Annotated in this window: 94 protein-coding genes and 2 pseudogenes (1 of these 96 running past the window's edge); 36 read left to right on the top strand and 60 right to left on the bottom strand. The window is 70.6% G+C overall.

The genetic code is table 11. The features are described 5' to 3' along the window. The 15 genes from ACFFQA_RS34250 to ACFFQA_RS34180 all read right to left on the bottom strand — a co-directional run. Nucleotides 1-492, bottom strand: partial view of a right-handed parallel beta-helix repeat-containing protein gene (locus ACFFQA_RS34250; protein ID WP_377861322.1) — the 5' end (the start) only. The gene continues 2,832 nt to the left of window position 1, outside the view; only the first 492 of its 3,324 coding nucleotides appear in the window; the start codon lies at nt 490-492; the stop codon falls past the left edge of the window. 6 nt (nt 493-498) lie between these two features. Beyond that, nucleotides 499-2,961: a hypothetical protein gene (locus tag ACFFQA_RS34245; RefSeq protein ID WP_446681698.1), complete on the bottom strand. Its 2,463-nt coding sequence runs from the start codon at nt 2,959-2,961 to the stop codon at nt 499-501. Then, complete coding sequence (eccB, locus tag ACFFQA_RS34240; protein WP_377861320.1) at nt 2,954-4,315, bottom strand: type VII secretion protein EccB; 1,362 nt, start codon at nt 4,313-4,315, stop codon at nt 2,954-2,956. The genes ACFFQA_RS34245 and eccB overlap by 8 nt, the downstream gene beginning before the upstream one ends. Nucleotides 4,316-4,321: 6 nt before the next feature. After that, nucleotides 4,322-5,731 carry a type VII secretion integral membrane protein EccD gene (eccD, locus tag ACFFQA_RS34235; RefSeq protein ID WP_377861318.1) on the bottom strand — a complete coding sequence of 470 codons (1,410 nt, stop codon included), beginning with the start codon at nt 5,729-5,731 and terminating at the stop codon, nt 4,322-4,324. Beyond that, the gene (eccCa, locus tag ACFFQA_RS34230) at nt 5,728-9,753 is read right to left on the bottom strand and encodes a type VII secretion protein EccCa (RefSeq protein ID WP_377861315.1); all 4,026 of its coding nucleotides are present in this window, start codon (nt 9,751-9,753) and stop codon (nt 5,728-5,730) included. The genes eccD and eccCa overlap by 4 nt, the downstream gene beginning before the upstream one ends. After that, nucleotides 9,750-12,683 carry a WXG100 family type VII secretion target gene (locus ACFFQA_RS34225; protein ID WP_377861313.1) on the bottom strand — a complete coding sequence of 978 codons (2,934 nt, stop codon included), beginning with the start codon at nt 12,681-12,683 and terminating at the stop codon, nt 9,750-9,752. Before ACFFQA_RS34225 ends, eccCa begins: the two co-directional genes overlap by 4 nt. Nucleotides 12,684-12,738: 55 nt before the next feature. Continuing rightward, complete coding sequence (locus tag ACFFQA_RS34220) at nt 12,739-13,320, bottom strand: hypothetical protein (protein ID WP_377861311.1); 582 nt, start codon at nt 13,318-13,320, stop codon at nt 12,739-12,741. An 80-nt stretch (nt 13,321-13,400) separates the two neighbouring features. Beyond that, entirely contained in the window at nt 13,401-13,703 is a 303-nt protein-coding gene (locus tag ACFFQA_RS34215; RefSeq protein WP_377861308.1) for a WXG100 family type VII secretion target, read from the bottom strand. Nucleotides 13,704-13,744: 41 nt separating this feature from the next. Continuing rightward, nucleotides 13,745-14,068 (bottom strand): WXG100 family type VII secretion target, encoded by a 324-nt coding sequence (locus tag ACFFQA_RS34210; protein ID WP_377861305.1) that lies wholly within the window; start codon nt 14,066-14,068, stop codon nt 13,745-13,747. Nucleotides 14,069-14,205: 137 nt separating this feature from the next. Beyond that, complete coding sequence (locus ACFFQA_RS34205) at nt 14,206-15,600, bottom strand: GH1 family beta-glucosidase (RefSeq protein ID WP_377861302.1); 1,395 nt, start codon at nt 15,598-15,600, stop codon at nt 14,206-14,208. Between the two features lie 7 nt (nt 15,601-15,607). Then, a complete protein-coding gene (locus ACFFQA_RS34200) occupies nt 15,608-16,441 on the bottom strand; it encodes a carbohydrate ABC transporter permease (protein WP_377861300.1) in 834 nt (277 codons plus the stop codon). 5 nt (nt 16,442-16,446) lie between these two features. Then, nucleotides 16,447-17,394, bottom strand: coding sequence for a carbohydrate ABC transporter permease (locus tag ACFFQA_RS34195; RefSeq protein ID WP_377861297.1), 948 nt, complete (start codon nt 17,392-17,394; stop codon nt 16,447-16,449). Nucleotides 17,395-17,872: 478 nt separating this feature from the next. Continuing rightward, nucleotides 17,873-19,147 (bottom strand): ABC transporter substrate-binding protein, encoded by a 1,275-nt coding sequence (locus tag ACFFQA_RS34190; protein ID WP_377861295.1) that lies wholly within the window; start codon nt 19,145-19,147, stop codon nt 17,873-17,875. A gap of 116 nt (nt 19,148-19,263) precedes the next feature. Next, the gene (locus ACFFQA_RS34185) at nt 19,264-19,887 is read right to left on the bottom strand and encodes a helix-turn-helix transcriptional regulator (protein ID WP_377861292.1); all 624 of its coding nucleotides are present in this window, start codon (nt 19,885-19,887) and stop codon (nt 19,264-19,266) included. A gap of 108 nt (nt 19,888-19,995) precedes the next feature. Next, a complete protein-coding gene (locus ACFFQA_RS34180) occupies nt 19,996-20,385 on the bottom strand; it encodes a hypothetical protein (protein WP_377861290.1) in 390 nt (129 codons plus the stop codon). A gap of 232 nt (nt 20,386-20,617) precedes the next feature. Between ACFFQA_RS34180 and ACFFQA_RS34175 the strand changes: the two are divergent. The 6 genes and pseudogenes from ACFFQA_RS34175 to ACFFQA_RS34150 all read left to right on the top strand — a co-directional run. Next, a pseudogene (locus ACFFQA_RS34175) lies at nt 20,618-22,063 on the top strand (AfsR/SARP family transcriptional regulator); the annotation flags it as partial. A gap of 1,192 nt (nt 22,064-23,255) precedes the next feature. Then, nucleotides 23,256-26,876 carry a BTAD domain-containing putative transcriptional regulator gene (locus ACFFQA_RS34170; RefSeq protein ID WP_377861287.1) on the top strand — a complete coding sequence of 1,207 codons (3,621 nt, stop codon included), beginning with the start codon at nt 23,256-23,258 and terminating at the stop codon, nt 26,874-26,876. A gap of 12 nt (nt 26,877-26,888) precedes the next feature. Beyond that, nucleotides 26,889-27,533, top strand: a complete 645-nt coding sequence (locus ACFFQA_RS34165) for an ATP-binding protein (protein WP_377861285.1) — start codon at nt 26,889-26,891, stop codon at nt 27,531-27,533. Nucleotides 27,534-27,670: 137 nt separating this feature from the next. Then, nucleotides 27,671-28,804, top strand: a complete 1,134-nt coding sequence (locus ACFFQA_RS34160) for a serine hydrolase domain-containing protein (protein WP_377861283.1) — start codon at nt 27,671-27,673, stop codon at nt 28,802-28,804. Nucleotides 28,805-28,841: 37 nt separating this feature from the next. Further along, nucleotides 28,842-30,338 carry an alpha/beta fold hydrolase gene (locus tag ACFFQA_RS34155; RefSeq protein WP_377861280.1) on the top strand — a complete coding sequence of 499 codons (1,497 nt, stop codon included), beginning with the start codon at nt 28,842-28,844 and terminating at the stop codon, nt 30,336-30,338. A 796-nt stretch (nt 30,339-31,134) separates the two neighbouring features. Further along, a complete protein-coding gene (locus tag ACFFQA_RS34150; RefSeq protein ID WP_377861278.1) occupies nt 31,135-32,850 on the top strand; it encodes a serine/threonine-protein kinase in 1,716 nt (571 codons plus the stop codon). Here ACFFQA_RS34150 and ACFFQA_RS34145 read toward each other — a convergent pair. From ACFFQA_RS34145 to ACFFQA_RS34130, 4 genes are all read right to left on the bottom strand, one after another. Further along, nucleotides 32,750-33,868: an SDR family oxidoreductase gene (locus ACFFQA_RS34145; RefSeq protein ID WP_377861275.1), complete on the bottom strand. Its 1,119-nt coding sequence runs from the start codon at nt 33,866-33,868 to the stop codon at nt 32,750-32,752. The two genes, ACFFQA_RS34150 and ACFFQA_RS34145, sit on opposite strands and share 101 nt — an antisense overlap. Further along, the gene (locus ACFFQA_RS34140) at nt 33,865-34,386 is read right to left on the bottom strand and encodes a DUF1360 domain-containing protein (RefSeq protein ID WP_377861273.1); all 522 of its coding nucleotides are present in this window, start codon (nt 34,384-34,386) and stop codon (nt 33,865-33,867) included. Before ACFFQA_RS34140 ends, ACFFQA_RS34145 begins: the two co-directional genes overlap by 4 nt. Before the next feature lie 92 nt (nt 34,387-34,478). Continuing rightward, on the bottom strand, nt 34,479-34,697 hold the full coding sequence (locus ACFFQA_RS34135) for a DUF3618 domain-containing protein (protein ID WP_377861270.1): 219 nt from the start codon (nt 34,695-34,697) through the stop codon (nt 34,479-34,481). Further along, nucleotides 34,694-35,104, bottom strand: a complete 411-nt coding sequence (locus ACFFQA_RS34130) for a phage holin family protein (protein ID WP_377861268.1) — start codon at nt 35,102-35,104, stop codon at nt 34,694-34,696. Before ACFFQA_RS34130 ends, ACFFQA_RS34135 begins: the two co-directional genes overlap by 4 nt. A gap of 409 nt (nt 35,105-35,513) precedes the next feature. Between ACFFQA_RS34130 and ACFFQA_RS34125 the strand changes: the two genes are divergently transcribed. Beyond that, a complete protein-coding gene (locus ACFFQA_RS34125) occupies nt 35,514-36,821 on the top strand; it encodes a cytochrome P450 (protein WP_377861265.1) in 1,308 nt (435 codons plus the stop codon). A gap of 13 nt (nt 36,822-36,834) precedes the next feature. Here ACFFQA_RS34125 and ACFFQA_RS34120 read toward each other — a convergent pair whose 3' ends face one another. Then, nucleotides 36,835-39,897: an FAD-binding and (Fe-S)-binding domain-containing protein gene (locus ACFFQA_RS34120; protein WP_377861263.1), complete on the bottom strand. Its 3,063-nt coding sequence runs from the start codon at nt 39,895-39,897 to the stop codon at nt 36,835-36,837. 135 nt (nt 39,898-40,032) lie between these two features. On the opposite strand from ACFFQA_RS34120, the gene ACFFQA_RS34115 reads away from it, so the two are divergent. Both ACFFQA_RS34115 and ACFFQA_RS34110 read left to right on the top strand, forming a co-directional pair. Then, on the top strand, nt 40,033-41,841 hold the full coding sequence (locus ACFFQA_RS34115; protein WP_377861261.1) for a glycoside hydrolase family 15 protein: 1,809 nt from the start codon (nt 40,033-40,035) through the stop codon (nt 41,839-41,841). A gap of 4 nt (nt 41,842-41,845) precedes the next feature. Beyond that, entirely contained in the window at nt 41,846-42,946 is a 1,101-nt protein-coding gene (locus ACFFQA_RS34110) for an enolase C-terminal domain-like protein (protein WP_377861259.1), read from the top strand. A 6-nt stretch (nt 42,947-42,952) separates the two neighbouring features. On the opposite strand, the gene ACFFQA_RS34105 is transcribed toward ACFFQA_RS34110, so the two are convergent. Beyond that, nucleotides 42,953-43,501 carry a TetR/AcrR family transcriptional regulator gene (locus tag ACFFQA_RS34105; protein ID WP_377861257.1) on the bottom strand — a complete coding sequence of 183 codons (549 nt, stop codon included), beginning with the start codon at nt 43,499-43,501 and terminating at the stop codon, nt 42,953-42,955. 99 nt (nt 43,502-43,600) lie between these two features. Here ACFFQA_RS34105 and ACFFQA_RS34100 point away from each other — a divergent pair, with 99 nt between their 5' ends. From ACFFQA_RS34100 to ACFFQA_RS34090, 3 genes are all read left to right on the top strand, one after another. Then, nucleotides 43,601-44,209, top strand: a complete 609-nt coding sequence (locus ACFFQA_RS34100; RefSeq protein ID WP_377861254.1) for a DUF2867 domain-containing protein — start codon at nt 43,601-43,603, stop codon at nt 44,207-44,209. Next, nucleotides 44,202-44,684 carry a hypothetical protein gene (locus tag ACFFQA_RS34095; protein WP_377861252.1) on the top strand — a complete coding sequence of 161 codons (483 nt, stop codon included), beginning with the start codon at nt 44,202-44,204 and terminating at the stop codon, nt 44,682-44,684. The genes ACFFQA_RS34100 and ACFFQA_RS34095 overlap by 8 nt, the downstream gene beginning before the upstream one ends. A gap of 201 nt (nt 44,685-44,885) precedes the next feature. Further along, nucleotides 44,886-45,527 carry a class I SAM-dependent methyltransferase gene (locus ACFFQA_RS34090; protein ID WP_377861250.1) on the top strand — a complete coding sequence of 214 codons (642 nt, stop codon included), beginning with the start codon at nt 44,886-44,888 and terminating at the stop codon, nt 45,525-45,527. A gap of 238 nt (nt 45,528-45,765) precedes the next feature. Here ACFFQA_RS34090 and ACFFQA_RS34085 read toward each other — a convergent pair whose 3' ends face one another. After that, the gene (locus ACFFQA_RS34085; RefSeq protein WP_377861247.1) at nt 45,766-47,103 is read right to left on the bottom strand and encodes a serine/threonine-protein kinase; all 1,338 of its coding nucleotides are present in this window, start codon (nt 47,101-47,103) and stop codon (nt 45,766-45,768) included. Between the two features lie 371 nt (nt 47,104-47,474). Here ACFFQA_RS34085 and ACFFQA_RS34080 point away from each other — a divergent pair, with 371 nt between their 5' ends. Next, nucleotides 47,475-48,494 carry a methyltransferase gene (locus ACFFQA_RS34080; protein WP_377861445.1) on the top strand — a complete coding sequence of 340 codons (1,020 nt, stop codon included), beginning with the start codon at nt 47,475-47,477 and terminating at the stop codon, nt 48,492-48,494. Nucleotides 48,495-48,990: 496 nt separating this feature from the next. On the opposite strand, the gene ACFFQA_RS34075 is transcribed toward ACFFQA_RS34080, so the two are convergent. The 3 genes from ACFFQA_RS34075 to ACFFQA_RS34065 all read right to left on the bottom strand — a co-directional run bounded on the left by ACFFQA_RS34075 (nt 48,991) and on the right by ACFFQA_RS34065 (nt 51,980). Further along, nucleotides 48,991-49,554 (bottom strand): DUF4142 domain-containing protein, encoded by a 564-nt coding sequence (locus ACFFQA_RS34075; RefSeq protein ID WP_377861245.1) that lies wholly within the window; start codon nt 49,552-49,554, stop codon nt 48,991-48,993. Nucleotides 49,555-49,900: 346 nt separating this feature from the next. Beyond that, the gene (locus tag ACFFQA_RS34070; protein ID WP_377861243.1) at nt 49,901-51,127 is read right to left on the bottom strand and encodes a glycosyltransferase; all 1,227 of its coding nucleotides are present in this window, start codon (nt 51,125-51,127) and stop codon (nt 49,901-49,903) included. Between the two features lie 247 nt (nt 51,128-51,374). After that, nucleotides 51,375-51,980, bottom strand: coding sequence for a helix-turn-helix domain-containing protein (locus ACFFQA_RS34065; RefSeq protein WP_377861241.1), 606 nt, complete (start codon nt 51,978-51,980; stop codon nt 51,375-51,377). A gap of 87 nt (nt 51,981-52,067) precedes the next feature. Here ACFFQA_RS34065 and ACFFQA_RS34060 point away from each other — a divergent pair, with 87 nt between their 5' ends. The 3 genes from ACFFQA_RS34060 to ACFFQA_RS34050 are packed head-to-tail and all read left to right on the top strand — an operon-like array spanning nt 52,068 to nt 54,264. Beyond that, nucleotides 52,068-52,694: a class I SAM-dependent methyltransferase gene (locus tag ACFFQA_RS34060; protein ID WP_377861239.1), complete on the top strand. Its 627-nt coding sequence runs from the start codon at nt 52,068-52,070 to the stop codon at nt 52,692-52,694. Nucleotides 52,695-52,736: 42 nt separating this feature from the next. Further along, nucleotides 52,737-53,225, top strand: a complete 489-nt coding sequence (locus ACFFQA_RS34055) for a DinB family protein (protein WP_377861237.1) — start codon at nt 52,737-52,739, stop codon at nt 53,223-53,225. 28 nt (nt 53,226-53,253) lie between these two features. Beyond that, entirely contained in the window at nt 53,254-54,264 is a 1,011-nt protein-coding gene (locus ACFFQA_RS34050; protein WP_377861235.1) for an alpha/beta fold hydrolase, read from the top strand. 40 nt (nt 54,265-54,304) lie between these two features. Here the strand turns inward: ACFFQA_RS34050 and ACFFQA_RS34045 are convergent, their stop codons facing one another. Further along, a complete protein-coding gene (locus ACFFQA_RS34045; RefSeq protein WP_377861233.1) occupies nt 54,305-55,513 on the bottom strand; it encodes an AI-2E family transporter in 1,209 nt (402 codons plus the stop codon). Nucleotides 55,514-55,924: 411 nt separating this feature from the next. On the opposite strand from ACFFQA_RS34045, the gene ACFFQA_RS34040 reads away from it, so the two are divergent. Further along, on the top strand, nt 55,925-56,803 hold the full coding sequence (locus tag ACFFQA_RS34040; RefSeq protein WP_377861231.1) for a PaaX family transcriptional regulator: 879 nt from the start codon (nt 55,925-55,927) through the stop codon (nt 56,801-56,803). Here the strand turns inward: ACFFQA_RS34040 and ACFFQA_RS34035 are convergent, their stop codons facing one another. Beyond that, nucleotides 56,804-57,217, bottom strand: a complete 414-nt coding sequence (locus tag ACFFQA_RS34035) for a RidA family protein (RefSeq protein ID WP_377861229.1) — start codon at nt 57,215-57,217, stop codon at nt 56,804-56,806. A gap of 128 nt (nt 57,218-57,345) precedes the next feature. Between ACFFQA_RS34035 and ACFFQA_RS34030 the strand changes: the two genes are divergently transcribed. From ACFFQA_RS34030 to ACFFQA_RS34020, 3 genes are all read left to right on the top strand, one after another. Next, nucleotides 57,346-58,278 (top strand): acyl-CoA thioesterase, encoded by a 933-nt coding sequence (locus ACFFQA_RS34030; protein WP_377861227.1) that lies wholly within the window; start codon nt 57,346-57,348, stop codon nt 58,276-58,278. Nucleotides 58,279-58,345: 67 nt separating this feature from the next. Further along, complete coding sequence (locus ACFFQA_RS34025) at nt 58,346-59,953, top strand: AMP-binding protein (RefSeq protein ID WP_377861225.1); 1,608 nt, start codon at nt 58,346-58,348, stop codon at nt 59,951-59,953. Beyond that, nucleotides 59,950-62,286, top strand: coding sequence for a bifunctional salicylyl-CoA 5-hydroxylase/oxidoreductase (locus ACFFQA_RS34020; RefSeq protein ID WP_377861223.1), 2,337 nt, complete (start codon nt 59,950-59,952; stop codon nt 62,284-62,286). The genes ACFFQA_RS34025 and ACFFQA_RS34020 overlap by 4 nt, the downstream gene beginning before the upstream one ends. Nucleotides 62,287-62,293: 7 nt before the next feature. On the opposite strand, the gene ACFFQA_RS34015 is transcribed toward ACFFQA_RS34020, so the two are convergent. After that, nucleotides 62,294-62,746, bottom strand: coding sequence for a cupin domain-containing protein (locus tag ACFFQA_RS34015; protein ID WP_377861221.1), 453 nt, complete (start codon nt 62,744-62,746; stop codon nt 62,294-62,296). 177 nt (nt 62,747-62,923) lie between these two features. Between ACFFQA_RS34015 and ACFFQA_RS34010 the strand changes: the two genes are divergently transcribed. Beyond that, the gene (locus ACFFQA_RS34010; protein WP_377861219.1) at nt 62,924-63,355 is read left to right on the top strand and encodes a Fur family transcriptional regulator; all 432 of its coding nucleotides are present in this window, start codon (nt 62,924-62,926) and stop codon (nt 63,353-63,355) included. A 28-nt stretch (nt 63,356-63,383) separates the two neighbouring features. Next, nucleotides 63,384-65,627, top strand: a complete 2,244-nt coding sequence (katG, locus tag ACFFQA_RS34005) for a catalase/peroxidase HPI (protein ID WP_377861217.1) — start codon at nt 63,384-63,386, stop codon at nt 65,625-65,627. Nucleotides 65,628-65,718: 91 nt separating this feature from the next. Here the strand turns inward: katG and ACFFQA_RS34000 are convergent, their stop codons facing one another. From ACFFQA_RS34000 to ACFFQA_RS33985, 4 genes are all read right to left on the bottom strand, one after another. Continuing rightward, nucleotides 65,719-66,120 (bottom strand): type III secretion system chaperone family protein, encoded by a 402-nt coding sequence (locus ACFFQA_RS34000; RefSeq protein ID WP_377861215.1) that lies wholly within the window; start codon nt 66,118-66,120, stop codon nt 65,719-65,721. Between the two features lie 303 nt (nt 66,121-66,423). Next, nucleotides 66,424-67,551, bottom strand: a complete 1,128-nt coding sequence (locus ACFFQA_RS33995) for an HNH endonuclease signature motif containing protein (protein ID WP_377861213.1) — start codon at nt 67,549-67,551, stop codon at nt 66,424-66,426. 512 nt (nt 67,552-68,063) lie between these two features. Next, a complete protein-coding gene (gene argF / locus ACFFQA_RS33990) occupies nt 68,064-69,065 on the bottom strand; it encodes an ornithine carbamoyltransferase (RefSeq protein WP_377861211.1) in 1,002 nt (333 codons plus the stop codon). A gap of 19 nt (nt 69,066-69,084) precedes the next feature. Beyond that, nucleotides 69,085-70,305 (bottom strand): arginine deiminase, encoded by a 1,221-nt coding sequence (locus ACFFQA_RS33985; RefSeq protein WP_377861210.1) that lies wholly within the window; start codon nt 70,303-70,305, stop codon nt 69,085-69,087. Nucleotides 70,306-70,489: 184 nt separating this feature from the next. Here ACFFQA_RS33985 and ACFFQA_RS33980 point away from each other — a divergent pair, with 184 nt between their 5' ends. Next, nucleotides 70,490-71,845 carry an APC family permease gene (locus ACFFQA_RS33980; RefSeq protein ID WP_377861208.1) on the top strand — a complete coding sequence of 452 codons (1,356 nt, stop codon included), beginning with the start codon at nt 70,490-70,492 and terminating at the stop codon, nt 71,843-71,845. Beyond that, nucleotides 71,833-72,762, top strand: coding sequence for a carbamate kinase (gene arcC, locus ACFFQA_RS33975; RefSeq protein WP_377861207.1), 930 nt, complete (start codon nt 71,833-71,835; stop codon nt 72,760-72,762). The genes ACFFQA_RS33980 and arcC overlap by 13 nt, the downstream gene beginning before the upstream one ends. Nucleotides 72,763-72,829: 67 nt before the next feature. Here arcC and ACFFQA_RS33970 read toward each other — a convergent pair whose 3' ends face one another. The 3 genes from ACFFQA_RS33970 to ACFFQA_RS33960 form a co-directional block, all read right to left on the bottom strand. Beyond that, nucleotides 72,830-72,982: a hypothetical protein gene (locus tag ACFFQA_RS33970; protein ID WP_377861205.1), complete on the bottom strand. Its 153-nt coding sequence runs from the start codon at nt 72,980-72,982 to the stop codon at nt 72,830-72,832. Between the two features lie 36 nt (nt 72,983-73,018). After that, the gene (locus tag ACFFQA_RS33965; protein WP_377861203.1) at nt 73,019-73,969 is read right to left on the bottom strand and encodes a DUF5829 family protein; all 951 of its coding nucleotides are present in this window, start codon (nt 73,967-73,969) and stop codon (nt 73,019-73,021) included. Nucleotides 73,970-74,058: 89 nt separating this feature from the next. Then, nucleotides 74,059-74,379 (bottom strand): NIPSNAP family protein, encoded by a 321-nt coding sequence (locus tag ACFFQA_RS33960; protein WP_377861201.1) that lies wholly within the window; start codon nt 74,377-74,379, stop codon nt 74,059-74,061. 78 nt (nt 74,380-74,457) lie between these two features. On the opposite strand from ACFFQA_RS33960, the gene ACFFQA_RS33955 reads away from it, so the two are divergent. After that, complete coding sequence (locus ACFFQA_RS33955) at nt 74,458-74,580, top strand: hypothetical protein (protein WP_377861199.1); 123 nt, start codon at nt 74,458-74,460, stop codon at nt 74,578-74,580. On the opposite strand, the gene ACFFQA_RS33950 is transcribed toward ACFFQA_RS33955, so the two are convergent. From ACFFQA_RS33950 to ACFFQA_RS33910, 9 genes are read right to left on the bottom strand one after another with little or no spacing between them, the layout of a single operon-like run. Beyond that, nucleotides 74,575-75,378 carry a maleate cis-trans isomerase family protein gene (locus tag ACFFQA_RS33950; RefSeq protein WP_377861197.1) on the bottom strand — a complete coding sequence of 268 codons (804 nt, stop codon included), beginning with the start codon at nt 75,376-75,378 and terminating at the stop codon, nt 74,575-74,577. The genes ACFFQA_RS33955 and ACFFQA_RS33950 overlap by 6 nt on opposite strands. A 2-nt stretch (nt 75,379-75,380) precedes the next feature. Next, on the bottom strand, nt 75,381-76,784 hold the full coding sequence (locus ACFFQA_RS33945; protein ID WP_377861195.1) for an MFS transporter: 1,404 nt from the start codon (nt 76,782-76,784) through the stop codon (nt 75,381-75,383). After that, the gene (locus ACFFQA_RS33940) at nt 76,775-77,476 is read right to left on the bottom strand and encodes an HAD family hydrolase (RefSeq protein WP_377861193.1); all 702 of its coding nucleotides are present in this window, start codon (nt 77,474-77,476) and stop codon (nt 76,775-76,777) included. The genes ACFFQA_RS33945 and ACFFQA_RS33940 overlap by 10 nt, the downstream gene beginning before the upstream one ends. Then, the gene (locus ACFFQA_RS33935; RefSeq protein WP_377861192.1) at nt 77,470-78,423 is read right to left on the bottom strand and encodes a pseudouridine-5'-phosphate glycosidase; all 954 of its coding nucleotides are present in this window, start codon (nt 78,421-78,423) and stop codon (nt 77,470-77,472) included. Before ACFFQA_RS33935 ends, ACFFQA_RS33940 begins: the two co-directional genes overlap by 7 nt. Nucleotides 78,424-78,458: 35 nt before the next feature. Beyond that, the gene (locus ACFFQA_RS33930) at nt 78,459-79,142 is read right to left on the bottom strand and encodes a transglutaminase-like domain-containing protein (RefSeq protein WP_377861190.1); all 684 of its coding nucleotides are present in this window, start codon (nt 79,140-79,142) and stop codon (nt 78,459-78,461) included. Between the two features lie 33 nt (nt 79,143-79,175). Next, nucleotides 79,176-80,315: an acyl-CoA dehydrogenase family protein gene (locus tag ACFFQA_RS33925; protein WP_377861188.1), complete on the bottom strand. Its 1,140-nt coding sequence runs from the start codon at nt 80,313-80,315 to the stop codon at nt 79,176-79,178. Nucleotides 80,316-80,325: 10 nt separating this feature from the next. Beyond that, nucleotides 80,326-80,703, bottom strand: coding sequence for an ectoine synthase (locus tag ACFFQA_RS33920; protein ID WP_377861186.1), 378 nt, complete (start codon nt 80,701-80,703; stop codon nt 80,326-80,328). A gap of 26 nt (nt 80,704-80,729) precedes the next feature. Beyond that, entirely contained in the window at nt 80,730-80,990 is a 261-nt protein-coding gene (locus ACFFQA_RS33915; protein ID WP_377861184.1) for an acyl carrier protein, read from the bottom strand. 1 nt (nt 80,991) lies between these two features. Further along, nucleotides 80,992-82,407 (bottom strand): AMP-binding protein, encoded by a 1,416-nt coding sequence (locus ACFFQA_RS33910; protein ID WP_377861182.1) that lies wholly within the window; start codon nt 82,405-82,407, stop codon nt 80,992-80,994. Nucleotides 82,408-82,531: 124 nt separating this feature from the next. Here ACFFQA_RS33910 and ACFFQA_RS33905 point away from each other — a divergent pair, with 124 nt between their 5' ends. Continuing rightward, the gene (locus ACFFQA_RS33905; RefSeq protein ID WP_377861180.1) at nt 82,532-83,317 is read left to right on the top strand and encodes an IclR family transcriptional regulator; all 786 of its coding nucleotides are present in this window, start codon (nt 82,532-82,534) and stop codon (nt 83,315-83,317) included. A gap of 99 nt (nt 83,318-83,416) precedes the next feature. Continuing rightward, nucleotides 83,417-84,871 (top strand): aldehyde dehydrogenase family protein, encoded by a 1,455-nt coding sequence (locus tag ACFFQA_RS33900; RefSeq protein WP_377861178.1) that lies wholly within the window; start codon nt 83,417-83,419, stop codon nt 84,869-84,871. Here ACFFQA_RS33900 and ACFFQA_RS33895 read toward each other — a convergent pair. After that, nucleotides 84,858-85,121: pseudogene (locus ACFFQA_RS33895) on the bottom strand (helix-turn-helix domain-containing protein); the annotation flags it as partial. The gene ACFFQA_RS33900 and the pseudogene ACFFQA_RS33895 sit on opposite strands and share 14 nt — an antisense overlap. Before the next feature lie 281 nt (nt 85,122-85,402). On the opposite strand from ACFFQA_RS33895, the gene ACFFQA_RS33890 reads away from it, so the two are divergent. After that, the gene (locus tag ACFFQA_RS33890) at nt 85,403-86,287 is read left to right on the top strand and encodes an NAD-dependent protein deacetylase (protein WP_377861176.1); all 885 of its coding nucleotides are present in this window, start codon (nt 85,403-85,405) and stop codon (nt 86,285-86,287) included. A gap of 14 nt (nt 86,288-86,301) precedes the next feature. On the opposite strand, the gene ACFFQA_RS33885 is transcribed toward ACFFQA_RS33890, so the two are convergent. Further along, complete coding sequence (locus ACFFQA_RS33885) at nt 86,302-87,516, bottom strand: amidohydrolase family protein (protein WP_377861174.1); 1,215 nt, start codon at nt 87,514-87,516, stop codon at nt 86,302-86,304. A gap of 102 nt (nt 87,517-87,618) precedes the next feature. Between ACFFQA_RS33885 and ACFFQA_RS33880 the strand changes: the two genes are divergently transcribed. After that, on the top strand, nt 87,619-88,086 hold the full coding sequence (locus ACFFQA_RS33880) for a MarR family winged helix-turn-helix transcriptional regulator (RefSeq protein WP_377861172.1): 468 nt from the start codon (nt 87,619-87,621) through the stop codon (nt 88,084-88,086). An 11-nt stretch (nt 88,087-88,097) separates the two neighbouring features. Here the strand turns inward: ACFFQA_RS33880 and ACFFQA_RS33875 are convergent, their stop codons facing one another. The 4 genes from ACFFQA_RS33875 to ACFFQA_RS33860 form a co-directional block, all read right to left on the bottom strand. Next, the gene (locus ACFFQA_RS33875; RefSeq protein ID WP_377861171.1) at nt 88,098-88,658 is read right to left on the bottom strand and encodes an SMI1/KNR4 family protein; all 561 of its coding nucleotides are present in this window, start codon (nt 88,656-88,658) and stop codon (nt 88,098-88,100) included. An 18-nt stretch (nt 88,659-88,676) separates the two neighbouring features. Beyond that, nucleotides 88,677-90,254 carry a deaminase domain-containing protein gene (locus tag ACFFQA_RS33870; protein WP_377861169.1) on the bottom strand — a complete coding sequence of 526 codons (1,578 nt, stop codon included), beginning with the start codon at nt 90,252-90,254 and terminating at the stop codon, nt 88,677-88,679. A gap of 3 nt (nt 90,255-90,257) precedes the next feature. Continuing rightward, nucleotides 90,258-90,920 (bottom strand): sensor domain-containing protein, encoded by a 663-nt coding sequence (locus ACFFQA_RS33865; RefSeq protein WP_377861168.1) that lies wholly within the window; start codon nt 90,918-90,920, stop codon nt 90,258-90,260. Between the two features lie 721 nt (nt 90,921-91,641). Continuing rightward, entirely contained in the window at nt 91,642-92,766 is a 1,125-nt protein-coding gene (locus tag ACFFQA_RS33860) for an HNH endonuclease signature motif containing protein (RefSeq protein ID WP_377861167.1), read from the bottom strand. A 390-nt stretch (nt 92,767-93,156) separates the two neighbouring features. On the opposite strand from ACFFQA_RS33860, the gene ACFFQA_RS33855 reads away from it, so the two are divergent. Beyond that, nucleotides 93,157-93,576, top strand: a complete 420-nt coding sequence (locus tag ACFFQA_RS33855; protein WP_377861165.1) for a hypothetical protein — start codon at nt 93,157-93,159, stop codon at nt 93,574-93,576. A 60-nt stretch (nt 93,577-93,636) separates the two neighbouring features. Here ACFFQA_RS33855 and ACFFQA_RS33850 read toward each other — a convergent pair whose 3' ends face one another. Genes ACFFQA_RS33850 through vanY-N (ACFFQA_RS33840) form a run of 3 tightly spaced genes read right to left on the bottom strand, consistent with a single transcriptional unit; the run spans nt 93,637 to nt 96,343 of the window. Further along, nucleotides 93,637-95,070, bottom strand: a complete 1,434-nt coding sequence (locus ACFFQA_RS33850; protein ID WP_377861163.1) for a sensor histidine kinase — start codon at nt 95,068-95,070, stop codon at nt 93,637-93,639. Beyond that, on the bottom strand, nt 95,067-95,756 hold the full coding sequence (locus ACFFQA_RS33845; protein WP_377861162.1) for a response regulator: 690 nt from the start codon (nt 95,754-95,756) through the stop codon (nt 95,067-95,069). The genes ACFFQA_RS33850 and ACFFQA_RS33845 overlap by 4 nt, the downstream gene beginning before the upstream one ends. A 20-nt stretch (nt 95,757-95,776) precedes the next feature. Next, nucleotides 95,777-96,343, bottom strand: coding sequence for a D,D-peptidase/D,D-carboxypeptidase VanY-N (vanY-N, locus tag ACFFQA_RS33840; protein ID WP_377861160.1), 567 nt, complete (start codon nt 96,341-96,343; stop codon nt 95,777-95,779). Nucleotides 96,344-96,497: 154 nt separating this feature from the next. On the opposite strand from vanY-N (ACFFQA_RS33840), the gene ACFFQA_RS33835 reads away from it, so the two are divergent. Further along, nucleotides 96,498-97,973 (top strand): alpha/beta fold hydrolase, encoded by a 1,476-nt coding sequence (locus ACFFQA_RS33835; RefSeq protein ID WP_377861158.1) that lies wholly within the window; start codon nt 96,498-96,500, stop codon nt 97,971-97,973. Here the strand turns inward: ACFFQA_RS33835 and ACFFQA_RS33830 are convergent. Both ACFFQA_RS33830 and ACFFQA_RS33825 read right to left on the bottom strand, forming a co-directional pair. Further along, a complete protein-coding gene (locus tag ACFFQA_RS33830; RefSeq protein WP_377861156.1) occupies nt 97,967-98,869 on the bottom strand; it encodes a serine hydrolase in 903 nt (300 codons plus the stop codon). The two genes, ACFFQA_RS33835 and ACFFQA_RS33830, sit on opposite strands and share 7 nt — an antisense overlap. After that, complete coding sequence (locus ACFFQA_RS33825; RefSeq protein ID WP_377861154.1) at nt 98,866-99,750, bottom strand: LysR family transcriptional regulator; 885 nt, start codon at nt 99,748-99,750, stop codon at nt 98,866-98,868. The genes ACFFQA_RS33830 and ACFFQA_RS33825 overlap by 4 nt, the downstream gene beginning before the upstream one ends. 107 nt (nt 99,751-99,857) lie before the next feature. Between ACFFQA_RS33825 and bla the strand changes: the two genes are divergently transcribed. Together bla and vanY-N (ACFFQA_RS33815) are read left to right on the top strand one after the other, a co-directional pair. After that, complete coding sequence (bla, locus tag ACFFQA_RS33820; protein ID WP_377861152.1) at nt 99,858-100,760, top strand: class A beta-lactamase; 903 nt, start codon at nt 99,858-99,860, stop codon at nt 100,758-100,760. Further along, entirely contained in the window at nt 100,757-101,302 is a 546-nt protein-coding gene (gene vanY-N / locus ACFFQA_RS33815) for a D,D-peptidase/D,D-carboxypeptidase VanY-N (protein WP_377861150.1), read from the top strand. The genes bla and vanY-N (ACFFQA_RS33815) overlap by 4 nt, the downstream gene beginning before the upstream one ends. 328 nt (nt 101,303-101,630) lie before the next feature. Here the strand turns inward: vanY-N (ACFFQA_RS33815) and ACFFQA_RS33810 are convergent, their stop codons facing one another. Next, a complete protein-coding gene (locus ACFFQA_RS33810) occupies nt 101,631-102,785 on the bottom strand; it encodes an erythromycin esterase family protein (RefSeq protein WP_377861148.1) in 1,155 nt (384 codons plus the stop codon). A gap of 81 nt (nt 102,786-102,866) precedes the next feature. On the opposite strand from ACFFQA_RS33810, the gene ACFFQA_RS33805 reads away from it, so the two are divergent. Together ACFFQA_RS33805 and ACFFQA_RS33800 are read left to right on the top strand one after the other, a co-directional pair. Beyond that, nucleotides 102,867-103,589, top strand: coding sequence for a TioE family transcriptional regulator (locus ACFFQA_RS33805; protein ID WP_377861146.1), 723 nt, complete (start codon nt 102,867-102,869; stop codon nt 103,587-103,589). Between the two features lie 97 nt (nt 103,590-103,686). Beyond that, the gene (locus tag ACFFQA_RS33800; protein WP_377861144.1) at nt 103,687-104,358 is read left to right on the top strand and encodes a hypothetical protein; all 672 of its coding nucleotides are present in this window, start codon (nt 103,687-103,689) and stop codon (nt 104,356-104,358) included. 66 nt (nt 104,359-104,424) lie between these two features. On the opposite strand, the gene ACFFQA_RS33795 is transcribed toward ACFFQA_RS33800, so the two are convergent. The 4 genes from ACFFQA_RS33795 to ACFFQA_RS33780 form a co-directional block, all read right to left on the bottom strand. Then, nucleotides 104,425-106,023 carry an aldehyde dehydrogenase family protein gene (locus ACFFQA_RS33795; protein ID WP_377861142.1) on the bottom strand — a complete coding sequence of 533 codons (1,599 nt, stop codon included), beginning with the start codon at nt 106,021-106,023 and terminating at the stop codon, nt 104,425-104,427. Continuing rightward, nucleotides 106,020-113,279, bottom strand: coding sequence for an SDR family NAD(P)-dependent oxidoreductase (locus ACFFQA_RS33790; protein WP_377861140.1), 7,260 nt, complete (start codon nt 113,277-113,279; stop codon nt 106,020-106,022). The genes ACFFQA_RS33795 and ACFFQA_RS33790 overlap by 4 nt, the downstream gene beginning before the upstream one ends. Before the next feature lie 134 nt (nt 113,280-113,413). After that, nucleotides 113,414-114,094 (bottom strand): DUF6226 family protein, encoded by a 681-nt coding sequence (locus ACFFQA_RS33785; protein ID WP_377861138.1) that lies wholly within the window; start codon nt 114,092-114,094, stop codon nt 113,414-113,416. Between the two features lie 24 nt (nt 114,095-114,118). Then, nucleotides 114,119-114,739: a TetR/AcrR family transcriptional regulator gene (locus tag ACFFQA_RS33780; RefSeq protein WP_377861136.1), complete on the bottom strand. Its 621-nt coding sequence runs from the start codon at nt 114,737-114,739 to the stop codon at nt 114,119-114,121. Between the two features lie 77 nt (nt 114,740-114,816). Here ACFFQA_RS33780 and ACFFQA_RS33775 point away from each other — a divergent pair, with 77 nt between their 5' ends. Continuing rightward, complete coding sequence (locus ACFFQA_RS33775) at nt 114,817-115,224, top strand: RidA family protein (protein WP_377861134.1); 408 nt, start codon at nt 114,817-114,819, stop codon at nt 115,222-115,224. Nucleotides 115,225-115,343: the final 119 nt, after the last annotated feature.

Raw genomic sequence — 115,343 nt, 5'->3', positions numbered from 1 at the left:
CACAACAACACCGGAGGACGCCACCTCGGCGATCTCGGTGTCCTCGACGGTGCTCGGCAGCGGCGAGGTCACGACGAGCCCGGCGCCTCCGCTGCTGGTGACCGAGCAGCCGCGCAGCACAACACAACCCTGGCCCCGGGCCAGCACGGCCGCCCACGACGAGGCCGAGACCCGGCAGTCGTCGAGCGCCACCTCGCCTCGCCGCACGTCGAGCGCGGCGAGGCTGCCGTCGGCGCAGCTGAGCACCAGACCGGACAGCTGCGCCGCCTCCGCGTCCACCACGACCGCGCTGCCGGTGCGGACCAGCACCTCCACCGTGCCGGGCCCCTCCTCGGCGGTGAGGGTGACCATCCGGTCCAGCACGAGGTTCTCCTCGTAGCGGCCCGGCATGACGCTGATCATCGCCCCGTCCCTGGCGTTGCGCAGCGCCGCGCCGATCGTCGGGAACGAACCCGGCCGGTCCGCCGCCACCACCAGAAGCTGTCGGTTCATCGCCCCTCACCCTTCCGAACGGACCGGCTGGACCAGGCCCGGCAACGTCTGGAACCGCCGCGCCGAGGACTCGGCGACGCGGACCTTCCCCTTGGCCTCCGCCCAGGTCCGCGCGCAGCGGCGCAGCGAGTTGACCGCGAGCTCGTCCAGCGACAGCCGGTTGCGGTCGACCCGGCCGGAGGAGTCGATCTCCCCGGCCGCCAGCTCCCGCAGCAGGACCTGACCGCGCCGCCCCTCGGCGGGCTCGGTCAGGTCGAGCACCTTGAAGCTCGTGCCGGGCACGAACAGCACCCGGTCGGCGGTCGCCCCGGTCTCGGGTTCGAGCAGCTTCGTCCGGCGTGAGGTCATCGACCACAGCAGCACGTCGACCTCACCCCGCTGCCCGGCGCACGGCGCGGTGAGCGCGTTGACGAAACCCCACTCGGTGAAGAGCTTCCGGCTCCGGTACAGCTCCCACTCCTCCGGCGTCGGCGACAGCGTGAACACCGTGGCGCCGCGGTGCGAGGGCAGCCTGCTCAGCCCGGAGACCACGCAGCGCGCGAAGGGCACGTGCGGGCCGACGGCGGCCAGCCGCAGCGGCAGGTCCACCTCGTCGCCCTCGGCGGACAGGTACAGGCGCACCGCGACCGCGTCGGTCAGCACGCGGCCGGAGGACCGCTCCAGCGCGCCCTGGAATCCCGGGTGCTCGGAGAGCACGCGGGCCACCGAGTTCGCCACCGCCGCGTACTCGCGGCTGAGCGTCCGCCGCAGCCACGTGCGCTCCTCGTCAAGGCCGCGCTTGGGCAGCAGCGCCGCGGCGGCCGTCGAGGGCGTGGGCTGGATCGTCGCGACCGCCTCGGCGGCCTCCTCCACTCGCGCCTCCGCGACCGGGGCGGGTGCCGGAGCCGGAGCTGGAGCCGGTGCGACCTGGACCGGCGCGGGCTCCGGTTCCGGTTCCACGGCGGGCACCTCGCTGAGGAAGCCGTCGGGGACCGGCGAGCTCTCCAGCCGCAAGGCAGCGGGCTCCGGGGGTTGAGCCGGTTCCAGCGCGGCGCGGATGGCGCTCCCGTCCACAATGGACTCCTCTACGGCCTCCACCGAAGAGTCCAGCGAGGACTCCACAGTGGACTCCGCAGCAGGCTCCTCAGCCGGTTCCGCGGCTGTCTCTTGCGCGGGTTCGATGGCAGCCATCGCACGGCCGACGACCTTGATCGGCGCGTTCGCCACCGCCGATGCGGGCAGCAGAGCGCTCAGCCTGCGCGTCGCGCCGTCGAGGCGGGCCAGGACGTCCTCGGCGAGCTGCCGCATCCGCCCGGCCATCTCGTCGGTGCCCGCCTCGAACAGCACCTGGTGCCGCCCGGCGTCGGGCGCGGCGGAGCGCACGGCGGTGGAGTGCGCCAGCTCGTGCGGCGGGCGCAGCCAGAGCCCGGACTGCACGATCTCCAGGACCGCGTCCGGGGCGTACCAGTAGACCGCCGGGGCCACCTCCTGCACGCCGAACACCGGAGCGCGGTGGCTCACCAGGAACGGCGGCGGGGCGGGCTGTCCGGGCGCCAGGGGCACGTAGCCGAACTCCTGCGCGAACGTCCGCCAGCCCAGCGTCCCGTCGAACTGCACGGTGTAGATGGCCGGATCGGTCCGCGACCCGACCGGGATGCCCGCGTAGCAGACCACGGACTCGCCAAGGGCGTTGGCCAGGCCCTGACCGTAGGACAGACCGTCCGAGTTGGACACTGAGGACACCGGGCCGAACCGCACCAGCCGGATGCGGCTGCGCACGGTCTCCGGCAGCCACCCCCAGAAGCGGGTGACGTCGTCCAGCGAGACCGGCGCGGCGCCGGGGCAGCCCAGGACGACCGTGCACACATCGGGCTGGCAGGGCAGGGTCTCGATCAGCCGCGCCCGGTGCCCGCGCAGCACGGTCTCCGGCGCGCGGGGCCGCAGCCACACGCCGCCGGGCAGTGGCTCGGCGACGCCGGTGGAGCTGGTGGGCACGATCTCGGCCAGCGACTCCGACTCCCAGCTGGGGCGCGGGAACCGCTTGGCCTCCCAGCGCGGCGGCTTGCCAGGCTGGAAACGCACCCAGCCGCTGCCCCGCCCGGCGTCGACGAACAACGAGCCGCCGACGCCGGGGATGACGGTGCCGTCGGGCGCGATCACCGTGCGCCCCAGGCGTTCCGAGAGCCACTGGCCGGCCAGCGCCGTGGTCTCCCTCGACCGGCCGCCGATCACCAGCCGCACGCCCCTGCGCCTGCGGGGCAGCAGCCGCGCGGCCGACTCCCACGCCGAGAACGGGCTGTCCGCCGGCAGGTCGACCACGACCAGCTCGTGGTCGGGGTCCTGGGCAAGGGACAGCGCGAAGTCGCGGATCTCGCTGCGCAGGTTGTCCTTGGGGTGCACCACGAGCGCGTTGCCGACGGTGTGGCTGGTCATCTCCGGACCGCCCTCGTGATCGGTGCGGCGCTTGGTCAGCAGGGCCATCTCAGCCACGTCCTTTCTCGATCACGCCCACCGCGGTGCGGCTGAGGGCGGGTCCGCTCGGGATCGCCGCGAGCACCTCGGCGGCCATCGGGCGCGGCGTCAGGCCGCCGAAGCCCAGCGCCTGGATGGTCTCGTCGCTGGTGAGCGCGTACTTGAAGCCGCGCTCGGTGATCAGGAAGCGCTCCGGCTTGGCCCCGGGGCCGGTCGGCGCGGGCACCGACGCGACGAGCATCCCCGTCGCGGGCTTGACGTAGGCGCCGATCTCGGTGTTCGTCCCGATCCAGGCGAACCTGCGCTCGGCGGTGACCGCCTCGCTGACCACTCGGGTCTGGAACGTGTTCTGCCGCAAGCAGAACGACCGCTCCCCCGCGACCAGCGACCGCGCCGTGAGCAGGTCCGGGATCCGCGTGGTCAACGAGGTGTCCGCCGAACGCGGCGCGCTCGCGACGTCAGCGGCGTCGACCGCCACCGCCGCCCTGCCCGACTTGGCCTGGAGCAGCGCCGACTCGGTCCGCGACAGCGGCGCCAGCCCGTCTGCGCGCAGGACGTAGAACTGCTCGACGCCGTTGCCTGCGACCTGGCGGAACACGGTCCCGACAGTGTGCGGCGCTCCGCCGATCTTCGTGCTGCCGGTGCCCGCACCCGGGATCTGCGCCGCGCCGATCACAGGTCCGTCCGGCAACGCCGAAAGCCACGCGGGCGGCGCGGTGGGCGGCGTCCCGGTGCCCAGCCCGAGCGCTACCGGAACGCTCTGGTCGGCCAGGCTCAGCTTCTGGTTCTGCCACACCAGGTACTGGGTGCCGGAAGCCGCGCCCACCCACAGGTACTCATCAGCGGCGATGGGCTTGGACTCCGCGTCCGGGTTGAGGTTCACGCTCATCAGGCCCGTTCCCGGAACGGGCTGCGGCAGGCACAGCAGCCACGACCCGGTGACCAAACCGTCCGGCGCCGGGACCGAGTCGGGCGCGTCGGGGATGCCGATCGGCAGACCTCGCTCCAGCTCGCTCAGCGACGCGCGCGAGATGCTCTCGGTGCGAGCGCCCTGGCCCTGCACCAGCATCGCCGACGCGTGGTTGCGGACCGGGACGAGCACACCGCGCTGGTAGACGTAGCGCGCTCCGGTCTCCTTCTCCACCAGGATGACTCCGGGCTTGCGCCAGGCCATGTTGCCGCCGGGGTTGATCAACCCGTACACCCAGAACGCCACGCCGACGAGCAGGGCGAGCACGACGCCGAAGACCATGCCCGTCAACGCGCGCCGCGCGGGCGGCTCGCTGTAGTTGGTGTCACCGAGCAGCAGCGCGGCGCTCATCCGCCCGACGAGCGTCTGATAGGCGTGGACGTGGTCCCGCTGGGTCTGCATGCCCGATCACCCGGCCAGTCCGCGCGCCCAGGCGAAGACGCCGAGCACGTGCATCAGGAACGGCACCAACGCGATCGCCGCGCAGCTCTCCAGGACGTTGCCCAGGTGCGCCCAGATCGGCAGCAGCCTGCGGTGGGCGGGACGAAGCGCGGCGAGCACCAGCAGCAGCGCCACCACGAGCAGCAGCACGATCCCGACCCCGCGCCACACCGGGGTGAGCTCCGCCAGCAGCGACAGCACGAACAGCACCGCGCCCGCCGTCCCTGCCAGGGCGAGCGAGACCCGCTGGCCGATGTTGAGGAACTCCCGGGACCGCAGCAGCACCAACGCCGTGAGCAGACCGGTCAGCGTGTACTCCACCCATCCCGCGCCGTCCATCAGGTGCCAGAAGGCGGCGGTGAACACCACGGAGGAGCCGATCGCGAGCACGCTCAGGTAGCGGTCGGCGTTGCCGGTCTGCTCCACGATCTCCGCAGCCGGAGCGGGTTCCACGTCGATCTTGAGCTCGTCGGCGGTGCGCGGGAGCTGGGGACCGCGCAGCCGGGCGGTGCGCGTGGCCAGCTTCGGCGCGAACAGGGTCACCGTGAAGAACGCGGTGAGGACCACGGTGGCGTTCTGGTGCGGGGTCAGCCCGACTCCGAGGTGCAGCCACATCGCCACGACCGCGCCGATCCCCGCGACCGCGGCGGTCCCGAACGGCACGATCGGCAGGTCCGGGGCGAGAATCCGTTGCGCGATCAGCAGCACCGCGGCGGTGCCGCCCATCGCCAACCCGCCGATGAGCACGCCGACCGGCCGCAGCTCCAGTGCGCCCCGCACGCCCTCGGCGCCGACCAGGCCGGAGAGCCCGGCGAACGCACAGCTCGTCACGCCGACGATCGCCGCGAGCCCGCGATCGCGCAGTGTCCGCGCCACCAGGATCGCCGCGGTGAACAGGATCGCGGCGAGCACCCCGGCGCTGACCGACGCGACAACGCCGCCGGAGTCGCTGAACAGGGCCACTCCGATCGCGCCGAACACCACCACGGTCAGGCTCAGGAACAGCCGCCGGTTGACAGTCTCGTTCCACCGGTTGCCCTGGCGGTTGACCGCTGTCGCCATGCCGTCGGCGACGTCGTCGAAATCCAGCTCCGGCAACGGGTCCTCGGCGCGGGAGAGGTGGAACTGCTCACCGTCGAGCCAGTCCAGCGTCTCGGGTGTGCCGTCCGGGTCCAGGGGAGCCTCGCCCAAGCGCTGCAACACCCAGGAGCCGTACTCCTCGGCCTCGCGCGGACGGTCCTCGTCCCGCACGACGTGCCGCACCAGCGTCGGCATGAGCGCGGCAACGGTCGTGGCGACCGGCACCGCGAGATCGGCCCGACCGCTGGGGCCGAACACCGTGATGCGGCACAGTTCGGCGATGGGTGCGCTGGTCACGTCCCTGACCTCCTGGACGACACGCCGACGGCCACGTCATCGCCGTGCTGCGACGCCGCGACGGGCACGAAACCGGTCTGGATGAGCTTGACGCCGCGCCGGGTGACGAGCTGCGCGCGGCCGGGGGGCAGGGTTCGCGGGGCGGCCTCGCCCAGGAACTTGCCCTCTTCCTTGGGGTAGGAGAACAACAGCGCCGGGGTGCCGAGCTCCCACAACCGGCGCAGGACCGGGTCCATCATCCCGCGCAGGGCGTTGGCGCTGCTGCGCGCGACGACGAGGTGGAAGCCGATGTGCACGCCCTGCGCCAGCAGGGGGAGCAGCGCGTCCATGGGGGTCCCCATGGTCATGCCGCCGCCGAAGAGCTCGTAGTCGTCGACGACGACGAACAGCTGCGGGCCGTCCCACCAGTCCCGCTTGCGCAGCCGCTCCGAGGAGATGTCCGGTCCCGGCACCCGCTTGTGCAGCGACACAGCCGCCTTGGTGGCCAGGTCGGTCAGCGTGTCCGAGCCGATCGCGTGCCCGATGCGGTACTCGTCCGGCACCATGCCGTCGAGGTCGCGGCGGGAGTCGCCGAGCAGGATCTTCGCCTCGCCCGGCCGGTAGCCCGCCACGATCGAGCGCAGCACCAGGCGCAGCGCGTTGGTCTTGCCCGTCTCGGCGTCACCGAGCAGGAACAGGTGCGGGGTGACGGTGAAGTCGTGCCAGACCGGGTTGAGCCGCTGCTCGTCCTGGCCGAGGCAGATCCGCAGGTCGCCTTCTGGCCGGGGCAGGTCCACGATCGGCAGCTTCGTCGGCAGCAACCGCACGCCGGGCGCGCTGCGGCCGGGCCAGAACGTGCGCGCCTCCTCGACGATGGACTTCGTCGCCGACGCCAGGTCCTCGGTGTCGCCGCTGCCGTCCAGGCGCGGCAGGGCGGCGAGGAAGTGGAACCCGGAGCTGGTCAGGCCGCGGCCGGGCTGGTTGGGCACGGTCGCCGCCTTGCGGCTGGCCACCTCCGACTCCATCGCGTCGCCCAGCCGCAGCTCGAACCGCGTGCCGAGCACGTCGCGCAGCCACGGCCGGATCTCCGACCACCGGGTGGAGGTCACCACCAGGTGGATGCCGAAGGACAGGCCGCGCGCGGCGATCTCGGTCAGCTTCGACTCCAGGTCGCCGAAGTCCTGGCGCAGCGTGAACCAGCCGTCGATGACCAGGAACACCTCGCCGTGCGGGTCATCGACCTGCCCGGCCATGCGCGCCTGCCGGTAGGCGCTCATCGACTCGAAGCCGCGCTCGGCGAAGGCCGCCTCGCGCAGCTCCATCACCTGGATGATCTCCTCGATGGTGCGCACCACGCGGTCGCGCTCCATGCGCGTGGCCACCGAGCCCACGTGCGGCAGGCCGCTGATCGACATGATCCCGCCGCCGCCGAAGTCCAGGCCGTAGAACTGGACCTCCTCCGGGGTGTGGGTCAGCGCAAGGCCCAGGATGAGCGTCCGCAGCAGCGTGGACTTGCCGGTCATGGGGGCGCCGACGATGCCGACGTGCCCGTCCGAGCCGGACAGGTCGGCCACCAGCAGCTCGCGCACCTGCTCGTAGGGCCGGTCGACCAGGCCCACCGGGACGCGCAGCAGGCCGCGCACTGCCGGGTCCTGCACGCTCATGCCCAGCTCCGGGTGCGGCAGCACGCTCGGCAGCAGCGAGTCCAGGCTCGGCGAGTCCGCCAGCGGCGGCAGCCACACCTGGCGGGCGGCCGGTCCCGCGCCGACCAGGCGGCCGATCAGCACCTCGGCCAGGCTCGGCGCGTCGTCGCCCGCGGGCTCCGGCGCGGCCGCCTTCGCGGGCTGCTCGGACTCCACCGGGTGGATCTGGTGCAGCAGCGGGTTCGGCCGCGTGTAGAAGGGGGCGATCTCACCGGCAGCCGTCTCCTCGGTCGCCTTCCCGCCCTCCGGCGCCGCCGTCGCGCACGGGCCGGAGACGTAGGCGCCCTTGAACCGGATCAGCGTCGAGGTGTCGATCTTCAGGTAGCCGTTGCCCGGGGCGGAGGGCAGCTCGTAGGCGCTGGCGACGCCGATCACGCTGCGGGACTCCATCGAGGAGAAGGTGCGCAGCGCGACGCGGTAGGACAGGTGGCCCTCGACGCGGTGGATGCGGCCCTCGTCCAGCCGCTGCGAGGCCAGCAGCAGGTGCACGCCGAGGCTGCGGCCGAGCCGCCCGATGCTGACGAACAGCTCCATGAACTCCGGCTTGCTGGCCAGCAGCTCGCTGAACTCGTCGACGACGACGAGCAGCGTCGGCAGCGGGGCGAGCTGCCCGCCGGTGGCCCGCGCCTTCTCGTACTCGAACAACGAGGCGTAGCCGCTGTCGCGCAGGATCTCCTGGCGGCGGATCAGCTCGCCGTTGAGGGAGTCCTGCATGCGGTCGACCAGCGGCAGCTCGTCGGCCAGGTTGGTGATCACCGCCGAGGTGTGCGGCAGCTTGTCCATGCCGAGGAAGGTCGCGCCGCCCTTGAAGTCGACCAGGACGAAGTTGAGGATCTCCGAGGAGTGCGTCGCGGCCAGGCCGCACACCAGGGTGCGCAGCAGCTCGCTCTTGCCGGAGCCGGTGGCGCCGATCAGCATGCCGTGCGGCCCCATGCCGCCCTGCGCCGACTCCTTCAGGTCCAGCTCGACGACCTCGCCGTCCTCGGTGACCCCGATCGGCACCTGCATCCTGGCCCGCTGCGGCGTCCGCTGCCGCCAGAGCCCGTTGACGTCGAAGGTGTGCACGTCGCGCACGCCCAGCAGGGTGGTCAGCTCGAAGTCCGTCTCAAAAGGACGGTCGACGACGTCCACCGTGCCGCTGGTGCGCCTCGGCGCGATGATCCGGGCGAGGCTCTCGGCCTGGCCGAGGCTCAGCGCGTCGCAGGTGGCCGAGCCGGTGTCCTCGCCGGCCGGGTAGGAGACCCGGCCGTCGCGGCAGGTCAGCCGCAGCACCTTGGCCCCGCCGGGCATGGTGCCGGTGACGTCGAGCAGGACCACGTTGCGCAGGCCGGGCCCGAACAGCGGCGAGTGCTCCGGGATCGACGCCAGGTGCGCCACCACCACGACCAGGGGCTCGGCGACGCCCGCCAGAACGCTCTTGTCGTGGTCGCCCCGGTCGGTGACCTCGGGGCCGAGCAGGTCCATCAGCTCGTCGTGGTCGCAGGTGAGCATCCGCAGCGGACCGGCGGCGTCGCGGGCGGTGGGGTGCGCGGTGTGCGGCAGCCACTTCACCCAGTCCCACTCGGCCTGGTTCGCCTCGCCGGTGAGCACCGCGAGGCGCAGCTCGTCCGGGGCGTGGAAGGTGACCAGCTGGCCGAGCATCGCGCGCACCAGGCCGACGGCGTCCGTGGCGTCCCCGGCGAACTCGACGCTGGTGAAGCTGCGCAGGCCCACCGAGATCGGGATGCCGGTGACGGTCCGGTAGGTCTCGCTGAACCGGCGCAGCGAGATCGCCGACAGCGGCTCCAGGTCCTCGATCGGCTTCGTCGACGGCGGCGTGAACTCCATGGCCGCCTGCTGGGTGCCCAGCCCGATCCGCACCCGGCCGAAGTCGTCGTGGCTGCCCCGGCGCTCCCACAGCCGTGGCCCGCGCGCCAGCGACCACAGCCAGGACGGGTCGGGGTTGTTCCACGCCACGGCCTTGCGCTGCGCGTCGGCGGTCTCCCTCGCCCGCCTGCGCAGCTGGCCGATGTAGCGCAGGTAGTCGCGCCGTTCGGCGTTGAGCTTGCGCTTGCGGTCGCCCGCGCCGCGGCTGAGCTGGCTCAGTCCCATGGCGACCATGCCGATCGCCATCGCCCCGGCCATGATGTAGATGAACGGCGAGGCCCCGACGGTGCCGATACTGGAGAAGACCAGGACCATCGCGATCGGCCCGATGGCCATCGGCAGGAACATCAGCACGGAGCTGAAGTCCCTGGTCGCAGGCTCCGGCATCACCGGGGGCTCCTGGAGCTCCTCCTGGCCCTCCGGCATCTCCGGCCCGGCCAGCCGGGGCCCGCGCTTGACGGTCGAGGTACTCACTCGATCACCCCCGGTGCCTTGGGCGCGGGCGTCGACCACGCGTCCTCGTTCTGCTTGAGCAAGTCGGCGGAGGTGCGCTCGGCCTCCTCCTCGGTCTCCTCCTCGGCGACGGGCACCTGCTCCGGCTCCTCCGGGGGACCGTCCTGCCCGCCGCACCCCGGCAGCTCCTCCGGGTCGAAGGGCCGGGGCAGGTAGTCCGAGGCGTCCAGCCGCCGCCCGACCGGCTCCGCCACGGGCCGCGCGGAGGCGCTGGAGGTGTGCTCCCACGGAGTCGTCTCGCGCAGCGCGTAGTCGGTCACGATCTCCGGCTCGGGCTCCTCCCGAGTCCGCGAGGCCGCGGCGGTCAACCACAACAGGCTCCCCGCCGCCGCGACGTCCCACGCGCTGGTGTCCTCGTCGGACCCGGCTGGCCGGACCACCGCGACGCGGTCCTCGTCCGCCGAGTCGACCGGAACCTGGTGCGCGGCAACGGTGTCGCCGGTGGTCGCCCACTCCTGCGGAGCGACCGCGGGCGCGTCAACACCCTGCGGCTCGCCCATCCCGGACCGCTCAGCGCTTTCCCAGGGCTCCGTCTCACCGCCGAGCAGTCCCGACGCGTCGGAGCGCTCGGAGCCGTTGGTCGCAGCGGGCGACACGGGAGCCATGGGCATCATCGGCATCTGTTGCGCACCAACGCCTTCCCCGCGCGCCGCCCACTCCTGCGGGTCAACGGCGGGCGCGTCAACACCCTGCGGGTCACCCATGCCGGGAAGCTCAGCACCCTCCCACGACTCGGTCTCGCCGCCCAGCAGTCCCGACGCGTCGGAGCGCTCAGAGCCGCTCGCGGCGGCAGTGGCGGCGGGCGACATCGGAGCCATCGGCATCATCGGCATCTGTTGCGCGCCAACGCCTTCCCCGCGAGCGGCCCACTCTTCCGGAGACACCGGAGGCACATCCACGCCACCCCGAGGCTCACCCATGCCAGGAAGCTCAGCGCCCTCCCACGGCTCAACCTCACCACCCAGCAGACCCGACGCATCCGACCGCTCAGCACCACCGGCATTCCCACCAGCACCCGGCGCCATCGGAGCCATGGGAGACATCGGCATCATCGGCATCTGCGACGCACCGAGCCCGTCACCAGCGGCCCACTCCTGCGGATCAACGGCGGGCGCGTCAACACCCTGCGGGTCACCCATGCCAGGAAGCTCAGCGCCCTCCCACGGCTCAACCTCACCACCCAGCAGACCCGACGCATCCGACCGCTCAGCACCACCGGCATTCCCACCAGCACCCGGCGCCATCGGAGCCATGGGAGACATCGGCATCATCGGCATCTGCGACGCACCGAGCCCGTTACCGGCGGCCCACTTCTCCGGGGTGTCCGACGGCAGGTCGGACAGGCCCTGCGGATCGCCCAGCCCCGGGAACTCCGGGCTCTCCCAGGGCTTCACCTCACCGCCGAGCAGACCCGACGCGTCCGAGCGCTCCGGCCCGCCCGCGGCGCCGCCCCCGGCTCCGGGAGCGAACGGCATCGCGGGCGGCATGGACATGCCGCGCTGGTCCGGCATGCCGAGCTTGCCCGGCCCCTCGCCCGCGGCCCAGTCCTCGATCTCGGGCAGCTTGGGCATGACGGGCGGTTCGACGCCCTTGAGGTCCGGGGCGGTCAGGTCGGGGAGCTTGTTCCCGCCACCGCCGTTCCCGCCACCGCCGAAGCGCTGCGGCGGCTGCACGTTCCCGAGACCGCCCCGGCTCCCGCCGCCGGACGGCGGGGTGACGCCACCGGGGAACGGCAGCACCGGCGGGACCGACCCGGAGCCCGGCTGGAACGGCGTGACACCGGGCGGCGTGAACCCGTTGCCGCCCAGCGAGCTCGGGTCGAAGGCTCCGGGGTTGAGGCTGCCGGGAGCGAAGCCCTCCGGCGCGAGGTTCGGCGGGGTGAACCCCTCGGGGCCGGGGTTCTGGGGGTTGAACCCCTCCGGGTTGAAGCCCTCCGGACTGAAACCCTCCGGGGAGAAACCTTGCGGCGTAAAGCCTTCCGGGGAGAAGCTGCTCGGATCGAAGCTCGCGGGCGAGAAGTTCTGCGGGCCGGGGTTCTGCGATCCGAAGTCCTCCGGGGTGAAGTCCTCGGGGTTGAAGTCGAAGCTGTTCGGGTCGAACTTGTAGTCGTTGGGGTCGGGCTTGTAGTCCTCGGGGTTGAAGTCGTTCGGGCCGGGACCGCCGCCGAGCGGGTTGGGCTGCGGCACCGGCTGCACCTCGGTGACGAACCTGGTGTCCTCGTAGGTCGTCGCGAGGCTCTTCAGCACCTGGCGCATGTCGCTGGTCATCATCTGGACGATCTGCTCGTTCCAGCTGACGTAGGTGAGCCCGTTGTCCATCTGGTACTCGATGGGGCTGAACAGGCCCGGGAACGAGTTGTTCCACGCCTGCGCGATCCGGCGCGCCTCGGCGGCGTAGTGCACGTCGATCTCGGCGACCTGGCGGCGGGCGAAGTCGAGGTGACTGCCCGCCGCCCACAGCTGCTCCGGCACCGGGTTGAGCCGGGCGGGGCCGCCGTCGAGCTGCTCGGCGTGGTTGAGGAACGCGGTGGAGAAGGGCTCCATCATGCTCTTGAACGCCGTCGCGGCCTCGCCGCGCCACGCCCCGTCCTCCCCCGCGAGGGCCTCGGCCTGCTCGCGGATGCTCTTGCCCACCATGGCCAGCACCTCCTTGGCCATGCGGAAGTCGAGCGCGGCCTGCCACAGGGAACCGGGGTCGGAGACCCCGCCCGCCCGCTGCGCTGCGTCGTCGCGCTGGTCCTCCCCCACCGCGGCCGAGCCGGTGATGGCGGCCTTGATCTGCTTCCAGGACCAGGTGTCGTAGTCCGCCTTGCTGCCGCCCGATCCGTTGCCGGCGGCGAAGTACGCGCCATCTTCGATGGAAAAGCCTTGGGGGGAGGTCTCTTCAGGCATGGTCCGGGCTTTCGGCTGGAGGAGTCAGATCCACAGTGGACGTTTCAGGGGCTGGTCAGGTCTTGGGGTTGCCGCTCTGCCCGCCGCCGCTCCCGCCGCTGCCGACGCCGACCGGGGCGCCGACGGCGGTGGTGATGTAGCCCTTCGCGCGCTCGATGTGCTCGCCGAGGTCCATGCCCGTCATCCGGTTGAGCTCCTCGGCCGTGGCGTAGGCGCTGGCCAGCTTGTCCAGCTCGTCCGCGGTGACCGTGATCGCGTTGATGGCGTTCTCCACGAACTTCAGCGTGGTCGGCTGGAGCCCGCCGGTGCCCGCGTCGCCGGCGCCGACGACCTTCACCATCAGCTGGTGGGCGTCGTAGAAGGCGCCCGGAGCGAGCTTGACGTCCAGCAGCCGGGTCCGCACCTCCCGCAGCGCGGGGAGCAGCGAGCGGATGTTGCCCGCGAACAGCTTCAGCGCCTCGGTGCTCACCGTGGTGACGCCCTTGCCCGGCGTCTCGGAACCGCCGGGGACCCTCGGCGGCGGGTACTGCCCGGTGAAGAACTCCCCGGGCGGGCCGTTCCAGCTCCCCAGGTCGCTCGGGGGCTGCTTGACGTCGAACTCCGTGGCGTCCTGGTACTTGCCCATCTCCTCCGCCATCCCTTCCTCGTGCCGTGGTCACTTCTGGTCAGGACCGGGATGCCGCCGGGGGTGGCGGCCGCCCCCGGCGCCTCCCCGGCTCACTTGACGCTGTAGCCGCCCCAGGCGTTGACGCCGGAGTGCTCGATCTTCAGGTAGCCGCCGGTGATCTGGTTCAGCGCGACCTCGGCGGAGTTGAGGCTGTGCGGCATCCGCTGCGCTGCGGCGTCCCAGTGGTGCTTGGCCACCATGTACTGCTCCTTGGCGCCGTCCTTCCAGTCGGCGAGCGTGGTGATGATCTGCTGGTGCATGGTCTCCAGCTCGGTCTGCAGGCGCTTGGTCACGGCGGCCATCTGGTCGCGGACCGAGTCGGCCATACCCCGGTCGAAGGTGTACGTGGGCACGGCGATGTCCTTTCGCTACAGGGGAAGGGGTCGGGGGCGGGTCACAGTCCCGGCAGGCCGGGACCGACCGGGATGGACCCCGCGATCTGGGTGTTGTCCTGCTCGCCCGCGGTGATCACCTGGCGGTTGCCGTTCATCACTTCGATCATCTCGCCGAGCTTGTTCACGATGAAGGTGCAGTCGTCCATCCATGCCTTCATCGACGAGTCGAAGGCCAGGGACGCGTCACCGGTCCACGTGGACTTCAGCGCCGCGAGCGCGTCGGCCACGCTCGACACGCCGCCCTTGGCGACGCTCTGGGTGTTGGCGAGGTGCCCCGCCGCCTTGAGCATTCCCGGGGTTGTTGTTGAGACTGGTCCGGTCATCGGTTTCTCCCTTGTGGACGAGCAACTCGCGTCAAGCAGACTTCGCGCACGTGCTCGGGCACAACGGAACCGGCCCCGGGATGTCCTTGCGAACGGCCGACATTGCCCCGCCGGACATGCCGGCGGGGCGAGGGGGTCTACCCCCGGTCGCCGGGCAGCGCGTTGCGCGCCACCACGTCGGCGAAGAAATGGCCGCTGTCCTTCACGGTGCGGCGCTGGGTGGCGAAGTCCACGTGGACGATGCCGAACCGCTGGGTGTAGCCGAACGACCACTCGAAGTTGTCCAGCAGCGACCACGCCAGGTAGCCGCGCACGTCCACCCCGCGCCGGATCGCCTCGTGCACCGCGCCCAGGTGCTCGGCGAAGTACCGGACGCGGTCCGCGTCGCGCACCGCGCCGTCGGGGTCCACGGTGTCCTCGAAGGCCGCGCCGTTCTCCGCGACGATCAGCGGCACACCACCGCAGTGCTCCCCCAGCCACACCAGCAGATCCGTGAACGAGGGCGGGTGCTGCTCCCATCCGATCGACGTCAGCGGGGCGCGCGGCGGCAACACGTCCATGCCGCGCAGGCCCGGCAGGGGGCAGTTGCTGGCCGCGGTGGGATCGTCCAGCGGTGTGGTCCTGGTGGGGGCGTAGTAGTTGACCCCGATCCAGTCGACCGGTTGCGCGATCGTCTCCAGGTCTCCGGCGCGCACGGCCGGTTCGAGCGCGTCCAGGTGGGCGACGTCGGCCAGCAGGTCGGCCGGATAACCCCGGCCCAGAACGGGATCGAGGAAGAACCGGTTGTGCACGGCGTCGAACCGGCGGGCCGCGTCCCGGTGCGCCGCGTCGTCCACGTCGGCCAGCGCGGGCGAGAAGTTGAGCACGATCGACAGCTGCTGCCCGGGCCGCGACCGCTCGCGAAGCGCCCGCATCGCGGTGCCGTGTGCGAGCAGGTGGTGGTGCGCGGCGACGAGGGCCAGCCGGTGGTCGCTGATCCCCGGGGCGTGCACGCCGTTGCCGTAGCCGAGGAACGCCGAGCAGAACGGCTCGTTGAGCGTCGTCCAGTGGTCCACGCGGTCGCCCAGCGCCTCGTGGACGGCACTGGCGTAGTCGGCGAACCGCGCCGCGATGTCGCGCTCCAGCCAGCCGCCCTCGTCCTCCAGCGCCTGCGGGAGATCCCAGTGGTACAGCGTGACCATCGGGTCGATCCCCCGGCCCAGCAGGGTGTCCACGAGCCGGTCGTAGAAGTCCAGGCCCCTGCGCTCGACCGTGCGGCCGTCCGGCATGACCCGGGGCCAGGCCGTGGAGAACCGGTACACCGGCAGGCCGAGCCGACCGATCAGCTCGACGTCCTGCTCGTAGCGGGAGTAGTGGTCGCAGGCGGGATCGCCGTTGTGCCGCTCGTGGACCTTGCCCGGCTCGGCGCAGAAGGTGTCCCAGATCGACGCGCCCCTGCCGTCGGCGGTCGTCGCGCCCTCGATCTGGTACGCGGCCGTGGCCGCTCCCCACAGGAAGCCCTCGGGGAAACGGCGTTCGTCACCGCGGGTCATGCTCACCTCATCCCTTCGGCGCCGTCCGGCCGATACCGGCGACGACATGCCTGGCCAGCAACAGGAAGACGACGATCACCGGCAGCGTCGCCAGGCTCGCCCCGGTCAGCATCAGCGTGTAGTCGGTGAAGTAGCCGCTGGCCAACCGGGACAGCGCCACCTGGACGGTCGGTGCCTCGTTGGGGTCAAGGACGACCAACGGCCAGAAGAAGTCGTTCCAGGCCGCCATGAACGTCAGCATCGCGAGCACAGCGGCATGCGGTCGCAGCGCGGGCAGCGCCACGTGCCAGTAGGTGCGCAGGTGCGAGCAGCCGTCCACGCGCGCCGCGCCGACCAGCTCCTCGGGCACCGCCTCCTCGCACGCCTGCCGCATCCAGAACACGCTGAAGGCGCTCATCAACCCCGGCACGATCACCGCCTCCAGCCGACCGGACCACCCCAGCTCCCCCACGAGGAGGTACAACGGGATCACGCCGAGCTGGGCTGGGATCATCAACGACCCGATGACCACGAGGAACAACGAGTCGCGTCCCGGGAACCGCAGGCGCGCGAACGCGAAACCGGCCATTGTGGACAGAACGACGTTGGACAGGGTGACCGTCCCGGACACGATCAGCGAGTTCCGCAGCGCCAACCAGAAGTCCACCGTGTCGAACACCTGGCGGATGTTGTCCACGAGGTAGCCGCCGGGCATCATCGGCGGAGTGCCCTCCGCGATCGCCGAGCCCTCGCGCGAGGACACCACGAACGACCAGTAGAGCGGGAAGACGGAGGCGACCACGACCGCGACCAGCGCCGCGTGGACGAACAGCCCCGCTCGCCTGGTGCCACTGCCCCGCACGTGACTCACCCCCGCCTGATGGCCTTGCGCAGCACCAGCACGTTGACCAGACCGAACCCCGCGCACAGCAGGAACAACACCCAGGCGATGGCGGAGGCATACCCGGCCTTGAACAACCCGAAGCCGTTCTCGTACAAGTACATCGCCAGTGTCTGGAACTGCCGGTCGTTGCCCCCGACACCCGCGGTCCCCGACGAGTCGAACAACTGGGGCTCGGCGAACAGCTGCAAGCCACCGATCGTGGAGACCACCACGGTGAACAGGATCGTGGACCGGATACCGGGAACGGTCACCGACCAGAAGCTCCGCCAGCGCGAGGCCCCGTCGATCTCCGCGGCCTCGTAGAGCTCGCGCGGCACGGCCTGCATGGCCGCCAGGTACAGCAACGCGTTGTAGCCCGCCCACCGCCACACGACCATGACCGCGACACCGAGATGCGCCGACCAGGCGTTGGCCTGCCAGTCGACCGGGCTCACCCCGACCGCCGCCAGGACCCAGTTGACCACCCCGTAGTCCCGTCCGAAGAGCTGCGCGAAGATCAGCGCCACCGCGGCGACGGACACGACGTTGGGCAGGAGAACGGCGGTGTGCCAGGCGGTCCGCCCGCGCAGTGGACGGTCGAGCAGGGCGGCGATCCCCAACGCGCACAACAGCTGCGGCACGGTGGCGACGACGAAGATGCTGACGGTGTTGAGCAACGCGTTGTAGAAGTTCGGATCGCCCAGCAGCTGGACGTAGTTGGCGGCACCGGTGAACCCCTGGTCGCCGTCGACGAGGTGCCAGTCGTGCAGTGACACCCACGCGGTGTACAGCAACGGGAAAAGCCCGAACACCGCGAACAGCACGAAGAACGGCGCCACGAACAGCAGCGGCGTCACTCGCCGGTCAAGCCACTCGGCCACCCGCCGCACACCCTCCGTCCGCACGCCCGCCCTGAGCCGTGTCTCACCCATCGCGACACCACCTCGTCGCGCACGTTGCGCCACCCCCTCGTCGCGCACGTGGCAACACACCCCCTCGTCCCGCACGTGGCAACACACCACCTCGTCCCGCGCGTGGCGGCACCACCCCGTCGCGCACGTGGCAACACCACCTCACCGACCGCCCACCCCTCACCCACCCGTCACCCGAAGCCCGCCACACGCACCCCGACCTCGCTTTTCGCGTTTTGTAGGCTTAATGCGAATAGAGGGCCCTCTTTCGCGCAACAAGGTGACAAAACGCGAAAACCCTGACCGCGTACCGCACCGCAGCACCGGGGCGACCCGCCACTCGGCCGCCCGCAGCGCGGGCACGGGGCCACCGGCCGCGCGCCTGGGGTCCGCACTGCCGCGCCAGCCGGGGCTCACAGCGGGACGGCGCCGGGGGCATCTGCCGCGCCAGCCGAGAGGTCCGCGCCCCCGCGCCAGCCGAGAGGTCCGCACTGCCGCGCTAGCCGAGGGTGGCGCGGGCTTCGCGGACGGCCTGGTTCCACGCCTGCTCGATGGTCTGCTTGCCGTCCTCGACCCGGCCCAGCGCCTGGCCGAACTTCGGCCGCACGTCGGCGTCGCGGACGCCGCGGTAGTTCGGGCGGATGTTGTCCGAGGACGCCGCGAAGAGCGTGCCCACCGGCGCGTCGCTGAAGTAGGGGTCGCGGTGCCCGGCCACGACCGGGTCGCGGTAGGCGACGGGCTCGCTGGGCAGGATCGCCTGCTGCACGAACAGTTTCCGCTGTTGTTCCGGCGCGGTGAGCCACTCGGCGAGCTGGTAGGCCTCGCGGTGGTGGGTGCCCTGCGCCGGGAGCGTGAGGTAGGAGCCGCCCCAGTTGCCCGCGCCGCCGGGCACCGCGGTGACGTCCCACTTGCCCTGGCTGGCCGCTCCCCCGGCCTCCTTGATCTGCGCGAGCATCCACGCCGGGCAGGTGATCGTCGCGAAGCTGCCCCGTTTGATCGCGACGTTCCACGGCTGGGTGAAGGTGGTGACCTTCGCGGTCTGCTGCTTCGCGCCGATGCCGCCCGCGAGCCGGAACGCCCTGAGCACGTTCGGGTTGGTGTCGCCGACGAAGGAGTCGTCGGCCTTGGCGAAGTAGTTCTCCTCGGCCTGGTTGAGGATGGCCGTGTATACGGTTCCCGCCGAGTCGGTGAACTTCGCGTCGGTGACGCGGGCGCTGAACCGGTCGGCGACCGCGGCGTAGTCCTCCCAGGTCGGCCAGAGCGCGGCGACGGCGTCCCGGTCGGTGGGCAGGCCCGCGCGCTCGAAGAGGTCCCTGCGGTAGCACATCGCCAGGCTGCCCATGTCGGTGCCGAGGCCCATGACGAACGCGCCGTCGTCGGTGACGCCCTGCTCCCACTTCCATGCCGCCCACCGCGTCCGCAGCTCCCGCGCCCCGAAGGCCGACAGGTCGAGGAACTTGTCCTTGGAGCGCCGCAGCCGCGGGATGTACTGCTCCTCGATCGCGACCACGTCGGCTGCGCCGTGCCCCGCCGCCAGTGCGGTGACCAGACCCTTGTGGTGGGTGTCGAAGTCGGCGACGCGGCCGACCACGTCGATCTCCGGGTGCAGCCGCTCGTACTCGGCGAACAGCGGCTCGTAGCCGAACTCGCCGAAGGTGGCCACCGTGATCTTCGTCCTGGTGTCCGCAGCGGTGGTGCCGGAGCACCCGGTCAGCACGAGGGCCAGTGCCGCCACGCACCCGGCGACCGACCACCTCACCAGCTCACGCCGCATCGCGCGTCCTTTCGCAGCCTCGTGTCGAGCTCGCAGGGGGCGATCCTGTCGGCGATCGCCCGCCAACCCCAGGGCCACACGCCCCATGCCGCCCGTTCGAGCGACCCCGACCGGGCCTAGATCATGCCCGCGCGCAGGGCGTAGGCCACCGCGTGGGGCCGGTTGCGCAGGTTGAGCCTGCTGGTCACCCCGGAGATGACGTTCTTCACGGTGCGCTCGGAGTAGCAGAGCCGGGTGGCGATCTCCGCGGTGTCCAGCCCGTCGGCCATCAGCCGCAGCACGTCGATCTCCCGGGGGCTGAGCCCGGTGGCGGTGAGCCCGCGCGGGGCCAGCACCTCGCGCTGGAGCCGTTCGACGTGCTTGACCAGCTCACCGACCAGGGCGGGCGGCATGACCCCGCCACCGGCGGCCGCCGTCAGCACGGCGTGCGCCAGGTGCTCGCCGGTGGCCGCCGCGCGGGGGAGCACCGCGACGACCCGGCACTCCACGGCGGTCAGCAGCTCGGCCTCGCTGATCTCGTTGGTGACGAGCACGACCGGGGCGGTGAACTCGGCGGCGGCCCGGCGCATCGAGGCCATCAGCTCCGGGGTGAGCCGGTCGGCCACCACCACGACGACGGAGGTGTCCGGTCCCTGCCCGCCCGGTTCGACGGTCACCTCCGGCCGCGAACGCAGAACGCTGGTGACACCGGCGAGCGTGAGGGCGTCGGTGGCCCGGACTGCTACCCGAACTCGATTCACTGTTCGCTCCCGTTCGGTCGGCTGTGCTTGCCGAGAAGTCTGCGGAAGCGGTCTTGAGAAACGCTCCACGCGATCTTGGCGCCGGTCCGGGAGCGCTTGAGTCGCAGCTCAGGTGGTGTCGGCGTCCTCGACCAGGCCGCGCTCCCTCGCGAGGTGCAGCGCCTCGACGTACTTCGGCAGCTCGCTCAGGGCGCGCTCCATCCGCCGGGGCGCCACCTGCTCGACGAACAGGGCGTCGACGACGGAGTCCGGGTGCTCGCGGGGGATGCCGGGCGGGGCGCGGCGGACCGACTCGACCTGCCGGGCCCGCTCGCCGACCACGTCCAGCGTCCGCTCCAGGTCGGAGATCAGCTCGTCGGCGAGGGCCGGGGCGAGCACGAGCCTGCCCTCCCGCGCGAGGTCGAGCAGCAGGTCACCGATGAACGGCTCGTGCGCGTAGTCGACCCAGCCGTCCCGCCCGTGGACGCCGTCCGCACGCCCGTTCCACTCGAATCCCATGCCGAACCACACCCCTACCGACGAAGCCAGCACCATCACGGCGACGCACGGCAGCGCACCACGGCCGCCCCCCGCGGACCAGGTCGAAGACCCGCTTCTGCCCGCCCGCCCCCGACGGACTGCCCGGAAACCCCCGCGCCGGGCCCGAGCAGGCATTCAGAACGCACCGTCAACCAAAAGGATTACAACGCCTCCAGGTATTAGCTAAAGAGCGTGAATCTCCACTGGGAGAATGACCAGAAGTCGACCGAATGGGCTTGACAGGAACGCTTGCGCCCGGACTGCAGTCGCCTTAGAGTCACGTTCGGTAGCCAATGTCACGTACCTAACCCACTCGGCGACACGCAGACCCGGGGCGACCCCCACCTTCTTCACAATCGGTGACGGGCCGCCCGTCGGCACTGAACTCCGGGGCAAAGGAACAATGACGGCGAAGAACGCACCGCCGCTGACGATCGGCCTGCTCGGGCGGCCCCAGGCATGGCACGGAGGCGTCGAGCTCGACCTGGGTCCCGCGCGAAAGCGCGCGGTATTCGCCGCCTTGGCGCTGCGCGCGAACAAACCCGTTTCCCGCGACGAGCTCGTCAACGCCGTCTGGGGTGACCTCGGCCCGGCGCGCGCGGAGACGAGCCTCTACACCTACATCTGCGGGCTGCGGCACGCCCTGGAGCCGCAGCGGGCCCGGTGGTCCGCGGGCAGCGTGCTGACGACCTCCCCTGCCGGGTACTGCCTGAACGTCGCCGAGGAGGGGCTGGACACCCACCGGTTCGACCGGCTGCGCGCCCTGGCGCGGAGCTGCCACGACCGGGGCGACGGACCCGGCGAGCTCGCCGCGTTGGACGACGCGCTCGCGCTCTGGCGCGGTGACGCGCTCGCCGGCGTGCCGGGGCCCTTCGCCGCCGCGCAGCGCGTCCGCCTCGGCGAGCTGCGCCTGGCGACCCTGGAACGCCGGGCGGCCGTCGCGCTCGACCTGGGCCGCCACGACGACGTGGTCGGTGAGCTCGCCGGGCTCGTCCACGAACACCCGCTGCGCGAAGGGCTGCACCAGCTGCTGATGACGGCGCTGTGCCGCTGCGGCAGGCAGGCCGACGCCCTCGACGCCTTCCGCAAGGCGCGCGAGACCCTGGTGGAGCAGACCGGAACCGAGCCGGGACCGGCACTTCGCGGCCTGCACGAACGCATCCTCGCCGGAGATCCCTCCCTGGGCGGGGTCTCCAGGGCGAGCACCACCCACCCGTCCCCAGCAGGAACCGCGATCCCGCCCCGGCCGCCGGTCTTCGTCGGCAGGCAGCGGGAGCTGGCCCGGCTGCGCGAGGCCGCCGCCCAGCTCGGCGCCGGCCGTGGCGGCTGCGTCTGGATCGAGGGCGAGCCGGGCACCGGCAAGTCGGCGTTGCTGGCCGAGGGGCTGTCGGCGCTCGCGACGGCGGGCGGGCGGCTCGCGTGGGGCCGCGGCGACGAGGCGGACCGGGAGGTGCCCCTGCGGGCGCTGGAGGCCCTGGCCCGCAAGCCCTTGCCGGAGAGCAAGGCGCACATGTCCACTTTGGACCGCACGGTCTCGCTCGTGACCTCGCTGTGCGCCGGTGGTCCGCTGGCGCTGGTCATCGACGACGTGCAGTGGCTGGACGAGGAGAGCGTGCTCGTCTGGAACTACCTGCACCGCTTGACCCAGCGCCTGCCACTGCTGCTCGTCGCCGCCGCCAGGCCCGCGCCGCGCAGCAGGGACCTGGACCTCGTGCGCGCGCGGATCTCCGCTTCCGGAACGGAAGTACTCACGCTGCCGCCGTTGACCGACTCCGAGACGCACCAGCTGGCACAGGCGCTCGCACCCCGCGCGCTCGCGGAGTCGATCACCTCCCAGGCGGGCGGCAACCCCTTCTACGTCACCGCGATCGCCCGGGAGGCCGCCGACGGCGAGTGGGATCCGGAAACCGCTGCCGTGCCGCGACGGCTGACCGCCCTCGTGCGCGGACATCTCGACTTCCTCACCGCCCCGACCCGGCGGATGCTGGGCTCCGCGGCGCTTCTGGGTGACGAGTTCACCGTCACCGAGGTCTCCGTCGCCATCGGCAGACGGGTTCCTGAGCTGGCGGACTCGGTCGCCGAAGCCCTCGCGTGCGGGGTGCTCGGGGAGTCCGGGGATCGGCTGTGTTTCCGCCACCCGCTCGTGCGGCGCGTGCTCCGCGAAGGCACCCCCACGGCGATCCGCGTGGCACTGCACCGCCAGTTCGCCCAGTCCCTGGCCGCTGTCTCCTCGCCCGCCGAGACCGTCGCGGCTCAGCTGCTTGCCGGTCCGGTGCCGGTGGACACCTGGGTGTGCGAATGGCTCTCCCGCAACGTCCGTGCGTTGTCCGAGCGCGCACCGGAGGCAGCCGTTGCCCTGTTGCGCCACGCCAGCGGGCACACTGCCGTCCCCACCGAGCTCCGCACCTCCTTCACCGCCGCCCTCGCCCGGTTGCTGTTCTGGGAAGGCCACACGCCGGAGGCCGAGGCGCGATGCGTCCTGGCGCGGACCACCGATGCCGCGCTGGCCGCCGAGATGCGCTGGCTCCTCGCCGCGATGCACCACAGCCGTGGGGACACCGGCCTGGCGGTCGCGGAGATCGGCACCGCGCTGGCCGCGCCGGAGGTCCCTCCGGCGTGGCGGGACGAGCTGCTGACGCTCCGGGACCACCTGCTTCCGCGCCAGGAACCCGCGGAAACCCTTGCGGCCCAGGCAGTTCCCGAGCCGTCGACGACGTCGGCCGACCCTGTCTCACCCCATAGGGTGAGACACCCCGTCCGCGATGCGCCGAGTGGCGCGGAAACCCGGATAACCTGCTGCCGTGCTGTCCCCAGAAAGCGCCTCAGCCCGGTCGGCGACGGGAATCCGGGTGGAGGTCCTGGGACCACCGCGCGCCTGGCTCGGCGAAGACGAGCTCGACCTCGGCCCGGCCCGGCAGCGCGCGGTCTTCGCGGTGCTCGTCTCCCACGCCAACCGGACCGTCTCCGCCTCCGAGCTGATCGACGGTGTCTGGGGCACGTCGGCACCGGCGAGCGCGACCGGGAGCCTGCACACCTACGTCTCCGGACTCCGACGCGCTCTGCGCGCGGACCGGGACCTCCTGGTCTCGGCGGGCTCCGGCTACTGCCTGCGGCTCGCTCCGGGAGTCTGTGACGCCGAGGTCTTCGACGCCGCGCGCGTCCGGGCGCAGCGGCTGGCCGCCGCCGGGGAGCGGCACGAGGCGGTCGCCGTGCTGGACACCGCGCTGGGACTGTGGCGCGGCGACGCCTACTCCGGCGTGCCCGGCCCCTGTGCGGACCTGGAACGGCAGCGGCTGGCCGAGCTCCGCCTGACGGCGATCGAGCTCCGCGCCAGGGCGTTGCTCGACCTGGGCCGCCACGCGGAGCTGGTGGCCGAACTGACCGTCCTGGTCGGTGAGCACCCGCTGCACGAGGCCCTGCGCGAGCTCCTCATGCTCGCGTTGCACCGCAGCGGGCGGCAGGCCGAGGCGCTGGAGGCGTTCCGCGACGCCCGCACGGCGCTGGTCGACGCGCAGGGCATCGAACCCGGCCCGGTGCTCCAGGACCTGCACCGCAGGATCCTCGGCGGGGAGGCGGAACCGGCGGCAACCGAGCCGCTGCTGGTGGTGCCCACCCCGGTCGCGCGGGCGATCCGCCGGGGCGGCGAACCGGAACGGCTCCTCGGCCGCGCCGAGGAGACCGCGCTGCTGCGCGGGCTGGTCTCCGACGTGCTCACCGGGCGGGGCGCCACCGTGTGGATCGAGGGCGAACCCGGCATCGGCAAGTCGGAGCTGCTCACCGTCGCACTCGCCGACTCCGGCTCGCGGGGCTGCCAGCTGGGCTGGGCGGTCGCCGACGAGCTGGCCGGGCGGTTCCCGCTCCAGGTGGTCATGGACTGCCTCGGCGTCGAGCCGCTGTCGGCCGACCCGGACAAGGCACGGCTGGCCGCGGAGCTGCACACCGAGCCCGCGCACGGCGGCTGGGGCCGCTCCGACCCGGTGCGGGCGGCGGTGGACCGGCTCCTGGCGCTGGTGGACCAGACCTGTGCCGTGGCTCCGCTGGTGCTGGTGGTCGACGACCTCCAGTGGGCCGACGACGCGAGCATCCTGCTGTGGCGGCGGCTCGCCGCGGCCACCCGGCAGCTGCCGCTGCTGCTGGTCGCCGCGACCCGGACCGACCCCGGAAGGCACGAGCTGGGCAGGCTGCGGCAGAGCGTGGCGGCCGGGGACGGGCACGTGCTGCGGCTGGAGCCGCTCAGCGCAGCCGACACCGCGGACCTGATCGGCCGGGTCGTCGGCGCCGAACCCGGACCGAGCCTGCGCGCGCTGGCGCGGCGGACCGCGGGGAACCCGCTCTACACCAAGGAAGTCGCCAGCGCGCTGGTCCGGGGGAACTCGGTGCGCCTCGTCGACGGCCGCGCCGAGGTCGACCAGGCGGCCACCGACGCCGTGCCCGAGTCGCTGCTCGCGGCGGTGCGCAGGACGCTGGACTTCCTTTCCGAGGACACGCGCGACGTGCTGCGCACCGCCGCGCTGCTGGGCATGGAGTTCGCCGTTGGCGACCTCGCCGTCGTGGCGGGCAGGTCACCGCTGGAGCTGCTCAGCGTGCTCGACGAGGCGATCCAGGGCAGCGTCGTGGTGGAGGCGGGTGACCAGCTCGCGTTCCGGCACCCGTTCCTGCGCCAAGCGCTCTACGACAGCATCGCCACTCCCCTGCGCGCGGCACTGCACCGCCACGCCGCCGAAGCCCTCGACGGCGCGGGCGCTCCGGTCAAGCCGGTCGCCGAGCACCTGGTCGCCGTGCCGGCACCGATCGACGCCTGGGTGACGACGTGGCTGGTCACCCACCACACCGCGGTGTGCAACCGCGCCCCGCTGATCGCGGTCGAGCTGCTCACCCGGGTCCTGGACACCGGAGCGCCCGATCGGCAGCAGCGCGCCACCCTGCTGGTCGCGCTGGTGAAGGTGCTGTTCCGACTGGAGCGTTCCCCCGAGGACGAGGCGCGCAAGGCGCTGGCGATCGCGACGGACCCAGCCGACGTGGCCGAGATGCGCCACCTGATCGCGGTCATGCACTACCGGGCCGGTGACACCGCCACGGCGATCGGCCTGGTCCGCGAGGCGCTCGACGCCCCGGAGGCCCCGGAGATCTGGCGGGCGCGGCACCGGTCGCTGCTGGCCAACTTCCGCAGGGGCGACCTGGCCGACCTCGACCTGGCCGAGCGGACCGCGCGCCAGGTGCACGCGGAGTCGGTGGCCGTTGGCGAGCCCTATCCGATCGCGCACGCGCTGCAGACCCTGTGGCTGGTCAGCTCCATCCGCCGCGACCACGCCAGTGCGGTCGAGCACGTCGACCGCGCGCTGGAGGCGGTCGGCGACGACGCGGACCTGGCCGAGCTCCGGTGCGACCTGCTGGACAACCGGATGTTCACCCTGCAGAACCTGGACCGGCTCGCCGAGGCCGAGGCGGCGTTGCGGTCGGCGCGTGAGGTCGCGACCCGGCACGACCTGCCGACCGGGCTCCAGGTCTCGGCGGCGGTCCACTACTACTGGGTCGGTCGCTGGGACGAGGCGCTGGCCGAGCTGGAGTCCGTCACCGAGGACGGACCGGCGATCACCTTCTACGGCATGCGGGAACCCGGTCCCGCCGCGCTGCTGCTGCACGGCGCCGCCGCCTTGATCGCCGCGCGCCGGGACGACCGCGCCGGTGTCGCCGCCCACCTCGACGCCGCCGAGGCCCACCTGCCCACGACCGGGGCGGAGCGGGAGAGCTGCGACTTCTACCTGATGGCGCTGGCGCTGGACGCGGAGCAGCGCGGGGACGACGCCGAAGCCCTGCGGCGGCTCGAACCGATCCTGCGCCCCGACTACGCGCGGATGATGCTGCGCCACCAGTGGCTGCCCTACGTGGCGGGCCTGGCGCTGCGCTCCGGTGCGACCGACGTGGCGCACCAGGCGTTGGCGGTGTGCGAGGCGGAGGCGGCCCAGGAAGTCGTTCCCGCGCGAGCATTCGCCGCGGCCGCGCACTGCCGGGCACTCGTGTCGGGTGACCCGGAACCGGTGGTGGAAGCGGCCGAGCACTACCGCGCGGTGGGTAGGTCCCTGGAACTGGCCCTGGCTTTGGAGGACGCCGCCGCCCTCCTTGCCGCCAAGGGCCGCGCCGACGAGGCGACGGCGGCGCTCGCCGAAGCCGTCGGCCTGTTCGCCGGGCTGTCGGCCCGCTGGGACGTCCAACGCGCACGGAACCGGCTCGCAGAGCACGGAATCCGCTCCACCACCCCGGTGTCCGTGGAGGCGGTGACCTCCTCCGGCTGGGACGCGTTGTCGCCGATCGAGAACCAGGTCGCGCGGCTGGCCGCCTCGGGTCTGTCCAACCCGGAGATCTCGTCCAGGCTCGCACTGCCGCGGCGCACCGTGCAGTCACACGTCTCGCACGTGCTCGACAAGCTCCGGTCCCCGTCCCGGTCGGCTATCGCCGACCACCTCGGATGAGAGGCTTTCTCTATGCATGAGCCAAGGAGCGCGTGGCGCAACACAACGCACGACTGGGCGAGGGCCGTTGACGCCGAACACCTCGTCCGCATCAGGAACAACCCGGAGCTGTTCGCCCCTGGCGGTGTTCCGCACCTGATCCTGGAGGTCCTCGCGTACGCGGCAGAGGAAGCCGAGTGCAACACGGGAGGACGATGCACCGTCAGCCTGCACGCCGACGGCTCGGTCTCCGTTGCGGACAACGGGCGAGGCACCGACACCCGTGTCGACGACCAGGGCCAGACCGTGAAGAAGCCGGTCATGGCGACGAAGGACCTCAGGTTCTTCGACCTCTCCGACGCACACCTGCTTCCCGATGGTCACGCACGCCGGGGCATGTCCGTCGTCTCAGCCCTCAGCGAGTGGCTCGTCCACACGAACCGGCGTCGTAACGGGTCTTGGACCCAGCGCTACGAGCACGGCGTCCCCGTCACCGACCTCGTCCCGATCGCCGATGACGGCACGACCGGGACAACCGTCCACTTCCGCGCCGACAAGGCGGTGCGCGCACTGGCTGAGATGTCGCCGCGTGAGCTTCAGCGGCTGACCGGATCGTGGCCTCACCTGTCCGTTGAGGTCACCGACCACCGCGCCCAGATAGTCGTGTGGGAGGTGTAGCTGACCCCACCACGGCACTGAAGGCAGCTGGAGCCATGATCGGGGGCTGGCGGTATGGGAGCGGAGGCGGGTTCCTCATAGCTTCGTGACCACTGGAGCCGATGTGCGGCTGCCCGGTGTTCCGAGGAGGAACTCCCTTGCGTGTAAGGACTTTGCGTCGCGCCCTGGTCGGGGTGGCGTTGATCTCGGGGATAGCGGCGACGACTCTTCCTGGCACGGCCGTGGCCGAGCTGTCGGCCGCTTCGGGGCGGCAGGAGCTCGCGCGGGCGCTGGACCACCTCGTCCGAGTCGGCGGGGTGCCCGGTGCACAGGCCGTGGTCAGCGAGCGGGGCAGGAGCCGGGAAGTCGCCAGCGGAGCGGGTGACCTGCGCACCGGGCGGCCGTTCCCGCACCAGGCCCATGTCCGGATCGGCAGCAACACCAAGACATTCGTGGCGACGGTCGTGCTGCAACTGGTGGCAGAGGGCCGGGTGCGACTGGACACCGCCGTGGAGCAGTACCTTCCCGGAGTGGTGCGGGGCAACGGCAACGACGGCACCCGCATCACCGTGCGGCACCTGCTGCAGCACACCAGCGGCCTGCCCGACTACTTGGAGCTGGTGAACCCGCTGCGGGACCGCTGGCGGCACTTCGAGGCCGCCGAGCTGGTGAAGACCGCACTCACCTTGAGATCCCACTTCGAGCCCGGCGCGAAGTGGGAGTACTCCAACACGAACTACGTGCTGACGGGCATGCTCATCGAGAAGATGACCGGGCGATCGGCAGCCGAGGAGATCACCCGTCGGATCATCACGCCGCTGGGACTGGCCGCGACGTACTACCCGCTTCCCCACGAGACCGGTGTTCGCGGCCCACATCCGCGTGGCTACCAGGAGATCGACGGCAGGCGGGTGGATTTCACCGAGCAGGACCCGTCCTGGGGTGGCGCCGCGGGCGCGATGGTCTCCACCGGGGCGGATGTGAACCGGTTCTTCGCATCGCTGCTCGCCGGGCGGCTGCTGCCCCCGGCACTGCTGGAGGAGATGAAGCGGACCGTGCCCGCCGACGTGTTCCCAGGCGCGGCCTACGGACTCGGCCTGATCCGCATCCCGGTGTCGTGCGGCAAGGAGTTCTGGGGCCACGGCGGCAGCATTCCCGGATTCCGCACCAGGGGTGGAGCCACCGCCGACGGGCGTGCGGTGAACGTGACGGTCAACCAGGTTCTCCCCACCGAACAGGCCAACGCGGCCGTCATGCGTGCCGTTGACACCGCAGTCTGCTCAGCGGCGTGACCAGCTTCGTCCACTTGGGACAGTGAGGAACGGGAACATGAAACGCATTACCGTGCTCGTGGCTGCCGCGGTGAGCCTGCTGGCCGGAACCGCCCCGGCAGGCGCTCAGCCACTCGGCGCTGACTCCGCCCTGGACCGGTTCCACCACCAGCGCCTGGACTGGAAGGCTTGTGGTGACAAGGAACTGGACGCGGCGGGCGCCCAGTGCGCCGATGTCACAGTGCCGCTGAGCTACGCCGAGCCCCGTGGCCGCACCATCTCCGTGGCCATCTCCCGGTTGAAGGCCACGAACAGCGCGCGGCGTCGCGGGATCATGCTGTCCAACCCCGGCGGCCCCGGTGGTTCCGGGCTCGGCATGATGCTCGCCGTCAAGCAGAGGATGACCGCCGACGTGGTCTCCCGCTACGACCTGATCGGCATGGACCCGCGCGGGGTCGGCCGGTCCACCCCGGTCGACTGCGAGTGGCCGGTGGGCACCGCGCTGCGGTCCTCCGGTGCGGATCGGGCCGCCTTCGACCGCACCGTCCGGTTCCAGGCAGACCTGGCGCGCCGGTGCGCGGCCACCGAGGGCGCCCTCCTGCCGCACATCACCACCCGCAACACCGCCAGGGACATGGACGTGGTCCGCGCCGCCCTCGGCGAGTCGAAGGCCAGCTACTTCGGCTGGTCGTACGGCACCTACCTGGGCTCGGTGTACACCCAGATGTTCCCCCACCGCAGCGACCGCGTCGTGTTGGACAGCGCGGTCGACTCGAAGCGGTACGGCCCGCGCATGTTCCAGGACATGGGTGAGCCCAACGAGGCCGGCCTGGACGACTGGGCGAAGTGGGCGGCGGCGCGCGACGCCGAGTACCACTTCGGCACGACCGCCAGACAGGTTCGGGCGTTCGTCGAGGACCTGGTCCGCCGAGCCGCGCGGCAGCCGATCCGGGTCGGTGAGCACCAGGTCGACCAGCACGCGCTGCCGCTGATGTTGTTCGGTCCGCTGGCGGACTCACGGCACAACGCCCTCCTCGCCAGCGCTGTGCGGACGTTCGCCGACGCCGCTGACGGCAAGCCCGTGCGACCCGGCCCGGAGCTGGAGCGCGATCTGCGCTTCCTGCTCAACCCGGAGCCCGCGACGCAGAACTCGGCCCAGTCGGCGATCCTGTGCGGCGATGTCGCCTTCCCGCGTGCCCCCGAGTGGTACTGGCGCAACATCCAGCGCAGCCGCGCCAGCCAGCCGGTCTACGGCTCCTTCGCCAACGGCATTGCGCCGTGCGCGTTCTGGGCGCCACCCGTAGAGGAACCGACCACCGTGCGCAACTCCGTTCCCGCACTGATCGTGCAGGCCACCGGCGACACCCGCACCGCCTACGCCAGCGGCGTAGACCTGCACCGCGCGATGACCGGCTCCCGCCTGGTCACACTGCAAGACGTCCGCATCCACGCCGTGTTTGGCAACTACCCCAACATCTGCGTGGAGAACACCGTCAACACCTACCTCCGTGACGGTGCACTCCCCCGCGCCGACCTCACCTGCCGCGACGACTGAGCGCCGGATCTCTCGGGGTGGGCTCCTCACCGCCCACCCCGAGACGGCGCCCCCCACACCTTCCGCACCCCCACACCCCCCGCACCCCCGCCCCCCCCCCGCACCCCCACACCTTCCGCACCCCGCACCTCCGCACCCTCGTGGACCGGCTGGACCGGCTGGCGTGGTCGGGGTTTTCGCGTTTTGTAGTCATAATGCGCAAAAGAGCGCTCCCATTTCGCATCAAGGTGACAAAACGCGAAAAGAGGGGCACGGGGGTGAGAGGGCGAGGGGGTGGTGAGGGGCGAGGGGATGGTGAGAGGGCGAGGGGGTGGTGAGGGCGCCAGGGGGTGATGAGGGGCACGCGGGTGAGGAGGCCAGGGGGTGGTGAGGTGGTGTCGCCGCTTGCGGGACAACGCCGTCCGCCTCGCCGCATGGACAAGACGGCCAGCGCCCGAATCCCCTTGTAGCTCGGCGAAGACGTTCGCTCGATGCCGAGGTGGCTTCCACCGTGGGAGTTCCCTCCGCGGCGCACTTCGCGCTGTGCGGAAGACCGACGTGCGGCGGCACTGCCGTCCTTCGGGCCCCGTCGGTCGCGAAGGTGCTTCATGGCGGAGTGGTCGAAACTTGGCCTCCCAACAGGGTTGCATGATCGTGAGGTTTCAGCGCGCGACAGTGCCCTAGGGTGATCCGACAGACAGGTGAACCGGGAGGCCGTTGTCGTCGTCGAAGCTGAGCGCCGCCGGGCAGTGGAGTCCTCGCGGCAGAAGGACAGGTGGATGACTTTCCTTTCCATGACACGCATCGGCGGGTGGTAATGGCGCAGGAGACACGGCCAGGCCGAGTGATCGACGGCCGCTACCGGCTGGTTCGCCCCCTGGGGGCCGGAGGGTTCGGGCGCGTCTGGGAAGCCCGCGACGAGCTGCTCGACATCGACGTCGCCGTCAAGGAGCTGTGGCTTCCCCCGGCGCTGTCCGCGGACGAACAGGCCGAGCGGTTGACCCGCGCCACGCGCGAGGCCCGCAACGCCGCCCAGCTGCGCGACCACCCGAACGTCGTCGCGGTCCACGACGTCGTCATCGACGACGAGATCCCGTGGATCATCATGGGACTGGTCACCGGGAAGTCGCTCGAAAAGCACCTCGTCGACGGGCCGTTGTCGGCCGAGCTGACGAGCCGGGTCGCCACCGCCCTGCTCAACGCACTCGAAGCGGCCCACGACGCCGGGATCGTGCACCGCGACGTCAAGCCCGCCAACGTGCTGCTGGCCGACAACGGCGACATCCTCCTCGCCGACTTCGGCATCGCCGTGCACCACACCGACACCGCGCTCACCGCCACCGGGATGCTCATCGGCTCGGTCGAGTACATGGCCCCCGAGCGGTTGAACGGCCACGACGGACGAGCCGAAAGCGACCTCTACTCCCTGGGCGTGACGTTGTACCAGGCAGTGGAGGGGGTGTCCCCGTTCCGCCGCGACACTCCCACAGCCACGCTCACCGCGGTGCTGCTGGAGGACGCACCGCCGCTGACGTGCACCGGTGGCCTCGCCACGCTGATCACCGAGCTGCTGAACAAGGATCCGGCCAGGCGTCCGGACATCGCCCAGGCGCGGGGACTGCTTGAGGCGTCGCGGGAGCCGACCAAGAAGTTCGAGAAGGAGTCGGAGCAGACCAAGAAGGCCGAGGAGACCCCGAAGCGGCCGACGATGGTCGGACCGCCCTCCGGCCCGGTCAAGCAGGACGGTCGCAAGAAGGGACCGCCGAAGCGGCCTGCGCCGGTGGCGATCGCGCTCGGCGTCGTCGCGGTGCTCATCGGCTGGTTCGCCGTCAGAGGTGACCTGGCCCAAGGCGTGTCCGCGTTCGTGGACCAGGTGTTCTCGTCCAACACCACGACGAGGTCGGCACCGCCCACCACCAGCCGCGGAACGACCACCACCACGCGCAGGCAGACCACGACCACTCCCCCGCGCAAGACGACGACAACGACGTTCAACTCGGCCGACCTCGACCAGGAGAGCAGCGACAAGACCCCTGTCACCGCATCGGCTTTGCTCCCGAGCTCGTTCACCGACTCCAAGAACGTGGGCTACACCCGCCGGGGCAGCGACGTCCGCGAGTGCGTCTCCAACTACATGAGCCAGGACGTCAGGAACCTCCTGCTCCGTTCCGGCTGCCGCAATGCCGTCACCGGGACCTATGTGGACAGGTCCAACCAGATCCTGGTCATGGTGTGGGTCGTGCCGATGGCGGACGCGAAGACCGCCAAGACCGCCTACGACAACTACGACTCCGGTGCCTGGGGCATCCTGTGCCCCCAGAACGGTGCCGGCTCGGAGATCTGCGACAACAACAAGGACACCAGCCGCGCCATGCGAAGCGGCTATCGGCTCCGCACCCACCGGTACCTGGTCAAGTCGACGGCTGTCTACATCAACCTGACGCGCGACAACAGCGCCAAGCCCTGGCTGGACGCGGCCGCGAACGAGGCCGTCGACGCGGCCGGGCCGAAGAACTACTCCGGCAACCGGTGAGCCCGCCGCACGGCGGCTGGAGCGGGTTCCGGCGGAGAGCGAGGCCTGCGACGGCGCCCGCGAGAGCACCCGCGCCGACGATCGCGCGGTGTCGCCGCAGCCAGAGCAGCGGACTCCAGCGGTGCGCTCGGCGGTCGAACCTGCCGTGTGCACCGCGATCGGTGCTGTCGGCGGCGTCAACCGGCTCGTAGAGGTTGTCCGGCGCGTTCGGGTCTTGCGGTTCGTCGGTCTGTTGCGAGGCGTAGCCGGTGCGGGCGAGGTAGCGGTCGAGCAGTCCGGGAACGAACTTGTTGGCGGTCACGGTGAGCACGGTGGACGCGCCGATGAGGTACTCGCGGTGGCGGGGGTGGTCTGCGGCGTGGACGATCGCGCGAGCGGCGACCTCGGGCTGGTAGATCGGTGGCACTGGCTGGGCACGCCGCGAGAGCCGGGAGCGGACCCAGCCGAACTGGGGTGTGTTCACCGCGGGCAGTTGAACGATCGTGATCCGCACCTTCGAGCGCTCGTGCAGCAGTTCACAGCGCAGCGACTCGTACAGGCCGTACTCGGCGTGCTTGGCCGCGCAGTACCCAGCCTGCAAAGGAATGCCACGGCGTGACAGCGCGGAGCCAACGAACACGACAGTTCCATGGTCGCGCTGCCGCATTCGCGCCAGCGCGGCCCGCGCGCCATAGGCGGCACCGAGGTAGGTGACCTCGGTGGTGCGCCTGAGCTCGTCGGGTCTGATTTCGGTGAACGGTGCGAACACCGACGAGAAGGCGTTGTTGACCCACACGTCGATCGGCCCGAGCTCGCGTTCGATCCGTCCGGCCGCGGCTTCGACGTCATCGGGATCGGCGACGTCCACACGGATCGGCAGGGCGACACCGCCGAGCGCCTCGACTTCCTTCGCCGCGGCGGCAAGTCCGCTCTCGCCCCGCGCGAGCAGCGCGACCCGGTAACCACGGCGGGCGAACTCACGCACCGTGGCGCGGCCGACACCGGCGCTCGCACCGGTGACCACGACGACGCGGCTCACGACGACGCCTTCTTGATCGACTCCCGTGCCGCGTCGTAGCCGATCTGCAACGCGTCGGAGAGGCCGACCGCGGTCAGCATCGTGGAGAGGAGCCGGGTGAACCGGGGTGCGAACACCATCCCCGCGGTGAGCCCGGTCGACGTCCAGACCGCAAGGCAGAACGGGCAGGTGAGCAGCTCGCCGGTGGCGTGCTGCACACCGCGTCCGCGCACGGACTCGTTGACCTCGCCCATCCCGGTGTTCTCCTCGAACTGGGTGAACGGTGCTCGCAGGGGAGACGTGACGGCGTCCTTGGACAACAGTCGGCTCGCCTTGTGCGTCGCCGTGCCCAGCAACAAGGTGTCCGCCCAGGTGATGCGATCCGGCAAACGCACACCGAAGTGGCGCCCCAGCAAGCCCAGTGCCGAGACGACCACCGTGTACGTCCCGAGCACCATCGCGTAACCGCGCAGTGGACGTTCCGCGTGTTCGGGCTGTCCCGCGTACTTCCGCGCCATGCGGCGTGTCGGTGTCGTCATCTCGACCCATCCGTCCTTTGTGGACTGGTGTGGTGGTTCGCGTAGGCCAGGGTGCCGTCCACGTCGAAGAGAACCGTGTCGCCGGGCACGGCCTACCGCGTGCTCAGCACCAGCACGACCAGCCCACCGACGACGAGTGCGCCGATGATGAGCTCAGTGCGGTGGCGCCGGACGGCGTTCTTGACCGTGAAGCGGTCGGTGAGCTCGGCCAGTGTCTCGACGAGCTCGTGCCTGGTCAGCTCCACCTCGTGCCGGAGGTCCTCGTCCGTGGGAGGTGCTCCCGGCATCGTGTACCGGTCCGCCTTGGTCATGGGTGCTCCTTGAGCTGGTTGACGACCGCGATGTCCTCCCGCACACGTTCGATGGTCTTCTCTGGCACGGGCGGGAGCGCCTTGCGCAGCCCCGATCTGCCGATCAGCGCGGCGATGCCCGCCATCACCAGCAGCGCGGCCGCGACGAGCAAGGCCGCGAGCCAGTTCGCCATCACGGTGCTCAGCGCCAGCACCACGCAGAGCAGGAACGTCAAGCCGGCGTACCCCGCGAGCACACCGGCGACGGAGAAGGCGCCGATGCCGACCGCACCGCGCTTGGCCTTCGCCGTCATCTCGCGAGCCGCCAGGTGCGCCTCGGTCCTGACCAGCCGCTTCGTCTGTTCGGTGAGGTCACCGACGAGCTGTGCCGCCGATCGCTCGGTGACCGGGTTGTCCTGACTGCTCACGTGGGGTGGTTGCCCGGCTGGACACATCAGAAACACCTGGCGCTGGTCGGTGCGGCACCCAGTCGGATTTCCCCACGGGCACAACGATCGTGATGCTCGTACAGCGTCGCGAGGCCGGGCGAGGCCAGGAGTTCGATCCCTGTCAGATCCACGATCACCGTCTCGCCGCGGACGCGGAGAAGCGGGTCGACGGTGCAAAGGCCGAGCGGTCGCACAGCAGTACCTCCTGCGCGGGTTGGTCGTTGCCGGGCGCAGTCGTAGCTGGCTTCCCGGACCACCACTCCTCAAACCTTCGGTCGTCGTGCTGAGTCGGCGGCGTACGAGGTCCGTGGTTGGTCACCTGGAGAGGTGTTTCGTCATCAGCACGAGTGGTAGCTCCAGGGAAACCCGTGTGTCGAGGGGAGCAGCCGTGCCGACCGACATCGAGCCCGTCAACGCGTCCACGACCGAGACGGTCCGCATCGCGGCCGAGGTGGTGTTGCCGACGCTGGCCAGTGGTGTGATCAAGCGCCGCCCGGCGGTGCTCGCGGTGGCGGAGAGGCTGCGGCTGGGCAGATCCGGCGTCGGCCTCATGCGGCGGCTGCGGAGTCGTCACGACGCCAGGCCGCTGAGGTTGCGTGTGCCCGGCCGGTCCATTGACTTGGTGCTGTCCCACGAACACGTCGGCGAGGTGCTGGCCGCGACGCCCGTGCCGTTCTCCCCATCGACGTTCGAGAAACGCGCCGCGCTGAGCCACTTCCAGCCGCACGGCGTGCTGATCTCCGACGTGGACGAACGGCGCCCGCGACGCAGGTTCAACGAGGAAGTGTTGGAGCCGCAGCGATCGCTGCACGAGCTGGCCGCACCGCTGGCGAGGGCTGTCGCCGACGAGGCCGCACTGCTCGCCCGCGAGAGCGAGTTAAGCTGGCACACCTTCACCATCGCGTGGTGGCAGCTTGTCCGCAGGCTCGTGCTCGGAGAAGGCGCACGCTACGACGACACGGTCACCGATCTGTTGGCGCGCCTGCGATTGGACGCGAACTGGGCGTATGCGCACCGACGGCGCGACCGCCTCCACGCGCGGTTCCACAACCGGCTCACCACCCACCTCGACCGCGCGGAGCCGGGAAGCCTGGCCGCCGTGGTCGCCGCCACCGACCAGGCGGGGATCGACCCCGCTGACCAGGTGGCTCACTGGTTGTTCGCGTTCGACGCAGCGGGCATGGTGACGTTCCGCGCGCTGGGACTGCTCGCGAACCACCCGGACCAGCAGCGGCGGGCCCGCGAGGAGATCGCCGACCTCGACCCCGCCGAGCCGCACCAGCTGCCGTACCTGCGGGCGTGCGTCCTGGAGTCGGTGCGGTTGTGGCCGACCACTCCGGTGTTGCTGCGCGAGAGCACGACCGCCACAGCATGGGGTCCGGCCGGGACGACGGTGCTGATCTTCACGCCGTTCTTCCACCGCGACCCGGGCGTCCTGCCGTACGCGGACCGGTTCGAGCCCGACATCTGGCTGGATGGCCGCGCCGAGGCGAATCCGGCGCTGGTCCCCTTCAGCGGCGGCCCCGCCGTCTGTCCGGGCCGCAACATCGTGCTCTTCTGCGCCAGCACCCTGCTCGCGGCACTGTTGCACGCGCACGACTACCGGCAGGTCGGGGGTCTGCGGCTGGACCCGGATCGGCCACTCCCGGCAACGCTGGACCCCTTCCGCCTCCGCTTCACCGGCACGGTGGGCTGAGCGGCGCTAGGGGTCACCGTCGCGCGGCTCTGGCAACGGCGGCGATGCCAAGCGCGGCCAACCCGGCCGCGATGGCCGCCCGAGCCAGCCTCGACTTCCCAGGCTGGGCAACAGCCCCGCCGCCGCGATCGGCGCGAAGCGGGCGGGCGAGCAGCTCGGCGAGATGGACGGCTTCGTGACCGCCGCTGTCGAGCTGGTGGATCTGCGTGCGGCAGCTGAATCCGTCAGCGAGCACGGCGGTGTCGGTGTCGGCGGCGCGCAGCCTCGGGAGGAGGACCCGCTCCGCGCAGTCCCGGCTCACGTCCAGGTGGCCCGCCTCGAACCCGAAGTTGCCCGCGAGCCCGCAGCAGCCTGATTCGAGTCGTTCGACCCGCGCGCCAGCGGACGTGAGCAGGCGCTGGTCGGCCTGCCAGCCCAGGACGGCGTGCTGGTGGCAGTGCACCTGGGCCAGGGCGTCGACGGCGACGTGGGGTGGCTGGTAGCCGGGGGTGTGCGCGGTGAGCAACTCGGCGAGCGTGACGGTCTGTTTCCTCAGGCGGCGAACGTCCTGATCATCGGGGAAGAGCTCGAAGGCGTCCGAACGGAACACCGCGGTGCAACTCGGTTCGAGCCCGACGATCAGCCCTCCGTCGCGCAGGTGCGGCGCGAGGGCGCGCACCGTGCGGCGGAGAACGCGTTTGGCGGTGGGGAGCTGGCCGGTGGAGATCCACGTCAGCCCGCAGCAGAGGCTCTGCCCGGGCATGGTGACCCGCCAGCCGGCGTCTTCCATGAGCTTGACGGCGGCGATGCCGACGTGCGGGTGGAAGTGGTTCGTGAAGGTGTCCGGCCACAACAGCACCGTGCCGCGACGGCCGTCGCCGCGCGGCCCGCGCCGGGAGTACCAGGCCCGCAGGGTTTCGGAGGCGAGCAGCGGGATCTCCCGGTCGGCGATGCCCGCGACGGCCACGGCGAGCCGGCGCAACCCGGGTGAGTGCGTGATCGCGTTGACCACAGGGGTGAGGCGCAGCCGCGTCACGAGGTTCGCGAAGACCGGGAGCCAGCCCATGGACCAGTCCGACCGCGGGCGTCGCCACGGACGACCCCGATAGTGGTGGGCGAGGAACTCGGCCTTGTACGTCGCCATGTCCACATTGGCCGGACAATCGGTCTTGCACCCCTTGCACGCCAAGCACAGGTCGAGCGCGTCCTTCACGGCGGCGGAGCGCCAGCCATCGCGCACGGGGCCGTCGCCGTGGCCGTTGAGCATCTCGAACAACAACCTCGCGCGGCCTCGGGTGGAGTGTTCCTCCTCGTGCGTGACTTGGTACGAGGGGCACATCACCGCGCCGCCGGAGTTGGTGTGCTGGCGGCATTTGCCGACTCCGACGCACCGGTTGGCCGCCTGGGCGAACGAGCCGCCGTCGTGCGGATACCGGAAGTGCACGTCCTGCGCCGCCATGGGTGCCCAGTCCCCGCCGAGTCGCAGGTGCGCGTCGAGCGGATAGGGCGCGATGACCTTGCCTGGGTTCATCCGGCCGTCCGGGTCGAAGATCGCCTTGAGCTGCCCGAACGCCGTGATCAACTCGGTGCCGAACATGCGGGGCAGCAGTTCGCCTCGGGTCTGGCCGTCACCGTGCTCACCGGACAAGGAGCCGCCGAACTCCACGACGAGGTCGGCCGCCTTCTCCAGGAACCGGCGGTAGTCGGCGACACCGCGCGCCGTGTAGAGGTCGAACGGGATGCGCGTGTGCACGCAGCCCTGCCCGAAGTGGCCGTAGAGGCTCGGACCGGTGTCGCCCGCGTAGCCGAACTCCTCGTACAGCCGCCACAGTCTGCGCAGGTAGTCGCCGAGGCGGTCAGGCGGAACGGCCGAGTCCTCCCACCCCTCGAACGTGTCCGGCCGGTCCGGAACGTGCGCGGTGGCGCCCAGACCCGCCTCGCGGACGTGCCAGAGCTCGGCTTGGCGGTCGGGCTCGTCGAAGAATGAGACCGCCGCATCGTGTGGGCTCACGCCGAGCGCGTGGAGCATCCGCCACGCGCGGGCGTCCGCTTCCTCGGTGGTGTCGCCGCCGAACTGCACCATGAGGAATGCCGAACCACGCGGGAGCGCGGTGAGCGCCTGCGGGTTGAGGTGCTTCAGCTGCTCGTCGTGAATGAGCTTGCTGTCCAACCCTTCCAGGGCGATCGGATCGTGCCGCAGGATCGCCGGTACGGCGTCCCCGGCCGCACTGATGCTCGGAAAACCCAGAACCACCAGGCACTTCGCGGCGACAACCGGAACCAGCTCCAGCTCGGCGCGCAGCACTGTGACCAAAGTGGACTCACTGCCCACAAGCAGGCCCGCCACGTCGAAGCCGTGCTCGGGCAACAGCGAGTCCAGGTTGTAGCCGGAGACCCGGCGAGGAATGTTCGGGAAACGACGCCGGATCTCGCCGGTGTAGCGGTCGCGCAACGCCCTCAGCTGCCGGTAGACCTCCGCGACCCGGCCACCGTCGCGTTGCATCGCGGTGAACCGGTCGTCGTCGGTGGGACCGACCCACATCCGGGTGCCGTCGTAGAGGAGCACCTCCAGCGCGGCGATGTTGTCGACGACCTTGCCGGTGCGCTGGGCGGTGGCACCACAGGAGTTGTTGCCGATCATCCCGCCAAGGGTGCAGTTCGCGTGCGTCGCCGGTTCCGGCCCGAAACGGAGGCTGGTCGGAGCCAACTGGCGGTTGAGCTCATCGAGGACGATTCCCGGCTGAACCACGCACCGCCGCCTTTCGGCATCGATCGACTCCACCGACGTGCAGTACTTCGACCAGTCGAGGACGACGGCGGTGTTCGTGCACTGCCCGGCGAGGCTCGTCCCACCCCCTCGGGACAGCAGCGGTGCGCCGAACTCCGCGGCCACCGCCACCGCTTCCACCGCGGCTTCGGGGGTGCGGGGCAGCACGACACCGAGCGGGACCTGCCGGAAGTTCGAGGCATCGGTCGAGTACGCCGCTCTGGTGCCGGTGTCGAACCGGACCTCGCCGTCCACCCGCTCCGCCAGCTCCGCGGCCAGCGCACCGACGTCGAGCGGCCGCTCCGCGTTCGCACCCACCACCGAAGCCATGGAGTGCCTCCCGTCACCGAGTCGCATCTACGACCCCGGCGTACCCGGTGGACAGAGGGCTATGCCGAGTTTGCCAGTGGCCTGCTGGGGAATCCCGCGCACCGCACGAGCGATAGAAGGCGGAAAGAGGGCGAGATGTCGCGGCGACTAGAGGACTACGCGGTGATCGGAGACACCCAGTCCGTCGCCCTCGTGGGACTGGGTGGGGTGATCGACTGGTTGTGCCTGCCGCGCGTGGACTCCGACGCGTGCTTCGCCGCACTGCTGGGAGAATCGGAGCACGGGCACTGGACTGTGGCCCCCGTCGGGCCCACCCCGTCGGTGCGGCACCGCTACCGGGACGACACCCTGGTGCTGGAAACGGAGTTCACCTCATCCTCAGGTGTGGTGCGGCTCGTGGACTGCATGCCGATCCGTGAGGCACGGCCGCAGGTGCTGCGCATGGTCGAGGGCGTCTCAGGGCGCGTCGCCATGCGCAGCGAACTCGCCTTGAGGTTCGACTACGGCCGCATCCGGCCGTGGTTGCGCGTGGACGGCCGCAGGATCCGGGCGATCGCGGGACCGGATGAGGTGATCATCGATGGCGATGTCAAGCACCTCGTGCGTGATGGCGGTTGTGCCGCTGACTTCACCGTCGCCGCCGGGGAGCGGATCGGACTGCGGTTGTGCTGGAACGGACTTCGCCAGGGCGAGCCTGACGAACCGGACATCCCGGCCGCGGTGCGGGCGACCGAGGACTGGTGGAAGCGCTGGGTCGCGCGGTGCCAGTACACCGGCGACTACCGGGACGCCGTGGTGCGATCGCTGATCACCCTCAAGGCACTCAGCTACGCCCCGAGCGGCGCCATCGCCGCCGCCGCGACGACGTCGTTGCCCGAACAGCTAGGCGGGACACGCAACTTCGACTACCGCTACTGCTGGATCCGCGACGCCACGTTCACGCTCCTCGCCCTGCTCGACGCGGGCTACCAAGACGAAGCAGCCGCGTGGCGCGAATGGCTGCTGCGCGCACTGGCGGGTCAACCTCGTCAGCTTCAGATCATGTACGGCGTCGACGGCGAACGCCGACTCCCCGAGATCGACGTCCCCTGGCTGCCCGGCTACGCCCACTCCACTCCCGTGCGCATCGGCAACGTGGCGGCCGAACAGTTCCAACTCGACGTGTACGGCGAACTCATGGACGTGCTGCACCAAGCCCGCGCCCATGACCTCCCGTCCGACTCGCACGCCTGGTGCCTCCAGCAGCAGGTGATGGAGGTGCTGGAGTCCGGGTGGCGCGAGCCCGACCAGGGCTTGTGGGAGATGCGCAGCCACCCTCGCCACTACACCTACTCCAAAGTCATGGCCTGGGTGGGCGCCGACCGCGCTGTGCGGGCCGTCGAGCACTTCGGGCTTGACGGTCCGCTCCAGCGCTGGAAAGCGCTGCGTGAGGAGATCTCCACCGACATCATGACTTCGGGCTACGACACCGAGCGCCGCACGTTCACCCAGTCCTACGGATCCACCGCGCTCGACGCCGCCGTGTTGCTCGTGCCCGCGGTCGGGTTCCTCCCCGCCACCGACGAGCGCATGGTCAACACCGTCGCAGCCCTCGAACACGACCTGCTCGACCACGGCCTGCTCCGGCGGTACTCCCCGCACTCCGACGACGGGTTCCCGCACGGCGAGGGCGCGTTCCTGGCGTGCACCTTCTGGCTCGCGGACAACTACATCCTCCAAGGACGGGTCCGGCGGGGACGAGCCCTGTTCGAACAACTGCTCGCTCTGCGCAACGACGTGGGACTGCTCAGCGAGCAAGTTGATCCAGCCACCCGTCGGCTGGTCGGCAACATCCCCCAAGCCCTCTCGCACGTCGCCCTCGTCAACACCGCCTACAACCTCGGCTCGACGCACGGTCCGGCTCGTCGTCGCGGGGCATCGCGCCCCCGCAAGAAGGAGGTCTGAGCCCATGAAGCGGGATCGCGTCGATGCGCTGCACGCCGCCGCGTTCCGCGTGCCCACCTCCGCTGCCGAAGGGGATGGAACCTTGACGTGGGACGCGACGACGATCGTCGTCGTCAGGGCTCGGTGTGGTGACACGACCGGCCTCGGCTGGACCTACTGCGACTCCGCGTGCGTCGACGTGGTGGAGGGCGTGTTGGGTTCCGCTGTCACCGGCGCCGATCCGCTGGCGGTACCGGCGGCGTGGCACGCGATGCAGCGGCGGATCCGCAACCTCGGCCGATCCGGCGTGGTGGCATGCGCGATGTCCGCTGTGGACATCGCACTGTGGGATCTCTCCGCGCGGTTGTGCGGTGCTCCGGTGACGCGGTTGCTGGGGCGCGTCCGGGACGCGGTCGACGTCTACGGCAGTGGTGGTTTCACCACGTTCGACGACGGTCAGCTCCGTGACCAGCTCGCCGGGTGGATGCGCGACGGGCTACCGCGGGTGAAGATCAAGATCGGGGAGAGCTGGGGCACCGCCGTCGATCGCGACCTCGACCGCGTCCGCCGGACCAGGACGCTGGTCGGCCCGGACGTGGAGGTCTACGTCGACGCGAACGGCGGCTACCAGGCCGGGCAGGCGATCCGCGTCGGGAAGCGCCTGGCCGAGCTCGGTGTGACGTGGTTCGAGGAGCCCGTCTCCAGTGATGACCTGCACGGCTTGCGGGAGGTCCGGCAGGCTGTCGACATGGATGTCGCGGCGGGCGAGTACGGCTACGACCTCCCGTACTTCGCGCGGATGGTCCTGGCCGGAGCCGTCGACTGCCTCCAGGTGGACCTGACGCGGTGCGGTGGGTTCACCGAATGGGCCAGGGTGGCCGCGGTGGCAGCCGCGCGGAACCTCCAGGTGTCGGCGCACTGCGCACCGAACCTCGCAGTGCACGCGGGCGCTGTCACGCCGAACTTCCGGCACGTGGAGTGGTTCTCCGACCACGACCGGATCGAGCGGACGTTCTTCGACGGCGCGGTCACCCCGCGCGGTGGCGTGGCCAGGCCGGATCTCGCCGAACCCGGCCACGGGCTCACCTTCCGCCCGGAGCGCGCAGAACCCTTCCGCGTGCGCTAGGCACGCCTACGCCAGCAGGTGCCTCGCGGCCAGGTCGAGCACGTCCGCGCGGCTGCGGGAGCCGTGGTCGGCGGCGAGGAAGTGGTTGCCCACCGCGAGCGAGAAGGCGAGCATGCTGCGGATCTCGACCTCGTCCTCGTCATCGCAGAAGGCCCTGAACAGCGACCGCGCGTAGTCCATCCGACGGTTGTCCACGCGGCGCAGCCGCTCGGCGACAGCGGGATCGCGCCGGGCCCAGTCGCGCACGGCGAGGTCGACCGGCAGCAGGGTTTCGGAGAAGGTCAGCGCGCCCGCCCGCCGCACCTTGTCCCTGGCGTCACCGCCCTCGGTCTCGACGCGCTCGATCACCTCGTCGGTGCCCATCCGCTCCCAGGTGTCGAGCATCTCCTCCAGCAGCGCCTGCCGGTTCTCGAAGTGCCAGTAGAAGCCACCTCTGGTGACGCCGAGCGCCTTCGCCAGCGCGTCGACCCGGACCGCTTGCGGGCCGCCTTCGGCAAGGGCCCGCAACCCCAGTTCGATCCACTTGCCACGCGGCGTGAGCGTTGGGGCCGGCATGTGTCGCTCCTCATTCTGGCGCGTCCAGTACGGGATTGACTCTGCCATCAGAGCGCGCCTAACCTCCATCCATACACCACTGTATGGATGGAGGGGGACATGAAACTCCCGCGCACGGCGCACACCTCGCGGCCCTGGCGGATCCACGAGATCGCCAACGACTTCCGGGTGGAGGACGTGTGGGCGCTGCCGACTCCGGGCGGCCCGGACGACCTGCCCCGGCTGGTCGCGATGATGACCTCGGGCGGCGACCCGTCATCGACCTGGTCGCGCCCCGCCCGCGCCCTCTGGGCGCTCCGCTGGAAGCTCGGCGCGCTGTTCGGGTGGGACGAGGAGAATCGCCGCGTCGGCTCCCGGGTTCCCACGCTGCGCGAGCGCCTGCCCGAGGACCTGGCCGGCGCTCCCCCCGGCCCGGACGTCCCGAAGCTCGGCTTCACCTCGCTGTACCAGCTTGAGGACGAGTGGGCCGCCGAGATGGCCAACAGCACCGTGCACGCGGTCATGCACATCGGCTGGGTTCCCGACGGGGCAGGCGGCCACCGGGGCCAAATGGCCGTCCTGGTCAAGCCCAACGGCCTGTTCGGCAAGGCGTACATGGCCGCGATCGCACCGTTCCGGCACCTCATCGTGTACCCGACGTTCATCCCGAGCATCGGCCGGAAATGGCGAGCACTCCCCACCTCAGACCCCAGGAGCACACATGCCTGAGCCCATCCCGGCGCGCGACGTCCCTGTACCGTCGGACGCGCTCGCACTCAGCACGCTCGCCCGGATCGACTACGCCAACGCCGTCCTGGTCGAGATCGCCCCGGCCTGGGACCAGAGCGCCGAGCACTGGGCACGAGCCGTCCTCGAAGGCGCTCCCGCCGACATGCGCCACGCCCTCACGTCGGGATGGTCCGCGCTCGGCTTGCAACTCGGTTCGACCGAGTCCGACCGGTTCGTTCTCGGCTGGACGGTGCGGCACGCCACTGCGGACCACATCCTCCTCGGCGCCGACTCCCCCATCGGCCTGCGGGGCGAACTGCTCTTCCAGCGACGGCCGCACGCACTGGTCTTCGCCAGCTTCATCCAGCACGACACCGACGACGCGCGCGCCATGTGGGACGGAGTCAAGGAAATCCACCCCCAGGTCATGCGCCAACTCGTTGACGCGGCCGTCTCACGGGCACTGACGTCCTAGACCCCACTCCCGCAAGCCCTCCCGATCCCCCGACGTACCCCCACCCCCACACCCTCGCCCCCACACCCCCCGTGCACGCAGAAGCTGGCTGGCGTGATCAAGCTTTTCGCGTTTTGTAGGCTTATTGCGCGAAAGAGCGCTCCCAAATCGCATTAAGGCTACAAAACGCGAAATGGGGGGCACGCGAGTGAGGGTGGAGCGATGGCGGATCTGTCGGAGTTCCAGCATCCGCGGTTCGCGCGGATGTACGAGCGGATCAGTGCCGAGGCCGAGCAGCGCGGCACGGCCGAGTATCGGGACCGAGTGCTCGCCGGTCTGTCGGGGCGGGTGATCGAGGTGGGCGCGGGAAACGGCCTGAACTTCGACCACTACCCCGCAACGGTGGTGGAGGTCGTGGCGGTCGAGCCGGAGGACCGGCTGCGCGCGCTGGCGGAGCGAGCCGCCGAGCGGGCCCCGGTGCCGGTGCGGGTGGTGCCCGGCCACGCCGGGGCGCTGCCAGCCGAGGACGGGATGTTCGACGCCGCTGTGGCCTCGCTCGTCCTGTGCTCGATCGCCGACGTGCCCGCAGCGCTCAAGGAGATCCGCCGAGCTCTGCGCCCCGGCGGGGAGTTGCGGTTCCTTGAGCACGTGCGCTCGACCAACCCGCTGCTCGGACTGCTCCAGGACGCCCTGACACCGCTGTGGTCCCGGACCGGCGGAGGCTGTCGGCTCAACCGCGACACCGCCGAAGCCATCCGGGCCGCCGACTTCCAGGTCGAGCGCCTGGAGCGCGTCCACTACTCCCCGCTGCGGTTCGTACCGCCGCACGCGCACATCCTCGGTTGCGCCCGCACGCCGAGCTGAAACGGCACGCTACTGGCTCAACTACCGCACGAGTTCGCCCGCCCCGCGGAAGATCGGCGATCCGTCCACTGTGGACCAGCGCACCTGACGCCGCTGGCCGGGGCACTGCCCTCAGGGCGTGGGGACGCTCCCCTCGGCTGGTCGTCACCGGACTGTCCACAGTGGCCGCGATCGGCCTGGTTCTGGCGCTGCCGCGGCAGTGCCGGTGTTCGGCTGGCCCGGCCGCCGGACTCCGTGGTCATCGCCTGGCTTCGACCGGGTCGGGGGTCCGACGGCGCGCCCTCCTGGCCTCCCAGGCCCAGCCAGCCGCGATGAGAACGACGATGGTGACCACGATCAGCGAGATCTGCGGGGCGGACCTCCGATCCGCGAGCGCCATCCAGTTCCGGAGGATCTCGGCGCCACCGTCGAAGGCGGAAGCGGCGGCACCGGCACCGAAGAGGAGCCCGGCGAGACCGGCGACGACGGCGACGGTCTGGCCGGCGCGCGGCGGTACGAACCGAGCGACTCCGGCGCACAGCACTCCGGCCAAGACGATGTCCACGACGAGGGCAACCAGGACGGCGACGCCGTCCGGTCCGGCGCGCTCCACGTCTCTCTCGAAGTAGTCCCAGGCGACGCCTGAGTTCGTGAGGCCGACGACGCCGAGGGCGGCGATGATCGCCATCATCACCGCGACGCCCTTGCGCTGCCACACCTTCGGGGTTCCTCTCGGCGGGAGGACCCTGGTGTCACGCTGCACGCGGACAGGGCTGGTCGGCTGCTCGCCGGTCGTGGTCAGCGCCTCGGCGACCGTCGGCCTCTTGTCCGGATCCTTGTCCAGCAGCCGGGTGATGAGCCGCGTGAGCCGCCCGGCTCGTTGCGGTGACGGAGGCGTTTCCAGCAGGACCGCGGCCAGTGTCGCGGTCTGGTCGTTGCGGCGGAACGGCGAGACGCCCTCGACGGCCTCGTACAGGGTCGCGCCGAGGGAGAACAGGTCGCTGGCCGGGAGCCCGTCGGTACCGTTCAACCGCTCGGGGGCCATGTACTCCGGCGAGCCGATGAACATCCCGGTGGCGGTCAGGGTGGTGTCGGTGGTGTGGACGGCGGTCCCGAAATCGGTGAGCAGGACCTTCCCGCTCTCGTCGAGCATGACGTTGGCGGGCTTGATGTCGCGGTGCACGACGCCTTTCCGGTGTGCGGCGTCGATGGCCGCCAGCAGCGCCTCGGCGACCTTCGCTGCCTCGTCCGCCCGCAGTGGACCGTGCGCCTTGATGTGCTCGTTCAGCGAGCAGCCGTCGATCAGCTCCATGACGATCCAGGGGAGGCCGTTCTCGACGACGACGTCGTGGATCGCGACGATGTTCTCGTGGTTGCGCAACCGAGCGGCGTTGCGGGCCTCGCGCGTGGCACGGGCCAGCCGCTCCGCCTGCTCGGCCGGTGACATCCCCGGCAGCAGTCGCAGCTCCTTGATCGCCACCTCGACGTCCAGGGTCTGGTCGCGGGCCTGCCAGACCCGCCCGAAACCACCGGACCCCAGTTCGGCCACCAGCCGGTAACGCCCGCCCACCACGTGACCGGCCTGCGTCGACGTCACGCCCACCCCCGCCTCGCTAGCACGACAGTTGATCAGACTACATCGGCCGGTTCGAGCGTCCTCCCCACTCGATCAGCCCGACCACCCGCGTCAGCTCAACGGTCCACAGTGGACCACGCCATGTCCCGCACGTGGTAACACCACCTCACCACGCCCCTGCCCCCCTGCCCCCTCCCCCCTCACCCCCCGTGCCCTCTTTTCGCGTTTTGTAGGCTTAATGCGAAATGGGAGCGCTCTTTCGCGCATTAAGCCTACAAAACGCGAAAACCTGACCACGCCAGTTGGGCTATGCGCGCACGGGGGCGGGGGCGGGGGCGGCGTGCTGGGCGGCGCCCGTTCCGGGGCGAGGACCGCTTTTCGGGTTGACGGGGGTGCAACCGTTGACCTTCGTGAACGACCACAACATCGCCACGATCCGAGGCCTGGCTAGCTTGGCGACACCGATGGCTCTGCGGGTCGCAGTAACACTGGGCCTGCCCGACCGGCTACGTGGTGACGGCGCCGCCGTTGAGCAGGTCGCGACGGAACTCACCGTGTCACCGGTCGCGCTCGAACTGCTGCTGGGCCACCTCGCGACTCTCGGGATCGTCGAGCGCGCATCCACCGGCTACCGGACCACCGAGTACGGAGCGACCCTCTGCACCGACGCCGACAACGGCCTGACCAACCTCCTGCACCTGAACATGGCCGGTGGCCGCGCCGAGCTGGCGTTCGTCGAGCTCCTGCACAGCATCACCACCGGCCACGCCGGCTACCCCCGCCGCTACGGGCACGACTTCTGGGCCGACCTCGCCGACCACCCCCACCTCCGCGAGTCGTTCGACCAGCAGATGACGCACCGGTTCCGCGAACAGGTCCCTCGGATCGTCGACGGCTACGACTGGGCCCGCTTCTCCACCATCGTCGACGTCGGCGGCGGTATCGGCACCCTCCTCGCCGCGATCCTCACCGCTCATCCAGGAGTGCGCGGCCACCTGGTCGAACTCGAACCCACCGCGACCGAGGCCAACCGCACCTTCGGCGCACACCAGCTCGACGACCGGGCGCGAGCGACCGCGGGGAGCTTCTTCGACCCCCTCCCCGAAGGGGCGCAGGCCTACCTGTTGTGCGACATCCTGCACGACTGGGACGACGAGCACGCGCACCGGATCCTGGGCCGCTGCGTCGAGGCCGCCCAACCGACCGGCCGCATCCTGGTCATCGAAGCGGTCGGCGGACGATGGGCCAGCACCGAGTTCGACCTCGCCATGCTCGTGATCTTCGGCGGCCGCGAACGCCGGATCGACGAGCTCCGCGCCCTTGCCTCGGCCCACGGACTGGTCCTCGACACCGTCACCGACCTGACCGACCAGCGCTGTCTTCTGGAGTTCCGTCTCGCCACCACCAGCTGACCTGTGTGAGACGCCGAACTGGACGACGCGGCGGGTGCTCGGTTCGCACAGTGATTCGGCCCGCCGACGAACATCATCGAGTGCCCCTCGTCCGCTTGGCGGCAGGCGATGGTTCACGTCCCGTCGGCGCTGACAACCGCCGCGCTCAGGTCCCGCAGGCGGTGGTCGAACCCAAAGAACCGCGGGATGAGACCGCCGTAGGCGTTGCCCGAGGGGTGCATCCGCAGCGGCCTCGAACCTGTCGAAACTCAGTCAGCAACACGTCGTCGATGCGCGGAACAACCTCACAGTCGCCGCGATCGATCCCGCTCCCGGATCCGGATCTCGTTGGTAACCACGTGCTCAGCATCCCAGCTCGGCCGTGGACGAAAAGTCCACATTGGTCGTCCACTGTGGACCACAGGGGCGCAGCGTCGGAAGGCCTGGTGGGGACGAGTCATCCCCACCAGGCCCTCGTGGTCAACCGAGATCAGCCGTGTGCTGCCGAGTCACGGCATCAGCAGACGCGCAGCGCCCTGCGCACCTGCTTGAGGTGGTAGCGCACCTTGGGCAGACCGATCCGCGCCAGGTGCTTCACCTCCGCCGACTTGCCGCTGCGGATCTCCATCCGAAGGAAGGTCACCGCGTGCTGGTGAGCGATGGCCTGCAGCCGGAGCCACGCGCGGTCGAAGGTGATGCCAGACTTCTTCGCCAGGCTCCGGAGAACCACCCGCGCCTCACGGGGCAGGACGCGAGGCAGCAGCACCCGCTCTCGCTCCGCGACCATGCGCACCTCGCGGCCCATCTTCCGGAAGTCCCGCTCGATCTCGACACCGAGGCGTCGCACGGTGGAGCAGCGGCCCTTCCGCACCGCCAGCCTCCCCGCCGCGATCTGGAAGAGAGAGCCCTCGTGCCCCATCCGCAGGAACGCCTGGTCCATCCGGTTGCCCAGCACATCGGCCTGCGGCTGGGTCACGGCCGACGCCGGGCCACCGGCCACGGACGCGGTCGTCGCCTCGGCAACGGTGGCTCCGGTCAGCGCGAGAGCGCCGGACAGCCCGGCCGCTACCAGAAAGCGCATTGGCTTCATGGTTCTTCCCCTGTCGTGATTGGTCTTCATGCCTGTGTGGACACCCATACGCATCCGACGACCAGGGCCCGGTCGCTCCACGTAGAGCGGGTGATCGCTCACGAAGACGGCGTGGTGGCGCGGAAACGTCCACTCGATCACGCATACGCCAGTCGGCATCCGCGAGTACTGATGCCAGGACGTCGGCGTCACAAGGAATACGTGCCAGTCGGGAGAGATCTGTCGGATCTCCGAGCAAGATCACACAAATGGATCACTGCCGGGGCACGGCGGCTCGCCCCCGGTCTCATCCACAGTGGATGGTGAACCGACATCGAGCCGCCGTGTTCTCGCATGGTTACGGGTGGTTCTCCCCACCGACCGCGTCGAGGAGCAGTTTCGCGGCCACCGTCGCCCCGTCGCCTCGGACCTCGCTGGCCACAGCCCCGGCTCGCGCTCGGATCTCGGGCGTCAAGGCCGTTGTGAGCGCGGCGGACAGGGAGTCGACGGTCGGCGTCCGGCCGTCGTGTGCCACACCGATGCCCAGCTCGGCCACTCGGGCGGCCCAGTACGGCTGGTCCGCGATCTGGGGCACGATCACCTGGGGCGCGCCGGCCCGAGCGGCGGTCGTGGTGGTGCCCGCGCCGCCGTGGTGCACGACGGCGGCCACCCTGCGGAACAGTGCCTGCTGGTTGACCTCGCCGACGACGAAGCAGTCGTCGCCGTCGTCGACCGGGGTCAGCCCAGCCCAGCCGCGGGCGAGCAGGACCCGGTGGCCCTGGGCGCGGACCGCCTCGATGGCCACTCGGGCGACGTCCTTCGGGGCGTGCGCGGCCATGCTGCCGAAGCCCACGTACACCGGTGGCGCGCCAGCGTTCAGGAACGCCTCCAGCTCGTCCGAGAGGGGGCGGTCGTCGGGCAGGATCCACGCCCCGGTCTGCACGACGTCGAGTTCCGTCATGCCTTCCGACGGGCACAGCGTCGCGTCCGCCGCCAGCCAAGGCTGGTCGGTGAAGACGTGGTCGCGGACGTTGTCCACCGGCGGAAGGCCGATCGCCGCCCGATGGCTGTTGAGCGCCGGGCCGTACAAGGCGTTCACCCGCTGGGCGTCCTGCTCCCACAGCACCCGCATGTCGGTCTCCTCCTGCGGGGACGGCGTTCCCGGGCGTCTCCCCGGAGGGAAGTGCCGCGACGGCAGTCCCATGATGTGGAAGCACGCCAACACGTAGCGGATGCCCAGCTTCTCGGCCACGTCCCGTGCGCCCGCCGGCATCAGGCCGGTCGCCACCAACGCGTCACAGCCCTCGGCCGCCGCGGTGAGCGTGTCGAACCGCGCGGCGACCAGCTGGGGAGCGAGCCGGAACGCGTCTTCAGCGGTCGGTGGCTTCGGGTTGGCGACCACCGAGTGCACCGATGGACCCAGCGGGATCAGCGGCACACCGACACGCGCCAGCAGCTTCGCGAAATCCTCGTCCGGCGGCGCGCACACCCGCGCCTCCGCGCCGAGCTCCCGCAACGCCACCGCGAGCCCCACCAGCGGTTCGACGTCCCCGCGCGATCCCCACGTCGTCAACAGCACACGCACTTCGCGACTCCCATTTCCGCAGGTTCTGGCTTCAGGGCGGTGATTCTGAGGTACTACCGGGGCCTTGCCGCAAGCCCCCCGGTCCGCTATACGTTGAAGTGGGAGGAAGTGGGGTCTCCTCCACTCCGCAGTTCCGCGTCCATTCTGGACGGACAGCCTCCTCGGCATGACAGGACCTGACGAGCAGGCCGAGGTGGGGATTCCGTTGTCGGTCAACGGTTTTCAGTGAGCCCGCTTCCCGCTGAGCTCACCGTCGGCGTCCGTCGTGAGACGGCCGATGAGGCTCGGCGTGGATGTGCGCGCGCATCCCTTGCGGGTCGAACAGGATGAGCAGCTCGACCACGCCGCCGTCTGCGCTGCCCAGCCAGTGCGGCGAGGACGTGTCGAACTCCGCAGCCTCGCCGGGCGGCAGTGTCAGGTCGCGCTCGCCGACGATGAGCCGCAAGTGCCCGTTGAGCACGTACAGCCATTCGAAGCCGTCGTGGGTCTGCGGGGTCGGTTCGAGCGGTTCGGGCTGGGCGGGAATGATCATTTTGAACGCCTGCACCCCGCCCGGCCGCCTGGACAGCGGCACGAAGGTCATCCCGAACCTCCGGATCGGCGTGAGGTGGATGCGGGGGTCGCCGGTGCGCGGGGCGCCGACGAGGTCGTCGAGCGGAACGTTGTAGGTGCGGGCCAGCGGCAGCAGCAGTTCCAGGGTCGCGCGGCGCTGCCCGCTCTCCAGGCGGGACAGGGTGCTTTCCGACACGCCGGTCGTCGTCGCGAGGTCGGCGAGGGTGATGCCGCGGTGCCTGCGCAGCGCGCGAAGGCGCGGTCCTACCTCGTCGAGCACCTCGTTCGTTTCGCGGTCCATCCGCCCATCTTGCCAAAACCGCAAGTTTCCGTGCCATTTCGCCGCGCGCCTGGCGAGACTGGGCGCACACCGACGGAAGGAGTCCTGATGAACGCCACCGAGGCGGACACGTTCTGGGACGGCGTGTACGCGACGCGGCCGGCGGCCAGCGCCCCACGGCCGAACGCCCGGCTCACCGAGATCGTCACCGGCCTGCCGCCCGGCGATGCCCTGGACCTCGGATGCGGCGACGGCGGCGACGCGCTGTGGCTTGTCGGCCAGGGGTGGAACGTCACCGCCGCCGACATCTCGGCCGTGGCGGTCGAACGGCTCGCCGCCCTCGCCGGCTCACACGGCCTCGGCGACCGGGTCACCGCCGTGCGGCACGACCTGGGCGGGGCTTTCCCGCAGGGCGAGTTCGACCTGATCTGCGCCCACTACCTGCACACCCCCTTCGACCTGGACAGGGCAGCGGTCCTGCGCTCGGCCGCGCACGCGTTGCGCCCGGGCGGGCGGCTGCTGGTCGTCGACCACGGCTCGGCCGCGCCGTGGTCGTGGAACCAGGACCCCGACGCCCGCTACCCGAGCCCGCGCGAGGTCGCCGCCGACATCGACCTGGACCCCGCGACGTGGACGGTCGAACGCGCCGACACACCCCGCAGGACCGCGACCGGACCAGGCGGGCAGTCCGCCGAGGTCATCGACCACGTCCTGGTCATCCGCCGGACCACCTGACCCGCAGCGGCCAGCGCCGCTGGACACTGGAAGGAGACCGCCGTGCCCGCCACCACGCGCCGCGACAGCCCACCACCCCGGACCGGAAGCAGCGAGACCGAGGTCCTGCGCGGATTCCTCGACTACCTCCGCGCCTCGATCGCCGCCAAGGTCGACGGCGCACCCGAACCCCAGGCCCGGACAGCCGCGGTGCCGTCCGGCACGAACCTGCTCGGCCTGCTCAACCACCTGACCTCCGTCGAGCGTTCGATCTTCCTCGGGGACGACGTCACCGACTGGCAGGCGACGTTCCAGGCCGCGGCGGCGGACAGCGTCGCCGAGGTCGTCGCCCGCTACCGGGAGACGGTCGAGCGCGCGAACGACGTGCTCGACGGCTGCACCGACCTCGCGGCACCGGTTCCTCGACCACGACCGGGACGCCCCGCTCCCAGCGTCCGCTGGGCACTCACCCACATGATCGAGGAGACCGGCAGGCACGCAGGCCACGCCGACATCCTCCGCGAGCTGATCGACGGCGCGACCGGCCGCTGACCCCACAACCCCGCGAGGACAGGACCGCATGACCACCTCAACCCGCTTCCACCGACCCACTCGCACGGTGGCGGCCCTCACGATCGCCCTCCTGCTCACAATCGGCACCGCGGCCTGCTCCACGCCGACCGCCGACGTTGCTCCTCACACCGTCGCCACCCAGAACGACCCGGCGTTCCAGGGCACCTTCCGGCACGAGTTCGCCGACGTCGACGGTGTCCGCATGCACTACGTGACCGGCGGCAGCGGTCCACCGGTGGTGCTGATCCACGGCTGGCCCCAGACCTGGTACGGCTGGTGGCCGATCATGCCCGCCCTCGCCGAGAGCCACACCGTCTACGCGGTCGACCTCCCCGGGCTGGGCGACAGCACCGGCTCACCGACCGGCTACGACAAAGCCACCCTGGCGCGGTACGTGCACACGCTGATCGCAGGCAGGCTCAAGGTCCGCGACGCCGCCGTCGTCGGGCACGACCTCGGCGCCGCCGTGGCGTTCCAGTACGCCAGCCAGTTCCCCGACGACACCGCCCGCCTCGGCTACCTCGACCTGCCGCTGCCCGGGCCCGCGATCGACGCGGCCACGTACCGATCGCTGAGCTGGCACATCGCCTTCCACTCCCAGCGGAAGGTCCCCGAGGCGATCGTGGGCGACGACGTCCGCGAGTACCTGGCGCTGTTCTACCCCCAGGTCTCGTTCGGCGGAACAGCGTTCGGTGGCACCTCGGACCGGTCCCCGTTCACCGACAGCGAGATCACCGAGTACGCGCGGACCTACAGCCGACCCGAGGTCCTGGCGGGCGGCTTCGAGCTCTACCGCGCCCTCGACGAGGACGTCCGCGACACCCTGGCAGCGGCACCGGTCCGTGTCCCGACCCTGCTCTTGACCGCCCAGGGGCAGCTCAACGCGATCCGAGCCACAGTGGCCCCGCGTGCGACCACCATCGTGCGGGCGCTGGACGTGCCGAACGCCGGACACTGGCTCGTCGAGGAGAACCCCCAGTTCGTCACCGCGGAGCTGGTGCGGTTCCTCGACGGATGACCACGCGGCCGTGGGAGGTGTTCACGGCGGGATGACCTGCTCAGGAGCGGTCGAGGCGGGGGAAGGTGACCTCGCGCAGGACGAGCAGGATCGCGGCGGCGACGGGGATGGCGACCAGGGCGCCGACGACACCGAGCAGGGCACCGCCCAGCAGCACGGCGACGATGGTGACCAGGGCGGGGACGTCCACCACCCTGCCGATGATGCGCGGGACGAGCAGGTAGTCCTCGGCCACCCGGTAGGCGATCATGAACCCGATGGTGGCCAGCCCGACCGGGACGGACACGGTGAAGGCCACCAGGCAGACGATGACCGCGCCGAGGGTGGAGCCGACGACGGGGATCAGGTCGAGCAGGGCGAAGGCGATGGCCAGCAGCAACGCGTAGGGCACGTCGAAGATCATCAGCCAGACGAGCGCCGCGGTGCCCGCGATGAGCGAGATGGCGAGGTTGCCCAGCATGTAGCCGCCGACCTTGGCGAAGATCTCGTCGCCGAGCAGGATCGCCCGCGGCCTGCGGGAGTGCGGCACCAGCCGGTAGAGCCCCTGCCGGATGCGCGGCAGGTCGGCGAGGAAGTAGATGACGAGCACCGCGGCGACGAGGGTGTCGCCCACCGCCCCGAACACCGCCCGGCCGACGCCGAGCGCGCCCTCCACCAGGGTGTGCGACTGGTTCCCCAGCAGGCGCTGGACCTCCTGGTCGAGGTGGAACCGCTCGACCAGCCGACCGAGCCAGGAGCCGGGGTCCCACAGGCCGCGCAGCGTGCCGGGCAGCCAGTGGCCCAGGGACCTGGCCTGGTCGACGACGACCGGGATCGCGACCGCGAGGAACCCGCCCACCAGGCCCACCAGGGCCAGCAGGACGGCGGTGACGGCCGCCCAGCGGGGCAGGCGGCGCGCGGCCAACCAGGACACCGCCGGTTCCAGTCCGACGGCGATGAACAGCGCCAGCCCGATCAGCAGCAGCATGTGCCTGGCCTCGACCACGCCCTGGGCCAGCACGTAGGTGACCCCGACACCGGCGGCGCCGAACAGGCCGACCAGGAACGGGGTCCGGCGGTTGAGCGGTGTGCCGAGCTCGCCGAGCGGTCGCCGCGGGCTGCTGATCTCCGAGGCCGTCGCCTCGGCCTCGGAGATCGGTCCTTCCTCCCGCTCGCGATGGGGCTGGCCGACCAGGTGGTGGTGGCCGGGCTCGCCCCGGGAGTGCCTGCCCCGGTCGCGATGTTCCGAGGAGGAGTCTTCCGCGCCCATACCGGATGCCCTTTCCGCGTGAACCCTGGCCTGGCTGCTTGCCTACCCGCTGGAGCGACGCCCACACCACGCACTGGACGCCAGCGCGACCACCCACCGAACCGGACTGTCCACTGTGGAGTGTCTTCGCCCACTGCGAGCGGGCTTCACCGCGCCCGGCCAGCACGCTCGGGAACCGGATTTCCGTTGCACAGCAGCCCTGTCCGGAACCCACGGCGGCGGAGCACGAAGAGCACTCGACCTTCTCGTGGGTGACCGCCACCGGGACCGGTTGAGAACAGGGCGCCCGCCGTACCGCAATGTGACTGGTGCGATGGGGTTTTTCACGTTTTGTCACCCTGTCCGGGAAAGGGCGGTCGCCAGAGCGCAAGCCCATGATCACGACCGAGATCGCTGACGTATGGTGCTGTCATGACCGCAGAGCCCCAGTCACCCGCTGGCCTCGCGGGTGGCCGGGACAGCCGCTTCGCGCAGCTGATCATCACGATCTTCGGCCTGTACGCGCGGGCCGAGGGCAACTGGCTCTCCGTCGCCGCCGTGGTGGCGCTGATGGCGGACCTGGGGATCGAGAGCCAGCCCGCGCGCTCCTCGATCTCCCGCCTGAAGCGACGCGGGGTGCTCGACAGCCGACGCCTCGCGGGCATCGCGGGCTACGCGCTCTCCGCCCCGACCCTGGAGGTCCTCGCCGAGGGTGACGTCCGGATCTTCGAGCGCACCCGCGCGACGGAGCGGGACGGATGGGTCCTGGTGGTGTTCTCCGTTCCCGAGTCCGAGCGGGAGAAGCGGCACGCCCTGCGGGCCAGCCTCATCCGCCTGGGGTTCGGCACGACGGCGCCGGGCGTGTGGATCGCTCCGGAGAACCTGGCGCGGGAAGCGCGGGACACCCTGCAGCGCAGGGAGTTGTCCGAGTACGTGGACATCTTCACCGGCCAGCACTTCGCCTTCGACGACGTGCGCTCGAAGGTGCGCGCGTGGTGGGACCTGGACGAGCTGACCCAGCTGTACGCGGACTTCCTGCGGCGCTACGAACCCGTGCGGCACCGGGTGTCGGCCGACGGCACGACTCCGCGGGAGGCGTTCCAGATCTACGTCCCGATGCTCACCCGCTGGCGGCAGCTCCCCTACCGCGACCCGGGGCTCCCCCTGTCGTTGCTGCCGGCCGACTGGAACGGGGTCACCGCGGGCGACCTCTTCGCCGACCTGAACGCGACCTTGGCTCCGCTGGCCCAGATGCACGCCATGAAGGTCCTCCACGGGAAACGCGCCAACGGCGATCCAACACAGCCGTAGCTACGGCACGCGGAGCCGGTGTTCGGGGATCACGGCCACCCCGAGGATCTCGATCACCGCATCGGGCTGCCACAGCGCGGTGCACCCGATCCCGGCCATCGCCGGGTAGACGGGACCGGCCAGCTCGCGCCAGACCCGGCCGATCTCCTTGCCGTGCGCCTGGTAGTCGGGGATGTCGGTGAGGTAGATGGTCACGCTGACGAGGTCCTCGGGCTCGCCCCCCACCTCTCGAAGCGTGGTCAGCACGTTGCCGAACGCCTGGCGGAACTGCTCGACGACGCCACCGGGAACGATGCGCATGTCGGCGTCGAGCGCGGTCTGCCCACCGAGGTGAAGCGTGTTCCCCACAAGGGTTCCGTGCGAGTAGCCGCGCGGGGCCGGAAGCGCGCGCGGGTTCACGGCGATCGGTGACATGCGGCCTCCAGCCGAGCCGGACGGGCGCCTCGCGACCCGTTCTTATTGACTTTATCTGACGGGCGTGAACAATGCGATATAGCTGTGAGGCTGGTCCTGATCACTCACGACCGGAACGGAGCGACCTCGTGGAGCCCGACCTCAGCACGTACCGTCCCGACGGCGGCGCGGATCCCACCTCGGCGGTGTTCACCGCGGCTGTCACGCTGACGCCCGCGGAGCCCGAGCGCTTCGACCTCGCCTTCACCGCGACCACCCAGCCCTGCCCCTGGCCCAAGGCCTACGGCGGCGACCTGGTGGCCCAGGCAGCGGCGGCGGCCATGCGGTCGGTGACCGACGGCAAGACCTTGCACTCGATGCACAGCTACTTCCTCCGGCCCGCGGACATCGGCGCGCAGGTGCGCTACGAGGTCGAACTGCTGCGCAACGGACGCGGCTACAGCACCAGGCAGGTGCGCGGCTACCAGAACGGCAAGCCGGTCTACGTCTGCCTGGCCAACTTCGCCGCCGGAGAGCCCGGAGCGACCTTCCTGACCGCGTTCACCGACGACGTCCCCGGTCCCGAGGAACTGCCCAGCTCCGCGACGTATCTCGCCGACCGCAGCGGCGGCTCGATGACGGAGACGTCGAAGGCGTACTGGGCCGGGGGCCGCAGTTTCGACATGCGCCACGTTCCCGGCCCGGTCTACCTCACCGTCGAAGGCAAGCGAGCACCGCACCAGGCGGTGTGGGTGAAGCCGTTCGACGCGCTGCGCCCCGTCGAGGGGCTCAGTGACGCTCAGCGGGACCTGGCCGCGCTCGCCTACGTCTGCGACTACACGATCCTCGAACCCGTCCTGCGGGTGCTCGGCCTGCCCTGGGCCAAGCCCGGTCTGGTCACCGCCAGTCTCGACCACGCCATGTGGTTCCACCGTCCGGAGCCGGTCGGCGACTGGCTCCTCTACGTCCAGGACGCGGTCGCCGCCGACTCCGGCCGTGGCATGTGCGCCGGGAGCTTCTTCACCCGCGATCACCGCCACCTGGCCACTGTCGTCCAAGAGGGAATGATCCGCGTCTGCTGACCACCCGCCCCGGTGCCCGGCGGCTCCCGGAAGGACTCCTCCGTTGCCCCTTTCACCCTCAGCGCACGTGGACACCTTCGCCAGAGACCACTTACCCCCCGAACACCTGTGGCCCACCATCGAGTTCACCACGCCCGAACTGCGCTACCCGGACCGGCTCAACGCGGCGACCGAGCTCATCGACGTCGCTGCCTCGACCTTCGGTGCGGACTGGCCGGCTCTACGCACACCGGGCGGCGAGTCCTGGTCCTACGGCCTGTTGCGCACACGGGCGAACCAGGTCGCTCAGGTGCTGACCGAGGACCTCGGCCTGGTCGCGGGACAGCGCGTGATGCTGCGCTCCCCCAACACGCCGTGGACGGTGGCGGCCTGGCTCGGCGTGCTCAAGGCGGGCGGTGTCGTCGTGACGACGATGGCCGCGCTGCGCGCTCGCGAGATCATTCCCGTCGCCGAGCGGACACTGCCGTCGATAGCGCTGGTCGATTCCCGCTTCTCCCAAGAGGTCTACGCCGTCCGGGACTCGACGCTGCCGGCGCTGACTGTCGTGGAGCACAACGATCTCATCGGCCGCGCCACTGCGAAGTCCGGTGCGTTCACCGATGTGGAGACCGCAGCGGACGACGTGGCACTGCTCGGCCCGACCTCCGGCAGCACCGGTGTCCCGAAGATCACGATGCACTTCCACCGCGACATCCTCTCCATCGACACCACCTTCGGCCGTCCGGTGTTGCGGCTGGCACCCGACGACCTGGTGGCCTGCTCCGCGCCGTTCGCCTTCACCTTCGGTCTCGGCATGCTCATCGTCTTCCCGCTGCGGGCCGGTGCCTGCGCCCTGCTGACCGAGAGGACAACGCCACGGCAGCTCGCGGACATCGTCAGCGCGGAGGGCGTCACCGCGCTGGCCACCGCGCCAACGGCGTACAAGGCGATCCTGCGCGAGAAGCAGGAACACAAGCTCGCGGGCCTGCGAGTCGCGGTGTCGGCCGGTGAGCACATCCCCAGGCACACGTGGGAGCAGTTCCGGGACCGGCTCGGCATCAGGATCATCGACGGCATCGGCGCCACCGAGCTGCTGCACATCTTCATCTCCGCCGCCGGTGACGACATCCGGCCCGGCGCGACCGGGAAACCGGTGCCGGGGTACCGGGCCGCCGTTCTCGGGCCCGACGGCACCGAGCTCGGACCGGGCGAGGCGGGGCGGCTCGGCGTCATCGGCCCCGTCGGCTGCCGCTACCTCGACGACGAGCGCCAGGAGGACTACGTCGTCAACGGCTGGAACGTCACCGGGGACGTGTTCGTCAGGGACGACGACGGCTACTTCTTCTTCCAGGCACGCACCGACGGCATGATCGTCTCCTCGGGCTACAACATCGGCGGACCCGAGGTCGAGGCTGCCGTCGAGACGCATCCGGACGTGTTGGAGGTTGCGGTCGTCGGCCGCACCGACCCGGAGCGCGGTTCGGTGGTGTGCGCCTTCGTCGTGCTTCGCGAAGGAGTACTGGCGGACGCCGCGAAGGCCAAGGAAATCCAGGACCACGTCAAGCGGATCCTGGCCCCCTACAAGTACCCGCGCCACGTGTGGTTCCGCGACTCCTTGCCGCGCAACGCCAACGGCAAGGTCCAGCACTTCGCGCTGCGCGAGATCGCCGAGGACGAGCGGGAGGCAGGTCGTTGAGGATCGCGATCGTCGGCGGTGGCCCCGGCGGGCTCTACTTCGCCGCGCTGACAAAGCAACTCGACCCGGCACACGAGATCACCGTGTGGGAACGCAACGCGCCCGACGACACCTTCGGCTTCGGCGTGGTGTTCTCCGACGAGACGCTCGGTGGCATCGAGAACGCCGACACGGTGTTCGCCGAGGCCATGGCCAGCCGGTTCGCGCGGTGGACGGACATCGACATCCACTTCCGGGGAGAGACCCACACCGTGGGCGGCCAGGGTTTCGCCGCGATGAGCCGCAAAGAGCTGCTCCACCTGTTGCAGGAACGCTGCCACGCCCTCGGCGTCACCGTGCACTTCTCGACGCTCGCCCCGGACGTCGACGACCTCCGCCGCTCCCACGACCTCGTGGTCGGCGCCGACGGGCTCAACTCCCAGATCCGCGCCGCCCACGAAGACGTCTTCCGTCCAACACTGGACCGTCGGCACAACAAGTACACGTGGCTCGGCACGGACCGCGTGTTCGAAGCCTTCCAGTTCTTCATCAAGCAGACACCGTGGGGAATCGTGCAGGCCCACGCCTACCCCTACTCCGACAGCGGCTCCACGTTCATCGTCGAGATGCACGAGGACGTCTGGTGCCGCGCCGGTTTCGACACCACCGGAACCGCCGAGCAGTCCATCCACCGAATCCGCGAGCTCTTCGCCGACGACCTCGCGGGACATCGCTTGTACGCCAACAACTCCAAGTGGATCAACTTCACCACCGTGCGAAACGAGCGGTGGCGCGACGGGAACCTCGTCCTCGTGGGCGATGCCGCGCACACCGCGCACTTCTCGATCGGCTCCGGGACGAAGCTGGCTATGGAGGACTCGCTCGCCCTCGCGGCGTGCCTGCACGAGCACCCGGACATCGAGTCGGCGTTGTGCGCCTACGAGGCCGAGCGGCGCCCGGTCGTCGAGTCGACCCAGCGCGCGGCTCAAGCCTCCCTGGAGTGGTTCGAGAACATCGGCATGTACGTCCGCCAGGAACCGACCCAGTTCTGCTTCAACCTGCTCACGCGGTCACGTCGCATCACCTCCACGAACCTCCGTGCCCGCGATGCCGAGTTCGCCGACCGCGTCGACTCAGCGTTCGCCGGGTCCCAGGGCCTCGGCGAGGTCGCGCCTGCGATGTTCCAGCCCTTCCGACTCGGCCGGATGGCGTTGAAGAACCGGGTCATCGTGTCCGCGATGGACATGTACTCCGCCGTGGAGGGCGTGCCGGGCGACTTCCACCTGGTCCATCTCGGCTCCAAGGCCATGGGCGGCGCCGCGCTGGTGATGACCGAGATGGTCTGCGTCTCCCCCGAAGCTCGCATCACCCCCGGCTGCACGGGACTGTGGACCGACGAGCAGCGCGACTCCTGGGCGAGGATCGTGTCCTTCGTCCACGAGCGGAGCTCCGCGCGGATCGGGCTCCAGCTCGGACACGCGGGACGGAAGGGCTCGACCCGGCTCATGTGGGAGGGCATGGACGATCCCCTGCCCGAGGGCAACTGGGAGGTCGTCGGCCCGTCGCCGGTTCCCTACGGGTCCGGTTCGGCGGTCCCCCGCGAAGTCACCCGTGCCGACATGGACCGGATCGTCGCCGACTTCGTCGGCGCGGCGCGGCGGGGCGCCGACGCCGGTTTCGACCTCCTCGAACTGCATTGCGCGCACGGGTACCTGTTGTCGTCGTTCCTCTCGCCGATCGCGAACCGGCGCACCGACGAGTTCGGCGGGCCGCTGGGGAACCGGCTCCGGTTTCCACTCGAAGTGTTCGACGGGGTGCGCGCCACCTGGCCCGAGGACCGGCCGATGATCGTGCGCATCTCAGCGACCGACTGGGCCCCGGACGGCAACACCGAGCACGATGCCGTGGAGATCGCACGCGCGTTCATCGACCACGGAGCGGACGCGATCGACGTCTCCTCGGGGCAGGTCACCAAGGACGAGCGCCCGGCGTACGGGCGCTCCTACCAGACGCCGTTCGCCGACCGGATCCGCCACGAGGTCGCGGCGGCCCGCGGTGCGGCGGTGATCGCCGTCGGCGCGATCGCCTCCTACGACGACGTGAACTCCATCCTGCTCGCGGGCCGGGCCGATCTGTGCGCGCTCGGCCGGACGCACCTCTACGATCCACAGTGGACATTGCACGCGGCGGCCGAGCAGGAGTACCGAGGCCCGGCGGCGGACTGGCCGTCGCAGTTCCAGGCGGGCAGACGCCGGCCCCCGGCCTCGCGGACCGACGCGGTGCGCCCCCGGCTGTCGCTGGCGCGGCCCGACGACGACCAGCAGGTCCACGTGCGCTGGAAACCGTCGCGGTAGTCCGGTGTCACGCCCTCCGGAACCCGGCGAGACTGGCGTCGTCGACCTCGGGAAGGTTGACGACGATGTTGTCCGGGGTGCGGCAGGTCAGCCACACGAGCTCTTCCGTGGTGCTCATGTTGGCTTCGACGTGGGGCATGAACGGCGGGACGAACACGAAGTCGCCCTCGGACATGTCGAGGTACTGCCGGTAGCCCTCGCCGAAGTAGATGCGCGCCGTGCCGGTCAGGACGTAGCCGCCGGTCTCCGCCTCGCCGTGGTGGTGGGGCAGGGAGCGGTAGCCGGGTTCGTTGCTCACCCTGCCGAACCAGATCCTCGTCGCGGGAGTGTGCTGCGGGGACACCCCGGAGACCCGGACGGCGCCACCGGACTGGCCGGTGCCGGTGTGCTCCTGCCCGCGGCGGGTGACCACGGGCACGGCCGTGAGGTCGAGGGCGTCGGTGTGCTGTTCGGTGGTCATGGCGTACGGCCTCCCTCGGAAGCGGACGCGGATGCGGCCGGGTCGGCTCTATATCGCATTCTCGACTGTCGTCATGGAAACATGACACCCCCTCGCGGGCAAGCCCCGCCCCACCCCGGTCGGGGGGTGCCGGCCTCGTCATCTTGATTCATTCCAGAAAACGGGTAACCTTCGGCTGTGCCCACGACTTCGGACTTCGAGCGCATGTTGCGTGGGGCCGCCCTGCGGGTGACGCGTCCTCGGTTAGCGGTGCTCTCCGCCGTGCACGACCACCCGCACGCCGACACGGACTCGATCATCAGCGCCGTGCGCGAGGATCTCGGCGGCGTGTCCCACCAGGCCGTTTACGACGTCCTGCGCGCGCTGACCGGGGCCGGACTGCTGCGACGCATCGAGCCGCCGGGCTCTGTGGCGCGCTACGAGGCACGGGTCGGCGACAACCACCACCACGTCGTGTGCCGGTCGTGCGGCGCCATCGCGGACGTGGACTGCGCCGTCGGCACCGCGCCCTGCCTGACCGCCTCGGACCACCACGGCTTCGCCATCGACGAGGCCGAGGTCATCTACTGGGGCCTGTGCCCCGGCTGCTCCACCACAACCAGTTCCTGAACACTGCTCTGATCTCGGAAGGATTCCCGTGGCTGACAGCCCAGACGCCGTTGTTGGAGAGATGAGTAAGGAGGCCGCGGGCGGGTGCCCGGTCTCGACCGGCCGCTTCAGCCACCCCACCGAGGGTGGGAGCAACCGTGACTGGTGGCCGAACCAGCTCAACCTGTCGATCCTGCGCAAGCACCCCGCCGTGGCCAACCCCATGGGCGAGGAGTTCGACTACGCGGCGGAGTTCAGCTCCCTCGACCTCGACGCCCTGGCCAAGGACGTCGACGAGGTGCTGACGACCTCGCAGGAGTGGTGGCCGGCCGACTTCGGCCACTACGGGCCGTTCATGATCCGGATGGCCTGGCACAGCGCGGGCACGTACCGCGTCCAGGACGGCCGCGGCGGCGCCGGCGCGGGCATGCAGCGCTTCGCGCCGCTGAACAGCTGGCCGGACAACGGGAACCTGGACAAGGCCCGCCGCCTGCTGTGGCCGGTCAAGAAGAAGTACGGCCGCAAGATCTCCTGGGCCGACCTGATGATCTTCGCGGGCAACCGCGCCCTGGAGACGATGGGCCTGAAGACCTTCGGCTTCGCCGGGGGCCGGGCGGACGTCTGGGAGCCGGACCAGGACGTCTACTGGGGTCCCGAGCGCACCTGGCTCGGCGACGAGCGCTACTCCGGTGAGCGGGACCTGGAGAACCCCCTCGCCGCGGTGCAGATGGGCCTCATCTACGTCAACCCGGAAGGCCCGAACGGCAACCCGGACCCGCTCGCCGCGGCCCGCGACATCCGCGACACCTTCGGGCGGATGGCCATGAACGACGAGGAGACCGTCGCGCTGATCGCGGGCGGGCACACCTTCGGCAAGGCCCACGGCGCGGCCTCACCGGACGAGCACGTCGGCCCCGAGCCCGAGGGCGCTCCCCTTGAGGAGCAGGGCCTCGGCTGGCGCAACACCTTCGGCTCCGGCAAGGGCCGGGACGCGATCACCAGTGGCCTGGAGGTCACCTGGACGTCCACGCCGACCCGGTGGGGCAACGGCTTCTTCGACAACCTCTTCGGCTACGAGTGGGAGCTGACCAAGAGCCCCGCGGGAGCCCACCAGTGGCAGCCGAAGGACGGCGCGGGCGCCAACACCGTTCCGGACCCCGAGGACGGCTCGCTGTCCCGCCCGCCGACGATGCTGACCACCGACCTGGCGCTGCGGTTCGACCCGATCTACGAGCCCATCTCGCGGCGCTTCCACCAGAACCCGGACCAGTTCGCTGACGCCTTCGCCCGCGCGTGGTTCAAGCTGACCCACCGCGACATGGGCCCGCTCCAGCGCTACCTCGGGCCCCTGGTGCCGCAGGAGAAGCTGCTGTGGCAGGACGTCATCCCCGAGGTGACGCACGAGCTGGTCGACGCCGACGACGTGGCCGCGCTCAAGGCCAAGATCCTCGACTCCGGCCTGTCGGTCGCGCAGCTCGTCTCCACCGCGTGGGCGTCGGCGTCAACCTTCCGCGGCAGCGACAAGCGCGGCGGGGCGAACGGCGCGCGCATCCGCCTGGAGCCCCAGCGGACGTGGGAGGTCAACGAGCCCGACGTGCTGGCGACCGTGCTGCGCACCCTGGAGGGCATCCAGGAGGAGTTCAACGGCTCCCAGACCGGGGGCAAGCGGGTCTCGCTCGCCGACCTCATCGTGCTCGGCGGGGCCGCCGCCGTGGAGCGGGCGGCCAAGACCGGCGGCCACGAGGTCCAGGTCCCGTTCACCCCGGGACGCGCGGACGCCTCGCAGGAGCAGACGGACGTCGAGTCCTTCGCGGCGCTCGAACCGACCGCCGACGGGTTCCGCAACTACCGGGGCAAGGGTCACCGGCTGCCCGCCGAGTTCCTGCTGGTCGACCGCGCGAACCTGCTGACCCTGAGCGCGCCCGAGATGACCGTCCTCGTGGGTGGTCTGCGCGTCCTCGGCGCCAACCACCAGCAGTCCTCGCTCGGTGTCCTCACCTCGACGCCGGGGTCGCTGACCAACGACTTCTTCGTGAACCTGCTCGACATGGACACGGAGTGGAAGGCGACCTCCGGGTCCGGCTCGGACGCGGAGACCTTCGAGGGCCGCGACCGCGCGACGGGCGAGGTCAAGTGGACCGGTAGCCGCGTCGACCTCGTGTTCGGCTCGAACTCCGAGCTGCGCGCGCTGGCCGAGGTCTACGCCAGCGACGACGCGCGGGCGAAGTTCGTCAAGGACTTCGTCGCCGCCTGGGCCAAGGTCATGGACCTCGACCGGTACGACGTCGCCTGATCCACCTCGCCTGATCCGACCGTCCAGGTCGGCCGCTCGCCGGCCGACCTGGACGGCCCGGTGCCGAGCCGTCAGCAGTCCGCAGCAGTTCTCAGTAGTCGTCGCCGCCGACGAACTTCTCCTCCAGCTGGTCGGCCGTGGCCGCCACCAGGGCGAGCGGGTCCTCGAACTCGTTGATGTCCAGGTTCTCCAGCGGAAGCGAGTGCCGCACGACCACGTGCTCGCCGATGATCGCCGCGCCGCCCGCCACCGTGGTGTGCCCGATCTCCTCCAGGAACCCCTGGAGGTGGATGTCGGAGACCAGCCCGCACGGCGACACGATCTGCACCCATTCGTGCTTCCCGTCGAGCACCTCGCGGAACAGGACGACGACCTGCTCGCGTTCGTCGTCGCTGTCCTCGAAGGTGTAGAGGATCCGGACTTCGTCGGGCTCCTCCTTCATCACCTGGTACGAGGACTTGACGTAGCCCACCAAGTCACGCCATGACGCCATGCGCTTCCCCTCGCCGAGATCGTGTGCAGAGCCTACGGCCGGTGGCGCGACCAGGGAGGTCGAGCGGACAGCACATCAGGCATGTGCTTGGGGTGCCGTGGCGTCGATGCGGATCATGTGCGGTCAGTGGCGCTGAGGCTGTGGTTGCGTTGAGGGCCGTGGTTGCGTTTTAGGGCCGTGCTGCCGTCCCGACTCCGTCGGGTTGCCCCCGGGAATTCTCCCGGACTCCGGCGTGCATTTCCTTGGGTGCCACCTCGGCTAGCCCGCTCACCTAATACGGTGGCGGGCTAGCCGGGGTCGGGTTTAAAACGGTGGAGCAGGATCCGCTATCGGCTCCGGCTCCCGAACATAGGTTCTCCCCATCGGTGTGGTCCAGATATGGATACCGCCGGGCAGCTGGGTTCGTTTCCACCGCGTGTGATGCTTCATCACATGATGCCGTCGGCATTTCGCGCCCAGGTCATCCGCGATGGTGTTGGTGCCGTCGAAGGGCTCGCAATGGTCGAGGTCGCAGCGGTGGGCCGGTTGGCGGCAGCCGATCGCCACACACGTGACATCGCGGGCCCGGACCAGGTCGGCGAGGGCGGCTGACGGGCGGTAGTTCGTGCGGCCCACGTCCACCGCCACCCCAGACACGGGGTCGGTGAGGATCCGCTTCCAGGTGCCTCCGGCGGCGATGTCCCTCGCCACGTCTGCGGGGATCGGCCCGTACCCGGCGAGCATCCCCGGCTCCTGGTCCATCCCCATCAACGTGGTCGCCGGGAGGGTGACCAGGACCTTCACCTCCCCCTGCGGGGCACCAGTCTCCTTGCCCATCAGCAGGTCGAAGGCGACATCGGCGCGGCGCTGGTCCATGGTCCGCTCATCATCGCCCAACCCTCGGGCGATGCGGTCGATCCGATCCCACACCAGGGCTCCTTGGAGGGCGGTGAACTGGAACCGCAACGCACACATCGCGTCGTCCAGGTTGAGCTTCTCCACCCTGCGGGTCCGCTTCTTCTCCTCATGCCGCCGCGCCGCCGCCTCCGGGTCGAGCTTGGCGATCAGACGTTGGGCGTGCTGCCGGATCCGGCTGTAGTGATGCGTGCGGGCGTACTCGATCAACACCGCTTCCACGATCTCCGCCTGCACAGCCGTGAGCGGCTCCAACTGGTCCACGATCAGCAGGGCCTTGCCCTGGTCGATCCGCCCCTCCTCCAGGGCGGCGAGGACGGCCGGGCGGGAGGCGAGGTTCTCGGCGTGGTTGATCAGGGTGCTGGCCTTGCGCGAGGAAATCGACAACAACGCCCCGACCTCATCCCCGAGATACGGGTATTCCGCGAAATCCGTGCTGACCACCAATTCGGCGAGATGCCGTGCCAGGACCGCGTGCGCGTGATTCACGGCGCGGTAGGCGTCCTCGATTGCGTCGAGGGTCTCGTCGGGGGTCATATTCGTATTCTACTGACCGAAAAATGGTGATCATGGCTCTATGGGGTGAAATAGAGCGCTGATTGTTTCGCTGTCGGCGAACGAGGCACTATCGCCAAAGCCGAGTGGGTGCCCAGAGGATGTCCCATTCGGTTTTCGGCGCGAGGTGGCCGTGGACACCCCGGCCGGGGAGGACAGGGCGTGCTCCGGTCGGGATGGGCCGCACACACCGACGCCGCCCGGGACCAGTCGATCAACCCCCGGGAGCCGAGGTCACCCGGCATCGCGACCCGAACGACGGCGGCAGATGCCGCCACGCAGACCTACCGATCACCGTGCCCACACAACTCACCGGGCAGCAACCGCCGCACCAACTCATCCACACCCGAAGAGCACTTTCGAGGCCCGCGGCGAGATCCGAACGAGACACGCGTTAAGGCTCCACAACGCGAAATGAGGGGCGGACGCGGCGGGTTTCGCCGGAGGGCTCGCGCACCCGTTGTGAGCACGAGGCCACCACGGGAGGAGGCAACTCAGCCGAGGGTGGCGACGAGAAGCGCCTTGATGGTGTGCAGCCGGTTCTCGGCTTGGTCGAACACGATGCTGGCGGCGGACCGGAAGACGTCGTCGGTCACCTCCAGCCCGGAGTCCATGCCGGTGTGTTCCATGATCTCGCGGCCGACGGTGGTGTTCTTGTCGTGGAACGCCGGCAGGCAGTGCATGAACTTGGCGGCCTGGTTCCCGGTCCTGCGCAGGAGCTCGGTGTTCACCTGGTACGGCGCGAGGAGCCGCACTCGTTCGGCCCAGACGTCCTTGGACTCGCCCATGGAGACCCACACGTCGGTGTGGACGAAGTCGACGCCGGAGACGGCCGCGTCGACGTCGTCGGTGACGGTGACGCGTGCGCCGGTGCGGCCGGCGACAGCCGCCGCGAGATCGATGACATCCCGTGGCGGGTGGAGATCGTTCGGCCCCGCGAGGCGGACGTCGCTGCCCATCAACGCACCCATGACCAGCGTCGAGCGCGCCATGTTGAACCGGCAGTCGCCCACGAACGCGTAGGAGATGGAGTCGTACGGCTTGGCACAGACCTCGCGCATGGTGAGGAAGTCGGCGAGCATCTGGGTGGGGTGCCACTCGTCGGTCAGTCCGTTGTAGACAGGAACACCGGCGTGAGCGGCCAGCGCTTCGACATCGGCCTGGCGGCTGCCCCGGTACTCGATCGCGTCGAACATCCGGCCGAGAACCACCGCTGTGTCCACAATGGATTCCTTGTGCCCCAGCTGCGTGCTGGACGGATCCAGGTGGGTCACGTGCGCTCCCTGGTCGTACGCGGCGACGTCGAAGGCCGAGCGGGTGCGCGTGGAGGTCTTCTCGAAGACGAGCGCGATCTCTTTGCCATTGAGCCGCCGCGCCTCGTTCCCGGCGTACTTCGCCAGTTTGAGCGCCTCCGCCAGCCGCAGCAGGAAGCGGAGCTCGCCCGGCTCGAAGTCGACCTCTTTGACGAAGCTGCGGTTGGTCAGGTTGAACACCATCAGCGGACTCCTCGTGCGGTCAGAACGCGGGATCGCGTTGCAGCGGACACGTCATGCAGTGCGAGCCGCCACGGCCCCTGCCGAGCTCGAAGCCCTCGATCGTGATGACCTCAACACCGGCCTTGCGCAGCGCGGTGTTGGTGGCGGTGTTGCGCTCGTAGGCGATGACGACTCCGGGTTCGAGCGCGAGCACGTTGTTGCCGTCGTCCCACTGCTCGCGCTCGGCCCCGAAGGCGTCGCCTCCGGTCTCGATGGTGCGCATACCGGTCAGGCCGAGTGCCTTGGCCATGTGCTCGGGCAGCGGTCCGCGCTGTTCTTCGATGACCAGGTCCTCGGCTGACTCCCCTGGACGGATCGCCCACGTGCGAGCCCCGTCGATCACGTGCGGGAACAGGGTGACGAGGTCGCGGTCGCACATGGTGATGACCGTGTCGAGGTGCATGTAGCTGCGCGACTTCGGCAGGCGCACCGCGAGCACGAGCCGTGCCGACTCCGCGCGGAACAGCGATCGCGCGATCCACAGCACCGCGTGCGGTGTCGTCCGCTCGCCCATCCCGATCATGACGGCGCCGTTGCCGATCGGCTGCACGTCGCCGCCCTCGACGTGGACGCGCCCCCAGTCCTCCTCACCGCCGCCCAGCCAGACCGGGAACGGCTCGGCGGTGAACATCGGGTGGAACCGGTAGACGGCCTCCATGATCAGGGTTTCCGGCTTGCGGGCCGGTTTGGTCATCGGGTTGATCGTGACGCCCTCGTGGATCCAGCACGAGGGGTCCCGCTGGAACAGGAAGTTCGGCAGCGGCGGCAGCAGCATGCTCGTCGGGTCGGCCGACTCCCACCCGAGCCCGGACTCGCGGGTGACGTCGGCCCTGGTGATGCCGCCGATCAGGAACTCGGCCACCAGCGCCGGATCCGCCGTCTGGACCCAGGCCCCCGCCCGGGGCGCGGCGACGATGCCGACCTCGCGCTCGTTGACGATGTGGGCGCACACCCAGTCCTTCGTCTCCGGCTTGACGAGTGCCTCAGCGAGCAGCTGCCTGGTGTCCAGGACCACCACGCCGCGCTCGCGCATCACCTCGCAGAAGGAGTCGTGCTCCATCTTGGCCCTGTGAACCCACAAGACGTCGTCGAACAACAGCTCCTCGGCGTTCGACGGGGTCAGCCGGGTGTGCTCCAGGCCCGGCCGGTGGACCATGACCCGCCGCAGCTTGCCGACCTCCGAGTAGACGCCCAGCGTCATCGTCGCCTCCTCCGATGTTCCTGTCGCACGAGGCATCTACCACCCCCGCCCTCGACAAAACCCCATCCGCGGCGGGTGATCGCCGTCCCCCTGCCGGAGAGTTCGCCCCCAGCGGGTGATGTGTGCCCGGCCCGACCCGGTCGACGCTTCGAGCGGACAGCAGTCGCGAGAGGGAGGTTCCGCCGTGGCCAACCACCCTGGTGACCGGCCGGAGCAGTTCGGCCTCACCTCGGCCGTCGCGCTGGTCATGGGGACCATCATCGGTGTCGGCGTCTTCAACCTGCCGACCTCGCTGGCGGTCTACGGGCCGATCAGCCTCGTCTCGATGGCGCTCACCACGATCGGCGCACTGGCGCTCGCGCTGCTGTTCGCCGCGCTGTCCCGCCGCATGCCCGCCGAGGGCGGGCCGTACGCGTACACGCGAGCCGCGTTCGGCGACCGTCTCGGCTTCGCCAACGCCTGGTCCTACTGGATCACGGCGTGGGCGGGCAACGCGGCGATCGCGGTCGGCTGGGTCCTCTACGTCGAGCACTTCGTCAACACCGGCCACAACAAGGTGTTCTCGGTGCTGCTCGTCCTCGTGGGTCTGTGGCTCCCGGCGGCGGTCAACCTCGCCGGGGTGCGAAGCATGAGATCAGTCCAGGTGGGAACCACCGCGCTGAAGTTCGCGGCGCTCGTGTTCGTGGCGATCGCCGGGCTGTTCTTCGTCAAGGGCGTCAACTTCGCCCCGTGGAACGCCAGCGGGGAAAGCACGACCGCGGCGATCGGCGGAGGAATGGCCATCGCCCTGTTCAGCTACCTCGGCGTGGAGACCGCTGCCGTCGCGGCGGGCAAGGTGCGCAAGCCGGACAGCAACATCCCCAGGGCCACCGTCCTGGGCACGATCGCGACCGCCGTCGTCTACCTCCTCTCCCTCATCGCCGTGTTCGGCATCCTGCCCAGCTCCCAGCTGCAGGAGGCGAACGCGCCGTTCTCCGACGTGGCCAACGCCGTGTTCGGCGGCACCTGGGCCGGTCACGTGATGGCCGTCGTGGTGATCATCTCCGGTTTCGGGGCGCTCACCGGCTGGACCATGATCTGCGCCGAGATGCCGCTGGCAGCGGCGAAGGACGGTCTCTTCCCCCAGCGGTTCGCGCGCCTGTCGGCGAACGGGGTGCCCAGCTTCGGGATCGTCGTGTCCACCGCGCTCGCATCGGTCGCGGTGCTCGTCAACTACCTCGGCGCGGCCGGTGCGACCGTCTTCACCACCCTGGTCCTGATGACCGGGATCACGGCCGCGATCCCCTACGGCTTCTCGGCTCTCGCGCAGCTGAGGTGGCTGTGGCGGGACCGCAAGACCTTGGAGGCACCGCGACTCGTCCGCGACGTGGTCGTGGCGGTGGCCTCGCTGGTGTTCTCCGTGCTGTTCATCTGGTACTCGCGCAACACCGGCCAGGACTTCTGGTTGTACTGGGCGCCCTTCTTCCTGACCGGCGCCGCGTTACTGCTCGGGATACCCGTCTACAACGCACAGCGAGGAGAACACCGGTGCGAATCGTGATCGCGTTGGGGGGCAACGCCTTGCTACGGCGATCCGACCCCATGACCACCACGGTCCAGCGCGGGAACGCCCGGATCGCGGCGGAGGCGATCGCGCCGCTGGCCGCGGAGCACAGCCTGGTGGTCGTCCACGGCAACGGGCCGCAGGTGGGCCTGTTGTCCTTGCAGGCGGCGGCCTACCAGGGGGCGGAGCCCTACCCGCTGGACGTCCTGGACGCGGGCACCCAGGGCATGATCGGCTACCTGCTCCAGCAGGAGCTCCGGAGCCTGCTGCCGCCGGAGCACCAGGTCGCGACGCTGCTGACGATGATCACGGTGGATCCGGACGACCCGGCGTTCGCCGACCCGGCGAAGTTCGTCGGCCCGGTCTACGACTGGGCGGTCGCCGATGCCCTGCGGGTGGCCAAGGGGTGGGAGTTCCGGCGCGACGGCGACTCCTGGCGCCGGGTGGTGCCCTCCCCCGAACCCCGACAGATCCTGGAGATCCTGCCCATCCGCTGGCTGCTCGACCGGGGAGCCGTTGTCATCTGCGCGGGCGGCGGGGGGATCCCCACGACGCGCCCCTCCGAGGACTCCGGGACCCTGCTGGGAGTCGAGGCGGTCATCGACAAGGACCTCGCGGGCGAGCTGCTCGCCGAGGAGGTGCGCGCGGACCTGTTCCTGATGGCGACCGACGTGGACGGCGTCTACCTCCGCTGGGGCACTCCGGACCGGACCCGGCTGAGCCGGGTGACGGCGCGGGACCTGGCCGCTCACGCGTTCGCGGCCGGTTCCATGGGCCCCAAGGTCGAGGCCGCGGTGCGGTTCGTGACGAGAACCGGCGGGCGGGCGGCGATCGGCTCGCTCGGCGACATCACCGGGATCGTGGCGGGGACCGCGGGCACGTCGGTGGTCGGCCGGAAGGACGGGGCGGGGTGATGACTGCGGCCGACCCGCCCGCTCAGCACCGCCGTCACGAGTGCCAGGATGGCGAAGCGCGTCCGTGTCAGGTCGACACCGAGCAGGAGCGCCCGACCGCGTACACCAGCGTGAGCAAGGCGGACGCGCTCGCGGCTCGCGAGCGGATCATGAACGGCGTGGCGGTGTCGGCGTCCGGGTTCGCCGAGGAGTTCGGGCGCGCACCAGGGAACGCTCGCACCCGAACTGGCTCGATGCGGGACGGTGCCGGATTCCCCTACCCCCTGAGCCCGAAGGTCCAGACGGCGCGGGGGCCGGGTCCGACGACGAGCGTCGAACGGCCGAGTCGTTCCTCGTGCCGCTGCGCCACGGGCCGGTTGAGCGACAGGTCGATCTGACGCAGGCCGATCTGGTCCTGTGGGGCGACGTCGAGTCGGATGGTGGTGCCGCCGCGCTCCGCGAGGGTGCCACCGTCGCCGGTGGGGCGCAGGACGAACCCACCGGCCCGCAATAACGGCACGGTGTTCGCGAGGTCGCGTTCGGTGACCGCGATCCGGAATCCCGTCACGTCGCGCATGAGGTGCTTCTGGTAGTCGTCGGAGAGGTAGCGTTCCCGGCCGACGTCGCCCGGATAGGCGGCCGGTTCGGTTCTGCTGCGCGGATCGGCGAAGTACTCCGGGAGGTACTCCATCCCCCACGCCCCGAAGGCGTCGTACTGCGTGGTCGTGAAGACGGCGTCGAACCACGGCACCGGAACGCCGTCGCCGAAGTCACGTGTCTGGCGGAACGGCACCGGGTTGGCGATCCCGAGGTCCCGCAGCCGCTGGGTCACCGTTGCCAGGTCCCCGGCGCGCTCGGCCGAGATCCCCATCCCTCCGGCGCCGAGGACGCCGTCCTGGCCGGGCAGGTCGCCGACACCGAACAGTTCGAGGTATGTCTCGCGGCCGAGCAGGTATCGGCCGGTCCACTTCTGCCCACCGGCTCCGGTCGTGGTGCGGACCTGGAAGTTGGCGAAGTCACGCAGGTAGGCGGAGTGCTCGATCGCATCGGCGGTCTCGCGGTCGAGCACTCCGTAGGCGTGGTTGTAGAACAACAGCTGCCGACCAGGCAGCGGTGGGGCCTGCTCGGCCCGCGCCGTCCTCACACCCGTCGTGGCCGTGCCGACGAGGGTGACCGCGAGGGTCGCGGTGAGGACCATGAGCATCCGCAACTTTCGGCGAATCAGCATGGGGGCGAGCATAAGAACGAGGACTGACAGTCACCCTCGGTTCCGGAAACTGCGGGGAAGCCGTGATTCGGAGTCCGGCTGAGTGGTGCTCACCCCTCCGCGTGCTCTGGGAGCAGTGGGCGCATGAAGGTCCGTTCGTATCGGAGCACGCAGCCGCTCTCATCCCTGATGCGATCGGCTTCGATGAAGTCCGGATCCTTGCCGAACAGGGTCCGGTACTGCTCGTAGGCGGCGAGGCTGGGGAAGCTGAACAAGGCGAGGGCCTTGTCGCTGGCCCCTTCCGACGGCAGGAAGTAGCCGTGGTGCGTGCCACCGTGGAGGTCGACCAGTTCCATCCACCGGCGGCCGAAGCGTTCGAAGGCGTCGATTTTCGACGGATCGACCACGTACTCAACGACACAAGTGATCACACCTCACCCTAAGGTCCTGCGGCTCGCGGTGGCCGTGGAGGGCGAGCCGCGGACGGTCACGGCCGTTTCCTCCTCGGCTTGAGAATGGCCGCCCTGCCCCACAGCGTCGCCGCCACCTCACAGGCCGAGCACGACAACGCCATCACCCACGACTACCCCGTGTTCTCCGTCCCGACGGAGGTCATCGCCGCGCTGTCATGACCGGGTCTCGGCCGGGTCGCCCACGGGCAGGTCCCGGCCGAACAGACGGCCGAAACCGCGCACCGGCGCTGAGTGCCCGGCGGCACGGAGGCCGTGCCACAGGCACGCCTGGTTCGACGTGATCACCGGGACACCGAGCTCCCGCTCCAGTGGTTCGATCGCCTCTGCCGAACGGAAACCGCTGCCGGGGACGAGAACCCCGTCCGCGGTGGCCGGAAGCGCCCGGCGCACCTGTCGGCGGACCTCCTCCGGGTTCACGCTCCACCGGGCGCCTGCGTCGAAGGACTCGTACGGCGGGACCGACCGCCAGTCCGCACCGAGCTCGAAGCGCAGCAGGCCTGCCATAGACAGGCCGTTGTCCGCGAGGAACCGGTCTGTTGCGACGAAGGTGGGCTCGGTGAACCAGGGCGGCATCACCACGAACGGCCTCCGGACGCCGCTTGCGCGCAGCGCCTCGGTCATCGAGACCGCCGCCGTGCGCACCGGGACACCACCGGCCAAGCGCGTGGCCTCGGCCATGAAGCCGGAGTCGAAGGCGGCGCCGCCGAAGAAGCTGGGCGACCCGAAGCAGAAGCTCATCCCGGTGACCCCGAGCTGCCCGAGGTGGTTCAGCGCGCGGACGACGTCCGGGGCGTGCGCCACCGCCTGCCACGAGCTGCCGACGTACTCCGCACCGGGCTCACGCGGGCAGTCGAACCGCGCCGCGTGGACCGTCACTCCTGGCGGGGCCATCGCCCACAGCTCGGTCTCCGGCACCGGGTCGTTGTGGATCACCAGCACGCCGAGGTGGACGGACACGCTCACACCCCCTTCGGGTCGCCTGCGGGCGACCGGCGCGGGCCGAACCAGGCCAGCACCACGCCCGCGGCGGCGAACAGCGCGGTCAGCAGCACCGCCCACATGAACCGCCCGGCGTCGGGGGCGGGACCGAGCACCAGCACCAGCACCGCGACACCCAGCGCGCCGCTGATGTACTGGGCGGTGGTCATCAGCGCGGAGCCCACTCCCTGGTTGCGGTCGGCGATGTCCCGCGTGCCCGCGATGAACATCGTGGTGAAGGTGAGCCCGTGGCCGAGCCCACTGATGATCAACCCGGGCAGCAGGTCGGCCAGGTAGCTGTCTCCGTGCAGCAGCAGCGCCAGCAGCAGCAGCCCGGCGGCGTCGATGCCGAAGGCCACAGCCAGGACGCGGCGCGACCCGAAGGCGTTCACCAGCCGCCCGGCGACCATGTTGCCCGCGGTGATCGCCAGGGCCAGCGGCAGGAAACCGATCCCGGCCTGGAGCGGGGTGAGCCCCCGAAGCTGCTGGAGCAGCAGGGTGACCAGGAAGAACTCGTTGCCGACGCTGGCCATGTAGAGCGCGGCCGCGCCGCACCCGACCACCAGCGAGCGGGTGCGGCGCAGCACGGGGTCGACCAGCGGCCCGGCGCTGCCGCGCTCCCGCACCGTGAAGGCGACCAGCAACACCAGCGACGCGCCGAGACCGGTCAGCGTCGTGGTGCTGGCCCACCCGCCACTGGCCGCCGAGGTGAGCGCGATCGCCAGCGCCAGCACCGTGCCGGTGCACAGGACGGCGCTGAGCACGTTCAGCGGCACGGTCTTGCGTGGCGCCGACCCGGCGATGACGAGCAGCGGCGCGGCCAGCGCGCAAACCGCGGCCAGCGGGAGGTTGATGAGGAACACCCACCGCCACGAGAAGGTGGTGAGCAGGCCACCGAGCACCACCCCCGCCGCGAGGCCGCTCGCCCCGGTCGTCCCCCACACGGCGAGCGCGCGGTTGCGTTCCGGTCCCGCCGCGAACATCGTGTTGAGCAGGGCGAGCACCGCGGGCTGGAGCACGGCGGCGCCGATGCCCTGCGCCGCCCTGGCGAGCAGCAGCGTGGTCGGTTCCTGGGCCAGACCGCCTGCGAGGGCGGCGACCCCGAACACCAGCAGGCCGCCGACGAACAGCCGCCGCGCGCCGAGCCGGTCCGCCGCGCGCCCACCGACGATGAGGAACCCGGCGAAGAACACGGCGTAGCCGCTGATCACCCACTGAACAGTGGACTCGGTCAGCCGGAGCTCCGCCCCGATGCTCGGCATCGCCACGTAGACGATGGAGTAGTCGAGCGCGATGAGGAACTGCGCCACGGCGAGGATGGCGAGCGCGGCGTGCCCCGCGCGGGTTGGCGCGGCGCCGGTGCCGCTACCGGTGGTCAGTGCCATTGCCGATCACGACCTTGTTCGAGGTTGGAGGGGTGGGTGTCGAGCAGTTCGCCGAGCTCGGCGGCGGAGCCGACCAGCCGGGTGGCTCCGGCGCCGAGCAGCTCGGCGGCAGAGGTGACGCCGTAGGTGACGGCGACGACGGGCATCCCGGCCGCCAGGGCCATCAGCACGTCGTCGACGGCGTCACCGACCACCAGGCAGGCGCTGGGTGGCAGCGCCAGCAGGCGGGCGGCCAGCAGCGCCAGGTCGGGCTGCGGTTTGCCCCGAGGCGCCATCCCGTGGCAGACGACGGCGTCGAACTCCTCCAGCAGACCGGCGGCGGCCAGCAGCTCCTCGGCGCTGGACCGGACCTTGCTGGTGACCACGGCGAGCGCGCACCCCGCGGTCCGCAACCGGCGCAGCAGCCCGGGAATCTCCGGGAACACCAGGTCCCCCGCCTCGGGCAGCACTCGGTCGCGGAACAACCGACGGAACCGGGTGGCCTGTCGCGACACCAGCGGATCCGTGAGCGGCACGCCGAGCAGAGCGGCGAAGGAGGGCTCCAGGGCCTTCCCCACGGTCGCCCGCACCCGGTCCGCCTCGGGCATCGGCCGCCCGGACTCCGCAAGTACCTCGGTCATGAGCCGCACGTTGGCCTGTGGTGTGTCGACGAGCGTGCCGTCGAGATCGAACAGAACGGCCTTGCTCAGCACGCCGGGACTCCGTTCGCCAGTTCTCTGCTCGACAGCACCGCGGCCAGCTCCCCTGCCAGCCGGACGGTGGAGATCAGAACGGAGCGGTTCGCGGCGGTGGTCCGGCCGCCGGTGCCCCGAGCGAGCGCGCTGAGCAGGTGCGGCGTCACCGACTGCCCGCGCACGCCGAGCCGGTCGGCCTCGGCCAGCGCCCCGGCGAGCACGGCCTCGATCTCCTCGGCGGGAAGGGCGTCCGCCTCGGCGATCGGGTGGGTCACCAGCACCGCGCCCGGGTTGCCCACCGCCCAGTGCGCCCGGACCGCTGCCCCGACCTCCGCCAGGTCGTCGACGCGATGCGGGTTGGCCAGCCCGCTGGAGCGGCTGTAGTAGGCGGGGAAGTCCTCGCAGCGGTAGCCGATCACCGGAACGCCGTGGGTCTCCAGGTACTCCAGCGTCAGCGCGAGGTCGAGCACGGACTTGGCGCCCGCGCACACCACGGCCATCCGGGTGCGGGTGAACTGGACCAGGTCGGTGGAGATGTCGAAGGTCCGCTGGGCGTCGCGGTGCACGCCGCCGATGCCCGCCACCGAGAAGACCTCGATCCCGGCGAGTCCGGCCGCCACCATGGCCGCGGAGACCGTGGCCGCGCCGAGCCCGCCCGAAGCCAGAACCGGGCCGATGTCGCGGGTGCCGGCCTTCGGGACTCCCGGCGGGTGGGCCATGCGGTCGAGCTCGGCAGGGGTCATGCCGACCACGAGCGCGCCGTCGAGGAGGCCGACCCTGGCGGGAACGGCGCCCGACGCGCGGACGGCCTCCTCGACGGCCAGCGCCATGTCGAGGTTGGCGGGGTAGGTCGGTCCACCGGTCACACCGGAGCTCTCCAGGGCGACGACGGGACGGCCCTCGGCCAACGCGTCCGCGACCTCCTCGCCCCTGCGGAGCACCGTCGAACTGTCGTGAATGGACATTCGTGACTCCAGGTCTGCTTGTCTGCGGCGGCTTTTCAGGGAACCAACGACACGGCTTCGGAGACGAGCGACCCGGTGACCATGGTCTCCTCTCCGGCGAACAGCTTCGGATGGGCCGCGCGGATGCCGGCGGTGACCAGGTCGTAGGGGAAGTCGTCGAACTCCCCGTGCATCCGGAGGAACTCCATGTGGCGGCGCCCGGACTCGTCGTAGGGGTGGTAGAGGCTGTCGGAGCGGCCGTCGAACTCCAGCGGGGTGATCCGGTAGAGACGGCACAGCACCTTGTTGAACACCGGCGTCGCCTTGACCCACTTCCCTTCCAGGTGCACGGACGCGAGGCTGTGGAACCGGAACACGTCTCCGCCCACCAGCTCCCGCAGTCGTTCGGAGGCCAGGTGGTTGCGCACGTCGCCGTAGACCAACCGGCTGGGGACACCGGCCGCGCGCACCGCGGCCGCGTAGACGATCGACTTGTGCACGCAGAAACCCTTGCCGCGCTTGAGGATCGAGCTCGCTCGCAGCCCGTCACGGGACAGGTCCGCGCCGTAGACCTCGTAGTCGATGTGGTCGCGCACGGCGTAGTACAGCTCGCGGGCACGCTCGATCGCGGTCAGCTCGGCCGGGTCGCCGAGCACGTCGAGGACGAACTCCCGCACCGGTTCCGAGTCGTGGTCCAGGAACTCGGTCGCCCGAAGCGCGTTGCCGAGGGGCTCGGTCATGAGGGGACTCCACAGGGGGTTGAAGGGCAGGGGTCAGAGGCCGAGGGTGTGCGCGATCCGCTCGCGCTGGATCTCGGAGGTGCCGGAGTAGATCGTTCCGGCGACGGCGTCACGCAGGTCCTTCTCGACGCCGTACTCGGTCAGGTATCCGTAACCGCCGAACAGCTGTACGGCGGCCCGTGCCGAGGCGACGTTGCTCTCGCTGGTCACCAGCTTGGCGATAGCGAGGTCGGCGGTGACGTCCTCACCGGCCAGCAGCCGCAGCGCGGTGTCGTAGAGCCACTTGGCGGAGCTCTCCACGCCGATCTTCATCTCCACCAGCTTCGCGGCGACGGCCTGGAAGGAGCCGATCGGCTTGCCGAACTGGCTGCGGGTCCTGGCGTAGTCGACGCAGCGCCGCAGCCGGTGCCGCATCTCACCGACGTTGACGACGAAGGAGCACAGGATCTCCCACTTCATCACGTGGTCCAGGACGAGGAACCCGGAGCCGACCGCGCCGAGCGCGTGGTCGGCGGGCACGAGGCAGTCGTCCAGGTACAGCTCGCCCAGCGGCGCGGTGCGCAGGCCCATCTTCGACACCGGGCGGCCGAAGGACAGCCCCGGCGTGCCGCGTTCGACGAGGAAGGCGGTGATCCCGGCGGCGTCCTCGGCCCGTCCGGTTCTCGCGTACACCACGACGAGGTCGGCGATCGGCCCGTTGCTGACGAAACCCTTGGCACCGTTGAGGACGAAGTGGTCGCCCTCCCGGCGCGCGGTCGTGCGCAGGCGCATGATGTCCGATCCCGCTTCGGGTTCGGTGATGGCGTGCGCTCCGATCGCCGTCCCGGCGGCGACCCTCGGCAGGAACTCGTCGCGCACCCGGCCGGAACCGTAGCGCCGCAAGGGAATCGCGGTGCTGGCGAGGTGGGTGCAGAGCGAGAAGCTCAGCCCGGTGTCGCGGCAGCCGCTGCCCAGTCCCTCCAGGATGTACATGGTGGTGAGCAGGTCCTGTCCGAGGCCGCCCCACCGCTGGTCGACCGGCAGCCCGGTCAGGCCGATCTCCCGCAGCCGGTCCCAGCCGGAGCGGTCGAACTCACCGCGCTCGTCCCGCTCGATGTGGCCCGCGCCGACCGCCTCGCCCAGCGCGGTGGCCGCGGCCCGCAGTGCCCGCTGTTCGTCGTTCCACTCGATCACGTCGACCGGCCTAGTACTGGGAGAAGCCGTCGCCGTCGAGCTGGTGGCGTTCGTCGCCCCGCAACGGCGGGTTGAACACGCTCACCAGCTCCAGGTCCTGGTCCGGGTCGGCGATGAGGAAGTGCGCGTCGTTCTGGTCGAGCGCGTACAGCACACCGGGCCGCAGCTCCTGCCGCAGCGAGCCGTCGGCGCTGTGCACCTCTCCGGAGCCCGCGATGCAGTAGCACGCCTCCAGGTGCCTGCGGTACTCCAGCCGGGACTTCGTGCCGGCCCGCACCGTGGTGTGCGCGAGGGTGAAACCCAGTCCGTCCGCCGCGACGAGGAAGCGGTAGCTGAGACCGTTGCCCCAGTCCACGGGCGTGGTGTCGGGCTTGGTGCGAATGAGCATGGCGTTGCGCCTTTCCTGTGCGGGGGTTAGTTCGGGACGGGGGCGGAGGTGGCCCCGGCGACGAAGGCACGGATGGCGTTGACCGACCGGAAGTCTTCCGGCGACAGCGCCATGTCCTCGACGGGGATGCCGTAGCGCCGGCCGACCCAGGAGATCAGCCGCAGCAGCGCGAGGCTGCCGACGACGCCGGTGCCCAGCAGGTCGTAGTCGTCGTCGAGCTGGTCCTCGCCGACGTCGGGAACGAACTCGGAGATGATGAAGCGCTTGATCTCGGTGGCGGTGGGCATGTCAGGTCCTTCCCTGGGCGGTGGGCAGCAGCCGGGACCGGTCGACCTTCCCGGTCGAGGTGCGGGGCAACGGCGTGCCGACGAGGTCGATGTGGTCGGGGATGGCGGTGCGCGCCAAGTGGGCGGCGCAGTGCCTGCGCAGTTCCAGGCTGTGCAGGCCGCTGTCGGGGGTGGGCCGGACCACCGCGTGCAACCGGTGTCCGGCCAGGTCGTCGGGCACCGCGAGCACAACGGCCTCCGCGACGTCCGGATGCGCCTCGATCACGCGCTCGACCTCCGGCAGGCTGGTGCGCACACCGCGCACCTTCACCTGGAAGTCCGCGCGGCCGGTGAGCACGACCCGGCCCCGCTCGTCGCGGTGCACCAGGTCGCCTGTGCGGAAGAAGCGGGTGCCGTCCGGCGCGGTCACCCACCGGTCCCCGGTGAGCCCGGGGTCGAGGTAGCCCTCCGCCTGGAACGGCGTGGACACCCACAGCTCGCCCGCCACGATCCGGGTCTCGACCCCGGCGATCGGGTGCCCGATCGGCAGCGGGCCCGGCGGGTCCCCCGGCGGCACCTCGTACAGGAAGCTGTCGTTGGTCTCGGTGCAGCCGTAGAGGTTGTAGGACGTGGCGGCCGGGAACAGCGACCGCGTCCGGGCGAGCAGCCGCTCCGGCATCGCCTCACCTGTGAAGATCACGTGGCGGACCGAGGGGAACCCGGTCCCCGGGGCGACGGCGTCGGCCAGCAGGCGGTAGCACAGCGGCACCGCCTGGACGACGGTGATCTCCCCCCGCTCCAGCACCGACCGGAGGTGGCGGCCGTCGATCGCCTGGTCGGCGTCGACCAGCTCGACCGCGCCGCCCGCCGACAGGCTCGCCCAGACGTCGAGCAGGCTCAGGTCGAAGTTCAGCGGCGCGTAGCTCAGCGTGGTCCCGCCCGGTCCGAGCCCGAACCGGGTCCGGGCCCATGCCAGGAACCGGTCCACACCACCGGTCGACAGCGGCACGATCTTCGGCACCCCGGTGGAGCCGGAGGTGGTGAGCAGCAGCCCGGGCTCGGCAGCACCTTCGTGGCCGCCGGGAACGGCGCGGACCCAGAGCTCCGCGCCGTCGGTCTCGATCACGTGGCCGCACGCCGAGCGCGCGCTCAGCTCGTCCACTGTGGACCGGCCGAGGTCGCGTGGCGGCAGGAGCACCCGATGCCCCTCCCCCAGGCACGCGAGCACCAGGGCGATCGCTTTCGGCGACTTCCTCGCCAGCACGCACACCGGGCCGCCCGGCGGCAGGGGGCCGGCCGCGACCCACTCCCGCAGTCGCCGCACCTCCTCCGCCAGCTCGCGGTAGGTCACCGACCGCTCGCCCCACCGCAGCGCGGGCGCGAGCGGCCGGACACGGCTCCACGTGACAAAGGATTCAAGGAAAGACGCGGTAGGCATTTCAACCCCATTTCGAGCAAAATTCGACGTTCGCCAGTTCCGGCAACGCACTCGAAAACGCCGGACGCAAAGATCGCCCAACGGTTCCGGCAGGGTCAAATAAAGCCGTGTTATCCTTTCCGCTGTGCGGAAATCCGAGGAAGGCTCCACCGTCGCGGCTGAGCGCGCACTGCGAATGCTGCGATTACTGGCAGGCAACGGCGAGATCCGGCTGACCGACCTGAGCCGGGAGCTCGGGCTGCCGCACTCCACCACCCATCGCCTGCTGGCGACGCTGCGCCGGGAGGGCTTCGCGCTCCAGGACGAGGTCAACAAGCGCTACGTCGCCGGGCCGGGCATGTGGGAGCTGGGCTGGCTGGCGAACCCGCACGGCCTGCGACTGGCGGCGCGCCCCCACATCAAGGCGCTGGCCGAGCAGTTCGGCGAGGCGACCCAGCTGGTCGTGCTCCAGGGCCGGTACGTGGAGTTCCTGGAGGGCGCCTCCCCGGAGCGCGTGCTCCAGCACGGAACGCGACTGGGCCGCCCGCTGCCGTCGCACCTGATCAGCGGAGGCAAGGCGCTGCTGGCACAGCTGCCGCGCGAGGTGCTCGACCGGCTGTACCCCGGCGAGGAGCTGCTGACCATGACGCCCCACAGCGTGCGCACGAAGGCCGACCTGCTCCGGCAGCTGGAGCTGGCGAGGGAACGGGGTTTCGCGATCAACGTCCGCGAGACGGAGCCGGACGTCTGCGCGGTCGGCGCCGCGGTGGTCGACCGGTACGGCCGGGCCCGCTGCGCGCTCGTCATCGCCGGGCCGGACTCCCGGCTCACTCCGGAGGACCTGCCCGAGATCGGCAGCAGCCTCGCAGAAGCCGCCAGCCGAATGGCCGAGGAGCTGCGGACCGCCGACGTCTCCGAGCAGCTCGAATAAAGCGTTTAGAATCCAGCACCGACCACGTTTTCCAGATAGCGGAAATCGTCACGCACGGCCCTCTTGACCCACCTCCGGCTTCGCGCCTACTTTCCGCCCATGACCGAATACCCGCCACGGGCCAGGAATTGGATCGACGGCGCGTGGTGCGACTCCGCGCGCACCGGGAATAGCGTCAACCCGGCGACCGGAGAGATCATCGGCCGGTACGCCGACGGCGGCGCGGAGGAGGCGAGGGCCGCGATCGCCGCGGCGCGAACGGCCTTCGAGACCACGGGATGGCGCCACGACCGCGAACGGCGGGCCGGGGTGCTGCTGGAGCTGGCCGACCGGCTCGCGGCGCGCCGGGAGGAGGTGATCACCCTGCTGGCCAGGGAGAACGGCAAGACCGTGCACGACGCCGCGATCGAGTTCGGGGCCAGTGTGCCCAAGCTCCGCTACTTCGCCGCGATGGCGCTCACCGACGCGGGCCGCTCCGCCGAGGTCGCGCCCGGCCTGCACGCGTTCAGCCTGCGCGAGCCGGCCGGAGTGGCGGGGGTGATCGTGCCGTGGAACTCGCCGGTCGTGCTGGCCGTGCGGTCGCTGGCGCCCGCGCTCGCTGCGGGCTGCACGGCGGTGGTGAAGATGCCCGCGCAGACCGCCTTGACCAACCACCTCGTCGCCGAGATCGTCGCCTCGGTGCGCGGCCTGCCCGCCGGAGCAGTGAACATCTTCACCGAGAGCGCTGACGCGGGCGCGCGGGAACTGGTGGCCTCCCCGGACGTGGACGTGCTCAGCTACACCGGCAGCAGCGCGGTCGGCCGGGTCATCGCGGCGAACGCCGCGGCCACCCTGAAGCCGGTCTCGCTGGAGCTCGGCGGCAAGAGCCCGATGCTCGTCTTCGCCGACGCGGACCTGGACGCGGTCGTCCCCGTCCTGGTCAAGGGGATCACCACGTTCGCGGGCCAGTTCTGCATGGCGGGCAGCCGCGTCCTGGCCGATGCGGGTGTCGCGGACCCGTTGCGGGAACGCCTCGTCGCCGCGCTGGAGCGGGTCCGCGTCGGTCCCGGGGAGGATCCGGCGAGCGAGATGGGCGCGATGATCGACCGGGCGAACGTGGCCAGGGTGGACGAGGTCGTGGCCCGCGCGGCCACCTACGGCACGGTGCTGACCCGGGGTGGCCCGGTCGAGTCCGGGCCGCTGGCCGAGGGCGCCTTCTTCCGGCCGAGCCTGGTCGAGGTCGCCGACACCGGCGCGCCGATCGTCCAGGAGGAGGTCTTCGGCCCGGTCGGCACCTTCGAGGTCTTCCACGACGAGGCCGACGCGGTCCGCCGGGCCAACGCCACGCGGTACGGGCTCGCCGCGAGCATCTGGACGCGCGACGTGGACCGGCCGCGCCGCGTCGGCCGGGACCTGCGCGTCGGCACGGTGTGGACCAACACCTGGGGCGTGATCGCCGACCAGTTCGAGGAGGGCGGCGTCAAGCAGAGCGGCCTTGGCCGGCTCAACGGCGTGCGCGGCTTGGAGGAGTTCCAGGAGACCAAGACCTACCTCCACCGCGTCACGGGGTGCTGACGCCGCACTCCGGCGCGGTGGACGGCGGAACGCGGTAGGAAGAGCGACAAGCCCCGGCGGTCGTTCCCGCGTGCCGCGCGAAGTGCCGGCGCAGGGTTTCGGCGGAGCCGAAGCCGACCGCATCGGCGATCCAGGACATCGGCTGGTTCGTGCGTTCCAGCAGCACCTTCGCGCTCGCGACCCGCTCCCGGTTGATCCAGTCGAACGCCGTCATCCCGGTGGCCTGGCGGAACTTGCGCACCAGGCCGCGTTCGCTGAGGTGCGAGTGTCAGCGGCTCGTGGATGTGCGCCCGCAACCACCTCGGCAACGGCTCCCCCACGTCGATCGCGCCCGGTACGACCTGCGCCAGGTCGGTCGCGGAGAGGAGTCCGGCAGAGGTGCGCACCAACCCGTCGCTCACGTGGAGACTGCCGCGTTCGAGCTGTGACAACGGGAACTCCTTTCGGAGCCGCTCGGCGAACTGCCCATCCCCTGCCACAACGCCCACGGATCGCGCCAGAATTGCCGCGCTCCGGACGTAGGCTGCACCTGTGCGCATGCGGCCTACCTTGAGCTGGACGCCCACCGGAGAGCCCTTGGCCGCGACGGCCAGCCTCGATGAGGTGACCGAGGTCCTCACGGCCGGCGGAGTGCTGGTGCTGAGCGGAGCCGGGTTGTCAACGGAGTCCGGCATCCCCGACTACCGCGGCGACACCGGCAGTCTGCGCAGGCACACCCCGATGACCTACCAGGAGTTCGTCAGCAGCGAGGACGGGCGGCAGCGCTACTGGGCGCGGAGCCACCTCGGCTGGCGAACCATCGCCCGTGCCCAGCCCAACAGCGGGCACTTCGCCGTCACCCAGCTCCAAGCTCGCGGTTACCTCAGCGGGGTGCTCACGCAGAACGTGGACGGCCTGCATCAAGCCGCGGGCACCTCGGACGTGGTGGAGCTGCACGGCAGCCTGGACTGGGTGATCTGCCTGGGGTGCAAGCGCACCAGTCCGCGCGAGGACCTGGACCGGCGACTGCGCGCCGCCAACCCCGGGTTCACCGCCGAGGCAACGCACATCAACCCCGACGGTGACGTGGAGCTGCCCGCCGATGCGGTGCGCCAGTTCGTGGTGGTGGACTGCGTCGAATGCGGCGGCGTGCTCAAACCCGACGTGGTGTTCTTCGGCGAGAACGTGCCCGCCGAACGGGTGCGGAGGTGCTACCAGCTCGTGGACTCGGCGGAGGCCGTCCTCGTGCTCGGCTCCTCGTTGACGGTCATGTCCGGCCTGCGGTTCGTCCGACATGCCGCCAAGGCGGACAAGCCGGTGCTGATCGTCAACCACAGCCCGACCCGGGGCGACAGCCACGCCCGGGTGCGCGTCGCCTTGCCCCTGGGCCTCGCCCTGACCGACCTGGCACGACGACTGCCGGACCGCCTCCGCTGACTCGCGGCGCGCTGTCAGCGCGCCAGGCGAGTGCCACGGCGCCAGATGGCGCGAGTGTTGAGGGTGTCGCTGATGGTGGCGGTCGGGTCACCGTCGACCAACAGCAGGTCAGCGCGGAGCCCCTCGGCGATGCGGCCTCGGTCGCCGAGGTTGAAGCGGCGAGCCGTGGTCGCTGTGGCCGCGCGCAGCGCCTGCGAGGGGGTCAGGCCAGCGGCCACCAAGTACTGCAACTCGTGGTGCAGGCTGGCTCCGTGCGCGAGGCCGCCGAAGAAGGTCTCGGCCATCGACGCATCCGTGCCGGCCAGCAGGTCGACGCCCGCGGCGTCCAGCGCGCGCACCGTGTCGTAGACGTCGCTGAGCTTGCCCTGCGGGTAGCGGTTGTAGCTGGAGCGCAGGGTCTCGTCCCACTTGCTGTCGAGTCGTTCGGCGACTCGGGGGTCATCGGCGAGCTCGCTGCCGGTGATCCCCATCATGGAGGCGTTGAGACTGACGCAGGGGACGACGAACATGCCCGCGTCCTTGATGAGATCGATGATCTCGGCGGTGTGCGGCTGGTCCATGAACACGTGGACCAGGCCATCGATGCCCGCCTCGGCGGCCATCCTGGTGGCCTCCACGGTCAGCGCGTGGGCCACGGTCAACGCGCCGTGCTTCTTGGCTTCCGCCACACCGGCGTTCACGGTGGCCTGGTCGAGCATCGGCAGTCCGGGGTGCCCCTCCACGCTGCCGTCGTCGATCATGAACTTGATGTAGTCGGACCCGCGCGCGAGGAGCTGGGGGACGAACGCGGCCGCTTCCTCGGGTGTGGTGGAGAACGGCATCAGCGGAGGTACCGCTGGAAGCTCCCGCACCGGCCGGAACCCCTCGGGCATCAGCTCGCTCGGGTGGCCGCCCGGCGGGGTGATGGCGAAGCCGGCGGAGCGCACGTCGGCGACGGTGTCGTCGTCGGTGATGTGCCCCCGGTTCTCCCGGGTGTTCATCCCCTGCATCTCCAGTTCGGTGGTGACGCCGAACCGCAGGGCGAGGGCCAGGGTGCCCGGGCCGGAGTGCACGTGCGCGTCGATGAGCCCTGGCAGCAGCGTCGCGCCGCTGCCGTCGACGATCTCGCTGCCGTCAGGGGCGTCGCCGCCGACGCGGGTGATCCTCCCGTCGGCCACGACCACGGTCCGCACTCCGAGCGCCTTCTCACCGTCGAAGACGCGGGCACCGGTGATGGCGGTGACTGCCATGGCAGCCCACCTCGCTTCCTTGCTCGCTCACATTGCATACCTAGTGCTATGCACTTGCCTATCAGTATGCACATACCGAGCCGCATACTAGAATCGGCCGCCATGAGCGGTGCCTCTTCCCCTGAGCCGTCAGCTGACGACCTCGTGCTGGACCAGATCGGCCCATCCCTGTCACGCCTGCGGCGACGCGCCCCCGCGTCGAGCAAGGACCTCTCCCGCAACCTCGTGCTCAACGTGATCGCTGACGCCCCGGACGAGATGACCGTCGGCGGCCTCGCCGCGGAGATGGGCGTCACCCAACCGGTGGCCAGCCGGACCGTTGCCGCGTGCATCGACGACGGTCTCCTGCGCCGGGCGGCCTCGCAGGCCGATGGACGCCGCACGGTGCTGGAGCTCACCGAGCGCGGCGAGGCCGAGCGCGAGCGCTTCGCCGCTGAGCAGCGCAAGGCGTTCGAGGAGATCACCGCCGCCTGGTCGCCCGCGGAGCGGGTTCAGTTCGCGCGGCTCCTGGTCCGGTACGGCGCTGATGCCACCGCGTGGTCCCGGAGTCGGCTCGCACAACGCGAGTGAACGGGTGTCCGTCAGCGGAAGTAGTCCGCCCAGTCCAGGTCCGGCTGACCCTGTGCGCGCGTCTCGGCCAGGCGCTCGGCCAGGCTCGCGACTTCTCCGCAGATGCCGGAGAACCAGTCGGCCACTGTTGGCCATCGCCGCCTCAGCTCACCGTCCTCCTCCAGCAGCCAGACGGGAGGGTTCGGGTCGTCCAGGTCCGCGCCGTCGACGACGCAGACCAGGTATCCGCCGTGGTAGAGCAGCACCAGCATCTGCTCGGGGTCACCGAACTCGGCGGGCTGCGCCTTCACCTCGTCGAAGAACTCCAGCGCCATCTCCTTGGCGTGCTCGCGCAGCCCGTGGACGCCGAAGAAACCCCCGCCGCCGAGGAACGGCCCCTTGCGGTCCCCGATGAGCCGGAAGACCTCCCGCACGGCCGCGGGAACGGCCGGTGCTCCTTGGGCGGCGGCCATGCCGTCGATCTCGGAGTCCGTGGCCCCGGCGACGGCCTCGGGACGCAGCCCGCGCGCGAGCACGTCCTGGAAAGTGCTGTGGATGCGGTCGATGACCGCGGTGCGATCGCTGTCGCCCATGACGTTGGCCCTGCCTTCTCAAGGGTTGATGACGAGCAGCAGGCGCCCGACCATGTCCCTGACCTCGATGGTGATGCCGCGGTGCTCGTCGCCGAACGCCCTCAGGACACCCTGGCACGAGGAACACACCACCTCCCCGGCGGGCAGCTTGTCCCCTGCCGGGTAGTCGACCACGACGCTGAGCTTTCCCTTCGCGTCCGTGGGCAGCCGTCTGTGGAGATCCTCAAGGATCTTCGCCTCCGCGTCGACGTCGCGGGGAACCCCGCCCACCTCCTTGGTCGGGAAACGGGGATCGGCGGGCGCCCGTGAGCTGCCTTCGATCTTCACCCCCTTGTCGTCGAGGACGGAGTCCTTGCCGCTGATGGCACGCAGGTTGATCTTCGTTCCGTCGCTCGCGGTGAACTCCGCCGCCGCGACCGTCCGGTCGGCGGCAGCGTTGATCTTCGGGAAGCGCGAGGCGGCCTGGTCGATCTCGCGGCGCAGGTGGTCGGCGCCGTCGTTGCTGGGCGTCCACTGCGGTGGACGCCTGCCCCCGGTGGGCACGAGGCCGACCTCGTCAATGGTGACTTCCTTGCCCTTGAGGGTCGTGGTGGCCTTCCCGCCCCGCTCGATCGCGTTGTGGAAGGCCCGCTGGTCCGCTTTCGGGATCTGCCCGGAACGCCCGGTGTACAGCGCCTTGTAGTTCCCGTTCGGCTTGAGTTCGAGGCCGTCGAAAACGCGGGTCGGCTCGGAGAGCTTCGCGGCCACCTTCGGCGGGAGACCGGACACCGTCTCCGGCGTGAGGCGGACGCTGAACCGCCCCTTCTCGACGGTGACGCCGTTGTCCTTCGCGTACTGGTCGAGCGCGGCGTCGTTGGCCTTTCTGGACGCCTGGTCGCCGCCGTTGTCCCGCGCGCCGCCACGAGGGCTCGCTCGACGGACCGGGTCACCGCCCGGAGCTTGTTGCGCCGCAGGCGGACGGATCGTGAGCCGGGCCTGCCGGGCGGCCTTGATGCGCTGGCGCAGGTGCTTCGCCTGAGCCTGGAGTTGCTGTGCGGCCGTCCGCACCGACTGGGCTTCGGTCTGCAACCGACTCTGCTCGGCGCGGAGCTGGCTCTCCTCGGTGGCGCCTTGAGCCCTTTCGGTGTTGAGCTGCGCCCGCTCGGCGTTGAGCTGCGCCGCTTCAGCGTCGTACGCCGCCTTCTGAGCCGCCTGCCTGGGCAGCACGAAGACGTGCGGTTTGTCGTTGTGGGCCTTGATCCTGGCTTGGAGGGACGCCACCTTCTCGTTGTGGGCGGCTTTCCTGGCGTTGACGGCGTTGACCCGCTCCTCCAGGGACTTCTTCTTCCCCGCCAGGTCCTGCGCGCGTCGCTGCAGCGCGGCCACGCTCTCGTTGAAAGCGTTGACCAGACTTTCGAGCTCGGGAAGGCCGGCGTCCTCCGGCTCCAGCGGCTCCGGCACGCCGTCGGCCTGCGCCCGCAGAATCGGGGTTGGCGCGGCGGCTGCCACGCCAACCCCGCCGGTCAGCGCGAGGATGCCGATGAGGACCAGGCACACCGCACGCCGCGCTCCGGTCAGGACGCGGGCAGCTGCTTCACGCAGGGTTGTGGCGCGCATGGGTCACCCGCTCACTCGGTCGGCGATCTTCTCGGCGATCTTCGCGGCCGCGGGCTGGCCGTCGCCGGCTTGGCAGACCGCGACCTGCAGCACGGTGCTGCCCTTCAGCCGCGCCTGGCGGTGGCAGGCCCAGCCGTCGCCTGCCTCCTGCGACGCGGTCCAGGCCAGCGTGTTCGGGGTTGCCGCGCTGACCTTGTAATCCCACTTCGAGGTGTCGTCGTCGTTGTCGGTCCGCACGGCCGAGGCGCAGCCCCTGAGGCCGTCGGTCAGGGTGCGGAACACAGCACCGGCCCTCTGGCTGTCCGGGTACACGCCGAGAACCTGGGTCACCGCGTGGTCGGACACCGTCTCGGAATCCTGGTACGTCACCGACAAGTAGGCCGTCCACCCCTGCGCGTAGACCGACTGGGTCGCCGGGCCGACGGCCACCGCGCAGTTCTTCGGCTCGGCCGAGAGCCCCGGCGGCGGCTGGCTGATGCTCGTGCCCGACGCCAGCGTGACGCCGACCTCCTTGCTGGCCTCTTCGAACGTCAGGATGTTCGCCTGCACCGTGCCCGGAACGGCCCCGTAGCCCGTCGGCCAGACCAGCCAGCCGATGCCGAGCAGCACAACGCACCCCACCACGGTCGCGGCGATCAGCCACCCACGCCGAGGCCTCCGAGCCACGGTGGGCGCTAAGCCTGCGGGACCACCTGCAGGCTGCTCTCCCGGTGGCGAGAACCCAGGCGTCCCTGGCTGTTGGGGCGGTGTGGTCATGCTGCGTTCCCTTTCGACGGGCCATCCCCGGCCGACGAGCACCGGGCCGGCGTCGCCGTGGTCGGCCTGCTGGGGCTGGGCGAGGCTACTGTCGGGCGCTGAAATCCGGATGAAATGGCGGGCACTGGGCTCGTCACGGCCAACTCGCTTGCCGAAGCGTGCACCAGGACATGGCCGCCCCGAACGCGGTGACTGCCAAGTTCCGGCAGTCACCTACATCCGCACGCTCGGGAACCGGCGCAACCGCACCTGCTGTCGCGTCCACAATGGACACTGCATCCCGCGACGGCTGTCTCCCGCTTGACACGACCACCGGGACACACCCGAAGCACCCAGCGAACTCAACAACACTTCGAAATCACTGGCACTGGCTACCAGGCTGATCCCCGGAACGCGCTTCTACACGACTCATCGGGCAGCCTGGGACGCTCCAGTTTGGGTTTGCGTCGTCGTGGCGGGTTCGGGTCTGCAGTGACGCTGAGGCCGTGGTGGCGTTCACGGCCGGGCTGCCGCCCCGACTCCATCGGGTTGCCCTCGGGTAATTCTCCCGAACTCCGGCGCGCATTTCCTTGACCACCCACCACCGCTAGCCCCCTCACCTAATGTGGTGGCGGGCTAGCCGGGGCCGGGTTTAAAACGGAGGAGCGGGATCCGCTATCGGCTCAGGCTCCCGGACATACGTTCTTCCCGTCGGCGTGGTCCAGATATGGATACCGCCGGGGAGTTGGGTTCGTTTCCACCGAGTGTGGTGCTTCATCACATGATGCCGTCGGCATTTCGCGCCGAGATCGTCCGCGACCGTGTTGGTGCCGTCGAACGGCTCGCAATGATCCAGATCGCACCGATGGGCCGGTTGCCGACAGCCGATCGCCACACACGTGACATCCCTCGCCCGGACCAGGTCGGCCAGGGCCGCTGACGGGCGGTAGTTCGTCCGCCCCACATCCACCGCCACCCCGGTCACCGGGTCAGTCAAGATCCGCTTCCACGTGCCACCCGCCGCGATGTCCCTCGCCACGTCTGCGGGAATCGGCCCATAACCCGCCAGCATCCCGGGCTCCTGATCCATCCCCATCAACGTCGTCGCCGGGAGGGTGACCAGGACCTTCACCTCACCCTGGGGTGCACCGGTCTCCTTACCCATCAACAGGTCAAACGCGACATCGGCGCGGCGCTGGTCCATGGTGCGCTCATCGTCGAGGCCTCGGGCGATGCGGTCGATCCGATCCCACACCAACGCCCCCTGGAGGGCGGTGAACTGGAACCGCAACGCGCACATCGCGTCGTCGAGGTTGAGCTTCTCCACCCGGCGGGTGCGCTTCTTCTCCTCGTGCCGCCGGGCTGCCGCGTCGGGGTCGAGCTTGGCGATCAACCGTTGGGCGTGCTGGCGGATCCGGCTGTAGTGGTGGGTGCGGGCGTACTCGATCAGTACCGCTTCCACGATCTCGGCCTGCACAGCCGTGAGCGGCTCCAGCTGGTCCACGATCAGCAGGGCCTTGCCCTGGTCGATCCGGCCCTCCTCCAAGGCGGCGAGCACGGCCGGGCGGGAAGCGAGGGTTTCGGCGTGGTTGATCAGCGTGCTGGCCTTGCGCGAGGAAATCGACAACAACGCGCCGACCTCATCCCCGAGATACGGGTACTCCGCGAAATCCGTGCTGACCACCAAATCCGCGAGACAGCGCGCCAGAACCGCGTGCGCGTTATTCACCGCACGGTAGGCGTCCTCGATTGCGTCGAGGGTCTCATCGGGGGTCATATTCTTATTCTATCTCGCCGAAAATGGCGATCATGGCCCTATGGGGTGAAATAGGGATCGGTTCTTTCACTGTCGGCGAACGTGACACAATCGCTCCCCGGAAGCGCTCCTTCAGGAGGAGCCCGCGATCCTGCCGAACTACAGCGACAGCACTGCCTTGGTGCCTCGCACGGACGCTGCGCTGCCTCATCCGCGAGATTGTCGTTGTGCCAGTACGACTTCTGGCCGATCTGCCGCGTGGTAAGCGACGAAGTTGGCCTCAACAGGATCAGATCCGTTGCACCCCAATGCCTACTGACAAGGCCAGGGCAGATCGGATGTCCTTGTGCGACCCCAGGATTCCGGCACCGCGTCTTCCGCCCGGAACGGGCATAAGATTCACTGGTGGGCATGCGACTGCCTCGCCTGCCCATCTCCGCGGCCTTCGGGTTTCCCCTCGGCGCGACCCTGGGGTTACTCGTCACGCCGCTCCTCGTGGCCAGCGGCGCGCCAGGACTTTCGCTCATCACCATGGTTGCCGTCGTCGACGGCATCGCGATGATCTCGACCTATCGCGCCGCCCTCGCCACCGCGATGGTCTGCTGGGCGCTGCACAGCACCTTCGTGATCGGCGAGTACGGCGAGCTGACCCTCTCGTCGGAGTCCCGCAACGACGCGCTCGTGCTCATGCTGTGCGCCCTGACCGCCTTGGCGTTCGCGGCGACCCTGCGGAACACCCGCTCCCTGCTGCACCAGCGGATGATCCGGTCGCCCGGCTGGCAGATCCCCACCCAGCGGACAAGCAGCCCGGAACCACGCTCAAGATCCTGAAGCAGGCGATCTCGTTGCGGCTGAACGGGTTTCTCGGTCTGCCACACGCGCGGAGCGGGTTCAGGCGCTCGTCTCCGCCGCGCCGCGAGGAACGACGAGGGTGAACACGGCACCGCCGGTGTTGGCCACCTCGATGACGCCACCGTGCAGCGTCGCGTTCTCGTAGGCGATGGCCAGCCCCAAGCCGCTGCCTTCGGTGTGGTGGCGGGCGCGGTCACCTCGGACGAAACGATCGAAGACGAAGGGTGCGAGGTCCTCGGGCAGGCCGGGGCCTGAGTCCACGACGGCGACCCGGACCTGGTCGTCGGCGGTGCCGTCGATGGTCACGGTGACCGGTTGCCGTCCGTGGCGAACTGCGTTGGTCACCAGGTTGCGGACGATCGTGTGCAGGCGACGGGGATCGCCGACCACAGCGGCGTCACCGGTGGTGTCGATGCTGATGTCGGCTCCGGGCGCGGTCATGGTGACCGCGTCCGCCACGAGTTCGGTGAGGTCGACCGGTTCCGGCCGCAGCTCCGCCGCTCCGGCGTCGAAGCGCGACATCTCCAGCAGGTCCTCCACCAGCGTGCTCAGCCTCCGGACCTGGGTGCTGAGCAGCTCGGCGGAGCGGCTCCGGTCGTCCGGGTCGGGACTGTGCAGGCTCTCCGTCGCCGCGGTCATGGACGCCAGCGGGGTGCGCAGGTCGTGCGCGACGTCGGCGACGAAGCGGCGCTGCTGCTGGTCCTTGCGGCGGAGCTGGTCGATGGACTCGCTGAGCCGCTGCGCCATGGTGTTGAACGAGCTGGCCAGGTCGGCGAGCTCGTCGCGGCCTCGCACCGGCAGCCTGGTGTCCAGCGCGCCAGCTCCCAGCCGCCTCGCCGCGGCCGCGGCGACCCGGACCCGGCGCTGGATGCGACCGGCCGCGAGCACGCCGGCTCCCGTGCCGAGCAGCGCCACCACGATCGCGATCACCGCGAGCTGACCGCGGAGCAGGGTGAGCTCGCTGTCCATCTTGTCCGTGCTGTAGGTCTCCACCAGCAACAGGCCCGGGCTGACCTGGCCGATGATCACCAGCCGCGTGTCGCCGTTGACCTCCATCCACTCGCTCACCGGCGTCGGCCGCCGCCGAGCCTGGTCAACCGGTCCGGCGGGCCACCAGTGCCGCGCCAGGCCCGGCGAGGCCGCGCTGTTGGAGTACTTCCCGTCGGCGTAGGTGGAAACCGGCCCCGACGCGCCCTTCATGTCGAGAACAGCCCAGCCCGCCAGGCCGAGCCGACCCCGCATGTAATCCGCGATCAGGTCCACTTTGGACCTGTCAAGGACCGTCTTGACGATGAACTGGTGCGCTTGCTGGGCATCGGAACCGAAACCGGCCTGGGCGGAGGCGGTGAACCTGTCCCTGGTCGCACCCGCCTGGAGCTGGTACGCCACCAGCGCCACCGCCACAGTCGCGGCGAACGTGACCAGCACGACCGTGAGCGCGATGCTGGCGCGCAGCCCCGGCTGCCACCTCACGGCCGGTCCAGGCGGTAGCCGAACCCCCGCACCGTGCGCAGCAGCGTCGGGTTGGCCGGATCGGGCTCGACCTTCGCGCGCAACCGCGCCACAGCGGCGTCGACCAGCCGGGAGTCCCCGGCGTAGCCGTAGTCCCACACCCGCCGGAGCAGAGCCTGCCTGCTCAGCACCTGCCCGGCGTGATCGGCGAACTCCACCAGCAGCCGCATCTCGGTCGCGGTGAGCCGCACCTCGGCCCCGCTCCTGGTGACGGTCATGGCCGCGCGGTCGATCTCCAGCTCACCGAAGACGTGCACGTCCTCGCGCGACGGCCGGGACGAGGTGGTGCGGCGCAGGATCGTCTTCACCCGAGCGTCCAGCACCCTCGGCTCGACCGGCTTGACCACGTAGTCGTCGGCGCCGCCCTCCAGGCCGACCACCATGTCCACCGGGTCGCTGCGGGCGGTCAGCAGGAGCACCGGGACCGTGTCGCGCGCCCGGATGCGCCTGCACACCTCGAAACCGTCCATCCCCGGCAGCATGACGTCCAGCAACACCACGTCGGTGGGAGTGCGGCGCTCGAACAACGCCGCCAAGGCGTGCTCACCGGTCGGCGACACCTCGACTTCGTGGCCGAGTCCGCGCAGCGCCCTGGACAGCGCTTCGGCGAGCACGGCGTCGTCCTCCACGAGCAACAACCGGGGCACCGAGGACTCCTCGCCGACGATCAACTGGTGGCCGAATAGTAGGGCGCGGCACCGGGATGCGGCATCCGCACCGGCGGCCTGCCACCCGTTTCCGGGTGGTGCTCGAAATGCCACCACTCGTTGTCGTACGTGCGGTACAGGTCGTAGCGGCCCCCGTACACCTCCAGCCACCAAGCGCCTTCGGTCGGCCGCACGTCCATCGCGATGCCGCGGACGTGACCGGACTCCTCCGGTGGCAGAACCCACCGCCGCGCCTCCGCCCACGAGCCGGTCCTGCGCACCTGTTCGGTGAACAGGTGATGCTGCTCGGCCGCGTCGCGATGGCCCGAGGTGAGCCCGATGAGCTGGCCGTCCTGCCAGAACGCCTCGGCGCGGGCGGCCTCGAACGCCTGCCGCGCACGCGGGGCGAGCCCGGTGAGGTCCTCGGCGGGAAACCGCCGGGCCAACGCCCACTGGCACGCGACGTGGCGTGCTCGGCCGGGCGCGCGCAGGTACGCCGCTGGCAGCAGGAGCACGGCGAGCATCCGAGTTGCCGCCCGCATCAGGCGGTCACGGGGACGATCAGGGATGGCACGGAGTTCGCTCATGCCCCCACGGTCCGGCGGAACTGTTCCGGGTCGTCCGCGGATTTGTCACGGTTTCTCGACCAATTGTCACAGTTTCGCACGAAAGCGCGGTTCGTGCGGCTGTCACGCACTTGTCACGGTTCCCGCACACCGCGCGGACACAACCGGAGGTCTCGTGCGCGCAACACTGGCAACGACACTCGCGCTGCTGACCAGGGCCGGGCTGACCGTCGTGCCGGCACCCGCACTTGGCACGCCGGGGTTGAACTGGCGGCCCTGCACCGAGGTCGCCACGGACTGGAAGAAGATCACCGGCGGAGACACCAGAGCGGAATGCGCGACGCTCGCGGTTCCGCTGGACCACGGATACCCGGACGGCAAGAAGACCGAGATCGCGGTGAGCAGGCTCAAGGCCGCCGATCCGGCTCGGCGCAAGGGAGTCGTGCTGCTCAACCCCGGTGGCCCCGGCCCGATGAGCATCACATGGCCCTTGTCCGTCGCCAAGAGCGGACTCGCACCGCTCACCGAGGACTTCGACCTGGTCGGCTTCGACCCGCGCGGCACCGGCTACAGCGACCGGGTGAGCTGCGCCGACGACACGGACCCGCAGATCCCGCCAACGGCCGCGCCGAAGGAGAAGGCCCGAACCGTGTTCGACCACTTCACCCGCTACAACGAGCGGTGCGCCGCACGGGACCCGGAGTTCACGCGGCAGCTGACCACCACCGCTGTCGCCAGGGACGTCGACCGCATCCGAATCGCTTTGGGGGAAAGGAAAATCAACTACTACGGGGTGTCGTGGGGCACGGCCGTCGGCGCGGTCTACCGGTCGCTGTTCGACGGCAATGTGGAGCGGATGTGGCTGGACTCGGTCATGCCGCCCGGAATGAACCTCGCCGCGATGGACGGCTCGGTGGACGCCGTGCGGGAGAAGCGGTTCGCCGGATTCGCCCCCTGGCTGGCAGAACGCAACGCCCGATACCGCTTCGGTACCACCGCCGCCGAGGTCCGGCAGGCGGTCACCGACCTGCGCGCCGAGCTCGACCGCCACCCGCGCGCCGTCGGCACCGGCCCGATGCAGCTCGTCCTCGACGGCCGATGGGTCGCGGGTCAGCTCGGCGTGCCGAGTCAGTACTGGGCCGAGTCGGCCGCCGACCTGGCCGCCGTCCGCGACGGCGGAACACCGGGCGCGGCCGCACCGGCGGAGCGGGCGAACAGGCCGAGCTTCGGCCTCGGCTCCGCACCCGATCACTTCAACTCGCTGCTCAACAGCGCGGTGTTGTGCAACGACGGAGCGGGCGGCCGCGACTTCGACCGCGTCTGGGCCGATGCCCAGCGCCGCCGGGACCGCGCTCCCGCGACGGGCGGCCAGCTCAACACCAATGTCCTTTGTGGAGCGTGGCCGTGGGCCGTTCAGCAGTGGCCGTTGAAGGCGGGTACGAGCGCACTGCAACTGTCCGGCCACGACGACGAGGACACCACGCCGTACCCCTGGGCGGTTGCGATGCGGAACAAGATCGGCGGCGCGCTGCTGACCATCGGCGACACCCTGCACGGGTCGGCGAAGAACCTGCCCTGCGCGGCGGAGAAGGTGCTGACGTTCTTCCGCACCGGCACCACCACGAACGGCTTCTGCCCTGGCGCTCAGTAGGCGCGCAGGTGGTCGCGGAGGGTCCTGGCGACGCGGGCCATGAGGACCTCGGCCTCGGGCTGGATCGCCGCCGCGACACGGGACTCGGTGAGCGCGGCGATCGCGAACGCCTGCCCGTCGGCGTGTTCGACGACGCCGACCTCGTGCCGCAGGTTGAGCAGCGTCCCGGTCTTGGACGACCACTTCGTGGCATCAGAGCTGAAGTCAGGGGTCAGCCGCTGCCGAAGCAGGTTGCACCCCATGAGCTCCCGCACCCGCGCGGACACGGTTTCGTCCACTTTGGATGGTGTCCACAGTGCTTCGAGAAGGGTGACGAACGCGCGTGCCGAACCCGAGCTCGCGCGGGTGATGTCGAGCTGGGGAACGGGATGTCCGCGCCCGGCCGTCGCCGCGCCGATGGCCAGTGAGTGGGCGAGGTGGACCTCTGCGGGGTCGAACCGTTCTGCGGGGGTGTCGCTGAGGTCGCTCACCCGATGGCGCGCGGTGATCCCGTGCACGCCCCACTCGCGCGTCATCCTGGTGACCTCGACCGGCGGGGTCAGGTCGAACAGCGTGTCCGCCGCGGTCTCGTCGCTGATCGCCATCGCCAGGTACAACAGGTCGTCGATCGCGACGCGGGCGGGATGCCGGAACCTGGTCAGCCCGGTCGGCCCCGGTGTGGTGGTCCGGCCGGGCTGGACGTCGATCCGGGTCGAGCCGTCCAGCTCACCCTGGCGGATCCGTTCCAGCGTCGCGGCGGCGAGCGGGATCTTGACCAGCGACGCGCTCGGGAGCTCCAGGTCGGGGTCGATGCCGACCTCGTGCCCGGTGCGCAGGTCCCGCACCAGGAACGAGCCACGCAGCCCGCCTGCGTCCAGCTCGGCCCGCATCTGCGCGATCAGGGCTTCGGTGTTCACTGGGCCTCCTCTGTCTCCGGCACACCGAGGCAGCGTGCGATGCCCGACCGCAAGGCGGCGCGGAGGTGGTGGGCGTCCTCGCCCAACCCTGCCGTGACGTCGAAGCCGCGCGCGAGCCGGATCCCGCCGATCGGCCGCCATCCCAGGCCGAGCTCCTCAGCCTGCTCAGCGGAGCACAGCAGCATGTCCGCCGAGCCGAACACGCTGGCGGCAGCGGCGGTGAGCGAGTCGGCGACGGCGACCTGAGCGGGCCGCAGGCCCAGCGAGTCGCGGACGCGGACCACGCGGTCGCGGATGTGGGGGACGTCGTCCTCGGGCTGGATCCAGACCCGGCGGGGCGAGCGGCCCGACCGGCCGACGCGCAGGGTCTCCAGGTGGATCACGCGCTCCTGTGGCGTGACCGCGCTCGCCAGTCCGAGCGGGACGACCCAGGCCCCCTCCTCCGCCGGGACCGCCGTGATCGCGGCGCGGACCTCGTGGGTGCGGACCAGCTCGGCCCGTTCGCCCGGCGCGGCGGGCCGGAACTCCAGGAAGACGTCGAGCGCGCGCGCCTCGGCGTCGAGCTCGGCGAGCTTGCGGGTGGTGCAGGTGCCCGGGACCGCGAGCCGCAGCGGGCGCAGCTTGACCCGTTTCGCGTCGTGCTCCATGGCGTCGGCCAGATGCACCAGGCGCTTGGCCGAGGGCAGCATGTCGCGTCCGAACTGGGTGAGCCGCGCCCTGCGGGTGGAGCGGTCGAACAGCCGTTCGCCGAGGTGGCGCTCCAGCGCGGCGATGCGGCGGCTCGCGACGGGCTGGGGAATGCGGGCGACCGCGGCGCCCGCTGTGAAGCTCCCGGTCTCGCTCACGCTCACGAACGCCCGGCAGCTGCTGACCAGGTCCATGACCACACTCTATGCCGTTTCAGCATCAAACCGTTCATTTCTGTCTTCGACAGCATGACGAGACGCGGTGAGACTGCGGAGACCGATCAACGCCGAAAGGACTCCCTGTGCCCGTCACCTCTCGTCGGCCGTACCTGCGGACGGCCCTCGCCGCGCTGGCCGTCGTGTCACTGACCGCCTGTGCCACCCCTGCTCCCGCCCAGCCACCGGTCTCCACCACCGCTGCGGCAACCGAACACAAGGACTTCGAGCAGCTCGAACGCACCTTCGGCGCACGGCTCGGCGTGTACGCGGTGGACACCGCCACCGGCCGGGAGATCGCGTTCCGCGCCGACGAGCGGTTCGCCTACGCCTCGACCCACAAGGTGTTCAGCGCCGGCGCTGTCCTGCAACGGACTCCCATCAGCGGACTGGACCGGACGGTGACCTTCAGCCGGAACGACCTCGTGTCCGACTCAGCGATCACGGAGAAGCACGTCGGCACCGGGATGACGCTGCGCGCTGTCATGGACGCCACCATCCGCTACAGCGACAACACCGGGGGCAACCTGCTCTTCCGCGAACTCGGCGGCCCGAACGGTCTGGCAGAGGCGTTGCGCGCGATCGGCGACGCCACGATCCACGTCGACCGGATCGAACCCCAGCTCAACGAGACCGCGCCCGGCGATATCCGCGACACCAGCACGCCGCGCGCCCTCACGAACACCCTGCGCGCGTTCACCCTCGGCACTGCCCTGCCCGAGGACAAGCGGACCATCCTCACCGACATGATGCGGGCCAACACCACGGGCGGCGCGCTCATTCGGGCGGGTGTTCCCGAGGGCTGGCAGGTCGCCGACAAGACCGGTGCAGCAGATTACGGAACCCGCAACGACATCGCCGTCATCTGGCCGCCGCAGCGCGCGCCCATCGTGCTCGCCGTCCTGTCCGACCGGCCGGAGAAGAAGGCCGCCTACGACAACAAGCTCATCGCCCAGGCCACAACCGTCGCGCTCAAGACCTTCCGGTGAGCAGACCGCGTCTCCGTGACCGCGGGTACCGGCTGGTCACTCGCGCTTTGGCCGTGCTGCTGCTCCCGGTGGCGTGTGTGGTCGCACCTGGCCGCGCGCGGTACCTCGCGTGCCAATGGGCGCTCAAGGCGCGGTTTCCCGCCGAGAACCTCAACGGCTTGACTCCGCAGACCCGGGCGGCGTTCACGGAGGCGCGCGCACGGGCGTTGTGGCAGCACGGGATCCTGATCGGGCTGACCTCGGGATACCGCGACGCCACAGCCCAGGAACGCCTGTTCGCCGCCGAGGTCCGCCGCAGTGGATCACCTGCGGCGGCCCGGCAGCGGACGTTGCCCCCCGCCGAGTCCCGGCACGTCGCCGGAACCGCGGTGGACGTGCGTCCCACCGAGGGGGCGCGCTGGCTGGAGCTTCACGGCGGGCGGCACCACCTGTACCGCGTCTACGACAACGAGTGGTGGCACTTCGAGTACCGGCCCGAGGGCCGCCCGCCACGCCTGCCCCACCCCGGCGCGGTGCCCACCGGCACTGAGACCTGCTGGTGAGGCTCATCGCGGTTGGGTATCCCGCGACCGCCGGTGCTGGGGTGGAGGTCGATTCGGTAGCTGCCGATGCCAGCCGAGTCAGCGAACCACCCCGCACCGGCGGCGCCGCGGCGAGCCCGTCCTCAGTGCCGATCGAGACCCTGCACGCCACCCCACCCCACCCACTCACCACCCCCAGGCCCCCTTCACCCCCGAGCCCCCCATTTCGCGTTTTGTAGGCTTAATGCGAAATGAGAGCGCTCTTTCGCGCATTTAGGTGACAAAACGCGAGAACCCTGACCACGCCAGCCAGCTGGCCACGCGTGTACGGGGAGGTGCGGGGGTGGCGCTAGGCGTAGGAGGCCCCGACCTTCGTGCCGTTCTTGATGTGCAGGACCGTGTCGGCGCCGTCGAGGCTCGCCTGGTCGAGCGGGAAGTAGCCTTGCTGTGGCTTGGTGTCGGTGCGGGTACGGGCGGACGCGACCGTGGTGGCCGTTGTGAGGCCCCAGGTGGTGGTGCGGTTCTGCAGGAAGCCCTCGTAGGTGTCCGGCTCGGGCTCTCCAAGCGCGATGGTGTCGCTGCGGCCCAGGCTGCCCGCGATGAAGGAGTACTGCCGGCCCACCAGAGACTCCACGATGGCGCCGGCACTGGACCAGGTGAGGTCCATGTCCGCCAGGCGCCAGTTGCTCGGGTTTCGTTGCAGGTGGCGGTTGTGCGCGAAGACGAGCGTCGCGCCCCGTTGGGCCTCGATGCCTCGAATGTCGAGGAGGTTCTCGGCCATGAGCGCATCCCGGGTGGCGAGCAGGCGGGACACCCGCGCGCTCTCCTCAACGCGTTGGGCCGACTGTTTGTGGTACCGCAGCAAGCCAAGACCGGCGGTGAGATAAGTCTTGGCCCTGAACCACTTGGCGCGTGATGTCGCCGCGATCAGTTCCGGTGCGCGCGCGTAGAGCGCGGTGAGCATGTCGTCGGCGAGCGTGCGAAGGGTGTCAGCCTCGGTTGTGGCGCCGATCGACATGGCCGGGTCTGTGACCGCCTCCGTGCGGCTCCACCGTTCGTCATCGCCGACGAGGCTCGCGAGATCGAGGTCGAGCTCCAGGTAGTCGCGGGCGTATTCCAGGTAGCGCCGCGGGCTGGGGGCGCTCATCGTCTCCGTCGAAGCGTCGAAGCCGTGGAAAGCCAGTCGTTCTTGCGCGGGTCGGCCTTCGTTGTACTCGCGCATCCAGGCAACCAGTTGCCTGTTGGCGTCCAGGTCTCCGAAGCCGTGCGAGAAGCCCTCGCTCATCGCCGCGTCGAGGGTTCCCACTCCCTCCTGGACGAAGTCGTTCACGGTGAGCGCGGCCACGCGATCGGTCTCCAGGGCGATCGAACGGAATCCGCGGCCTACCAACTGGACGAACAGGTCGTTCCGGGTCCACGCGAAGGCCGGTTCCAGGTGCGTCGGCTCACCGAGCGCCAGCAAGTCACATGAGGCGGCAACGAAGTCTCGAATGTCCTGACTCATGAGACTCAATCGTATCTTTGAAAGAGGCGTTGAGACTTCTCGCGCCTTGGCCACGCACGAATGCTGTAAAGTCTCAAACCGATGATCACCTTCCGGCCTGCGGACCTCGCGCGGGAGCACGGCATCTCGACCCAGGCGGTCCGCAACTACGAGCGCGACGGGTTCATCCCACCCGCTGAGCGCACACCCAGCGGTTACCGCGTCTACACCGAGGTGCACGCGGCGGCGCTGCGCACCTACCTCTCGCTCGTCGCGGCCTACGGGTACTCGACCAGCGGCCGGATCATGACCGCACTCCACGATGACCAGCTCAACGACGTCCTGAAGGCCATCGACCGTGGCCACAGCCAGTTGCTCCGCGACCGGGAAACCCTTGACGCGGTGCGGAAAGCGGTGGGTCACCTGACGGCGCAGTCTGATGGCGCCCCAAACCGCTCAGCAGTCCCTGACGCCCGGACCATCGGCGAGCTCGCGCACCACCTCAGTGTCACCCCGGCAACCGTGCGGAACTGGGAACGTGCGGGCATCCTCCTCCCCACACGAGACCCGGCCACCGGGTACCGCGTCTTCCACGCGAGCGACATCCGCGACGCCGAGCTCGCCCACCTCCTCAGACGCGGGGGCTACCCGCTGGAGCACATCTCCACCGTGGTCCAGCAGATCCGATCAGCAGGCGGCACGGACGCGCTGGCCGCCGCACTGGATGACTGGCAACGAAAGCTCACCGCGCAGGGGCTCGCCATGCTCAACGCGGCCACTCATCTCAGCCATTACCTGAGCCTGCTGAACCGGGGACCGGCATAGGCGAAAGCCCAAAAGCGATTCCTCTCGCTCCCCGCGAACGTCCTTCTTTTGAGTCATCTGCTGCCCGGTTCGCGGGGAGGCACGCGACACTTGGATCATGGCGGTCACTCGACGTGTCTTTGTCAGCGGCGCAATGGCGGCGCCCTTCCTCGCCCAGCTGGGGGCGGCGGCACCCGCGAACGCGAACCCGGCGGTTGACGTGGCGTTCACCCTGGTGGACGGGCTCAGTGAGATGCGGTTGACCGAGCTCGCGCTCAAGCGGCTCGCGGCGGAGAAGATCGACGTCCAGGCAGTCGCCCCGGCCACCCCCATCGTGGGGGCGGACGGAACCACCGTCGTGGGCGTCACGCTGCCGCCGGAGTACGGCACTGGCACCGTCACCCCGCTGGGGCAGCCGGGCAAGGGGACCGGACGCGTGCTGGGCGGTGTGGTGCTGCGGAGCTCGAAGGCGCGGATGGAGATCACCGGTATCCGGGGCTCGGTGCCCGACGGGCGGATCTTCGCCTTCTTGAAGGTCAACGACGAGTGGGTGGGCGAGCTGCCGTTGTACGCCAGCGACCCGAGCGCGGTGCGGCTGTCCGTGCAGCCTGGGTCGCCGGGACAGCCGACCGTGCTCAAGGGCAGCGGCATTCCGATCACCCCGACCCAGGAGGGCGTGGACGCCTTCACAGAAACCTTCGGCGTCGCGCTGTTCGCCGTGACGGACAAGGTTTTCACCGCGTCGGGCGCGGGCCGCGCGTGGCCGCTGCCGACCTTGCTGCCCGGCTGATCGTCTCCGCTCCCCGGCACCGGCGCACCGGAGTTGTTCCGGTGCGCCGGTGTTCGTCTTGTGGTGTCAGGTCCTGCCGATGAGGGCTTCCCGGGGATGGGTCCTGGTCGTGGCGATGGCAACGGCCTGGAGGCGGCTGGCGCGCAGGAAGGGGTAGGCGGCCTCGCCGTGCGTCCCCCCGCTGTGCCCCGTACCACCGAGACCGGGCAGGTACGGGGCGTGCCCCATGTGCGAGTCGTTGACCTTGAGCACTCCCCCGTTGGTCACCGCGGTGGTGAACCGCTCGACGACCTCCGGGCTCTGCGCCCACAAGGAGTTCCGCAGGCCGAACTTGTTGCCGTTGAGGAAGTCCACGCAGCGGTCGAGCAGATCCGGGCCGTCGTCGGGCACCACGACCGACAGCAGCGGGAAGAAGGTCTCCTCGCGCACGGCGGCGATGGTCTCGGCCAGCTCGAACCCGTTGACGCGCACCACGGTCGGTTCGATGAACAGCCCGTGGGGATCGGGTTCACCGCGCAGGTTGATCTGCGCGCCGCCGCAGATCTTCGTGGCGCCCGCGTGCAGTGCTCCGTCGAGGCTGCGCTTGAAGGCGGTGGCCCGAAGGACGGGGCTGAGCACCGTGTCGGAGTCCTCCGGGTCGCCCGGCCGCAACGCGCCCGCGGCCTCCTGCAACCGGAGCAGCAGGTCGTCGGCGATGTCGGGGTGGACGATGGCGTACTTCGGGCTGAAACAGGTCTGCCCCGAGGCGTAGAACGCCTCAAGCAACGCGGCGGTGGCGCGGTCGAGGTCGGCGTCGCGCCACACAAGCACACCGTCGTTGCCGGACAGTTCCAGGATCGCTCGCTTGCCCCGCTCCACGCACTTGCGTTCCAGGGCCAGCCCGGTCTCGCTGGAACCGAAGTAGTAGATGGAGTTCACCAGTGGGCTGTCCAGCCACTGCTGCATGGTGACCTCGAAGTCCGCGCACAGCACGTTGAACATCCCGGCGGGCGCTCCGCGCGCTTCGAGCACCGGGATGATGATGTTGTGCAGGGCGTAGCTCAGCGAGCTGGCGCAGCTGCGGGGCACGCGGATCACCACGCTGTTGCCCGCGAGCAGCACGAGCGAGGCGATCAGCCCGAACAGCGGCGCGTTGGCCGGTGGGTCGACGCACACGACTCCATCGGGCTGGCGCTGCAACACGATCTCGTGATGGGGCGTGGTGAACTCCTGCCGGAGCAAGGACCGCGCCAGGTCCAAGCTCTCCGGCCGCACGAGCTCCAGCACCACGTTCAGCTGTGCCTCGGCCAGCAGCCATGGACAGCCCTCCATGCGCAGGATCCGGGCCAGCTCCTCGCGATGTGCTTGGAATGCCGAGTACAGGTCGCCGATGCACCCGAGCCGGTCGGCCAGGGGCATCGCGCGCACCCGTGGCGCCGCGTCGGCCGCCGCCCGCAACGCGGCCTGTCCCAGCTCGGGGGTCGATAGCGCGGCCGAACAGAGGATGTGCGGATGCGCGTGCAGCTCCTCCTCGGAGCCTTCCCGCAACAGCCGGAACAGCGTCGCCGCTTCGGAACCGCGAGGCTCCAGCACAGAGCGGACGCTCATGCCGTAGGCGCGTTCGTCGGTGTCGATCCGCTCACCGCCGATGTAGAGCGGGAAATGCCGGACGGCGGTCTGAGTCACTTGCTCTCCTCGGCCTTGAAGTAGGTGACCAGCGAACGGGCCAGGTCGTCGATGCCGCTGCTCGCGACCACCCGCATGATCGGGATCTCGCGGCCGAAGCGGCGCCGCATCTTCGTGACGAGCTCGGCGCCCATCAGCGAGTCCACGCCCAGCTGGTCGAGCGGACGGTTGCGGTCGATGCGCTCCGCCGCGACGCCGAGCACCTCGGCGAGCGTCGTGACGATGGCGTCGGCGACCAGCTCGGCCGCCTCCTCCACCGACGCCTCCCGAAGCCGGTCCAGCAGGTCGTCGTCCTCGGCGGTCACGGCGTGCCCGCCCCCGCCCAGCTCACCGAGCCGCGGCGTGGTGATGTGCGCGTACAGCCGGCGCAGGAACTCCCCGTCGTGGCTCCACACCACCGCGACCTCGGGCCCTCCGACCAGCTCGTCCAGCGCCTGGCGCACGTGGCGCAGCGACAGCAGGGTCAGGCCCGCCCGCGTGACGGTCCGGGCCGTGGCCTCGTTGCGGGCCACGTAGCCGACCTCGCCGAGAGCACCCCAGGCGATCGTCTGCCCGACCAGCCCCCGCTCTCGGCGAGAGCGCGCGAACGCCTCCAGGAACAGGTTTCCCGCGCAGTAGGCGGCCTGTCCCGCGTTGCCCACCACGGCCGCCGCCGAGGAGAACATCAGGAACAGGTCGAGGTCGTGACCGCTGGTGACGCGGTCGAGGACGAGTGCCCCGGCCATCTTCGGCGCGAGCACGGCGCGGAAGCGGTCATCGGTCAGGTCAGCCGTCATCACGTCGTCGAGGACCATCGCCGCGTGCACGACGCCGCGCAGCGGGGTGCCGATGCCCTCGACGACACCCCGCATCGCGGCTTCGTCGGTGACATCGGCGGCGTGCACGGACACCTCGACGCCCCGCGCGGTCAGCTCCGAGACGAGGTCCTGGGCCTCCGGCACGGCCATGCCACGCCGGTTGACCAGCGCGAGGTGCCTCGCGCCACGGTCGGTCAGCCAGCGCCCCACCTCCGCGCCGAAGCCGCTCGCGCCGCCGGCTATCAGGTAGGTACCGGCAGGGTCGGCCGTGAACCCTTTGTCCCGCAACACGTTCTCCACGGGAGGGCGCTCGTCGAAGGTGACGACCAGTTTGCCGATGTGGCGGGAGTGCTGGAGGGAGCGGAACGCCTCCGCCGCCCTGGAGGCGGGGAACACCCGGTGCGGGATGGGGTGCACGACTCCGGACCGCACCTGCTCAACGACCTCGTCGTGCTGGTCGGCGATCTCCTGGTGGCGCAGGCGGCCGAGCTGGTCGACGTCGACGACGAAGTAGCTGATGTTGTTGCGCAGCGGGAACAGGGAGACGTTGCGATCGCTGTAGAGGTCGCGCTTGCCGAGCTCGACGAACCGGCCACCGAAGCGCAGCAGCTCCAGGCTCCGGCCGATGAACTCCCCACCCAGCGAGTTGAGCACGACGTCCACCCCCTGCCCGCCGGTGACGTCGAGCACGTCGGCGGCGAAGCTGAGGCTGCGGGAGTCGAAGACGTGCTCGACGCCGAGCAGCTTCAGGTAGTCCCGCTTCTCCTCGGTGCCCGCGGTCGCGATCACCGTGGCTCCGACGTGCCGGGCGCACTGGAGTGCGGCCAGTCCGACTCCCCCGGCCGCGCCGTGCACCAGCACCGTCTCGCCCCTGGCGAGCTTGGCCTGGTGGAACAGCCCGTATCTGGCGCTCAGCAATGCCACGGGCATCGTCGCGGCTGCCGTGGGGGCGACTCCGGGCGACACCAGGGCGACCATGTTCTCGTCGACCAGCACGTGTGAGGCGAACGCGCCGGGCGCCGAGCCGAAGACCTGGTCACCGGGCCGGAACCGGGTCACCCCCGGACCGACCGCCGTGACCACGCCGGCGCACTCCCCACCCAGGCTCATGCCGCTCATCCCGGACTCCACCACCCAGCCCGGCAGCATGCCGACCGCGAGCAGCGCGTCACGGTAGTTGATGCCCACCGCCCGAACCTCGACGAGCAACTGCCCGGAGGCGGGTCGCGGCATGTCCATCGCCACCCACGCCAACTCGTAGGACGGCCCCGCGTCGCGGGCGACGAGCCGGTAGGGCGTGGAGCTGTCATCGGCCCGAGCCGGGGGCAGGTCGCGGAGCCGGGGAACGAACCGGCCGGAGGCGGTGAGCACCACCTCGTCCTCGTCCGTGGGGTCGAGGAGTTCGCGGGCGATGCTCTCGACCGGCACGTCGCGCGCGACCGAGACGCGTCGGACATCCAGCAGGCTGTGTTCGGCGGCGACCGTGCGCGTGGCGCCCCAGAGCGCCGCCTCGGCCGGGTCGGTCGCCTGCTCCGGGGCCGGGTTGACCCCCGTGGAGCGGCTGATCAGCCACAACCGGGTCACCGAGCCGGCAGGCAGCTCTGCCGCGTTCAGCGCGAGCGCGCGCACGAACCCGAACCGCCGCGTGGCCGCGTGGACTGCGGCCTCCGGGTCGGAGCCGGACTCGGCGAGCACGAACACCACGTCGGTCCGAGCAGCCGTGAACCACTCGCCGGTGTCGGCCTCGGTGGTCGTCAGCACCGCGTCCGCGCTCAGGTCCGTGAGCCTCGTGGTGAGCGCGGCTGCCAACTCCGGCTCCTCGTCGTCCTCAGCGACGACCACGACGCGAGCGGTGGCTTCGACGACGGGCGCCTCCGGCAGCGGAGCGGAGCGCGGCACCCTGCTCGCCATCGTCACCGAGCCCAGCTCGCCGTCCAGGACCGGGTGCGCGCTGTGAAAACCGTTGTCCAGCGCCAGGTCTCGCCACTGCTGCGCGGACAGCGTCGGCGATGTGGGGCGCAGGTCGAAGTCGGTCATCGACCAGAACCCGGGCACCAGGCCGAACGGCAGGGCGAGCACGGCCGGATCGTGCACCTCGATGAAGAGCAGACGGCCGTGGTCGGTCAGCATCTCCGACACCGCGCGCAGTGCCGACCGCACGTCCTTGGCCGCGTGCAGGGCGCCTCCGGCGACCACGACGTCGAAGGTGCCCGGTTCGATGTCGGGCTCGTCGAGGTCCAGGGTCCGGTACTCGACGAAGTCGTACCGCGCGAACCGGGCCTCGGCCGGGGCGAGGAAGAACTGTGAAACGTCGGTGAACACGTACCGAGTGCGATCCGGTGGCAGCACGGGCAGCAGCGCGGCGGTCATGGCACCGGTACCGCCACCGATCTCAAGAATCCTCAGTGGACGGTCAGCGGGCCACGCATCGACCAGAACCCGCATCGCCTCGGCGGCGGCCCGGCTGCACGGACGCAGAGCCGGTGCCAGTTCGTAGTAGTGGGCGAGGGTGTCGCTGCCGTGCGCGGGAAAGAGGATGTCGAGCGCGTCCCGCTCACCGCGCAGCAGCTCGGCCAGGTGCACACCGCAGCGGCCGAACAGCGTCAGTTCCGGGGTGTGGTCGGGGAAATCGGTGACCAGGTCGGCGAACGCGGGCTCGACGGCCGTCGAGCAGACCCGCCAGCGCGTCCGGCCCTGGAACTCGCCGAGCCATTCGAGGTGACCGTGCTCCACGGCCAGTCCGGTGAGGAGGTCGATCAGCCGGGAGAACGCCGGTCGCACCCCTGCGGCCAGCAGGTCCTCGGTGAAGAAGACCTCCGCGTCGTCGAGCAGGGTGGTGAAGGCGCGCACCGCGAAAGCCGCGGTGGACGCGAGCCGGCGCCGACGGAACTCCGCGTACCCCGGGACGGGGCGCGCCTCGATCCGAGGCGGCTCGCACACGACTTCCGCGGTCGGCGGGAGTCCCCGCGGTGCGGCGCGGAGTTCGGTGTGCTGGCGCAACACCGGGCGACGGCTCGGCAGCTTCACGCGGAGGAACCGGAAGTCCAGCAGCTCCAACAAGACGGTCCCGGACTCGTCGGTGACCGCGATGTCCGCCGATGCCCAGGTCTCCGCGACCGTGCGGCAGCGGAAGTACACCGAGCCCGTCTCGGTCGGCGTTACCCACAACCGCGCGGTGCCGACCGCGACGGGCATGTAGGAGTCCTCATCGGAGACGTGGCCGTGGCGGATCCGGCCCAGCTCGATCGCGGCCTGCGGGGCGGCGTCGGTCCACGCGGGATGCGCGTGGAACCCGGCGAGGTCCAGGTGGCGGCAGTCGTAGTCGGCCAGGATCTCCGTGCCGTCCACCCACAGCCCGGTCATGACCAGGAAGTCCGGGCCGTAGCCGAGGCCGAGCCGCTGAGCGTCGGCGTAGAGCGTCTCCCGGTCGACGTGCTCGCCGCGTTCGGCGAACCGGGCTCTCAGCGCAGCCAGGTCCAGCGGTGCGGGGGCCGCAGCGACCCTGCGTCGCACACGCCCTCGCGCGTGGGTCTGCCACGGCTGTCCCTCCGCCGAGCGGCTGGCGACCCGGAACACACCGTCCTCTTCGGACAGTGACACCTGCGTGCGGGGCAGCTCGGACTCGTCATCGGGGGCGACCAGCGGCTTGGTGATGTGCAGCTCGCGCACCTCCGCAGGACCGTCGAAGACCAGCTGCCCGGCCGCCCACCCCATCTCCAGGTACCCGGCGGCGGGCATGATCGGGCTCCCTGCCGCTCGGTGCCCCTTCAGCCACGGCACCCTCGCGGGGTCCACTGTGGACTGCCAGGTGGGGTCGGCGACCGCGGCGCGGTCCCCGAGCAGCACGTGGTCGGCCGGTGCCCCGGTGCCGCTCCACGTGTACTGGCTGCCCAACCAGAACCGCTCGCGCTGCCACGGGTAGGCCGGCAGCGGCACGACCCTGCCCTGCTGGGGGAAGTAGCGGTCGGCGGCGATGGGCACACCGGCCGCGAGCGCGGACTCCACCGTCGACCGCAGCGCCGCCACTCCGGGCTCGGAGCGGGTCAGCGTGGGCAGGACCGCGAGCACGCTGTCCTTCGCGGCGCGCTTCAGATACGTCTGCAACACCGGCTTCGGACCGATCTCGATGATCGTGTCGAACCCGGCATCGACCAGGTGGTCGGTGGCGGCGGCGAACCGCACGGGCTCACGGACGTTGCGCCACCAGTACTCCGCGTCCAGCCTCTCCCCCGCCAACGGTCCACCGGTGACCGTGGAGACGAACTCCACCGCGGCCGGTTTCGGCGCGAGATCGGCCAACCCGGTCAGCAGCGATGCGCGCAACGGTTCCATCGCCGAGCTGTGGAACGGGTAGTCCAGGTCCAGCATGCGGCAGAAGACCTCGCGCTCGGCCAGTCGATCCGCCAGGTCGTGCAGATCAGCCTTGGGACCGGCCACCGTGACGTCGTTCGCGCTGTTGATCCCGGCGACCTCCACTCGCCCCTCGTAGCGAGCGAGCAGTTTCTCGGCTTCCTCCTGCCCGAGGTTGACGGCGGCCATGGTGCCGGTGCCCGCGGTGCTCGCCTGGGCCTGGCTGCGCGCCACCACCAGCTCCACGGCCTGGTCCAGGTCGTAGATCCCGGCGGCGAAGGCGGCGGCGATCTCGCCGACGCTGTGCCCGTACACCGCTTCCGGTCGGAGGCCGGACTCGGCCAGCATCGCCGTGATCCCCACCTGCACGGCGAACAGGACGGGTTGGATCACCGCGGTGTCGTGGAACCTCGGCTCGGCTGACCGCAGCTCGTCGGCGACGCTCCAGCCGACGCGCGGCGCCAGCACGGCATCGACCTCGGTGACTGTCCGCGCGAACACCGCGTCGGTGTCGATGAGGTCGCTGGCCATGCCGGGCCACTGAGCACCATGTCCGGAGTAGGCGAACGCCACGCGTCCCCGCTCGGTGGCGCGCTGAGGCTTGGCCGGCTCAGCCAGGCGACGACGCGCCTCCTGCGCGGTTCCGGCGAGCACGACCCGGCGATGGGCGTGCTTGCCGCGTCGGTGGTAGGAGGTGAAGGCGACGTCGGCGAAGTCCGAGCAGTCGGCCAAGCGCCCGTCCATGCGGGACACCGCTTCCGCCAGCGCCGCTTCGGTGTGCCCGGAGACGACGATCGGCACCACGGACCCCGTGCGCGGTGCCAGCGGCGCGACCGCGGGCGGCTTCTCCAGGACCACGTGCACGTTCGCGCCGCCGAACCCGAACGAGTTGACGCCCACCAGCCGACCCGATGCCGCGCACGGCTCCTCCACCGGAGTCAGGGCGAGGCCGTCGAAGTCGATGCCGGTGCTGCGCGGACCGGCGTTCGGGGTCACCGGGATCTCGCCGTGCCGCAGCACCAGGATCGCCTTGCACAGTCCGGCCATGCCCGAAGCCGGTTCGAGGTGCCCCATGTTGCCCTTGACGGACCCGATCGGCAGCGGCCCCCCGGACCGGCGGACCCCCAGGGCGTTGCCGATCGCCCGGCACTCGACCGGATCACCGATCGGGGTCCCGGTGCCGTGCGCCTCCAGGTAGGCGAGGTCGTCCGGATCGAGCTCGAAGCCGTCGTAGACCTGACGCAGCAACGCCTCCTGGGCATCGCCGCTGGGCAGCACCAGTCCTGTCGTGCGCCCGTCGCTGTTCGTCCCGGACCCGGCGATCACGGCGTGCACGCGGTCCCCGTCGGCGACCGCGTCGACCAGCCGCTTGAGCACCAGGACACCGCCGCCCTCGGCGCGCACGTACCCGTCGGCGTCGGCCGAGAACGGGCGGCAGTGCCCCGTCGGCGACAGGAATCCCGCCTTGGCGAAACCGACGTAGGTCATGGGGTTGAGCAGCAGGTTCACCCCCGCGGCGAAAGCGATCCGCCCGCCGCCGTGGCGCAGGTGCTCGCACGCGAGGTGGACCGCGTTCAAGGACGAGGCGCAGGCCGTGTCCACCTTCAGGCTCGGCCCGTGCACGTCGAGGTGGTACGACAACCGGTTCGCCGTGTTGGACAACGCCGAACCCGAGTTCGTGTACGGACCGATCGTGTTCCGCTGCACCATCTGCTGCCCGCCGTAGTCCAAAGCGGACACTCCGACGAACACAGCGCTGTCCGTGCCCGACAGCGACCCCGGGTCGATCCCCGCGTCGTCGAGCGCCTCGATCCCCAACTCCAGCAACAGCCGCTGCTGCGGGTCGATGCACACCGCCTCGCGCGGACTGATCCCGAAGAAGTCCGCGTCGAACCCGGTGATGTCGTCGAGGTAGCCGCCCGCGAACGTGTAGGACTTGCCAGGCCGCATCTGGTTGGGGTCCCGGTACCGCTCGACGTCGAACCGGTCCGGCGGCGGCTCCCCGACCGCTTCACGCCCCTCGGACAGCAGCGCCCAGAGCCCGTCCAGGTCGCCGACCCCACCGGGGAACCGACACGCCACGCCCACGATCGCGATCTTGTCAAGCACACCGGGATCGTTGCGAACCCGGGACTCCCGTATCCATGCCGTCACGACCGCTCACCCGGATGATCAACCCATCAGGTGAAGCGCGACGCCGGTCCTTCAGGCGTCTGCGTGCCCGACCCTGAGTCCGAGAGGGCTCAGTCGAGCCAGGACCGCCCCACGAAGACCTCCGCGCCGTCAGGCAACCGGACGTCCTCTCCGCCCGCGAGCCGGCGGCACAGCTCCATCAGCTGGGCGTGGTCCTGGCGTGGTGCCGTGCCACCTGAGCTACCGCCTCCCGGGTGCCACCGCGCGTGCCACCCCCTCCCCCGCAGCGCCACGAACGGACCTCCGACGAGGGTGCCGATCTTCTGGTCGATCGCGGTGAGCAGGTCAGCCGAGCCCCAGTCACAGGCGTCGCAACCGCAGTCGGGCAGCATCGCGACAGCGATCTCGGGCTGGGCGACGCTGATGTGCAGCACCGCCAGCGTTCCTTCGCCCTCGGACAACGGCGCGTCGCGCTCAAGCAGCAGCAGCGGCAGAGTGCCCGGCCGGGACGAGGTGAGCCGGACACCGCGGTCGAACAGGCCCAGGTGGCCCTCGTCGTCGAGCGGAGCCGGCGCGAGGGTCTCGACCTCAACCCCAGGCACCTCGCTGAGCCTGTCGGTCCACACCCGTGCGCGAGCGTGCACGATGCCGTACCGCTCGGGCTCGGTGACCCGCGAGTACGCCTCCTCGGGCGGCGAGTCCGTGCCGGGACGCGGATGGGGCCAGGAAGGCATGCCGAGGCGGTCATAACTCACCGCCACCTGTGACTGCAGCTCGCTCAACATCACCATCCGAACACGGTAGCCGCGGGACTGTCAGCCGGGTGGACGCAGCTGCTTCCAGCCCTTCGCCACCGAGAGCCGGCACCTGTCGGGGTCGTCTCCCGTGCTGGTGAACAGAGCGGTCAGCATGGGGGCGCCGTGGTCGAGCGTCTCTCGGGGCAGCGGGCCGTTAGCGACCAGGGACACCAGCCCGTGGCCGATGGCCCAGCTCTGGATCGCCAGGTCCAGCGGGTCGGTCCCGGCGCGGAAGCGGCCGGTGTCCCTGGCGCGCACGGCGGCTTGGACCAGGTACTCCAGGGTGGCGTCGGCGGCCTTGAGGTCTTCGAGGTCGAAGCTCGCGTCGAACATGACCCGGTACAGGTCAGGGTGGTCCAGGGCGTTGCCGAGGTAGGCGGCGACCAGGGCGGCCAGGTCGCGAACCGGGTCCTTGGACGTGGCCACCACGGCGAACCGGGCCGCGAGCCGGGTGAAGCCCTCCTGGCGCAGGGCCTTCCACATGCCGTCCATGCCGCCGAAGTGCGTGTAGACGGCCATCGTCGACACACCGGTCCCGGCTACCAGCGAACGCAGGGTGATGGGCTCGCGGACACGGAGCATGTGCGCCGCCCGCTCGATGAGCAGGACGCGGACCCCGGGATCTTTCGTCCTCGCCACACCCCCAGGGTACATAGCATTGCAATGCTATGGTTTCGGGGTCCGGACCCGCCGGGCGCTCACGACGAGGAGTCAGCATGGCCATCACCCTGGTGAACCCCGAAGGACTGCCGAAGGTCGACCTCTACCGGCAGGTGTCGGTCGCCACGGGATCGAGGCTGGTCTTCATCGCGGGCCAGGTCGCCCGCGACGCCGACGGCGGCAGGGTCGGCGAAGGCGACCTCGCCGCGCAGACCGAGCAGTGCTACCTCAACATCGGCACCGCCTTGGCCGAGGTCGGCGCCTCCTTCGACGACGTGGTGAAGCTGACCGTCTACGTCGTCGACCTGACCCCCGACAAGATGCCCCTGTTCATGGAGGGCGTCACCCGGGCCTCCGCGAAGCTCGGCGCCACCCCGCTCCCACCGCTGACCGGGATCGGCGTCGCCGCGCTGGCCGAGCCCGACATGCTGGTCGAGATCGAGGCCACCGCGGTCATCGACTAGCGCGGCCCTCCACGCGATAGCCCCACCTCACCACGCCCCGGCACCCCCCACCCCTCATCCACGCACCCCTCCTCCGCGCACCCCTCATCCGCGCACCCCTCATCCGCGCACCCTCGTCT

This window comes from Allokutzneria oryzae, assembly GCF_042429765.1.
GTDB classification, from domain to species: Bacteria; Actinomycetota; Actinomycetes; order Mycobacteriales; family Pseudonocardiaceae; genus Allokutzneria; species Allokutzneria oryzae.
Note: the sequence above shows the minus strand (reverse complement) of the source record. Positions and strands in the feature narration are given on the sequence as shown.

Bases quoted from the DNA above. Each gene is read 5' to 3' on its own strand.
- eccB (WP_377861320.1), bottom strand. From the start codon at position 4,315: ATGCAGACCCAGCGGGACCACGTCCACGCCTATCAGACGCTCGTCGGG.
- ACFFQA_RS34225 (WP_377861313.1), bottom strand. From the start codon at position 12,683: ATGCCTGAAGAGACCTCCCCCCAAGGCTTTTCCATCGAAGATGGCGCG.
- ACFFQA_RS34220 (WP_377861311.1), bottom strand. From the start codon at position 13,320: ATGGCGGAGGAGATGGGCAAGTACCAGGACGCCACGGAGTTCGACGTC.
- ACFFQA_RS34210 (WP_377861305.1), bottom strand. From the start codon at position 14,068: ATGACCGGACCAGTCTCAACAACAACCCCGGGAATGCTCAAGGCGGCG.
- ACFFQA_RS34205 (WP_377861302.1), bottom strand. From the start codon at position 15,600: ATGACCCGCGGTGACGAACGCCGTTTCCCCGAGGGCTTCCTGTGGGGA.
- ACFFQA_RS34195 (WP_377861297.1), bottom strand. From the start codon at position 17,394: ATGGGTGAGACACGGCTCAGGGCGGGCGTGCGGACGGAGGGTGTGCGG.
- ACFFQA_RS34190 (WP_377861295.1), bottom strand. From the start codon at position 19,147: ATGCGGCGTGAGCTGGTGAGGTGGTCGGTCGCCGGGTGCGTGGCGGCA.
- ACFFQA_RS34180 (WP_377861290.1), bottom strand. From the start codon at position 20,385: ATGGGATTCGAGTGGAACGGGCGTGCGGACGGCGTCCACGGGCGGGAC.
- ACFFQA_RS34165 (WP_377861285.1), top strand. From the start codon at position 26,889: ATGCATGAGCCAAGGAGCGCGTGGCGCAACACAACGCACGACTGGGCG.
- ACFFQA_RS34155 (WP_377861280.1), top strand. From the start codon at position 28,842: ATGAAACGCATTACCGTGCTCGTGGCTGCCGCGGTGAGCCTGCTGGCC.
- ACFFQA_RS34150 (WP_377861278.1), top strand. From the start codon at position 31,135: ATGGCGCAGGAGACACGGCCAGGCCGAGTGATCGACGGCCGCTACCGG.
- ACFFQA_RS34140 (WP_377861273.1), bottom strand. From the start codon at position 34,386: ATGACGACACCGACACGCCGCATGGCGCGGAAGTACGCGGGACAGCCC.
- ACFFQA_RS34135 (WP_377861270.1), bottom strand. From the start codon at position 34,697: ATGACCAAGGCGGACCGGTACACGATGCCGGGAGCACCTCCCACGGAC.
- ACFFQA_RS34120 (WP_377861263.1), bottom strand. From the start codon at position 39,897: ATGGCTTCGGTGGTGGGTGCGAACGCGGAGCGGCCGCTCGACGTCGGT.
- ACFFQA_RS34115 (WP_377861261.1), top strand. From the start codon at position 40,033: ATGTCGCGGCGACTAGAGGACTACGCGGTGATCGGAGACACCCAGTCC.
- ACFFQA_RS34110 (WP_377861259.1), top strand. From the start codon at position 41,846: ATGAAGCGGGATCGCGTCGATGCGCTGCACGCCGCCGCGTTCCGCGTG.
- ACFFQA_RS34105 (WP_377861257.1), bottom strand. From the start codon at position 43,501: ATGCCGGCCCCAACGCTCACGCCGCGTGGCAAGTGGATCGAACTGGGG.
- ACFFQA_RS34100 (WP_377861254.1), top strand. From the start codon at position 43,601: ATGAAACTCCCGCGCACGGCGCACACCTCGCGGCCCTGGCGGATCCAC.
- ACFFQA_RS34095 (WP_377861252.1), top strand. From the start codon at position 44,202: ATGCCTGAGCCCATCCCGGCGCGCGACGTCCCTGTACCGTCGGACGCG.
- ACFFQA_RS34090 (WP_377861250.1), top strand. From the start codon at position 44,886: ATGGCGGATCTGTCGGAGTTCCAGCATCCGCGGTTCGCGCGGATGTAC.
- ACFFQA_RS34075 (WP_377861245.1), bottom strand. From the start codon at position 49,554: ATGCGCTTTCTGGTAGCGGCCGGGCTGTCCGGCGCTCTCGCGCTGACC.
- ACFFQA_RS34065 (WP_377861241.1), bottom strand. From the start codon at position 51,980: ATGGACCGCGAAACGAACGAGGTGCTCGACGAGGTAGGACCGCGCCTT.
- ACFFQA_RS34060 (WP_377861239.1), top strand. From the start codon at position 52,068: ATGAACGCCACCGAGGCGGACACGTTCTGGGACGGCGTGTACGCGACG.
- ACFFQA_RS34050 (WP_377861235.1), top strand. From the start codon at position 53,254: ATGACCACCTCAACCCGCTTCCACCGACCCACTCGCACGGTGGCGGCC.
- ACFFQA_RS34045 (WP_377861233.1), bottom strand. From the start codon at position 55,513: ATGGGCGCGGAAGACTCCTCCTCGGAACATCGCGACCGGGGCAGGCAC.
- ACFFQA_RS34040 (WP_377861231.1), top strand. From the start codon at position 55,925: ATGACCGCAGAGCCCCAGTCACCCGCTGGCCTCGCGGGTGGCCGGGAC.
- ACFFQA_RS34035 (WP_377861229.1), bottom strand. From the start codon at position 57,217: ATGTCACCGATCGCCGTGAACCCGCGCGCGCTTCCGGCCCCGCGCGGC.
- ACFFQA_RS34015 (WP_377861221.1), bottom strand. From the start codon at position 62,746: ATGACCACCGAACAGCACACCGACGCCCTCGACCTCACGGCCGTGCCC.
- ACFFQA_RS34000 (WP_377861215.1), bottom strand. From the start codon at position 66,120: ATGGCGTCATGGCGTGACTTGGTGGGCTACGTCAAGTCCTCGTACCAG.
- ACFFQA_RS33995 (WP_377861213.1), bottom strand. From the start codon at position 67,551: ATGACCCCCGACGAGACCCTCGACGCAATCGAGGACGCCTACCGCGCC.
- argF (WP_377861211.1), bottom strand. From the start codon at position 69,065: ATGGTGTTCAACCTGACCAACCGCAGCTTCGTCAAAGAGGTCGACTTC.
- ACFFQA_RS33985 (WP_377861210.1), bottom strand. From the start codon at position 70,305: ATGACGCTGGGCGTCTACTCGGAGGTCGGCAAGCTGCGGCGGGTCATG.
- ACFFQA_RS33965 (WP_377861203.1), bottom strand. From the start codon at position 73,969: ATGCTGATTCGCCGAAAGTTGCGGATGCTCATGGTCCTCACCGCGACC.
- ACFFQA_RS33945 (WP_377861195.1), bottom strand. From the start codon at position 76,784: ATGGCACTGACCACCGGTAGCGGCACCGGCGCCGCGCCAACCCGCGCG.
- ACFFQA_RS33935 (WP_377861192.1), bottom strand. From the start codon at position 78,423: ATGTCCATTCACGACAGTTCGACGGTGCTCCGCAGGGGCGAGGAGGTC.
- ACFFQA_RS33930 (WP_377861190.1), bottom strand. From the start codon at position 79,142: ATGACCGAGCCCCTCGGCAACGCGCTTCGGGCGACCGAGTTCCTGGAC.
- ACFFQA_RS33920 (WP_377861186.1), bottom strand. From the start codon at position 80,703: ATGCTCATTCGCACCAAGCCCGACACCACGCCCGTGGACTGGGGCAAC.
- ACFFQA_RS33915 (WP_377861184.1), bottom strand. From the start codon at position 80,990: ATGCCCACCGCCACCGAGATCAAGCGCTTCATCATCTCCGAGTTCGTT.
- ACFFQA_RS33910 (WP_377861182.1), bottom strand. From the start codon at position 82,407: ATGCCTACCGCGTCTTTCCTTGAATCCTTTGTCACGTGGAGCCGTGTC.
- ACFFQA_RS33900 (WP_377861178.1), top strand. From the start codon at position 83,417: ATGACCGAATACCCGCCACGGGCCAGGAATTGGATCGACGGCGCGTGG.
- ACFFQA_RS33885 (WP_377861174.1), bottom strand. From the start codon at position 87,516: ATGGCAGTCACCGCCATCACCGGTGCCCGCGTCTTCGACGGTGAGAAG.
- ACFFQA_RS33880 (WP_377861172.1), top strand. From the start codon at position 87,619: ATGAGCGGTGCCTCTTCCCCTGAGCCGTCAGCTGACGACCTCGTGCTG.
- ACFFQA_RS33875 (WP_377861171.1), bottom strand. From the start codon at position 88,658: ATGGGCGACAGCGATCGCACCGCGGTCATCGACCGCATCCACAGCACT.
- ACFFQA_RS33870 (WP_377861169.1), bottom strand. From the start codon at position 90,254: ATGCGCGCCACAACCCTGCGTGAAGCAGCTGCCCGCGTCCTGACCGGA.
- ACFFQA_RS33860 (WP_377861167.1), bottom strand. From the start codon at position 92,766: ATGACCCCCGATGAGACCCTCGACGCAATCGAGGACGCCTACCGTGCG.
- ACFFQA_RS33855 (WP_377861165.1), top strand. From the start codon at position 93,157: ATGCGACTGCCTCGCCTGCCCATCTCCGCGGCCTTCGGGTTTCCCCTC.
- vanY-N (WP_377861160.1), bottom strand. From the start codon at position 96,343: ATGAGCGAACTCCGTGCCATCCCTGATCGTCCCCGTGACCGCCTGATG.
- ACFFQA_RS33825 (WP_377861154.1), bottom strand. From the start codon at position 99,750: ATGGACCTGGTCAGCAGCTGCCGGGCGTTCGTGAGCGTGAGCGAGACC.
- ACFFQA_RS33810 (WP_377861148.1), bottom strand. From the start codon at position 102,785: ATGAGTCAGGACATTCGAGACTTCGTTGCCGCCTCATGTGACTTGCTG.
- ACFFQA_RS33805 (WP_377861146.1), top strand. From the start codon at position 102,867: ATGATCACCTTCCGGCCTGCGGACCTCGCGCGGGAGCACGGCATCTCG.
- ACFFQA_RS33800 (WP_377861144.1), top strand. From the start codon at position 103,687: ATGGCGGTCACTCGACGTGTCTTTGTCAGCGGCGCAATGGCGGCGCCC.
- ACFFQA_RS33785 (WP_377861138.1), bottom strand. From the start codon at position 114,094: ATGGTGATGTTGAGCGAGCTGCAGTCACAGGTGGCGGTGAGTTATGAC.
- ACFFQA_RS33775 (WP_377861134.1), top strand. From the start codon at position 114,817: ATGGCCATCACCCTGGTGAACCCCGAAGGACTGCCGAAGGTCGACCTC.